The organism is Haloplanus aerogenes (genome assembly GCF_003856835.1).
GTDB lineage: Archaea > Halobacteriota > Halobacteria > Halobacteriales > Haloferacaceae > Haloplanus > Haloplanus aerogenes.
Genome location: NZ_CP034145.1, coordinates 1,390,665 through 1,502,730 on the forward strand (window position 1 = coordinate 1,390,665; position 112,066 = coordinate 1,502,730).

Sequence of the window (112,066 nt, forward strand, 5' to 3'; positions counted from 1 at the left end):
TTCCGCGGGCGGCGTGGGAACAGATGTCATGGTGTCGTCGTGACGGTCGACGAGCCCCGCGACGACTCGGTGTCGACCTTCGTCCACCGGGCTTCGATGTCGGCGTTCCCCCGGACGACGGTGTCTTCACCGACCGCGAACCGCGTCTTTCGGAGTTCGATGGACTCGACGACGCCCTCCATGTCGCCGACGCGGACGGTGTCGCCGGCCTCGAAGTCCGGGTCGCGGAGGAGGTAGACGCCGGCGACGGCGTCGGCGATCATGTCGCTCGTGGCGTAGGAGACGCCGAGAGCGACGAAGCCGGCGGCGGTGCCGAGCGACGCCGCGATGCCGTCCAGTCCGACGACGGAGAGCGTCGAGAGGCCGACGCCGAACCAGAGGAAGACGGCGACGACGGTGGTGAGAAACTGGCGATAGATGGGCGACTCCCCGACCATCGTCCGCGCGAGGGCGCCTCTCAGGGTGGCGAGGACGAGTTTGACGAGGACGGCTGCCAGCAGGAAGAAGACGAGACCGGTGATGATCGTCGGCAGCGCGTCGGTGAGGCGGCCGACGAACTCGACGAGTGCCTGTCCGAGTACGTTCGACTGGAGTAGGGCGCCGCGCATACTGGGGATGGCGGCTGCCCGACACTAAAGGCTACGAGCCTACGCGACGGCGCCGACGGCGCGGTCGACGACTTCGTAGTCGTCGCCTTCGACGCCGATGACGGCCCACTCGTAGTCCGGATCGAGTCCCGCGAGTCGATCACGGAGGTCCCCTGCAACCTCCATCCACGTTACGAAGCAGCGAAGCCGATAGTCTGTCGTCCCGCCGTCGGCGAGAATCTCGGGGGGTGACGACGCGTCGTCGGCGTCGAGCGCGGTCACGTGGACGGTTCGCCACTTACGTTCGGCCCTGAGATCGACCCCGTCGCCGTCGACGGAGTATCCGAGGCGGCGGAAGATCTTTCGCGCCTCTTCGACAGGTGGCATGGTAACAGGGGCCATGTGCTTCCCGTTACGACGGGTTGGATGATAAATGTTACCACGCCAAAGAGTCGGTCGTGAGCCGATAGCAATGCCGAATAGCCGGTTTCCGGGGCCGGGCTGGCGATCAGGCGGTCGGCGAGATGTTCTGGTTCGAGCGGAACAGATTGTCGGGATCCCATTCGCGTTTGAGATCGACCAGTCGGTCGTACCGGTCACCGTAAGCGTCGGGGATACGTTCGTCCTCGTCGTCGTCCATGTAGTTCACGTAGACGCCATCGGCGGCGTACGGTTCCAGTGCCTCGTGGAACATCTTGGCCCACGCGATATGTTCGCCGTCGCGTGCCGGATCGGTCCACTTCGGCGCGACGGTGAAGGCGAACGACCGGTCGCGGTGTGGAAAGGCGGTCGCGTCGGCGTCCGCCTCGGCGATGGCGCCCCCCATCCACTCGAAAAACACCGTGCTGTACGGCGACGGTAGCGGATCGGTGTGGTCCATCACCGTCTCGACGAATCCGTCCGAAATTTCGTCGTAGAAGTTCGATTTCCAGTAGTTACGGTGGCCCTCGCAGTAGAGGTCGTCGGCCTGCTGTTGGTAGACCGTGTACGGGACCGGTTTGGTCAGGTCGGCGATGGGGTCGCCGAACTCGCGGAGCGGCCGGAACGCGTCTTTCCCGTCCGCGACATCGCCGGCGTAGAGTCCCCGAAACGCCAGCAACGTCTCCCCGTGGAACCGTTCCGGAAGCCCGTACTCCGGACTCCCCTGCAGGATCGCCGCGTAACAGCCGACTCCGTTCGGCGCGTTCGACATGAACTCGTCGTAGAACTGCAGGGTCTCGGGGATGGCCTCGTACGGATACAGCAGTCGAACGTTGAGTATCTCCGGCCCGACTTCGTGGAGGTCGAACTCGAACGAGGTGGCGACGCCGAAGTTGCCGCCGCCGCCGCGCATCCCCCAGAAGAGATCCGGATTCTCCTCCGGGCTGGCGTGGACGAGTTCTCCCTCGGCGGTGACGACGTCCATCGAGCGGAGATTGTCGTGTGCGAGGCCGAACTTCCGGGCGAGATAGCCGAGTCCGCCACCGAGAGTGAGTCCGGCGACGCCAGTCGTCGTGACGATGCCGCCCGTCGTCGCGAGGCCGAACGCCTGGGTCTCGTGATCCACGTCGCCCCACGTTGCGCCGGCCCCGACCCGGGCAATTCGTGCCTCTGGATCGACGCGGACGCCGTCCATCGGCGAGAGATCGATCACCAGCCCGTCACAGAGCGCGTTCCCCGCCACGTTGTGTCCGCCACCTTTGACGGCCAGACGGAGATCACGGTCCTGCGCGAAGCTCACGGCGATACACACGTCGGCTGCGCCGGTACAGCGCGCGACGAGCGACGGCTCCTCGTCGATCATCGCGTTCCACACGGTGCGCGCCTCGTCGTACCCCGCGTCTCCTGGTTGGAGCAGTTCGCCGCGCAGACTGTCGTCGAACGATTCGACCGCCGAGTCGTCGGGTCGGCCTGATGAGTTCATGCTGTCTCCCCTAGCGCCCCCGAACGGCGTTACAGCGTGTCCCCCCGACGATTTCGGCGAGGAACGCGACGGTGTTTTTCGTCCCGTCGTGTGTTAAGTGTTGCCACAAAACAAGATATTCCGATCGCACACTCGGGACTTCGACGCACCCTGGCGTCTGCCGCCGGTTACGACGACGGGGTGCCCGACACTGCGGACGGACCACCGGCCGAGGTGTCCGTCTCGCTCACCTCGAACTTCGTCAGCAACGTCTGGAGCCGTTCGGCTCGTTCGCTGAGCGATTCGACGTTGGCGCTGATCTGCGACATGGAGGCTGCCTGCTCTTCCGCCGTCGCGGACGTGTCCTCGGTCTCGGTGGCGGTCGCCCGGCTGATGTCGGCCACCTCCTCCACCATCGACACTGCTTCCTCCGTGCTCGCGGCCTGATCGTCGGCCGTGTTGCTGATCTCCTGGATGCCGCTGTCGGTCTCCTCGGCGTTGTCCGCGACCTGCGTGAACGCGTCGACGACCTCCTGGAACGCCTCCACCCCCTCCTGCATATCCTGCTTGGCGGCCTGGGCTTCGTCGACTGCCGTCTCCGTTTGGGACTGTGTCTCCTCGATGAGGTCCTCGATCTCGTTGGCCGAGCCCTGCGTCTCCTCGGCTAGCTGTTTCACTTCGTTCGCGACGACGGCGAATCCGTTTCCGTTCGTCCCGCCGTCGTCAGTGCCCGCGCGGGCGGCCTCGATGTTGGCGTTCAGCGCGAGCATGTTCGTCTGCTCCGCGATGTCGCTGATGAGTTCGATGATCTCGCCGATCTCTGCCATCCGTTCGTCGAGGACCTCGACGTTCTCGACGGTCGAGTCGATGGCCGACTGCACGTCGCGGGCGTCGTCGATGGCGCCCTTGGCCGTCTCCTCGCCTTCCTCGGCGATTTCGGCCGTCTCGTGCGACCGCTGCGCGACCTCGTCGGCGGACGCGGCCACCTCCTCGACCGTCGCCGAGAGGTTCGTCATCTCGCCGGAGACGGTTTCGAGCATCTCCCGCTGCTCGTTGGCTCCGCTGGCGATCTCCTGGAGCGACTGGCTCACTTCCTCGCTCGCCTGCTCGGCCTCGCCGGCCCCCGCGGTCGCGTCCTCGCTCGCGGCTGCCACGTCCTGCGCGAACGCCTGAATGTCCTGCATTGCCGACTCCGTCTCGTCCATCATCTCGTTGAATGCCTCGGCGATCCGCGCCATCGCCTCGCTCTCGCTCTCGGCGTCCAGTCGCACGGTGAGTTCGCCGTCGGCAGCCCGCGCCATCGCGGCGCTGTACGCGTCGGCCTTGGCTTCGAGGTGTTCGTTCATCTCCTCGACTTTCTTCTGTTTGGCCTCCGCTTCGGCTTTCGCCTCCTCGGCTTCGGCTTTCGCTCGTTCGATCTCCGCTTTCTTCTCCTCGAGGTTGGCGACCTCCTCGGTTTTCGCCTCGGCTTCCCTGAGCTGGCGTTCGGCCTCCTCCCGGGAGCGCTCGGTCGAGTACCAGTGTGCCATCAGCGCCATCGCGAGCGCGAGGACGAAGATGCCGTGGATCAGCCCCCACACCCACGGGTTGTTGATCGCGGCGGTGTGGTTGTAGACGCGTTCGGGGTTGATCATCCCGAAGACGCCGTGGGTCAGGACGACGTAGCCGATGCCGAGGGCGAAGGGCACCCAGTCCTCGTAGACGGCGACGACGGCCATCGCGACGAAGAAGTGGAAGTGCGCCTCGATGAATCCGCCCGAGAAGTGGACGAGGACGACCGAGGTCGACAGGAGGCCGACCGTCGCCAGCGCCGTCCGCACCCGTCGGGGAAGCTGAGGTGCCAGCGACGCGACTGCGAGTCCCGTCACGATGCCGAGTTCCACCAGCACGGTCGTCAGCGGGATCGCCGGAATCGTCGCGCCAGTGACGACCGATTCGGTTCCCTCGTACATCCCGAGGCCGAACAGGAGTGGGACCTGCGCCAGCACGAGGATGAGGATGTTTCGGTGTCGGTTGCGCCACGTCTCCTCGGGAATCGAATGCCCATCGGGGATGTAGTGGATGAACTCCCGGCACGTCTGCCGCCAGCCCCCCTCCCCGTGGAGCGCTGTCGTGGAGTCGCCCGTAATACTCGCCATCTTACCCCCACCTCCACCAGTAAGGAGAAAAGGACTTCCACCCCGCTATCACGCGTGATACTCCTCGAACGCCGTTCAGGCGGGTGTGAGACGGGTTGGCGGCGTCTCACGAACATGATCGTCCCGGTTCCGGGCGTTCCGAGGCCAGAGTCGTCGGGGACTGGCCGCCGGTTCTCGCCGCTGAAAACGATATCCGCGATTACGTGCGGAATGACTCGCCGCAGCCACACTCGGAGACGACGTTCGGGTTCTCGACGTGGAACCCTTCGGCCTGCAGGCCCGATTCGTAATCGAGGACCGACCCACCGATGTAGTCGGCACTCGCGGGGTCGACGAACACGCGCAGGTCGTGGCGTTCGATCACCGTGTCGTCCTCTTCGGGTTCATCGTCGAACCGCATTCCGTACGAGAGGCCGGCACAGCCACCCTGCTGGACGAACAGGCGGAGGCCGCCAACGTCCGAGTCCATCCCCTCCCGGTCCATCAGCGCGAGGGCCTCGGAGGCGGCCTCGGGCGTGACCTCTACCATCCGGTTGCTCGACCCCTCGGCGCTTTCGGTACTCATAGGCGTGGATACACCTCGAAGCCTGTTAACCCTGACGGGGCGATGTAATCACTCGTCGTTACGAATGCGGTATCGGCGCGTCCGCGCGCACGACGCCGACAGCTCGCCGGAGACTGGCACCGAGGCCGTAGCCGACGAGCCCCGCTGTCACGCCGCCGACGACCGCCACGCCGACCGCGAACGCCGTCGCGTCGGGGAGCGAGACGACCCGGGGACCGAAGCCTCTGTCGACGACGGTGCCGTAGCGCGTCATCGCGACGCCGAACAGGGGGCCGGCGACCAGCACGACGGTCGGGAGTAGCCCCGCGTTCGCGGCGGCGCTCGCGGCGGCCAGTCCGACGAGCAGGACGCCTCCGACGAAGACGACTGTCCGAGGGTCGGTCCCGGTCCACGTCTCGACCAGCCAGCGTTCGAGCGGGGGATAGCCCGTCGTCGACGCGATCACGCCGGCCGTCAGGGTGGCCAACAGAGGTGCGAGCGCGACGAGCACGACGGAGACGCTGAGGCGACGGCCGAGCAGTAGCGTCTTCAGTGGCCCGCGCACGAGTCGTGCGGCCGGGCCGCGAACGAGCCGTGCCAGTGGCTCACCGATGACGACCACGACCCACCCGACGGTGGCCACGATCCAACGTCGGGAACGCTGGACGCTGGACGTGAGAAACTGCCGGAGGCGTCGGAACGCTGATCGGAGCCAGCGAAGGGACGATTTCGAACTACGCAGCGCGGCCGGAACGGGGTTGGAGGGACGCATGGGCGGACGCCAGTCCGATTCGCCCCGGTAGGTTGTCAGATTTGCGGTCTACACTACCGACTCACACCCGACGGTGTTACTCGAACCGCCGGCGGACGCTCTCGGCGTGGCCGGTCAGCCCCTCCGCCTCCGCGAGCGTCGTGATCGTCCCCGACAGGTCGTCGAGTGCGTTGCGGTCGAGGCGCTGGACGGTCGTCGACCGGAGGAACGTCTCGACGGAGAGGCCGCCGAAGCGCCGGGCGCCGCCGCCGGTCGGCAGGACGTGGTTCGTTCCGGAGGCGTAGTCGCCGGCGGCGACGGGCGTGTAGGGACCGAGGAAGACGCTCCCGGCGCTGTCGATGCGGTCCAGCAACGCCTCGTCGTCGTCCGCCTGAATCGACAGGTGTTCCGCGGCGTACTCCTCGGCGAACAGAACCGCCTCGGACATCGACCGCGCGAGGAAGACGCCGCTGGCGTCGTTTGCAAGCGCCGCTTCGACCGTCTCCCGTCGGTCACACTCGGGGAGGCGGTCGTCGAGTTCGTCCGCGACGGCCGCGGCGAGGTCCGCATCGGCCGTCACCGCCACGACCGAGGCGTGATCGTCGTGTTCGGCCTGCGCGAGGAGTTCGGCGGCGACGTAGGTCGGATCGGCCGTCCCGTCGGCGAGGACGAGTACCTCGCTCGGGCCGGCGAGGAAGTCGATCTCCACGTCGCCGCGCACCTCGGCCTTGGCGGCCGTGACCCAGCGGTTGCCCGGCCCGACCACTTTCTCCACCGCCGTGACGGTCTCCGTCCCGTAGGCCATGGCCGCGACGGCCTGCGCGCCGCCGACGCTGTAGACGGCGTCGGCGCCCGCCTCGTGGATGGCCGCGAGCGTCGCCGGATTCAGCTCCTCGGCCGGCGGCGTCGCCACGACGACGTGTTCGACGCCCGCCACCTTCGCCGGGATGATGCCCATCAGCGCGCTGGAGGGGTAGGCCGCCGCCCCGCCGGGGACGTAGACGCCGACGCGGGAGAGCGGACGGAACCGGCGGCCGAGTTCGCGGCCGCCGAAGTCGTCGCGCCAGTCCTCGGGCACCTGTCGCTCGTGGAACTCGCGGATGTTGTCGGCGGCGGTCCGAATGGCCGCCAGGAGGTCGTCGTCGACTTCCTCGTGGGCGCGTTCGGCGGCGTCGGTCACGTCCAGATTGCCGACCTCGACGCCGTCGAACTCGCGGGAAAAGTCCCGCACTGCCACGTCGCCCTCGTCGCGGACGCGGTCGACGATGTCGCGTACGTCCTCGCGAACCGCCTCGACGCCCGCGTCGCGCTCGAACAGCGCCTGCCGATCCGCAGGCCCGAGCGCCTCGATGTCGCGTACTTCCATACCGACGCGTAGCGCGGGCGGGCGAAAAGGGGTTCCGATCCGACCGTCGGACCAGCCACGAGCGGCGGTGTCGTACTATTCGGGCCGGTTGTAGCCGTGACCGACGACGAACGCCACGGCGTTCAGACCGATCAGCCCCGCGAAGGCGACGCGGTGGGTCGTGACCGCTCCCGCCGCCAGCAGGGGGAGGTACGTGAAGGGCAACAGCGTCGCCACCCAGAAGGCGACGAAACGGACGGGACGGGCGGCGAGTTCGGCGAGCGTCTGGAGGGCCGGAAGCGATTCGGTCGCGGCGTGCGTGAGGGACGTGGATCGGACGGACATGGTGACTGGCTCCACTCTATCCATGTCCCTGTTCCATCATATAGGGGGCAAATCGTTGGCCTGTCTTCACCTCGTTTCGTTCGGTTAACAGCCCCCCACTCGGATCGTTCAGCTCGTTTTAAAACGATGCGAGAGCGTTCGAAAGAGTTTATAGAGGGACGAGAAGATGCAATCGGCCATTTCGTCACCGCCGATCATCACTCCGCCGTGCGTAACCGGAAACAGTCACATCGGCGGCGAACCGTTAATTGTATCAGTTTCTCGATAATTGTTTACGGGCCGAGTGGGTAGGGCACTTCGATGCGCTTCGCCGGATGGACGGAGTCGCGGTTCGACGTGGCGTGGGGGGAGGTGACGGGCGCGGTGGGTGACACCGTGACCGTCCTGCCAATCGTCGTCGCCGTCGCGGCCCTCACCGACCTCTCGCTCGGCCGACTTCTCCTCGGCTTCGCCGTCTTTCAGGTCGTCTGGGGGCTCTGGTACGGCCACCCCATGTCCGTCGAGCCGATGAAGGCACTCGCGGCGCTGGTCATCGCCGGCGGCCTCTCGACCGGCGAGTACGTCGCCGCCGGGTTGCTCGCGGGCGGTACCCTCCTCGTCGTCGGTCGGGCCGGGATGCTGGGACGGCTCGCGCCCTACGTCGGCGAACCCGTCGTGCGCGGCATCCAGCTCGGCGTCGCCCTGATCCTCCTCCGGACCGGCGTCACGACCGGACTGGAGACGCCGTCGCTCGCCGCCCTCGCCGTCGTCGTCGCCCTCGGCGCTATCGTCACGGGCTACCGCGAAGTGGCGGCGCTCGCCGTCCTCGCGCTCGGCGCCGCCGTCGCGCTCGGCGCCGCCGGGCCGATCACTCCCCGGTTACCGGCGCCGACACTCCTCGATCCGGCCACGCTCTCGTTCTCCCGCGACGCCGCCGGCGCGACGCTCGGCCAACTCGCCATGACCGTCGGCAACGCCGCCGTCGCCACCTCGCTGCTCGTGGAGGAGTACTTCGACGCCGAGGCGTCGCCCGACGACCTCTCGACCAGTATGGGCGCGATGAACCTGCTGGCCGTCCCGCTCGGCGCGATGCCCATGTGCCACGGGAGCGGCGGCGTCGCCGGCAAGTACGCCTTCGGCGCCCGGACCGCCACCTCGAATCTCGTCCTCGGCGGTCTCTATCTCCTCCTCGCCGTCGTCGCCGTCGACGCCGTCGCCGCGTTCCCGATGGCCGTCCTCGGCGTCGTCCTCGTCCTCGTCGCCGTCGAACTCGGCTGCTCCGGCGTCGACACGCCGGACCCCCTGCTCACGGGCGTCGTCGGCATCGTCGCTCTCCTCGTCAACGTCGGCGTCGCCTTCGGCGTCGGCATCGTCGGCTACTACGTCCTCGCGAGGGTACGGGAGGGCGATAGCGAGGCCGAGAACGACTAGAAGCCCGCCGCCGTCCCGTCTTTCCGCGGTTCCGTCGCCCCCGACATGACGTCCCCGTTTAGTCGGGTGATCTGCCCGCCGCCGAACGCCGACGGCGGCTGGATCACCACGTCGTGCCCGCGCCGCGCGAGTTTCGGCAGGACACCGTCGGGGAAGCGGTCTTCGACGGCCAGCGACCCGTCCGCACGGTAGCGCCAGCGCGGCGCGTCCATCGCCGCCTGCAGCGGCATGCCGTAGTCGAGGACGTTGGCGAGCACCTGCAGGTGCCCCTGTGGTTGCATGTACCCACCCATGACGCCGAACGCCGCCCAGTCGTCGTCATCGAGCCGCAGGAGCCCCGGAATCAGCGTGTGGAAGGGGCGCTTCCCCGGTTCGAGGCGGTTGGGGTGGTCCGGATCGAGCGAGAACGAACTCCCACGGTTCTGGAGCGTGATACCCGTCTCTGGGACCACCACGCCGCTCCCGAAGTGACCGAAGATGGAGTTGATGAAGGAGACGACGTTCCCCTCGTCGTCGGCGACGGTCAGGAGGACGGTGTCGCTGTCCTCGGGCGGCGTGCCCGGCCCGCCGATGGAGACGGCGCCAGTCCGTTCGCTCACTGTCGCGGCGCGCTCGGCGGCGTAGGCCTTCGACCCCAGCGCCGGTACGTCCTCGAACTCGGGGTCGGTGATGTAGTGGTGGCCGTCGTGGAAGGCGCGTTTCAGCGACTCGGCGAAGTAGTGGACGCGCTCGGCAGAGTCGTAGTCGTAGCCACCGGCGTCGACTTCCTCCGCGATGTTCAGCGCCTCTAGCGCGATCAACCCCTGGTTGTTCGGCGGGAGTTCGTACACCTCCGCCCCGCGGTAGGTGGTCGAGACGGGGTCGACGTACTCCGGTTCGAAGTCGGCGAGGTCGTCGGTCGCGAGCAAGCCACCCCGGTCCTGCACCGCCTCGGCGATGTGATCCGCCAGCGGCCCCTCGTAGAACGCGCCGGCGCCCTCCGTCGCGATAGTCGAGAGCGTCCCGCCGAGGTCGGGGAGGGTCATCACGTCGCCGGGTTCGGGCACCCGGCCGTCGAGCAGGTACTCCTCGCGGGCGTCCGCGGTCGTGAACAGCGCCTCCGCGACGGTCCACATGTCGGCGATCACTTCGCTGACCGGGAATCCCTCCGTCGCGTACTCGATGGCGGGGTCGAGCGCCGCCGCCAGCGATCGGTTGCCGTAGTCGTCGAGCAGGCGGTCCCAGCCGCGGACGGTGCCGGGCACCGTCACCGCGAGGGGGCCAGCGTCGGGCATCGTCGCCGCCGCGGGGTCGCCGCCAGAGCGCTCCGCCACGCGTTCGCGCATCGTCGACAGCGTCGCGTCGGCGGGCGCGCCGCCACAACTGCGGAACGCGCCCACCTCGCCGTCCGCGGTGCGGTAGAGGGCGAAGGCGTCGCCGCCGATGCCGGTACTCATCGGTTCGACGACGTTCAGGGCGGCCGCCGTCGTCACCGCCGCGTCGAAGGCGTTGCCGCCCTCGCGCAGCGCCGCCACCCCCGCCTGTGCGGCGAGTGGCTGGCTCGTCGCCACCATCCCGTTTCGTGCGTAGGCTGTCGACCGGCGCGAGTCGAACCGGTCGAGGTCCGGATTCGGGTCCATGTCCCACACGACTCGGCAACTACACAAAGTCGTTGGGTATCAGGCCATTCTGACTGTGCGTACAGGAATAAATATCTAAAGTGCTCGTACATACATTCTCAAATTCGAGAAATAACGAAAAATAATTCTTAAATGCGGTGGATGACTGCGGATTTGGCCTTGTTGATCCCCTCAGGTTTATTGAAGACTACTCGGCGACGTGTTCCATCATCTGCAACGAGTAGCGGGTTCTACTGGTGATTACACAGTTTCGAGGCGAAGGCCCACGACTTTAGTCGTGGGATGAAGCCGACAGCCGGCGAAACGTTGATTTCCTCGGCGTTCGTTGGTTGTGGTGCCGAGTCCGGGGTAAGGATACGCACCCTTCGCGGGGGTAGATGAAGCCCGCTATCCCGGTCGGGGGCCGTACTGGCACGGCCCACAACCCCACCGTCGACGAGTGGGGAACCTCCAGCCGTGGACTGCCCGGCCTGTGGTCGGGAACCCCACAGCTTTAGCCGTGGGAGGATGTCAGCCCCCTTGGACTGCTGGATCCAGTTTCGTTCGTCATGACCCGCGGGACGCTCCATGGAATCCGAACGCGAGCTGATCGTCTCGCAAGTCAGTAACCCAGTCAGCGCGTCTGGGTTAGAGTCGTCGATGGAAGTGGCTTCGTCGGTGATGGTCTCGGGGATTCTCGCGGAGACACGGCGCGTATCGGTCGTTCGAAAGCCGTCATTGACCGGAAAGCTCGTCTCTCCCTCGAAGGATACGGGTTCGCAGGTGAGGTAGATAGTGGATCAGATTCGTCGTGGTCAGAATTCCAACGAGGTTGCCGTCATCGACGACGGGGAGCCGTCGAATCGAGTGGTCTTTCATCAGTGTGGCTGCGGTGTAGATGGATTCCGTACTGGGGATAGTGATCACCGGCGTGGTCATGAACGAATTCACCGAGACAACGGTGATATCGGCGTCAGTGGCAACCTGATGCATGATATCCGATTCGGTAACGATTCCGACGAGGTCGCCCGTCTCGGAATCGACGACGAGCGCTGAACCGATGTCGTCCTCTGCAAACAGCCTTGCAACCGTGCTCGCAGTCGTCTCCCGGGTAATAGTTTGGACGGAGTCTGCCATCACGTCTGCGACCGACTGATCAATCATACAACTATTTGGGTACCGAGAGGGTTAACGCCACCGAGGTCGGAGGCACACTCTCTCGTCATCGACGTGAACGGACGTCCTGTGTCCTGACGGGGCCGTCTCACAGAGACGTGGTGAAGAGCGGGCGCCTATTCAGCACCTCCACTGTCGTCTGTGGTGATCGTTGACTGTCTGGCACTCTACCCAACCCTTATTCGGTTTCCTCACCTCCGTTGAACGATGAGTCTATTCGAGGAAGCCGGCAAGAAGTTCGAGGAAGCGAAACGGACGTTCGTAGACGGAAAGGAGGCCGAGTACGTCTGCCGCTCCTGTGAGAAGCCAGTGTCTGAAAACTACGAGTACTGTCCCCACTGCGGGGAAGAGACGGTCGAACCCGTAGCGTGACCTTCTCGTCAGGAACTGCCCGCTGGTTGGATGTCGATCGGTTCGTGCATCCTTTTACCGGCTCTGTGGGCTCGTAATGGTCGGAGTGACCAGCCGAATTTCGCTGACTACATTCTCTGTATGCCGCACGCGACTCCTAGCCACTGTTGCGGGTTTCAACGGAGCCACGGAGTTCGATCAATTGGGACACGTTGTCGGTCGAGACGCGTCTCACCGTCGGAAGCGTGCGAAAATGCGGGCCGATCAGTCGATGTGGCCTTCGCGTCGGAGCTGGTCGGCGTCCTGTCCCGAGTAGCGCCACTCGATGTTCGCCTTCTCGTCCTGCCAGGACCAGGGTTCGACGAGGACCACGTCGCCCTCGTTGATCCAGGTTCGGTACTTCATGCGGCCGGGGATGCGGCCCATTCGCTCCTCGCCGTCCTCGCATCGGACGCGGACGTGGTTCCCGCCGTTGTGCTGTGTTACCACCGCGAACAGTTCGTCGTCGTCGGGCATCCGGAGGTTCCGGCGCCCGGTTTCTTCGCTCATACCCGTACTAGGCGGTCCGCACAGATAAGTAATCGGAGACGCCCGTTAGCGCGTGGCACGGCGGTCGCGTGGTTCTGCCCCACAATCTTTCCTTCTTCGGAGCGAACGGACGGCCGATGCGTGCTGCAGCTTTCACCGACCTGACCGGACCGGACGGCGTGAACCTCGTCGAGCGACCGACACCCGAGCCCGGCCCGGGCGAGGCCCTAATCGACGTCGAGGCGTGCTCTATCAACCACCACGACCTCTGGATTCTGAACGGGGCGTCGGCAATGATCGATCCGACCGACCTGCCCTTCGTCACGGGTCTCGACGTCGCGGGCGTCGTGCGCGACGTTGGCGACGGTGTCACCGGCGTCGCTCCCGGCGACCGTGTCGTCCTCTGCCCGAACGAGACGTGTGGGTCCTGTCGCTTCTGCCGCGAGGGTCCGGAGAACCTCTGTGAATCTTACTCGCTGTACCACGGCGGTCTCGCGGAGCAAGCCTGCGTCGAGGCCGACCGGCTGATCCCCCTGCCCGAGAACGTGGACGCGACGACCGCGGCGGCGCTCCCGACCGCCTATCTGACCGCCTACCACATGCTCCGGCGCGCCGAGGTCGAACCCGGTGACCTCGTCTTCGTCCCCGGCGCGACCGGCGGCGTCGGCGTCGCCACGATTCAGCTCGCCGACCTCCGCGGCGTCCGCACGGTCGGCACCTCGTCCTCGGCGTCGAAACTCGACGCCGTTTCCGACCTCGGGGCCGACCACACCGTCCAGGGGACCGATCCCGACCACCTCCGCGAGGCCGTCTCGGACATCGGGACACCCGACGCCGTCATCAACCACCTCGGCGGTGTCTACACTGGCCTCGGTCTCGACCTGATGCGCCGCGGCGGACGGATGGTGATCTGTGGGCGGACCGCCGGACCGACCTCCGAAATCGACATCGCCGACCTGTTCCGGGGGCACAAGCGCGTCATCGGGAGCACGATGGGGACCCAGACGGATCTGGAGCGACTGGTCGAACTCGTCGCCGCCGGCGACCTCGACCCGCAGATCGACCGCACCTTCCCACTCGACGAGACGAGAGCGGCGTTCGAGGCGATGGTGGACCGCGACGCCATCGGCAAACTCGTCGTGACGATGGACTAGTCGCTCCCGGAGCCCATCATCTCGGTGAACCGGTTCGTCCCCTCGTCGGTGCCGGCGACGATGAGTTCGTCGCCCTCCCGGATGCGGAACTCGGCGCCGAGATCCGTGATGACCTCGCCGTCGCGGTCGACGCCGACGACCGTACAGCCGGTTCGCGCCCGCACGTTCGCTTCCCCGAGCGTCCACCCGACGAGCCCCGGCGCGTGGGTGCGAACTACATCGACCTGCTTGTCCAGCGAGATGACCTCCTCGTCTTCCAGAATCGACGAGGCGAGCATCCGTCCGCTGACCGTCGCGAGCGAGAGGACGTAGTCCGCGCCTGCGCGGTACATCTTCTGGACGTTCTCCGTCTCCTCCGCTCGTGCGATCAGTTCGATGGAGGGGTTCAGATCCCGGATCACGAGGATGGCGAACTCGGTGAGCGTGTCGTCTGGGATGGCGAGGATGGCCGTCCGAGCGTCCTCGATACCCGTCCGCGCGAGCGCGTCGGGGTCGGTCGCGTCACCGACCACGTCGACGCCTGGCTCCTCCACCAGATCCATGACGACGTTCGAGACGCCCGCCGTCGAGAGCGCGTTGGTGACGGTCGTGCCCACCTCGCCGTGGCCGACGACGACGGTGCGTCCGCGGCGAAACCGGCGCACGTCGGACGTGGTCATCTCCTTGAGCCGTTCGAGTTGTGCCTCGTGGCCCGTGACCAGCAGGACGGTTCCGTTGTCCAGCGTCGCGTCCGGTGACGGCGGGCTCTCGAAGTCGCCGCGGAACCACGCGCCGATGATGTTCACGCCGGCGCGTTCGCGGATGCCGCTCTCCGCGATAGTCCGCCCCACGAGGTCGCTCCCCCGCTGGATCGGCAGTTCGGCAACCTCGAAGTCCTCACCGATTTCGATGGCTTCGCCCAACTCCGCCGAGATGCCCGTCGTCACCTTCGAGGCGAGGCCTTCTCCGAGGAGCGACCGCGGCGAGAGCACGTCGTCGGTGCCGGCGAGCCAGTGGTAGCGCTCGCGTTCGGGGTCGTCGACGACGCTCACCGTCCGCACGTCCTCCGCGACTTCCTTCGCGGTGAGGACGATGCTCGTGTTGACGGGGTCGGAGTCGTCGGCGACGAGACACCGCGCTTCGGGGAGCCGGGCCGCTTCCATCCCGTCGACCGATTCGGGATCGGCGTGGATCACGGTGTATCCGTCCTCGTAGAGGTCTTTCGCCCGTTCGCGGTCCGGTTCGAGGATCAGGTGCTCGACGCCCCAGGAGTCGAGTTCCTCGACGAGCGTCTCGCCCCGCGGCGTCAGCGTACAGATGACGACGTGATTCTCCATGTCCTCGCTCGCCGTCGTCGGCACCGTCGTCGAGATGGCCTGTTCGAAAAGCGGGAAGACGAGCACTGGCAGCGCGAGGAAGATGAGGACGACGCCCGTCAGATCCATCACGATGACGAGGACGTTCATCTCGGCGCTCGTCCACGGCGCGTCGGATCCGAAGCCGGTGGTCGTGAACGTCTCGACGACGACCTGGAGCGCGTGGAGGTAACTGATGGCCTCGCCCTCGAAGGCGCTCATCCCGGTGTCGTAGACGGCGGCGTAGCCGAACATCACCCCGGTGAGGACGACGACGTACTGCAGGGTCCGGCGCTGCCAGGTGTCCATAGCCCATAGGGAGTATCCCGCAAGGTCAGCGTTTCGGACGCAGGCTGCCAGCGACAGCCGTCTACTCCGTGCGATCCGTGGCGGAATACCCCGTCCGCTCCGCGGCCGCCGAGCCGTTACTGACGCGCCGCCAGAGGACTAGCACGACAGCTGCCCCCGCGAAGATCAGCCCGCTGGCGAGGCCGAACGCTTGGACGTACCCCGCCGCCGCGAGCCCTCCGCCGACGATGCTCCCGGCCCCGCTCGCAAACGTCGAGAGCGCGCTGTAGACGCCGAGCGCCTCTCCGCGGACGATGGGCGGCGCGAGTTGCGTGACGAGCGTGGCCGCCGAGACGGCGATCACCGCCCACGTCACTCCGATGACGACGAACAGCGGCAGCGTCGTTACGAGGACGCCACCCAGCAGCACGACGGTTGGGAGCGCCACCCCGCGGACGGCGAGACTCCCCGCGTGGACCAGCGTCACCTCGTAGCGCTCGACGAGCGTCCCCGCGGCGCCGAAGAAGACGGCCGCGCCGACGTTGAGTGCGAGATAGAGGCCGAAGACGGCGTCGTCGCCGAAGCCAGCGCTTCCGAGGTATGCAGGCAGGGGGGCGAAGAAGGCGCCGAACCCCGCGAACGCGAGGGTGACGGCGGCGAAATACAGCGCGAGCGTGGGCGTGAACCGGCGAGCGAACCGTCGCGGGTGGAGGCCGCGCGGGTCCATCCGAGCCGGCGTAAAGGGGAAGCCCGCCCCACGGACGCCGAACCGGGCGGCTCCGCGGAGCGCTCGCCGGAGCCGTCGTGGGGCTGGCCCCGTCCCTGCACCCGGATCGGCCGGGAGCGTCCGGACCGCGACGAGGCCGCCGACGCCTGCGCTGGTGGCACAGACCAGACAGACCGCCCGTTGCAGAGCGAGTGCGTCCAGCCCCAGCAGTCGCTCGCCGCCGACGATGACGAGGAAGCCGACCAGTAGCCCGAGCGCCCACCCCACGCCCTGCCACTCGTTGAGGCGAGCGATCCGGTCGCTCCAGTCGGCTTCCGGCGCGCCGACGACGGTGAGGAGGGTGAGGACGGGCGTGGCCGCGGCGAACGCGAACCAGATGGCGGCGTTGGCGGCGATCACGACCGGGATGGCGTCGACCGCCGCGACGACCGCGAGACCCGCGGCGACGACGCCGATGGCGCCGAGGACGTACCCCCGTCGGTGGCCGGTTCGGTCGGCGAGGCGACCGACGACGAGCGCACCCGGCGCGCCTGCGGCGGCCGCGGCCGCCGCGAGGATGCCGAGTGTGATCGGTCCCCCGCCGAGTTCGACGGCGTACAGCGGGACGATCAGCGACGCGCCGCCGAGGCCGATCGACGCGAGTCCCCAGCCGTAGAGCCATCGGTCGGACACGGTCGATCCGTCCCGCGCCCGGTACTTATCCTTTGGCGGCCGTCGGAAGGGACAACCCTTTGCTACCGTGTGCCGATGCACCGGCCGTGCTCGGATACGGCCTCCTCGTCCCGATCGTCCTCGCTCTCGTCTCGACGGCGGTCATCTGGGTCGGAAGCGAGCGACTCGAACGCTCCGCGGCCCGCCTCAGTGGGCACTACGGCCTCCCGGCCGCCGTCCACGGCGCCGTCGTCGTGGCCGTCGGCTCCAGTTTCCCGGAGCTCAGCTCCGTCGTCATCAGCACCCTGGTCCACGGCGAGTTCTCGCTCGGTGTCGGCGCCATCGTCGGCAGCGCCATCTTCAACCTGCTCGTCATCCCCGCCGTCTCGGCGCTCGTCAGCGAGGAACTCGAAGCCACGCGCGACATCGTCCACAAGGACGCCCAGTTCTACATCATCAGCGTCCTCGTCCTCTTTCTGACCTTCGCGCTCGGGGCGACGTACGTCCCCGGCGGCACCAACGAGGCGGCGATCCTCACGCCGACGCTCGCCGTCCTGCCCCTCGTCACCTACGGCGTCTACGTCTTCCTCCAGTATCAGGATACGCGCGACCACACGGCCCGCCGGCCGACGGACGTGAACCCGCGCCGCGAGTGGGTGCTCCTCGCCGTCGCGTTGCTCGTCATCGCCGTCGGTGTCGAGGGCATCGTTAGCGCCGCACTCGACTTCGGCGCCGCCTTCGGAACCCCGCCGTTCCTCTGGGGGCTGACCGTCATCGCGGCGGCGACGAGTCTGCCGGACACGTTCGTCAGCGTCCGTGCCGCCGCGGACGACGAGGACGTGACCAGCCTCACCAACGTCCTCGGGAGCAACACGTTCAACCTCCTCGTCGCCATCCCCATCGGCGTCCTCCTCGCCGGGTCGGCCACCGTGAACTTCCTCGTCGCCATCCCCCTCATGGGCTTTCTCGCCTTCGCCACCATCGTCTTCGTCGTCGTCACGCGGACGCACCTCGAACTCACGAACCCCGAGGCCTACGCCCTCCTCGGCCTGTACGCGTGCTTTCTGGGGTGGATGATCCTCGAAACGGTGGGGATCCTCGACACCGTGCAGGGTATCTGAGGGGGGACCCCGTTCGTGCCGTCCTGTCGCTTTTGCCCTTCCCTACCCACATCACGACCATGACGCCAAGCCTGCGCACGTCCGTCACCGACGCGATTCGAAACGCCATCCCGTTTCTCGTTATCACCGGTCTCTGGATCGTGATCATGCTCGCCGTCTACGGCGTCTTCCTCGTCACGAAACCCGACGGCATCACCTACAGCCCCTGGGTCCACGCGTCCGTCTTCGCCGTGCCCGGCGTCGGCTTTCTGGGGCACGTCCTCCAGCAAGCCCTCGCCGGCGGCCGGGCGTGAGCGTCGGCGTCCGACCCCGTAGCGGCGCCGTCGTAACCCGGTAACACTCACGTCAGCACCTATTCAAGTCCCTCCGGCGCGTACACCCGCTATGACCGATCCGACGCCCACACCGGGCATCCACCACGTCACGTGTATCGCCGGCGACCCCCAGCGGAACATGGATTTCTGGGTCGGGACGCTCGGCCTCCGACTCGTCAAGCGCTCGATCAACCAGGACGATCCCGGTACCTACCACTTCTTCTTCGCGGACGCGGCGGGGACGCCCGGGACGAGCATGACCTTCTTCCCGTGGACCGACCTCCCGCAGGGGAAGGTCGGGAGCGGACAGGTCTCCCGGACCGCCTTCCGCGTCCCCGAGGGGAGTCTGGACTACTGGGAGGGCCGATTCGACGAGTACGGCGTCTCGTACGGCGACCGCGTCGAGCGATTCGGCGAGACGGTCCTCCCTTTCACCGACCCGGACAACCTGCCGGTCGAACTCGTCGAAGTCGAGATCCCGGACGACGATCCCACCGTCCCGTGGACCGAGTTCGTCCCCGCGGAGTACGCCATCCGCGGCTTCCACTCGGTGACGCTCTGGCTCGCGGACCCGGAGCCGACGATGGAACTGCTTCGGACGATGGGACTGGAGGAGACCGGCACCGAGCAGGCACAGGGCGACACGCCCGGCGACGAGCGCACGCGATTCGCCGCTACCGGTCCCGTCGGCCAGTACGTCGACGTGCTCCCGACCATCGAGGGCGGGCGGCAGGGCCACGGGACGGTCCACCACGTCGCCTTCCAGACGCCGACCGACGAGGATCAGTCGTCGATGCGGTCGGCCGTCCGGTCTCGTGGATTGAACCCGACCCAACAGATCGACCGCCACTGGTTCCGCTCGGTCTACTTCCGGGAACACGGCGGCGTCCTCTTCGAACTCGCGACGAACGGGCCGGGCTACGACAGCGACGAACCGCTCGACGACCTCGGCGGTCGACTCGTCCTCCCCGGGCGCTTCGAGGATCGGCGCGAGGAGATCGAGGCCGGACTGCCGGACGTGACGATTCCGCGAGCGGAGACGGCCGAAGTCGACGACTGATCGGACGAAGAGGTCAGCGCGTGGTTCGTCCTCGCGTTCGACTACTACGTCTCCGTCCACGATCCGGACGACACGTCCCACGTCCGTTTCCTCGACCGCCTCGTTCTCCCGAGACGGCTGTTCGCTCGTTCGTGCCGTCGAGACGATTCACCGTCCGTGGGAGCGACCAACAGTTAGATGTCTAACAAGAACGTACGTCCCGACCGTCGAGGCAGATAGGCATGACTGACCGAGAGACTACGATCCGAATCGCCGAACAGATGGACGAATTCTGGAACGAGCGGAATCTCGCCCTCGCCGAGGAGTTCATCGCCGAGGAGTTCGTCGGCCACATGATCGGTGACGACGACTTGCACGGCCGGGACGAGTACACGGCGTGGGCCGAGGGCGTCGCCGCGATGTTTCCCGACTTCGAACTCGAGTTCGAACCGATGTTCGTCGAAGACGAACTACTCTGTGGGCAGTGGACCCTCACCGGGACTCACGAGGGACTGCTCCCCGATTTAGGGATCGAACCGACCGGCAAGGAGGTCGAGTTCTCCGGCCTCTTCATCGACCGGCTAGCGGACGGGCGCGTCGTCGAGATGTGGCACCAGATCGACTATCTCACGCTCATGCAACAACTGGGAGCGATATCCGAGTGAGGCCCGTCCCGCGTGCGGGTCCGTCTGTGGACCCGACGCTCGGTACCGTACGGTTCATCGAACGCGCCGCTGGCGTGTGTAAAATCGAAGTGTCGCCCGGAACACTAACGTCCGGCCTCATCCCTGGCGGCGTGCCGAGTTGGCCGGCTAACCCTCGTGCCGGGCGAGTGGCGTGACGTGCCACCACTCCGTATCACGTGCCCGGGTTCTCCGCGCGGTCATCGCGCCCTGACGGGCGTGCTCGGGCGGGGACTAGAGGCACGCGACCGAGCGTACGGGTCGCGGAGGTTAACGCCTTGCGGAGGGCGACGGCGTGGCGTCAACTCGTCGACCCCTCACCGACCGGGAAAGTTAATTATAGTAGCGAACCTCTCTGTCAGTTGCTACAATTAATGAGTGACGAACGACGCCGTGCGGCAATACTCGGCGGATCCGTCTCCGGCTTGGCCATGGCCGAGGGGTTACGGGAACTCTCGGCGTTCGACGAGATCGTCGTGTTCGAACGGCAGGAGTACAGCGACAAACGCGTCGACTGTGGGGAAGCGATCAACGACTCGACGCTCATCCCCCTCGAAAAGACGCCGGAAAACGGATTCGTCAACGACGTTCGGGGGTTCGACCTCCGCATCTACGAGGGCACTGACCGCCCTCAGTCGGCCGACCCCATCGCAACGTCGAAACTCCGATGCGACCCGGGCTACATCTGTGAACGGGATCGGGTCGAACGCCGGTGGGCCGAACGACTCCGCGAGGTGGGCGTCGAATTTCGGACGGGACGATCCGTCTCCATCGCCGAGTACGAAGACATCGTCGACGCGTACGAGTACGTGTTCGACGCGACCGGGCAGCCGGCGCTGACGCTCAAAGCCCGTGACCGAACGACGGACTACACGGGGGATATGGTGGCGTTGAACGCGACGGTCGACGGCGACTTCGCGGACTACGCCGACTGGCCACGCATCTTCTTCGAGGGGTACGTCGGCTACGCGTGGTCGTTCCCGAAATCGGCCACCCGAGCGAACGTCGGGATCGGATGGGCGGGGGAGCAGCGGCCGGACGACTACCTCGAAGCCCTGGCCGAGGCCGCCGAGCGATGTGGATTCCCCGTGCCCGACCGGAGTCAGGTCAACGTCTACACCATCCCACGAGGACCGAGTCTCTCTCCCGAGAACGTGTATTTCCCCGACGACAACGTGTTCCTGATCGGTGATGCCGCCGGCATCGCCAACCGGTATCAGGGTGAAGGTATCTGTCAGGGGATTCGCTCGGCCTACCTCCTCAGGGACCTCCTCGAGGAGGGTGCCGAAGCGACGTATCCCGAGCGACTCTACGAACTGATGCGCTCGGAGTACCGGCTGGCACATCTCATGCGGGGCGCCTGGGTGGAGCACGAGGACCCGTACCTGCTCGGCGCCGTCGCGGAGGCGCTGGAGGGGTTGACCATCGACGAGATTACGCGGCGTCCGTCCGCCGTCGTCACCCGTCTGGCGCGCCAGCCGTCGACCCTGCTCAAACTGGGACTCAACCCCGGAATACTTCGTCGTGTCTACGACGCCTATCGTGATTCTTGGGAGTACGACGCTCCACGGAACAATGCCTGAGGGCGACGCCGACACGTTCGACTTCGACACGCACTGGATCAGCGCCCACTGCGAGAGCGGCATCTTCGGCATCGACAACCCGGTTCTGACCGGCGTCATCAAGTTCGGCCTCGTCTGGGATCTCACTTCGCTGGCGTACGTCGTCACGCAGTGGCAACACCTCACGCTCCCGTTTCTGTTCGCGTCCGCGCTCGTCCTGTTGTGGGTCAACTTCGCGCCAGCGCTGATCTGGTACTACGACGAGCGAGTGATGCCGCGGTTCTTCGATCAGTTTCGCGACCTCTGTTCGGATCCCGAACAGGTAACCGACGTGGCGGCAGAGGCCAACCGATTTTTCGCCAAACCACGGGTTCTCGTCTCCATCTTCTGGGCTATCGGCATCCTGCTCGTGGCGTGGGCCGGGACGCCCTTGCTGCGTCAGCGCGGGATGGCCGGTGACGGGCAACTCTTCCTCTGGCTCACCTACGGCTACGCGATATATCTCGGCGGGATACTCGCCGGTCCTGGATTCGTCGGCCCGATCACGACGATCCGAACCGTCCGACGGCTCGTCGAACTGGATTTCGATATTCAGCCGCTCCACCCAGACCGGCTCGGGGGTCTGAGCACCGTCGGCTACTACGCGATTCGGACGACGTTGCTCTTCTCGTCGGCGTCGCTGTTCCTCCCACTCGCCTTCCGACTGGCCGCTGGCACCGGTCGTGGTGCGGTGATCCTGTCCGTCGTTCTGGTGTATCTCTTGACGATCGTCGCGAGTTTCGCCTATCCGACGTTCAAAGTCAATCGGAAGGCGGCGTCGTTACGCGACGAGATCCTTGAAAACCTCCAGCAACGGACGTTTGCACTACGTGCCCAGATCGAGGCCGACTCCGACGACGAACTCGCGGATCTCAACCGGCAGATGGAACTCCAGCGCATCCGCTCCACGTACGAGGATTACGACAACGTCCAGTTGTATCCGATGCAGATCGACATCCTCCTCCGACTCGCGGGGTCGGTGCTCTTGCCGCTCGTCTTTCTCTTTCTCGAAATCTGGGTTAGCGATCTCTTCTGACGGGGCGCTACCCTCAGCCGGAGCACCCCGTCTGTCCGAGCAATAATTTTGTACGGGAGTGTCTCAATCATACCCGTAACGTATGTCGGAGCACCTCGTCGGCTGGCGCAGTGTTGAGACGGTCGGCAGAGAGATCACGGGGACTCACGGGAGCACGTTCTGATGTCGGTCGAAGCGGCCTCATCCGAGTACGACTACGGCTCCCACTGGATCAGCGAGCAGCTCAACAGCGGGGTGTTCGGCATCGAGAATCCGATTCTCGTGAGCGTCGTGAAATTCGGGCTCGTGTGGGACCTCTTGGCAGCCGCGTACACCGTCCTGCGGTGGTCCACGATGTCGACACCGTTCCTGATCGCTTCGGCGCTCGGATTACTGTGGGTGAACCTCGGCCCGTTCCTGATCTGGTACTACGACGAGCGTGTCCTGCCGCGGTTTTTTTCGCGCGCTCACGAACTGCTCCCCTCGGAGTCGGAGCGTGACCACCTCGCGAAAAAGTACACGACGTTCTTCAGCGAGCATCGACTCTCGGTGTCGCTGTTCTGGACACTCGCCACGGTGCTCATCGTCTACGCGAGCAGGGACGTCCTGCAAGCGCAGGGGATGGTGGGATCGGCCCGTGTGTTCCTTTGGACGACGTACTTGTATGCCCTCTACATCGGGAGCGTCCTCGGACACGGCTTCATGGGGCCCGTGACGACGATTCTGCTGGTCCGCGAACTCTCCGAGCTCGATCTTACGATCGATCCCTTACACCCGGACAATCTCGGCGGGCTGAGCAACGTCGGTTACTGCGCGATCCGGACGACGCTCCTGTTCTCCACGGGATCGCTGTTTCTTCCACTGCTCTTTCGGTTCGTCTCCCGGGGGGCGTCGTCGGTCGTCATCTTCGGCTTCACCGGCGTGTACATTCTGACGATCCTCGCGTCATTCGTCTATCCGACGGTCAAGGTGAACCGGCGGGCGCAGGAACTCCGCGACCGGAAACTCGAAGAACTCCGTCAGGAGTACGCCGAGGTCCGCGCGGAGATGGGCGACCCCGGGAGCGGCGAGTTGGGGGAACTGAACCGACGGCTGGAGCTCCAGCGCGTCCAGAACGCCTTCGATAAGTTCAACAGCGTCCGCCTCTACCCGATGCAGATCGATATTCTCACTCGGCTCGCTGGCTCTCTCGTTTTGCCTCTTCTCTTTCTCCTGCTCGAATTCTACCTCCCCGAACTGCTGTAACGCTCAGTAGACGTACTCGTCCTCTCGAACGCTCGCGTAGCCCTTCTTCCGGAGCTTCCGCTTCTGCCACCGGTAACTGACGAGGAGTTTGATCGCGTCCCACCCGGCGGCGAACGTCCGCGTGAGCAGTTCGTCCCCCGACTCGTCGGCGAGCATCTTCCGCGCGGTGCGGAAGATCCGATCCCAGTCCGCAGGCTGGTAGTCCCGCGCCATGTCGGCCATCGTCACGTTCCGCAGAATCTCGTCGCCGATGGCCTCCTTCCACGCGTCGTTGTACCCCGAGAGGTCGCCACTGCCGGCGAGGTCACCTGCGATCCGTCCGGTACGGACGGCCACGTGGTCGCCGCCCTCGTGGAACGCCGAGGTGGTGCCCATCGCGCCGCCGACGACGGCAATGTCCGCCCCGACCGGCGAGTCGACGGGACGGGTCGAGGAGATGGGGTAGGTTTCGGTCCCTTTCGACTTGCCCCGGTCCTCGACGAGGGGGAAGTCGCCGGGCACGTCGTACTCGTCGCCGTACTCGTGTTCGAGGAGGCGCCGGAGGTACTCGCTCCCGCTCGGGATCGACTCGTCCTCTGGGCGGAGGAGGGCGTACGCGTCGCGGTCGGCCACGGCGTCGATGTCGAGGCCGATGGGCATCGTCAGGCCGATGCGAGCCACGTCGTCGTCGTTCGGGAAGATCCACGGGTAGGCGGTGTGGCCGGGGATGTACCCCCACCAGAACGTGATCGAGCCCCGGAGTTCTTCCGCCACCGCGGGCGGGAGTCGCCGATGTTCCTGATACGCGATGTGGTTGGCCGTCGTCGTCCCGAGACGGTCGGTGACGGGGAAGGGGAGGAAGCGGTCGAGGACGCGGTTGGTGACGGTGCGCTGTGGGCCGTCTGCGAGAATCAGATAGTCCGCGCCGACGGCGTCGCCGCTGGCGAGGCGGAGTGTGTGACGCGGGTCGCCGTCGAGGTCCGTCTCCACGTCCTTGACGCTCACGCCGACGCGGTAGTCGGCGCCGGCGTTTTCGGCGCGCTCGCGGAGCCAGTCGTCGAAGCGCGCCCGGTGGAAGGTGTAGCCGAAGGTGTCGTACGACGATTCGATGCCGGTACTGCGGAGGACGCAGCGTTCGCTCGGCCCGACGAACGTCGCGCGGTCGAGTTCCGACAACACGATGCCGTCGGGGAATTCGTCGGGGTGGATACCCATGATGTCGACCCAGTAGTCGAGGATGCCGGCCGCGTCGGTCGAGTCGGGGCCGAGGCCCTCGCGGTCCGCCCGGGGGACGCCCTTCTCGAAGACGAGCGCGGACGCACCGGCGTCGGCGGCCGCGTGGGCCGCCGACGCGCCGGCTGGCCCGCCGCCGACGACGGCCACGTCCACGTGTTCCATATCCTATCTCCGAACGGGTGGGGCTATTAATGGCCCGGAACGAGTCGGAGGGTTCGCCGTCCTCGTAGCCTCTTTAACGCAGGCGGCTGCAACCCCACCCATGACCGAGCCGGATATCCTCGTCTTGCGACAGAAAGTCCACGGAATGTCCCCGTCGTCGTACGGGGCGAAACTCCGCGACCGCCTCCCCGATCACGAGGTGGCCGTCGCCACCACCCCCGACGAGGAGCGTGACCTGATCCAGCGCGCCCGCGTCGCGACGGGCATCCACTTCGACACGTCGTGGCTGGACCACGCCGAGAATCTCGACCTGTTCGCCTGCGCCTACGCGGGGACGGGCCATCTCGACATCGACGCCCTCGCGGACGCTGGCGTCGCCGTCACCAACGCCGCCGGCGTCCACGGCCCCAACATCTCCGAGTACGTGATCGGTGCCCTCGTCGCCCACGAGCGCCAGTTCCGGCGGGCGCGGGAACAACAGGAGCGCAACCACTGGCAGGCGTACCCCGTCCGCGAACTCTACGACAGCACCGCCGCCGTCGTCGGCCTCGGTGCCATCGGGGAGGCGCTCGTCGAGCGACTGGACGCCTTCGGCGTCGACACCATCGGCGTCCGGTACACGCCCGAGAAGGGCGGCCCGACCGACGAGGTGGTCGGCTTCGATTCGATCCACAGCGCCCTCGCCCGCGCGGACTACGTGATCCTCGCGTGCCCGCTGACGGACACCACGCGTGGCCTGATCGACGCCGATGCCCTCGCGTCGATGCGCACCGACGCCCTCCTCGTCAACGTCGCCCGCGGCCCCATCGTCGACACCGACGACCTCGTGACCGCGCTTCGCGACGACGACATCCGCGCCGCGACGCTGGACGTGACCGATCCCGAACCCCTCCCCGCGGATCACCCGCTCTGGTCGTTCGAGAACGTCCAGATCACGCCCCACAACGCCGGCAACACGCCGAAATACTACGACCGCCTCGCGGACATCCTCGCGACGAACCTCCGGCGGATCGAGGAGACCGGCGAGACGGCGGGGCTGGAGAATCAGGTGGTGTAACTCGTTACCGATCCGGTGGCGCGACCTCGTTCCGCAACGTCCCGACGCCCTCGTACCAGATTTCCACGGTGTCGCCGGGTTCGATCAGGCCGGGGTTCGCGGGACTGCCGAACGCGATCACGTCGCCGGGGCGGAAGGTGAACCGCTCGGAGAGGAAGGAGACGATGTGGTAGGGGTCGAACAGCATCAGTTCGGTGTTGGCCTCCTGTCGACGCTCGCCGCTCACGTCGGTGTACATGTCGATGCCGTGGGGATCGAGGTCCGTCTCGATCCACGGGCCGAGCGGGCCGGAGCCGTCGAAGGCCTTGCGCGCCGTCCGCCCGGGCTGATCGAGGGCGTCCACGTCGTTCATGATGGTGTAGCCACGGATCACGTCGGGCACCTCGTCTTCCTCCAGGTCGTGACACCGCTCGTCGATCACGGCACAGAGTTCGCCCGCGTACGTCACCTCGTCGGAGAAGGTTGGGTAGGGAATCGGCTCCTCGTGGGCGACGATGGAGGCCGGGGGTTTGATGAAGAAGGCCGGCTGGTCCGGCACGTCGTACTCCATCTGGTCGAGCGTCTCGGCGAAGTTCCGGCCGACACAGTAGAGCGCCGACGGCTCACACGGGGGTGCGAGGTGGCCGTCCTCACCGACGACGAACTGTCCGGCGTCCGTTTCGACGACGCCGTCACGGTACTCGCCGGCGTGAATCTCACCGTCGACCGCGATGCGTGCGCGTTTCATACCCCTCCGTCCCGTCCGACCGACTAACCGCTTGTGGATTCGCCGTCCGTTCGCGAAACGCTCTTGTATGTTGAGTGATAACATATGACGTACCCCTACCCGTGGCCCCCGATCCACGCCTGTTTTTACCCGCCGGCCGGAACTGACGCGTAATGGACTCCGAACTGCGCGAACGTGTCGAGCGAGCGGCGCGGCGACACGCACTCCTCAACGCGGTGAAGTACGACAGCGACGCGGACGTGGGCGCCGTTATGGGCCCGCTGATGGGCGAGAACCCCGACTTTCGCCCCCATGCCGACGAGATTCCCGGCGTCATCGGCGGCATCGTCGCGGAGGTGAACGACCTCTCGGCCGACGAGCGACGGGCACAACTCGAAGAACTCGCGCCCGAGGAACTCGAAGAACTGGAGGCCGAGGACGAGGCGGACGAACACCCCCTTCCCGACCTGCCGAACGTCGACGACGGCGTCGTCATGCGCGCCGCACCGAACCCGAACGGCCCGTGGCACCTCGGCCACGCGCGGATGCCGGCGGTGATCGGGACGTACAAGGAGCGGTACGACGGCCGCTTCATCTGCCGGTTCGACGACACCGATCCCGACACCAAGCGCCCGGACCTCGACGCCTACGACGCCATCCTCAACGCCATCGAGTATCTCGGCTTCGACCCCGACGAGGTGCTTCGGGCGAGCGACCGCCTCGAAACCTACTACGACCACGCCCGCGAGTTGATCGACCGCGGCGGCGCCTACACCTGTTCCTGTCCGCAGGCCGAGTTCTCCGACCTGAAGAACGCGGGCGAACCCTGCCCGCACCGCGACAAGGACGCCGAGACGACCCGGGAGGAGTTCGAGGCCATGATCGACGGCGATTACTCCGCCGGCGAGATGGTGCTCCGCGTCCGCACCGACATCACGCACAAGAACCCCGCGCTGCGGGACTGGGTGGCCTTCCGGATGATCGACCGCCCCCATCCGCGGCCCGAGGCGGCGGACTACCGATGCTGGCCCATGCTCGACTTCCAGTCTGGCGTCGACGACCACCTCACGGGCGTCACTCACATCATCCGCGGCATCGACCTGCAGGACTCCGCGAAGCGTCAGCGCTTCGTCTACGACTACTTCGACTGGGAGTACCCCGAAGTCGTCCACTGGGGTCACGTCCAGGTCGACGAGTACGACGTGAAACTCTCCACGTCGACGATCAAGGAACTGATCGACGACGGCGTTCTCGACGGCTGGGACGACCCGCGGGCACCCACCATCGCCAGCCTGAAGCGCCGGGGTATCCGCGGCGAGGCCATCGTCGACGCCATGATCGAACTTGGCACCTCCACGAGCAACGTCGAACTGTCGATGAGCGCCGTCTACGCCAACAACCGCGATCTGGTCGACGACGGAGCGGACCGGTACTTCTTCGTTCGCGACGGTGTGGAGAAGGACCTCGATGGCGGCCCCGACGCCGGCCACCCGCCGGTCCACCCCGAACACGAGGATCGGGGTCGGCGCGACGTGCCCGCTGGCGGCGCCGTCCTCGTCGAACCCGCGGACGTACCGGACGAGGACGCGCGGGTGTGGCTGAAAGGGTTCGGCTGCGTTCGACACACCGCTGACGGCTCCTTCGAGTACGTCGGCGACGACATCACCGCCGTCCGCGAGGAGGGCGTGCCGGTGATCCACTGGGCGCCCGCAGACGACAACGTTTCCGTCCGCCTGCGGACGATGGACGACGACGTGACGGGCGTCGCGGAGCCCGGATTCGCGGACACGGCCGTCGACGACGTGGTGCAGTTCGAACGGGTCGGGTTCGCGCGGGTCGATGCACACGGCGACGACGAGTCGGTGGCGTACTTCGCACACGAGTAACCGGCCGAACGTTTATTCTCCGTCTCGCTAACGGGTGGATATGGCCGATCCAGCCCACGACCTCGTCTCCGAGTCGATTCCCCACTGGTACGGCGGCGACAGCGACGACGTCCTCTCGCTCGTCGACGGCGACGGCGTCGTCGTCACCGACGACGAGGGTAACGAGTACCTCGACTTCAACGCTCAGCTCTACTGTGTCAACGCCGGCCACGGCGACGAGCGGATCGTCGAGGCCATCCGCGAGCAGGCTTCCCGGATCGCCTACGTCTCCGCCTCGAAGCACAACGACACGCGGACGGAACTCGCCAGCCGTCTCGCCGAGATCACGCCGGGCGAGTTGAACGACGTGTTCTTCTCTGTCTCGGGGAGCGAGGCCAACGAGGCGGCCGTCCAGTTCGCCCGCGAGTACACCGGCGCCCGGAAGGTGCTGACGCGGTATCGCTCCTATCACGGCGCCACCTACGGCGCGGGGTCGTTGACTGGCGATCCCGAGACGCGTAACGCGGTGGAGCGCTACGCCGCCATGACGGGTGCCGCGAAGTTCCTCCCACCGGTCGCCCATCGCTCCCCCTTCGACGCCGACTCCCCCGAGGACCTCGCGAGACAGGCCGCCGATCATCTGGCGTACGTGATCCAGCAGGAGGGACCGGACTCCATCGCGGCCGTCCTGATGGAGCCAGTCGGCGGGACGAGCGGCGCGTATCCGGCGCCAGCGGATTACTGGCAACGGGTGCGCGACATCTGCGACGAGTACGACATCCTCCTGATCGCGGACGAGGTCATCACCGGCTTCGGCCGGTGTGGCGAGTGGTTCGGCATCCAGACCGAGGACGTGGTGCCCGACCTGCTCACGTTCGCGAAGGGGATCACGAGCGCGTACGTCCCGCTCGCGGGCGTGGCCGTCCACCCCGACATCGCCGCCCACCTCCGCGAGTCGGGTATCGACGTTGGCCAGACGTTCGCCGGGCACCCGCTCGCCTGCGCCGCTGGGGTAGCCGCCCTCGACGCCTACGAAGACGGCCTGATCGAGAACGCCCGGGCACGGAGCGACCATCTCGAAGCCCGCCTGCGCGAACTCGAGGCTCACGACGCCGTCGGCGACGTGCGCGGTCGGGGCCTGCTCTGGGCGGTGGAGTTCACCGATCCCGAGACGGGAGAGCCGTTCCTCCACCCGTGGGTCGACGACGGTGACAACCCCGTGCGTGACGTGATCGGCGAGACTCAGGAGCGGGGCGTCCTCGTCGGCGGCGGCCGGCCGAAGACCCAGATCATTCTCTCCCCGCCCCTGCCCGTCACGGACGCGGAGATCGACCGGGCGGTCGACGCCATCGATTCGGCGATTGCGTCGGTGTTCGAGTAACTTCTACCCGTGTGTGACGCGTACCTGCGATGCGTCTTCGCCGACCGGAGTTTCGGCCCGATTAACGCAGAGCGCGACCGGTCGCTCCGTATTACCGCCCCCTCGACGACGAGCAGTTCGACGCCGTCGACACCGCCGACTGACCTCGTCCTCGTCGTGACTCGCGGTGGCGACTCCGCGACGGGGGCCACATCTGCGGCGAACGTTTTTCATGCTAGCCCACGACAGGAACACGGAGTTGTGTGATAATGAGTACCGAACGAGGGGCGCACGCGAAAATAGAGGTGCGATGACCGATGGAGTTCGACGGAACGTTCACCATTGAGGACGTATCGGCCGAGGAGGTCTGGCTCTCCCTCTCCGATCCGCACATGATAAAACGGTCGCTGCCCGGCTGTCAGTTCCTGACCCGAGTCGAAGATCCGGACGAGGTGGACTTCGAGGCGTTGCGCGAGGCGGACACAGACGAAGACCCGCCACTCTTGCCCGACGCGGACCCCGACGTAGTGAAAGCGCGGGGCTTCGAAACGGGCCAGCACTACGCGGCGCTGATGGAGATTAGCGTCGGCTCGGTCAACCCGAGCTTCCGGACGACCGTTACCATCGACGAGTGGGACTTTCCCGCGGGCGGTGCCTCGGGCCAGGGCGAAGCGAGCGGCAGTTCCTTCGAGATGAACTCCCGAATGTCCATTACGGAACACGACGACGGGGTCGACATCGAGTGGGGCGCAGAGGCGGATATCTTCGGTCGAATCGCCAAGATGGGCCAGCGGGTCATCAATCCTGTCGCGAACCGCGTCGTCAACCGCTTTTTCGGCAACATGGAGGAACAGCTCACGGCGGTTGCGGACGAGGACTCCGACGGGCTCCGTGACCGTATTCGAGGGATGTTCTGAACGATCCGATTCCCCGACTGAGCGGTCGCAGGCGGAGATAGCCCGACTCGATAACTTCGTTCGGCGGCGGAGAGTGGTAGTTCGTACCATGAATTTATCCCGACTGCACACCTGCACTCTCCTGTGAGCGAGAACCCCTTCGCCGACACGACGGAGTCGGATCTCTTGGCGGCGTTCGACGCGACGGACTACGTCGCGGGGGACGACATCGTGACCACGGTACTCCTGGCGCTTCGACTCGGCCGACCGCTCCTGATCGAGGGCGAGCCCGGTGCAGGCAAGACCGAACTGGCGAAGGCACTGGCCGAAGGGTTCGACACCGACCTCGTTCGTCTCCAGTGTTACGAAGGGCTGACCGCCGAGAACGCACTCTACGAGTGGAACTACACGAAGCAGTTGCTCGCCGTTCAGGCCGACGAGCACGGTGTTTCGGGCGACGACTCCGTGTTCACCGAGGAGTACCTCCTCGAGCGGCCGCTGGTACGGGCGCTGTCGGACGACCACGACCGACCGCCGGTGTTGCTCATCGACGAAATCGACCGAGCCGACGAGGAGTTCGAGGCGCTCTTGCTCGAGGTGCTGTCGGACTTTCAGGTGTCGATTCCCGAACTCGGAACCGTCAGTACCGATCGACCCCCGGTCGTGGTCATCACGTCCAACCGAACCCGCGGACTGAGTGACGCCCTGAAACGCCGGTGTCTGTACCTGCACGTCGAGCCGCCGTCGTTCGAGAAGGAACGGAACATCGTCGAGCGGAAAGTCCCCGAACTGGATGGGGCTGTCGCCGCGGAACTCTGTGGGGTGACCCAACGGCTCCGCGAGGAACCCTTCAGGAAGCATCCGGGCGTCGCGGAGACGCTCGACTGGGCGCGCGCAGTGGCCGAACTCCGGGCCGTCGACGACGACGACTCGCTGACGCCACGGGAAATAGAACACACTCTCGGCTGCCTGCTCAAGGAAGTCGAGGACATCGAACGGGTCGACGGGACACTGCTCGAAGCCCTCGTCGAATCCGCTCGTTCGGCCCGTATCGAGGCGGGGACGGGGTGAGACGAATGCCCGACGGAGACGGTGGCCGTGTCCCGGACGTCGCTGGCATTCGCGACGACGTGCGCTCGGAGCTGATCACCTTCGTCAGATCGCTTCGACACGCCGGGGTGGACGTACCGGCGAGTGCGGCCATCGTCGCGACTCGGGCACTCGTGGAAGTTGGGTTCGACGACGAGAAGCGTGCACGGGCAGCGCTCAGAGCGGCACTCGTGAGTCGGCCGGAGGATATCGACCGATTCGACCGGGCGTTTGGGGAGTTCTGGGATCGGCTGACTGCGCACCTGTCGCTCGCCGAGACCGGCGGGTCGGAACGCGGAGCGGACGACGGCGACACGCCGGGTGGCCACCTCGCGTCCGTCGGCGACGCAGAACTGCCCGAACTGGACGGCGCCGACCCGGAGCGGGACGACGACACGTTCGACTCGACACACGATCGGACGGGCGGCGTCGGCATCGTTGGCGACGCCGAGGCCGCCGAGAACGAGAAGGAAGCGGTGGTGACGGCGACGTACAGTCCCGCCGGACAGCCGAAACGGGTCTCGGTCACCCTCTCGCCATCCACCGACGACGAGGAGTTGATGCGTGCAGTCGGGCGACTCTCGCGGGCCGTCGCGACCGAACGAGGGCGGCAGTGGCGGCCCACCACGACGGGGGAGCGAGCGGACGTGAGACGCTCGTTGCGAAAGAGCATCTCGACCGGCGGTGCCATCCTCTCCGTGCCCGAACAGCGCCGGGCGCGAACGGCGAGCAGAGTGCTCGTCATCGCGGACGTGAGCCGGTCGGTTCTCGACGTCGTCGACCGCTCCTTCCTCTTGCGGTGGCTCCGGGCCCTCCGGGCTCGGACACGCAACTGTCGGGTGTTCCTCTTCGACACCGACATCAAAGAGGTGACGAGCGCGTTCGATGCCGGGTCGACGCGCGTCGCCGTCGACGCACTCCGGGATGCCGAGACGGCGTGGGGTGGCGGCACTCGAATCGGTCACGCCGTCACGACGGTTCGGGACGAGTACGCCGATGCCGTCGACAGGCGGACGACTGTTCTTATTATGAGCGACGGTCTAGATATGGGGGACGTATCGGAACTCGAATCCGGAATGGCCTGGCTCTCGCGTCGGGCCGCGACGGTGCTGTGGCTGAATCCGCTGGCCGCCGCCCCGGACTACGAACCGGCCGCCGCCGGAATCTCCACTGCGCTGCCGTTCGTCGACGGCCTGTTCGCGTTCACCGGGCCGGACGACATCACGGAGATAGCCCGTCAGCTCACTCGATACGGCCGTGGAGGAGCGATCGGCTACGAACACGATCCCCGACGGGGGAGCCGAATACAATCATGATAACTCACACATCACGGGGACGATACGCATGACTGCAGGCGACTGGAGCGTACCGGAAACGGAAGTACTGGACGCGGTCGGCGACGCCATCGACGACCACCACGCGGTGTTGGCGACGGTCGTCGATGTCGTCGGCAACGCGTACCGGCGCCCGGGGGCGAAGATGGTCGTCGCCGACGAGGGTGACGGCATCGGGTCCATCACCGCCGGCTGCCTCGAAGACGAGGTGCTCGCGATTGCCGAGGATGTCGTCGCGGAGGGACGCCCACACGTCGAACAGTTCGACCTCACCGGCGACGACGACGTGTGGGGACTCGGCGTCGGCTGTAACGGCGTCATCGACATCTTGCTCGAACCGCTCGACGACAGCTACCGTCCCGTCGTCGACGCCTACGAGCGTGGTGAGGACATCATCGTCCTGACGGTGATCGAATCCGGCGCCTCGGACGCTCGGCGCGGCGACCGGGCGTACGCCACGCGGGCGGACGGGTCGCTGTCGTTCGACGCCTCGGGCTGGCCGGACTGGCTGATCGATGCACTCGAAGACCCGGCCACGGAACTGCTCGCGGCCGAAACGTCGGACTCCCTCGAATTCGAGCACGACGGCGAGCGAGTCGAGGTGTTCGTCGACGCCGTGACGGCGCCACCGGAGCTAGTGATCTTCGGCTCCGGTCACGACGTCGCACCCGTCGCGGACCTCGGTTCACGCGTCGACTTCCGCGTGACGGTGGCGAGTTTCCGTGGCGCAGCCGCTACCAGCGACCGCTTTCCGGACGCCGACAGGGTCGTCTCGACCTCACCGGCCACCATCCGGGAGACGCTCGACTTTGACGAGAACACGTATGCGGTCGTGATGACACACAACTTCGTCGACGATCACATCGCTCTCGAGGAGCTACTCGAGACTCCCGTCCCGTACATCGGTCTCCTCGGCCCTCGCGAGCGATTCGAGGAGATCCGCGACGAACTCAGGGATGGGGGGGTGGAACTGAGCGAGGAGGATCTGGACCGCATCTTCACGCCCGCAGGACTCGATCTGGGCGGCGGGACGCCGTTTCACATCGCGCAGTCTGTCGTCGCCGAGGTCACGGCGATCCGATTCGGTCGCGAGCCGACTCATCTCACGGAACGCGAGGGCCACATCCACGAGCGCCCGTCGCTGGAGTGACGGGGTCCTCGACTGCGCGTGGCGCGCCGTCGGCAAAAAATCCGCAGGTCCGACGCTGGATCGATCCCGAGCCTACGGGGCCGTGCCGCTGCGGTCGGTAACTCCGGTGACTGCTTGCTCCGTGTACACTTCGAGGAGCGTCGAGCGGTACTCCGCCGACGCCTGATTGTCGTCCATCAGTTCGAACGCCTCGATTTCGTCGGTCGCGTGAGCCGCCGCTGCCGAGATATCGTCCTCGTCGAGGGTGGTTCCCACGAGTTCCTCCTCGACGACGGGGAGTCTCATGGCGTGGTCGACCGCGCCTGTCGCAGCGACCCGCGCGGAGTCGACGACGCCGTCGTCGAACTCGATGACGACGGCCACGCCGACCATCGCGTAGCCCGAGGACGGGCTGGGCTTTTTGACGTACGTGCCGATGTCGTGTGTCGGCACCTCGACGGCCGTGAGGAGTTCGCCGTCGTCGAGGGCGGTCCCGTACAGGCCGGTGAAAAAGTCGTCCGCGGAGATGGTTCGATGGCCGTCTGGCCCCGCCGCGTGCAGGGTCGCGTCCGCGGCGAGTACCGCCGCCGGCAGGTCGGACGCCGGATCGGCGTGGGCGAGATTGCCCCCCACGGTTCCGCGATTGCGCACCTGCACGTCTCCGATGGCCTCGGCGGCCTGAGTGACGGCCGGCATCGCGTCGTGGAGCGTGTCGTCGCCGGCGACCGTGCTGTAGCTGGTGAGCGCCCCGATTTCGACGACTCCGTCGCCCCGATCCACGCCGTGCAGGTCGTCGATACCCCCGATGTCGATCACGACGTCCGGGCTCGCGAGCCCGGATTTCATCGTCGGGAGGAGACTGTGTCCCCCCGCCAGTATCTCGGTCTGTCCCTCCTGTTCCGCGAGGAGGGTGATCGCCTCTTCGACGCTCTCTGCACGCCTGTATTCGAATTCGGACGGGAACATCAGTCCGCACCTCCGGGCTCCGCCGTCGCGTTCTGGATCGCCTGCCACACCGTCTCGTCGGTCAACGGCATGTCGATGTGGTCGATGCCGAACGGTTGGAGTGCGTCGGTGACCGCGTTCACGACGGCCGGCGGGGCCGCAATCGTCCCCGCCTCACCGATCCCCTTCGCCCCGAGGGGGTTGTGCGGACTCGGCGTCACCGTGTGATCGGTCTCGTACTCCGGCACCTGCAACGCCTTGGGGAGCGTGTAGTCCTGCATGGACCCGGTGAGGAGCGTGCCGTTCTCGTCGTACTCGACGCCCTCGAAGAGCCCCTGTCCGAGGCCCTGTGCGATGGCGCCGTGTACCTGCCCCTCGACGATCTTCGGGTTGATCTGGTTGCCACAGTCGTCGACTGCGATATATCGCTCGAGGTCGATCTCGCCGGTGTCCGGATCGACTTCGACGACGACGATGTGGGTGCCGAAGGGGAACACTAGGTTCTCGGGGTCGTAGAAGTTCGTGGCCTCCAGCCCGGGCGACGTACCGTCGGGGAGGTCGTGTGCCAGATACGCCTCGCGGGCGACCTCCTTGATGGTCATAGATCGCTCCGGTGCACCGGCGACCTGGAATTCGCCGTCCTCGAACTCCAGGTCTTCCTCGCTCACCTCCAGGTGATGTGCCGCAATCGTCCCCGCCTTCTCGACGACCTCTCGGGACGCCTCGACGATTGCACTGCCGCCGACGGAGACGCTCCGAGAGCCGTAGGTGCCCATCCCCATGGGCACTTCATCGGTGTCGCCTTCGATCACCTCGATGTCGTCGTAGTCGACGCCGAGTTCGTCGGCGACGATCTGGGCGTACGTCGTCTCGTGGCCCTGACCGTGGCCGGACGTGCCACAGTAGACCGTCACCGCTCCCGACGGGTGGAATCTGACGACGCCGTTCTCGTAGAGCCCCAGCTGGCCACCGATCTGACCGATGATCTCCGAGGGACCGTAGCCACAGGATTCGTTGTAACACGAGATCCCGATCCCGAGATATCGCCCCTCTTCGCGGAGATCGGCCTGCTTCTCGCGCAGCGCCTCGAGGTCGGCCATCTCGAGGGCCCGATCCAGCGTCTTGTCGTAATCGCCGGAGTCGTAGACGAGTCCCGTCGCCGTCTCGTGCGGGAAGTCGTCACGGGGGACGAAGTTCTTGCGACGGAACTCCGTCGGTTCCATGTCCAGTTCCCTGGCGGCGAGCGTTGCCAGCCGTTCGATGACGTACGACGCTTCGGGTCGGCCGGCGCCACGGTACGGCTCGGTCGGCGTCGCGTTCGTGAACACCTCCTTCACCTCGCAGTAGACGTTCTCGACGTCGTACTGGCCGGGGAGCATCAGCGCGTATCCGTGGGCTGGCATCAGCGGTCCCCACGTGGAGAGATACCCTCCGAGGTCACCGTACGTCTCGACCCGGAGCGCCTGGATCGAGCCGTCCTCGTCGACCGCTATCTCGGCAGTGGTCTCTTGCCCACGCCCGTGGCCGGTCGACACGTACGCTTCGGTTCGCGTCGCCTGCCACTTCACGGGGCGCTCCAACTGTAGCGAACACCAGGCGGTGAGCGTCTCGTCCGGGTGTGCCGAGTCCTTGCTCCCGAAGCCACCCCCGACCTCCGGCGCGATGACGCGCATCTTCTGCTCCGGGAAGTCGAGCATGTCGGCCATGAACCGACGGTGGAGGTGGGGGCACTGCGTCCCCATGTGAACCACGAGTTCGTCGGCGCTGGGGCGGTAGTTCGCCAGGGTGACCCGAGGCTCCATCGCCGTCGGGAGGAGGCGCTGGTTGACCAGATCCACCGACACCGTCCGGTCGGCGTCCTCGAACGCCGCGTCGGTCGCCTCCTCGTCACCAACGTCCCACTCGGCGGCGACGTTGTCCGGCGCCTCTTCGTGAATCGTCGGCGCGTCCTCGTCGGTCGCCTCCCGCGCCTTGGTCACCGCCTCCAGGCGGTCGTACGTTACGTCGATAGCGTCGACGGCGTCGCTCGCACGGTAGCGGTCTTCAGCGACGGCGACGGCGACCGGTTGGCCCTGATACCGGACCTTGTCTTGGGCCAGCATCGGATAGGGCGGGCGCTTCAGGTCGGGCAACAGCCAGATCGGTTCGATCCGTCCCGGCGCATCGCTCGCCTCGACGTCGTCGGCGGTGTAGACGGCGAGCACCCCATCGAGTTCCTCCGCTGCGCTCGTGTCGATGGATTCGATCCGTGCGTGGCCGTACTGGCTCCGGAGCACCGCCATGTGGACGGTTCCGCGTGGCTCCATATCGTCGGTGAACGTCGCTTCACCCGTGAGCAGTTCCGGGTCCTCCCGGCGCTCGACCGGCGATCCCTTGAGTTTCTCGGCCTGCCTCGCTTCGATCGAGTCGGGCATCTCAGTCCGCCTCCGACGTGCCGCCCATGTTGTCGGCAGCCGATTTGACGGCGTTGAGGATGTTTTGATAGCCCGTACACCGACAGATGTTCCCTTCGAGGGCCTCCCGAATCTCCGCGTCGTCCGGATCGGGGTTGTCCTCGAGGAAGTCGAGGGCGGTCATCATCATGCCCGGCGTGCAGTAGCCACACTGTAAGCCGTGCTCCTTCTGGAAGCTCTCTTGGAGGGGGTGGAACTCGCCGTCGTCCGACAGCCCCTCGACCGTCTCGACCTCCGTCCCATCCGCCTGCACCGCCAACACCGTACAGGACTTGACGGCGTCGCCGTCGAGGAGCACCGTGCAGGCCCCGCACATCGTCGTCTCGCACCCGACGTTCGTCCCCGTATAGCCCAATTCGTCCCGGAGGGCGTGTGCGAGGAGGGTTCGTGGTTCGACGCTCAGTTCGTGCTCGGTTCCATTAACGGTCAGTCCGATGTCGTGATGTGTCATAGTACGTGTAGCGTGCCCGTGCTGGAACAGTACACCTCTAGAACTCTCGGACGATGTGTGTTATCGCTCCCCATACCGTCTACATGGCGGCTAGCTGATTACTTATAGCTTTGCGTGGCGAGCGAACGGGTCACGCCGAATTGTACCGCAGGACAGCAATCTACTCTCCGTGACATATCAATTCTGTACCATACATTTATAATGGCCAATGATGAACGTTTCGGCTGGTGTAGACCGTGAAACACACTCGCAACGCCGAGACGCCGCGGCTTCGGGGGACAGACCACGCTCGATATCTACCGGGGAGGGGAACGCATGGTTAACGCCACGGCGTTCGGGATGTCCGGTCTCGTCCTCCCGCTGTTCGTCTGGTTCGTCGCCATTTACCAGGATTACGAGCTAAACGAGGCGGAACTCAAGGGGATCGCAGCCGTCGAATTCACCGGCTTTCTGACGCTGTTCGTCATGGGGCTCTGGCATACGATCGATAACACCTTCGGTGGCGCCGTCAGCCTCCTCTTCACGGCGATTCCGCTCCTGTACGGCCTGCTCTGGCTGATCGCCGCGATCATTCACTGGTACGGTGCGGACATGAAGCCACTCGGCATCGTCGCTCTCGTCCAGATTCCGGTGCAACTCCTCCTAATTGTGGGGCTTTTCGCCGTCGGTGCCCCCATCTCGTGGGGTGTCGTCATCGATCTGCTCATCTACGCGCCGTTCACCCTCGGTGGGTTCTACCTCTTCACTCACGGGTACATGATGCCCGCCGCGAAGCGATACACCGGCTGGATCTCGCTGCTCGCAACCATCGCGACCATCCACGTGATGTTCGTCGGTTCGGGCATCATCGGGCCGATCCTCCCCGGGATTTAATCTCTCGGGGGGTCTCTCTCCGAGTATCGGCCGCCATGGCTCACCACATCGACATCAACTGCGACATGGGGGAGAGCTTCGGCAAGTACACCAAAGGGCGGGACGCCGAGGTGATGCCCTACGTCACGACGGCGAACATCGCCGGCGGATATCACGCAGGTGACCCACACGTCATGCGGCGAACGGTCGCCCTCGCCGACGACCACGACGTCGATGTCGGCGTCCATCCGGGCCTCCCCGACAAACTCGGCTTCGGCCGTCGAACGATGGACGCCTCGCCCGAGGAAGTGCGAGACTACGTTGTCTACCAACTCGGCGCACTGCGAGCGTTCGCCGACCAGCTCGGCGTCCCGTTCCAGCACGTCAAACCCCACGGCGCGATGTACACGATGCTCTCCGAGAGCGAGGAGCACGCCCGGGCGGTGATCGAGGGCATCCTGGAGGTCGACGAGGATCTGATCTACCTCGCGACGGACATGAACATCTACGAGGTCGCCCAGGAGTACCCCATTCGAACCGCGTTCGAGGGCTACGTCGACCTCGATTACCGGTCGGATCGGAGCGTCGTGATCCCGAAAGAGAAGACGGCTCGTGATCCGGAACTCGTCGCCGACCGATTCATCAGCATCGCGACCGAGGGCGTCGTGGAGACGCCGTCCGGCGAGCAGCTCGACATCCCCGCCGAGAGCATCTGCGTCCACGGGGACACCCCGAACGTCGTCGAGATTCTGGAGGCAATCCACGACCGCCTCGACGACACCGACATCGAACTGACGAGCGTTGCCGACATCGTCTGATACGGATCGTCGTCCGCCAGTTCTGGCGGTCGCTGCCCCCGCGGTCGACGACCGTCGGTAAACGATCACGACGATCCGGACGAGCGAACGCCCGTCCGGGTCGACCGCACGCCGTCGCCGAGTGCCTCCGCCCTTTATGACCGAACGGCGTCTAACACCCGTGTATGACACGCGAGATGGTGTGGCGGGCGGCGACGACCGATCGCCTCCTCGAGTTGCGGGAGGCGGTTCTGGCCGAGCAGCCGACCGAAACGATAGCACTCGCCGACGTAGCGGGACGGACCCTCGCCACTGATCTCGTCGCCGAGCGGAATCTACCGTCGGTGTCCCGGTCGACGATGGACGGCTACGCGTTCGACGCCACCGACGACTATCCACTGACGCTCCGTGACGAGGAAGTCTTCCCCGAGGACGAACCACCCGCGCTCGCGTCGGGTGAGGCGATCCGCATCTTCACCGGCGCACCGCTCCCGCCGGAGGCCAACGCCGTCCTCAAACAGGAGCAGGCGGTCGTCGAAGACGGATATCTTCGTGGCGATCCCATCACGCCCGGCACCTACATCTACGAGCGCGGGAGCAACGTCAGCGCAGGCGAGCGACTCTTTGAGATGGGTGAACGTCTCACACCGAAGGACACGCTCCTGCTCGGTGATCTCGGCTACGACGCGGTCGAGGTGCACGAGCGGTTCGACGCCGCCCTCTTGGCGACCGGCACCGAGATCCACGAGGGGCGCCAGAGGGACCTCGACTCGCCGATGCTGGCGAGTCTCCTCCAGTCGTGGGGGCACGAGCCAACCCACGAAGGAACCGTCCCCGACGAGTACCATCGCGTTCGTGACCGCATCGCCGACCTGGCTGACGACTACGACGTGGTCGTCACCACCGGCGGGACTAGCGTCGGCGACAAGGATCACGTCGTGCGGGCGCTCGAGGAACTCGGCGAGGTGCTCTTCCATCGCGTCCGGATCCGTCCGGGTAAGCCCCTCGCTGTCGCTCGTCTGCCCGACTACGGTGCCGTCGCCGTCGCCATCCCCGGTAAACCGGTCGGCGCACACGCCGTCACGACGCTGGTCGCCCGGGCCTTTTTCACCGGCGAGACGGCGCTCCCGACGGTGTCCGCCACCTTGACGACCGACGTGGGAATCGGCGTCTCGGGCTTCGAGTACGTCGTTCCCGTCCTGTTGGACGGAGACGAGGCGACGCCGCTCGGACACGCCGAGTCGCCACTGTCGGTCTACGACGAGACGTTCGATCCGAGCGTCCTGTCGTCGAGTACCCGCGCCTCGCGGGCCGACGGCTTCTTCGTCACCGAGAACGACCGAACCTCGGGCGACAGCGTCGCCGTCGTCCCCTACGCAGTGGTCGAATGACGCCAGACCTTCCAGTCGTCGACCCGCCCGACTCCGTCGCCGATCCGGTTCGCGAGAAACGGGTGGCTGGCGTCCTGCTCGCGGCAGGGACGAGTTCGCGGTTCGGCGAGCGAAACAAACTGCTGGCGACGCTGAACGGCGAGCCACTGGTTCGCCACGCCGCCCGCACTCTCGCCGACGCGGCCGTCGATCCATTGGTGGCTGTGGTCGGTGCGGACGGCGACCGGGTCGCGGCCGCACTCGATGGCCTGGGCTTCTCGGTGGTCGAAAACCCGAACCACGCCGAGGGGCAGGCCACGAGCGTCCGGGCGGGGGTGCGCGCCGTGCGGGACGCGAGCGACGTGGCCGGTGCGGTGTTCGCACTCGGGGATATGCCCCTCGTCGCATCCACGAGCGTCGACGCCCTCGTGGCCGCCTATCGGGCGAACGAGGCGACGGCCCTGGCGGCCGCCTACGACGGCGAGCGTGGGAATCCGGTGCTGTTCGACTCTCGATATTTCGACGCGCTGGCCGATGTCGACGGCGACGCTGGGGGCCGGGATATCCTGCTCTCGGGCGGCGATTCGGTGCTGGTCGAGACGGGGGACCCGGGTGTCAGACGGGACGTCGACACGCGGACGGACCTCGACAGGATTCGGGAACGAGGAACCCGCTTTTGAGTGGTTCCTACCGGGTGATACGGATCGTTGTACCCTGGTACCGGCTGTCGCCGTCCCCGTGACTTGCAGAGCCGTTCGGGCGTGGAGAATCGTTCCCCAGATCCGATCGCGAAGCGGTGCGCCGAGGACGAGGCCGAAGCGGACTCCGAGACGTCGACCCGGTCGCCGGCTGATTCGGGGCAGGCGTTTAATAGCGCAGCCGACCGAAACCCAACCATGCTCACGCTGGAGGGACCACTTCTCACGGTCGATGTGGAATCGCGACACGTCCAGACCGAAGCCATCGACGACGTTCTCGACTCGTTCATCGGCGGCCGGGGTGTCGCCACCCGTCTCGCGCACGAACGGATCCCGTTCGACGCCGATCCGTTCGGCCCGGAGAACCGCCTCTACTTCACGACGGGGCCGATGCAGGCCTCATCGATGAGTTTCACCGGGCGAACGTCGGCGACGGCCGTCTCGCCGCTGACTGACGGGCTTCTCTCCGCCAACGCCGGCGGCTTCGTCTCCCGGAACCTGCTCGGCACCGGTAACGCCGCGGTCGAACTCGTCGGCCGGAGCGACGAACCGCTGATGCTCCACGTCCGCGAGGACGGCGTCACCTTCGAGGAGGTGCCCGACCTCGTCGGCGCGGAGGTGCCCGAAGTCACCGACTACGTCGAGACCGAACACGACCTCGCGGCGGAACACGTCGTCTGTATCGGCCCGGCGGGCGAGAATCGGGTGCGCTTCGCCTGCATCATGACCAGCGAGACGCGAGCGTTCGGGCGCGGCGGCCTCGGCGCGGTCATGGGGTCGAAGAACGTGAAGGCGATCACGTTCGACGGCGACGCGATTCCCGACGTGGAGATCGACGCCGAGGCGGCCGAGATCCACCGCGAGGCGGCGACCAGCGACCACATCATGAAACGGCAGGGGACCGCGAGCGTCACGGATCTCGCCAACGAAATCGGCTCCTTCCCCACCCGCTACTTCGAGGACGTCCGCTACGAGAAGTTCGAGCAGATCAACGGCGACCGGGTGGAGGAGAAGAAATTCAAGAAAGGAACCTGTTCGCAGTGTGCGTTCGCCTGCAAACTGCCGACGAAAGACGAGGCGTCGGGCGTCGAGACGGAGGGTCCGGAGTTCGAGACGATCATGGCCTTCGGCGGCAACTGCGAGGTGGACGACATCGTCTCCATCATGCAGTCGAACCAGCTCTGTGATCGGCTGGGAATGGACACCATCTCCTGTGGCAACGCGGTGGCGGCCTACCTCAAGGCGAACGACGCCTTCGGCGACTCCGAGTTGATCCACGAGACGGTCGAGGACATCGCGTACCGCGAGGGCGACGGCGATCTGTTGGCGGAGGGCATCCACCGCTTCCACGACGACCTCGGCGTCGGCGACTGGACGGTCAAGGGCATGACCTTCTCCGCTCACGACGGTCGCACGCTCAACGGACAGGGCCTCGGCTTCGCCACCGCCAACCGCGGTGCCGATCACATGTACGCGACCTTCTACGCCTACGAGTACCCCCTCGTCGACGCGTCGGAGGCGTTCGAACCGGCGGGGCTCTCGCCAGCCAAGGCGGAGAAACTGGTCGAACTGGAGAACAAGCGAGCGGTGGAGGACTGTGGCGTCATCTGTCGGTTCTCCCGCGGCATGATGACCGAGGAGCGCTTCGAGAAACTGTTCGACGCCGACTTCGACGATCTGCTCGACGTTGGCGGGCGCGTCGTTGAACTCGAACGCCACTTCAACAACCAGCGCGGCTTCGACCGGTCGGACGACGACCTGCCCTACGAGTTGCCGGACTTCGACACGGCGCTCGACACCTACTACGAGACGCGGGGATGGACCGACGAGGGCGTCGTCCCCGACAGCACCGTCGAACCTGCGAGCGCGGACTGAGAGCCGGTGCGCCGTCGAGGCTCAGAACTCGGCGAGGCGTATCCACTCGACGGCGGTCAGTACGAACCAGCCCATCCAGATGACGAAGGCAATCAACGCCGCACCGTAGTACGCCCCCTCGGAGCCGACGAGGGCCGCGATTCCGAACACCAGGACGACGCCAGCGAGGGCGAGGACGTGGCGACGCCAGTCGCTGAGCGCTTCCTTCAGCGCGGCTCTCGCGGGACGAGTCGCCATGACAGGTCATCGGTCGCGCGGAAACTTTACACCTACCCGTCGTTCTCTCGTCTCGACGAGCACCGCTGATCGCCCGACTACATGCGACGGGTGCGAAGACGTACGGACGATACTTTATCCGTCTCGGTCGCGGAGCGACGATATGGCCATCGATCCGAACTTCGAACGAACGCGCGAGAAGGTCGACGAGGAGGACGGCGTCGCCGTCTGGGGACCGGTCGATCCGCCGGTGCAACTCGGCATCCACGGCACCCACGTCGCCGTCGACTTCGACATCTGTCTGGCCGACGGCGCCTGCCTCGAAGACTGCCCCGTCGACGTGTTCAAGTGGGTGGACACGCCCGGTCACCCCGAGAGCGAAATCAAGGCACATCCCACCCACGAGGATCAGTGTATCGACTGCATGCTCTGTGTCGACGTCTGCCCGGTCGACGCCATCGACGTGGATCCGAGCCGCGAGAATCGGGTCTGACTGGGATACTTCAGGTCACTCCCGTTCATTCACGAATAATTAAGTATGTTACCGTGGTACAAGGTCGCATGGAGCTGACCGAGCAACTGAACTTCGATCACGAGGATCGCAGGGACATCTACGAGTACGTCGAGTCTCAGGGGACGGTCCGGGCCGATCAGGCCCGGCGCGCGCTGAACCTCGGCCCCGAAGCGTTCGGTCACCACCTCACGATCCTGCGCCGCGACGGCTACATTCGACGGGACGGGAACCACCTCAGCGTCGCGTATCAGGACGAGGACGTGGAGGAACACGATACGGACGACCTCGTGTACACGATCCGAGCGGCCGAACAGCGCGACCTCTCCGGTCTGGTCGGCGTCATCCGACAGGTCGCTCGGGAGGGGACGTACATCGAGGCGGAGACGGTGGCGGATCTGCTGGACCACGAGGAGGTGATCCTCCGGCACACCGAGACCCGATCCCGAATGGTGTTCGTCGCCTGCGTCGACGACGAGGTGGTCGGGTGGGTCCATCTCGACCTGCCGGAGATGGAGAAACTCGAACACACGGCGGTGCTGACGGTCGGCCTCCTCCCCGAGTACCGGGGCCACGGCATCGGGACCGCGTTGCTCGACCGCGGCTTCCGCTGGGCCTGTGAACACGGCTTCGAGAAACTCTACAACAGCGTCCCCGCGACCAACGAGGACGCCATCTCCTTCCTCGAAGCACACGGCTGGGAGACCGAGGCGGTGCGCGAGGACCACTACAAGATCGAGGGCGAGTACGTCGACGAGGTGATGCTGGCGACGTTCCTCGACTGTGACGCTCGGCTCTAACGGTCACCCGTCCCGCTCCTCGTACCGCCGCCGCTCTTCTCGCGCCGCCTCGGGTCCGTACCGGTCGACCAGCGGCCGGTACGCCTCGCCCAGTGCCCGCATGCACTGTCGCGTCGAGACGTAGTCGAGATCCGCCGCGACCCGTTCCCACGAGTGGGCCTGAAGCGGTTTGCGGACGAGGAGGCGTTCGGCCCGGGCCGACAGGTCGGCGACGGGATCGGTCAGGTGTGCCATCGCCAGATTGCGGAAGGCGCCCGGTGCGGCGTCGTAGAGTCCCGGGCCGTAGGCCGCGGCGGTGACGACGCGCCACTCGTGGTCGGTGAGGTCGGGGGCGAGCGAGTGGTCGGTCGCTCGTAGCATCGCCCGTGCCACGTCCGGATCGAGGTCGTCGAGGGCGTCCGAGAGGCCGTCGCGCATCCGCGCGCAGAACCGACGGGCGTGGCGGTCGTGCAGGTCGTGACCCGCGGGGCTCGTCGGCCGGAGCATGATCGCGGAGTACTCGCCGCTCGTGGCGTTGCGCGTCGTCGAGCAGTGGACCGTCCGGTAGCCGTTCCGTTCCCAGAAGCGGACGAGCCGCGGGGTCGCGCCGTAGCCGACGCCGAACCAGTCCACGTCGGCGTCGAACTCGTCGTGACACGCGGCGAGGAGCCGGGAGCCGAAGCCCGTCGACCGGATGGCGTGGTGCGTGGCGATGCGGAGAACGCGGTAGCCGACGGGTGTCCCGCCGTCGATGTCGCGCAACTGGCTCGTCAGCACGTCGGGGAGCATGTTTCCACGCACGCGCGCCCCTTCGTACATATCGACCCGGAGCGACTCGGGGAGGCCGCCCTCGCGGGCCAGGAGGGCGACGGCGGCGACGTGGCCGTCGATACAGAGCGCCCGACAGTCCAGGTTCGGGGCGTCGAGCAGGCGCGCGAGGTCGTCCGGCTCCGTCCGGTAATGTGCGAGGACGAGGAGGCCGAACGCCTCGCGGAGCAGGTGTTCGTCCGCGAGGAGGGCGGCGGCGTCGAGCGCGCGGTACGTCGCGTCCGCGGGCGTCGCGTCCGCGACGAGCTGGTCGGCGGCGGGGCGAGCGTCGAGCAGGAGGGCGCGGAAGGCCCAGATTTCGACGGGGTCGCCCGCGGCGTAGCGGATGGGTTCGTCGAGGCGAACGTCGATCACCGCGTGATCGCTCTCGGCCAGCCGGTCACGGAAGCGCACGTCGAAGCCGCGGCCGGTCCCCTCGTAGCCGTGGACGGTGGTGACGAACGCGACGGCAGGGGCGTCGAGGTAGGCGGCGAGTCGGCGGACGGGCAGGGCGGCGGCCTCGTCGACGATCAGGGCGTCGGGGTCGCCCGGCAGGTCGACCGCCGCGGCGGGGTCGGTGAACCGGACGCGGCCGCCACCGGTCGCCGTGAGGTCGTGGGTCTCGTCGTCGGCGTTCTCCAGTCGCCCGAGCGTCGAGAGCAGGGCTTCGGCCCGCTCGAACACCTCCGCCGCGTTGCGGTAGGCGGGAGCGGTGACGAGTACGTCCCGTCCCTCGGCAGCGAGGCTACCGGCGGCGAGACCGGCCGCGGCGGATTTCCCCCGGCCACGGTCGGCCTCGACGACGACGGCCGCCCCGTCGCGGAGGCCTTCGAGCGCGTGCAGGGCGTCGGCCTGATCGCTCGTGAGGCAGGCGTCGTACGCCGCGGCGGAGGCGGTCGCATCGTCCGGCGTCGACGGCGACGTTCGGGGACGCGCCGGCGGCGGATCGGTAAGACCGTCGCGTTCGACGATGCCGGCGTCCACGTCGACGACGGCGACGCCGGGGTGGGCACGCAGGGTGTCGACCAGTCGCCGGCGGAAGTGACCGGTCACGTCGGCGGTGGTGTAGGGCGGGACGGCGAGGCGTTCGTCGGCGTAGTCGTCCCCCGGCCACTCGTCGAGCGGCGGCGTCACGAGGACGAGGAGGCCGCCGCCGTCGACGGCGCCGACGACGCGCCCGAGGACGTTCGCGGAGAACCCGGCGTGACAGTCGAGGACGACCGCATCGCGCGTGGTCCCGAGGAGGCGGTCGGCGCGGTCGGGGTGGCAGTGGTCGGCGCCGGCGATGCCGCCGCCGCCGGTAGTGACGACCGTCGCTGCCGGATCCCCCATCGCGTCGAGTACGTCGCGGGCGGCGTCGAGTCCGCGGCCACGGTCGCCGGCGAGGGTCAGCAGTCGTCGTTCGTTCGCCCGCTCGGCTTCGGCCCGGAGGGCGGCGACGCGGTCGGCGAGATCCATGCCCGCCGCTACCCCGGCGGCGACCAAGGGCCTTTTCCCGTGTGCCGGGCTCACACGCTGTGACGGCTTTGAAAGCGCTTTTATGGGGGCCCCAGCTATTGAAGCGTACAGCCTGTCCGGGGTTGATGATGCGCCTCGCCATCAGGGATTCTGCCTGGTGAGGTGCGCGAGCCCACGGGCGGGGGGTACAAATCATGTCAGTTTACGTCAATTTCGATGTTCCGGCGGATCTCGCCGAGAGCGCCATCGAGGCGCTCGAAGTAGCGCGAGACACAGGCAGCGTAAAGAAAGGCACCAACGAGACGACGAAGGCAGTCGAGCGTGGGAACGCGGATCTGGTCGTCATCGCGGAGGACGTCCAGCCGGAGGAGATCGTGATGCATCTCCCCGAACTCGCGGACGAGAAGGGGATTCCGTACGTGTTCGTCGAGACGCAGGACGACGTGGGCCACGCGGCCGGCCTCGAAGTCGGCAGTGCCGCCGCCGCCATCGTTGACGCGGGCGACGCCGAAGAACAGGTCGAAGACATCGCCACGAAGGTCGAGGACCTCCGGTAAGCGACCATGAGCGCCGAAGAGAGTGCCAGCGACTCGATGCCGGCGGAAGTCATCGAGATCGTGGGCAAGACCGGGATGCACGGCGAGGCCATGCAGGTCAAATGTCGCATCCAGGAGGGATCGAACCAGGGGCGAATCATCACGCGCAACGTGCTGGGTCCCGTCCGCGAGGGCGACATCCTGCAACTGCGCGAGACACAGCGCGACGCCGACTCCATCGGAGGACAGTAATGGTCGACACACGCACCTGCGACTACTCGGGCGAGGAGATCGAACCGGGTACCGGAACGATGTACGTCAAGACCGACGGCACCATCCTGCACTTCAAGGACTCGAAGGCCGAGAAGAACTACTTCCTCGGCCGCGAGGCGCGCGATCTCGAGTGGACCCAGGAAGGCCAGGCCGCCGGCGGTCAGGGTGAGGAATGAGCGACGCCGAGCGCACCTTCGTGATGGTCAAGCCCGACGGCGTCCAGCGGGGCCTGATCGGCGAGATCATCTCGCGGTTCGAGGACCGCGGCCTCAAACTCGTCGGCGCGAAGTTCATGCAGATTTCCGACGAACTCGCCCACGAACACTACGGCGAACACGAGGGCAAGCCCTTCTTCGAGGGCCTCGTCGACTTCATCACCTCCGGGCCCGTCATGGCGATGGTCTGGGAGGGGCAGGACGCCACCCGGCAGGTCCGCACCATGATGGGCGAGACCGACCCCGCCGAGTCCGATCCGGGCACCATCCGCGGTGACTTCGGTCTCGACCTCGGCCGCAACGTCATCCACGGCTCCGACCACGAGGACGAGGGCGCGAACGAGCGCGAGATCGACCTCTTCTTCGACGAGGACGAACTGCAGGACTACGAGCGGATCGACGAGACCTGGCTGTACGAGTAGCTACGTCTCGCCGAGATACCCGGTAACGAGTCTTTCTTCCGCTCGGCGCAGCCGGTACGAGAGCGTCGACCGCGGCACGTCCATAATCTCTGCTAGCTCGTCGAGCGTGATTTCGCGCGGCGTTCGGTAGTAGCCGTGGTCGAGCGCGGCCCGCATCGCCCGTCGTTGATCCGGCGGGAGCGAGACCGAACCCAGCGAGTCGTGTCCCCACCCCTCGGCTTCGCCGAGGTGACCCATACGAAACGAGAGCCCCGAGCGCAGATTCGCGCTCAGGGCGTCGTAGAGCAGGCCCACCTTCTCGTCCGACTGCATGCAGATGCGCCAGCCGTGTCGTTCCTCCCGTCGAATGGTGCAAAAGAGCGATCCAGCCGGGAGATACCGGGCCGAGAGCGTCTGGATGGTGTCGCCGTTCTCGATTCCTTCGAGGTGGGTGTAGATCACGCGCTCGTTGTCCGACCGGTCCAGTACGTCGTGGGTCCGTGTGGCCCGACAGTCCGTCTCGGTCACCGACGCGGTCCGAACCGTCTCGTCGAGGAGCAGTCGTTCGACCGCATCGAGCGCCGCTGTCGGGCCGGTTAGCCGCTCGACGCGCCAGAAGCTGTCCCCGCTCACGCAGCCGTGTAACGCTTCGGCGACGAGCGTCGGGTACTCGATGAACACGTCCATCACCTGATCGGCTCCCTTCTCGTACACGATGTCGAACGTGAACTCGCGCATCAGATTTCCTCCGGATCGCCGTGGGGCACCGCCAACACACCCCGGAGTACGCCGGCCAGCGCATAATACTTCCCTAAGGTAGACCGGCCAACACGTGTTGTCGCTCGACAACTCAATCATTATTTATGTGTGTCCTGTGTATGATAGTGTCTGCCATGAGTACTGACGAACCAAGCCAGTCGACGGAAGAGCACGGACACGAACACCACGAAGTAGAGGGACCGGGCTACCCGACGCCCGGGGCGATGCGGACCGAGTCGGAACGCGAGAAGACGGCGTTCGTCATCGCGCTCCGCGTCGGGATGGACGTCGACGGCTCCGACTTTATCGGCGTCGTCGACCTCGACCCCGAATCGGACACGTACAGCGAACTGGTCGATACCGTCGAGATGCCGAACAAGGGCGACGAACTCCACCACTTCGGCTGGAACACCTGTTCGTCGTCGTGTCACACCGAGGGCCTGGTGCGGGATCACCTCATCGTCCCCGGTCAGCGGTCCTCGCGGATCCACATCCTCGACGCCGAGGATCCGCGGAACATGGAGATCGAGAAGGTCATCGAGCCCGAGGAAGTGTTCGAATACGACCTGTCGGCACCGCACACGGTTCACTGCGTGCCCGGCGGAAAGATCGTCATCAGTATGCTCGGGGACGCCGACGGCGGACTGCCGGGCGGCTTCCTCCAGCTCGACCAGGAGGACTTCTCCATCGATGGTCACTGGGAGGTCGACCGCGGCGAGATGGAGATGAACTACGACTACTGGTACCAGCCCCGTCACAACGTGCTGATCTCGTCGGAGTGGGCGGCCCCGGAGACCTACTACCCCGGATTCGACCTCGACGACGTGGAAGAAGGCAAGTACGGCGACAGCATCCACATCTGGGACTGGGATGCCAAAGAACATCGGCAGACCCTGGAGTTCGGCGAGGACGGGCTCATCCCGCTCGAAGTGCGGATGTCGCACAACCCCGAGGAGACCCAGGGGTTCGTCGGCGCCGCACTCTCCTCGAACATCATCCACTTCTACGAGGAAAGCGATGGTCACTGGGATTGGGACGTGGTCATCGATGTCGAGGACCGCGAACACCCCGACTGGGACATGCCCGTCCCCGGTCTGGTTACCGACATCGTCCTCTCGCTGGACGACCAGTACCTGTTCTTCTCGAACTGGCTGCACGGCGACATGCGGATGTACGACGTGAGCGACTTCGGCAACCCCCGGCTGGTCGACCGGATCTGGGCCGGCGGCAACTTCGCCGACCGGCAGGAGATTCAGGGCACCGAAATCCGTGGCGCGCCCCAGATGCTCCAGCTCTCCCGTGACGGCAAGCGCGTCTACTGGACCACGTCCCTGTTCTCCTCGTGGGACAACCAGTTCTACCCCGAAATCGGCGAACAGGGCTCGCTGATGATGAAGGCGGACGTCTACCCCGACGAGGGACGGATGGAACTCGACGAGGACTTCCTCGTCGACTTCGGCGACGCGCCGGGCGGCCCGGCTCGCGCCCACGAGATCCGCTGGCCCGGCGGCGACTGCACCAGCGACGTCTGGCAGTAGATGCATCGGGTCACCCTCGAGTGGCGCGACGGCGGCGAGGCGACCATCGAGGTCGCCGACGGCGAGACGGTCATCGACGCCACCGAACGGGAGAACCTCGGCGTCCCGTACGGCTGCCTGTACGGCGCCTGTGGCACCTGTACCGGCCGCCTGTTGGAGGGTGACCTCGTCCATGTCGACCGTCCCAACGGGCTGAAGCCCCGCCACCGGCAGGACGGGTACGTCCTGCTCTGTGTGGCCGAGCCACGCTCCGACTGCCGAATCGAGGTCGGCGCGCAGGTGCAGGCTGACCTCGTCCCAAATCCGTGGAAATGACCACCTCGTTCCGGCGCGGGCTCGCCGTCTTGGCGGGCCTCGCGTCACTGTCGACGCCCGCGGCCGCCCACGGCGTGAGCGCCGCCGCGACCGGCCTCGGCTTCCCGCTGGTGGTAGTGAGCGTCGTCGTCGTCAGCCTCCTCGGTGGCGGCCTCGTGTTCGTGGTGTACGAGCGTGTCCGCCGGCCCTCGGCACCGCTCCACCGGGCCGTGGTCCCCCTCCTCGTCTTCGCGCTCGGCGGCGCCGCGCTCACCCTCGCGCTCACGCGCTCGGCGACGACGGCCGTCGCGGGGACGCTCGTCGGCGCGAGCATCGTCTTTCTCGCCCGCGACGCAGCGGTAACCGATTGCGGCGTCTGTGCCGACGCCGCGCTGGGCGCCGTGACGCTCCACCGAGGGCTGGAGGGCGTCGTCCTCGCCACCGTCTACGCCGCCGACGCCGCCCTCGGCGTCCTCGGGGCGCTCGTCGTCGCCGTCCACGCCGCCGCCGAGACGGCCGCCGTCGGCTCGCTGTACGCCCCTGCCGGGCGTCGGTACGCTCTCGGTGCCGTCTGTCTCGTGCAGGCCGGCTTCGTCGTCGGCGTCGCCGCTGGATGGGGCGTCGTCGACGCCGTGCCCACCGGTGTCGAGGCCGGGATTCTCGCACTCGTCGGAGGTGTCCTCCTCGCCGTCGGCGGGCGTGAGGCGCACCGGCGGCATCTGGTGACGGCGTAGACTCACACCGGCTCGCCGTCTTCCCACAGCAGTTCGAAGAGTTGTGAGAGCGTCGCGTAGAGGTGGGGGCTCGTCGTCGAGATGCCGACGTAGCCGTCGTCGTTCGGTGCCTTGAACGCCAGGAGGACGTTCGTGCCGTCGTAGGTGTAGAGCCGACCACGGATGTCCTGAACGAACCGCATTTCCATCATCTCGGTCGTCCGGTCGCGCACCGCCGCGTCTATCTCGCGGTCGTCGGAGATCAGCGCCCGAATCTCGACGCCTGCCGCGGCCTTGGCCGCGAGGAGTTCGGCGTGGTGGTTGGCGATGCGCTCGAAACTCTCCGGCGTCGTGATCATCAGTATCTCCTCGCTCGCGTCCTCCGCGAGCCGTTCGAGCTTTTCGAGGATGTGGTGGCGGTTCGGATACGACCAACTGATGTCTACCTCGTCCGTCGCCGTGCCGTAGTCGGCGTCGTCGACGGCGTTCAGGAAGTGTTCGCCCAGGCCCTGAATCTCGTCGAGTTTCCGGACGTGTTCGCGTCGCTTGAACTCCCGAAACTGGGAGACGGCCCGGTTCGCTTCGACCGGCCCGAACTTCTTCGGTCGCCCTTCCTGGACGACGACGAACCCCTTCGTCTTCAGCGAGTCGAGGACGCCGTAGACGCGCGACTGCGGCACCCCCGCCCGATTCGCGACTTCCTTCGCCGTCGACGTCCCACCCTGTAACAGGCCGACGTACGTCGACGCCTCGTACTCCGAGAGCCCCATCTCCTGTAGGTACATCTCAGACTGACTATGCATGTGTCTCCCTGAACCTCATACTACTTGCAATTTGTCCTGATAATCCGTCTTGAGGCAAACGATTGTATTCATTTTTCACCGTTTACCACTCGGGAGTGGTGAATTAGGTATAATGCAACACACCGTCGTCTATTCTACGTGATTCAGACGATGATCGACCAACGATATGCGATAAAGAACGACGAACGATTAGTGATGGAGGCAATCGATGGGGTGATCACCGAATGGCAGTAGACCTCGACGAGACGGCGGTGACCCACCCGCTCGACCCCCTCGCGACCGAGGAGATTTCGGCCGCCGTCGACGTCCTTGAAGCCGAGTGGGACGTGGCCGACGACGCGGTGTATCACAACGTCGTCCTCGACGAACCGGAGAAGGAGTTCGTCAAGGCGTACGAGGACGGCGATCACTTCGACCGCGAGGCGTTCATCGTCGTCCGACAGGACGGCGAGACGTACGAAGCGACAGTGTCGATCACGGGTGAGGAACTCCTCGGTGTCGAACACATCGAGGGCGTTCAGCCCGCGATCACGCCGCCGGAGGTCGAACAGGCCGAACAGGCCGTCATCAACGATCCCGAGTGGCAGGAGGCGGCCGCCAAGCGCGGCGTCGAGAACTTCGATCTGGCGATCGTCGATCCGTGGCCCGCGAGCGGGTTCGAACCCGACTCCCACGACGACCGGCGACTCGTCCGCGGCCTCTCGTGGATTCGGACCGAGGAGGAGGACAACGGTTACGCCCGCCCCATCGAGGGTCTGTTCGCCTTCGTCGACCTCGACGAGATGGAGGTCGTGAAAATCGAGGACAACGGCGTCGTCGACGAGGACAGTCCTCTGCCGCCGGAGGACGCCGACTTCCGGGCCGACCGGGTCGACACCCGCGACGACTTCAAACACCTCGACGTGGTGCAACCCGAGGGCCCGAGTTTCGAGGTCGACGGCCAGACCGTCGAGTGGCTGGACTGGGAGTTCCAGGTCGGCTGGACGCCCCGCGAGGGTCTCGTCTTCCACGACGTGACCTTCGATGACGACGGCGAGCAACGGAAGGTGCTCCACCGCGCGTCCGCTTCGGAGATGGCCGTCCCCTACGGCGACAGCGACCCCAACCACTCCTGGAAGGACGCCTTCGACATCGGTGAGTTCCACGTCGGCCGGATGGCGAACGTGCTGACCGAGGGCTGTGACTGCCTCGGCGAGATGCACTACTTCGACGTGGTGATGAACGACACCAACGGCGATCCGAAGACGATGCCCAACGCCATCTGTATGCACGAGGAGGACGACGGCGTCCTCTGGAAACACACGGAGTGGCGAAAGGGCCACACCGAAGTCCGTCGCCGTCGTCGTCTCGTCGTTTCCTTCATCGCGACCGTCTACAACTACGACTACGGCTTCTACTGGTACTTCTACCCCGACGGCTCCATCGAGGGCGAAGTCCGCCTGACGGGCATCGACTCCAACGGTGCGGTGCCGGCGGATTCGGACTCCACCGACAGCAACGAGGAGTACGAAGTCGTCGCCCCGCAGGTCAAGACGCCCATCCACCAGCATCACTTCAACTTCCGGCTGGACTTCGACATCGACGACACGCCGAACCGGGTGAAGGAGGTCCACAACGAACCCATCGGCAGCGAGCGCAAGAACGGGTTCAAGGCCGCGGAGACGCTGCTGGAGACCGAACAGGAGGCCCGCGACGACATCGACCCGCTGAAGGGGAAACACTGGCGCGTCGAGAGTACGGAGACGACGAACTCCTACGGACGGCCGTGTGGCTTCAAACTCGAACCCCACTCGAACGTGAAGTCGCCGGCCAAGCCCACGTCGAGCGTGAAGCGCCGCGCCGGCTTCATCCACAACAACTTCTGGGTGACGCCGTACGACGAGGACGAACAGTTCGCGGCGGGCGACTACCCCAACCAGAACGACGAGACGACGGGACTGGCGGAGTGGACCGAACAGGACCGCGACATCGTCGGCGAGGACGTGGTGCTGTGGTACACGCTCGGCGTCAACCACGTCACTCGTGCGGAGGACTGGCCGGTCCTACCCGTCGAAATCGCGAGCTTCCACCTCAAGCCCGAGGGCTTCCTCGACAGCAACCCCTCGATCTCGCTCCCGCCGGAGCCGTGCCACACCGAACACGACCTGACCTCGGTAGGTGACGACTGATGACGGGGTTCCTGCAGATCGATCCGTCCGTCGTCGCCGAGGGGGTCAACCTCCTCTGGGTCATGGTCGCCACCTTCCTCGTGTTCTTCATGCACGCGGGCTTCGGCATGCTCGAATCCGGGCAGGTCCGCTCGAAGAACGTCGCGAACCAGTTGACGAAGAACGTCCTGACGTGGGGCGTCGGCGTCCTCGCGTACTTCATTGTCGGCGTCGGCGTCTCGGCTATCGTCGCGGGAATCACCTCGGGTAGCGGCGTCAGCCTCGCGAGTGCCTACGCCTACTACTCCGGCGGATCGACGGCGTGGGCGAGCATCCTCTTCGGCGCCGCGTTCTCGATGGTCGCCGCGTCCATCGTCTCCGGTGCCGTCGCCGAACGCGCCCAACTGCGTGGCTACCTCGTGTTCACGGTGCTCGTCGGGGCACTCATCTACCCCGTCGCCACCGGCCTGACGTGGGGTGGCGGCTTCCTCTCGGTCCTCGGCTTCCAGGACTTCGCCGGTGCCGCCGTCGTCCACATGACCGGCGGTGTCTGCGGGCTGGTCGCGGCGTACATCGTCGGCCCGCGTGTCGGCCGGTTCGACGCCGACGGCTCCCCGAACGTCATCCCCGGCCACTCCCTGCCCTACGCCATCCTCGGGACGCTGATCCTCGCGTTCGGCTGGTACGGCTTCAACGTCGGCACCGCCGTCAACGTCTTCCAGGTCACCGACGCTGGCGAACTCGCACTCGCCGACTACGCCTACGCGGGTCGTGTCGCGATCAACACGGCCCTCGTCATGGGCACCGGCAGCATCGGTGCTGCCGCGGTGAGCGTCGTCCGTAGCGGCAAGGTCGACAGCCTCATGACCGCAAACGGCCTGCTGGCCGGTCTCGTCAGCGTCTGTTCCATCGCGGCGGTGGCGAGTTGGCCCGCGACGCTCGTCGTCGGGTTCATCGCCGGCGTGCAGGTCGTCCTCGTCTTCGATCTGCTGGAGAAGTTCGGCATCGACGACGTGTGTGCGGTCTTCCCGGTTCACGGCTCCGCGGGTCTCCTCAGCGCCCTCGCCTACCCCTTCGTCAACACGACCGCCGCCTTCTCGGTCTCCCAGTTGGTGACCCAGATCGTCGGCGTCGTCGTGCTGGCAGTGTGGGCCGGCGTGATCACCTTCCTCATCTACGGGCTCCTGAAAGCTCTCGGCTGGGCCCGGGTGAGCGAGGCACACGAACGCGAGGGGCTCGACTCCTCGGAACACGGCATCGTCACCTACCCCGAATTCGGCGACAACACCGTCGGCAGCGCGGGGCGGCCGGGCGGTACGACCGCCGCCGACGGCACGGGGGTGTCCGACGATGACTGAGATCGAGATGGTGATCGCCTACATCCGCCCGGACACGCTCGGCGCGGTGAAACAGGCCGTCGCCGAAGCCGGTGCTCCCTCGATCACCGTCTCGAACGTCTCCGGCCGCGGCTCCCAGCCCGCGAAGAAGGGCCAGTGGCGCGGCGAGGAGTACACCGTCGACCTCCACCAGAAGACGAAAGTCGAGTGCGTCGTCGCCGACGTGGACGGTTCGGACGTGGCCGACGCCATCCGCGACGCCGCCCACACGGGTGAACCCGGCGACGGCAAGATATTCATCATGCCCGTCGACGACGCGATTCAGGTTCGCACGGGCAAGGAGGGCCCCGACGCGGTCTGATCTGATTCCCACTCCCCGCCACACACCATCGTCAGCCCTCCCTTCCATGTTCCACCACGTACTCCACTGCCGTCCGACCACTGCCAGCCGACGGCTCCGCCGGGCCGTCACCGCCGCCGTCGGCACGGCCCTCCTCGCCGCCCCCGTGGCCGCCCACGGTGCGGCCGAGCGCGCCGTCGGCGTCACCTTCCCCGCCGTCGTCGTCGGCTCCGTCGTCGCCAGTCTCCTCGGCGGCGGTCTCATCCTCGCGGCGCTTGACCGCCTGCCCCGCTGGCGGCGAGCCGTCCCGTTCCTCGTCCTCGCGCTCGGCAGCCTCTCGCTCGTCCTCGCCGTGGCCGACCGGCCATCCGGCGCGCTCTTCGGTGGCGTCGTCGGCGCGGGGGCCGTCGCCCTCGTCCGTACTCGCTCTGTCACTGACTGTGGTGCCTGCGCGGACGCCGCGCTCGGTGCGGTGACCTTCCACCGCGGCTTCGAAGGCGTCGTCCTCGCCACCGTCTACGCTGCCGACGCCGCACTCGGCCTCCTCGGTGCGGCCGTCCTCGCCCTCCACGCCGCGGCCGAGACGGCCGCCGTCGGGTCGCTGTACGCCGCAACCCGTCGCCACGCCGTCGCCGCCGTCTGCCTCCTGCAGGTCGGCTTCGTCGTCGGTGTCGCCGTCGGCTGGGGTGCCGTCGACGCCGTGTCGCCGACCGCCGAAGCCGGACTCCTGGCGTTCGTCGGGAGCGTCCTCCTCGCCGTCGGTGCTCGCGAGGGATACCACCGCTACGCCGACCGACAGTCGACTCTCGCGGCGTAAGTCGACGGGTGAGCAACAGGGCTATACGCTCGACACCCTCACACGCCGTCAGATGCTGTTTCCCACGCATCTCGTCGCGGCGTACGTCCTCGGGAGATGGTGGACCTCTCGATCCCCCTGCTCGTCGCCGGCGCGGCCCTCCCCGACCTCGTGGACAAGCCGGCGGCGATGGTCGGGATTGTCGACCTCTACCAGTCGGCCGGGCACTCGCTTCTCCTGCTCGTCGTGGGCTTCGCCGTCGTCTTCCTCCGCCGCGAGTGGACGCCGCTCTGGCTCGGCTGGGCGTCACATCTCCTCCTCGACGCCGCTCACATGCTTCTCAACGGCCGAGCGGACGATATTCTATTTCTGGCGTGGCCGGCAATCGAACACACGCCCGCGGTCGATCTCCCGCCCATCGCCTTCTTCCAGCACTACCTCGGGACGCCGTCGTTTTACGCCGAGTTCGTCGTCTGGGGATTACTGGGATACGTACTGATAGCCGACGGCGAATGAGAGCAACCCGACGCCGAGCGAGAACGTGTCACTCACTATTAATTTAAGGCCTCGGCGGACGTTACTCGGAGCGATGGCACTCAGTGCCCGTAACCGGCTCAGTGGAACCGTACAGAGCGTCGAAACCGACGGCCTGATGGCCGAAGTCGAGATCGAACTCGACGCCGATCAGGTCGTCACCGCCGTCATCACGTCGGGATCGGTCGACCGCCTCGGTGTCGAGGAAGGGAAAGAGCTCAGCGCCGTCATCAAGGCGACCGAAGTGATGGTCGAGAACTAATCCGCGCTAACTTCCGGCCCGAGATCGATCTCGCCGGCGTCGAGTTCGGCCTCGATCTCCCGGGTCGCCGTCACCATATTCTCGATTTTCTGGCGCGCCACGTCACGCGGCAGGAGTTTCACGCCGCAGTCGGGGCTGACCGTCAGGCGCTCCGGGGGAACGACCTTGAAGCCCTCTTTGATGTTCTCCTTGATCTCCTCGACGCTCTCCACGTCCGTCGTGTGCACGTCGACGACGCCGAGGGCGAGGTCGGTCGTGAACTCGGGGTCGGTGAACACGTCGATCTGCTCGTAGTCGCCGTTACAGAGTTCCACGTCGAACTCGTCGATGGGGTACTCCAGCAGTTCGGGGTAGATGCGGGAGTAGTCGCCGTAACAGACGTGGAGGCCGATGCGCACTTCGTCGGGGATGTCCGCGACGATGCGGTCCAGACACTCGCCGACGATGGCGTAGTCGTCCGGTGTCGTCGCCAGCGCGGGTTCGTCGATCTGGATGTAGCGTGCGCCCGCCTCCACGAGCGCTTCGATCTCCTCGTTGACGAGATCCGCGAGCGCGTAGGAGAGTTCGGCGTCGTCCTCGTAGGCCTCGTTGAACGACCACGAGGCGAGGGTGTAGGGACCGGTGATCGGCATCTTCACCGGCTTGCTCGCGGCGGCGTGGGTGAACTCGAACTCGTCGACCAGCCACGACTCGTCGTACTCGACGTCGTCGACGACGGAGGGCTTGTCGAAGTAGTTGTGCCCCCACACCTTCACGGGCCCGTTGAACTCGTAGCCCTCGATGCGGTCGGCGAAGAACTCGACCATCTCGTTGCGGCGCATCTCGCCGTCCGAGACGGTGTCCAGCCCCGTCCGCTCATGTTCGTCGATGATGACGCGACAGGCGTCGTCGTGGGCCTCGTGGAGGTGGTCCTCCGTGAACTTCGAATCGGGGTCGTCCGCGAGGTCGGACACCCGGTTGAGCCACTTGGGCTTCGGGTAGGAGCCGACGATGGAGGTCAGCAGGAAGTGCTCGTTCGGGTGGTCGTCGGGGCGGAACTGCTCGCGGTTGTTCTCGCTCATGCGTCCACCTCCGCGAGCGCGGCGGCGTCACCGAGCGCCGCGAGTTTGTCCTCGAACTTGTTCACCGGCAGGTAGAACAGTTCGGTGTTGGAGGTGACGTAGGCTCGCTCGAAGTCGGTGTGGGTGTTGTCGTCGACCCACTCGACGCGGTCGCGGATCGTCTCCGGCGACTCGACGAGCGTGTTCTGGCCGTCGACGAGGCCCATCGAAATCTGCGATTTCGTGCCGTACTCGTTGATGTTGTAGAGCGAGGCGTCGGCGTCGGTGACGAAGTCGAAGCCGATGGCGTCCACGTCGGCGTCCATCAGGTGCGCGTACGTCTTCTCCGGCACTGCGCCCCAGTAGGTGTGGACGACCACGTCGGCGTCGGTGGCGTCGGCCACCGCGTCGATGGCGGCGCTCGCGCGTTCGTTCGTGTCCTCGTCCGGCGCGTTCTCGACCAGCGAGGGTTCGAGCAGGAACAGCGTCTCGTGGCTCGGGAACGCGTCGACCTCGCCAGCGAGGAACTCGGCGATAGCGTCGAGGAAGTCCGCCTCGTCGCCGTAGTACTCGTCGGTCGCGAGGTCGGCGAGCGAGTACGGGCCCGGCAGAACGGCCTGCAGGTCGTCGGCGTCGACGGCATCCAGTTCGGCGGCCACGTCGCCCGAGGGCGTGAGTTCGCCCCGTACCTGCGGGTCGCGGTAGAAGTTGTTGTTGTCGTAGTAGCGAACGATCCCGCCCGTCTCGACGTTCTCGTGAACCGTCAGCGGGTGGGCGAGCATGTCGTCCCAGCGAAGCTGTCCCTCGACGACGCGGTCGAGGCCGGCGTCGACCTGCGCGTCGACGACCTCGCTTCGCGCGCGATCGTAGGCGTCGACGATCTCCGGCCCCTCGTCGCCGCTGACGAGATCGCCCTTCTGATGGCCTTTCAGCTCCGATAGTTCGTCTTTCGCCCAGTCGGGAAGCGGATACAGTCCCGGTGTGGTGGCGACCAGTTCGGTCATCGAATTTGGCTTGGTGATGCCGTCGCTTAATATTTGCTAAACCAAAATATGTCCTACAGTTATTATTCGAGTCGAAGGATCGACAGCACCTCGAAGGGGTACGACTCCTGCCGGACCGTCGAGACGGCGAAACCGTTCGCCTCCGCGCGGTCGACGACCGTCTCGAACCCGGTGAGACTGCTCACGAGGAGGAGGACGACGCCGTCCGGCCGGAGCACCCGCCCCACCGTATCGAGGAAGGGATCGATCACCTCGCGGCCGGACTCGCCGCCGGAGAGCGCCCGCTCCATCGAATCGTCCCACTCGTTGTCCGGATCGGTGGGGAGGTAGGGCGGGTTGAAGGCGACGGTGTCGAACGCCTCGTCACGGAAGGGTTCCACGAGGTCGGCGCGGACGACCGGCACCCCCCGGTCCCGTGCCTGCCGGCAGGCCGCGAGGTTGTAGTCGCTGGCGACGACCTCGGCGTCCGTCTCCGTCGCAATCCGCTCGGCCACCCAGCCCGATCCCGTGCCCACTTCGAGCGTTCGGCCACGGGCGTGTTCGACCGCCGCCTCTGCGAGGAGACGGGAGTCCTCCGCGGGCTGGTACACCTCACGCTCCAGTCCACGGCGCTCCGCGAGATCGTCGCGGGTAGTCGTGTCCCCGGACTCGCCGGCGCTCGTGTCGTCGTCACTCATCCCCGTCCCCGCCTCCGTCGGGCGTCGGCGCTGCCCGGTCAGCGCTCTCGGCGATGGCGAAGCCACCTTCCTCGGTCCGGCCCATGAGTTCGCGCTGCGGGAACGGGATCTTGATCCCTTCCTCCTCGAAGGCGTCGGTGACCGCCTCGATGACGGCCGTTCGCGCCCGCCACATCCGCCGGGAGCTCGGGTTATCGATCCACACCCGCACCCCGAGGACGATGGCGGAGTCACCGAAGCGTTTGCCGACCACCTGCGGCGTCGGCACCTGCAACACCTCGTCGAGACCGCGCACCGTCTCTCGGGCGATTTCGGCCGCGCGCTCGGGGTCGTGATCGTAGTCGACGCCGACCTCCACCTCGATGCGGAGGCGGCCCTTGCGCGTCCGGTTGGTGATCGGCTGGCCGCTCACCTCGTCGTTCGGGAGCATCACGTACTCCCCGTCGAACGTCTGGATGCGCGTCGTGACGATGGTAATCTCCGTGACGATCCCCTCGCGGTCACCGATCTCGACCCAGTCACCGATCTCGAACGGCCGAGAGAACATGAGGACAAAGCCCGCGAGAGCGGCGCCCAGCGTCTGTCTGGCCGCCATCCCAACCACGATGCCGAGAAAGCCCGCCCCGACGATGAGGCTCCCGAGGTTCTGGGTGAATAGCCCTACCACCACCAGCACGGCGAGCGTGTAGAGGGAGACCTGTGTGAGTCGGTAGATGATTTCGCGCTGGTGTTCGCTGATGGTGGAGCGTTGACCGGTGAACTCGCCGATTACGCGGCCCACGAAGCCCGTCAGCGCGTACGTCGTTGCGAGGATGACCACCGAGAGCAACACGCGCCCGGCGATGTCCTCCAGCCCGAGACTCCGGTAGGAGCGCTGGAGCGGCCCGATCAGATCCCACAGGAGGACGACCGCGATGATGCCGCCTCCGGTCGCCAGCGTGACGAGCGCCGACACCGTGACGTTCGGGAGCGACTGCTTCGTCGACTCTCGACCCCGTCGCCACCGGCGGGCGCCGAACCGCACGGCGAGGACGGCCGCGACGACGAGTAGCGTCGCGACCGTTCGCCCGACCGTCGATCCGTCCGCGATCGCCAGCAGATTAGCCATCCGTCCCACCCCGCTCGACGGCGAGGCGGGCGAGGGCGGCGAAGTCGTCCGGTGCCAGATCGCCCGCGCGCTTCGAGACGAGTTCCTCGTCGGCCGCCGCGACGACCGCGTCCGGATCGTCCAGTCCCGAGATGTGGGCCGTGTTGCGGATGGCGTTCCGTATCGTCTTCCGACGCTGGGTGAACACTGCCTTCACGAACCGCAGGAAGAAGTCCTCGTCGTCTACCTCGTAGTCGGGGGCCCGGGGCGTCGTTCGCACCACCGCGCTGTCGACGGCCGGTGGCGGCGAGAACGCCTCCGGCGGCACCGGTTCGACTACCTCCACTGCGGCGTAGTGCTGGGCGCTCACCGACAGCCGCCCGTACTCGCTCGTCCCTGGTTCGGCGGCCATACGCTCCGCGAACTCCCGCTGGAACATGAGGACGGTCGGGATGCCGAGCGGGAGCAGACGGAACGTGATCTCGCTGGAGACGCCGTAGGGCAGGTTCGAAACGCTCGCGGTGGCGTCGGCCGGCAGATCGATTTCGAGAGCGTCGCCCTGGCGCACGGTCAGGTGGCCCGCCGCCCGCTCGTCCGCGAACTCCTGTCGAAGGAACGCCACGAGATCCGGATCGCGCTCGATCACGGTCACCTGATCACTCGTCGCCAGCAGGCGGTCGGTGAGCGCACCGGTGCCACCGCCGATTTCGAGGACGTGACTCCGGTCGGCGTCGGCCGGCAGATACGTCGGCAACCGATCGAGCACCCGCTCGTCGACGAGGAAGTGCTGATCCCGGTCGGGGTTTCCACGTACACCTGCCCGCTGGAGCAACCGATCCGGATCGCGCGACGCTGTCATCGTCACCGATAACGCGCGAACCGGGGTAAATTTCCCGTTTCCCGGATGTCGTCGCCATCACCAAAGAATCATACCGACGCGTGGACCACGTGACGCCACGTCGTGATCGGTCCCGCATCCGTCGTCGTCGCGTTGCTCCAGTTCGGCATCCTCGCGACGCTCGTCGAAGCCGGTCGCCAGCGGAACGTCGCCGCGGCGGTCAACGCCCTCGTCGCTCTCGCCGTCACGCTCCTCCCGTGGGCGCTCGAACGAGCCGCGGTCTTCGTCGCCGGCCCGGCGCTCCCCCTGTGGCTCGGTGTCGCCGGCCTCCTGCACGCCATCGGGATGCTCGGCCCGTACGATTCCGTCTGGTGGTGGGATCACGTCACCCACTTCGTCTCCGCGGCGCTCGTCGCCGCGCTGTTTCACGCCGTCGTCGTCGTCGGCTACGCCGGCGCGGCGCCGTTCGGCGCCGTCCCCGCCGCGACCGTCCTCTTAACGTTCGCCGCGGGCATCCTGTGGGAACTCGGTGAACTTATCGCGCGGGAACTCGGCGAGCAGTTCGACATCGAACCCGTTCTCGTCCACTACGGGTGGATCGACACCCTGCTGGATCTGGGGTTCGACCTCGTCGGGGCCGTTCTCGTGGTTCTTTTCGACCTGCGCGTGTTCGTCCCGCTCGCCGAACGAGTCGCGGGGCCGAATCGACGGCTCGTCCTCTGGGGCGTCGTCGCCGTCGTCGTCGGGTCGGTGTTGCTGGTGCTACTGATTACGGCGCTGCGTATCGAGCGGTGACTTCTACTCCACGAACGTCCGGTACTTGAGGTCCTCGTCGCGGAGTTCTTCCAGAATTCGGTCGACGAGGACGCCCTTGGGATCGTGGAGGCCCGCGATCCGCTCCTCCAGTTCCTCGAAGCTCTCGAACGGCGCCCGCTTGCGCTCGTCGAGCACGTCGTTGCGGAGTTTCTTCCCGATTCCGGGGAGGAGGTTGAGCTGGTGGAGGCGGAGGGTGATCGGCTGGGCGTCGTTGTAGAAGTCGACGAACCGCCGTTCGTGGCGGTCGACGATCTCCTCGACCACGTACTCCAGTTCGGAGTGGGCGGCGTTCGAGAGATCGTCGTATCCAACCTCGCGGATGCGGCTAACCGACTTCCGTTCGTCCTCGGGCACGAGGACGATCCGATCGCCGATGCTCACGTCCGCGTCGTCGGTGAGCGTGAGTTCGAGCAGCCGAAACTCCGACTCCCCGAGGGCGTACGCCAGCGGCGACTTCTTGTACTGCGGTCGGTCGTCTTCCGGCCGGCCGTGTGGCAAGTGGTCGAGTACCACCGCGTACGACCGCTCCGTCTCCTCCGCGGCGTCGACGCCCTGGTCGTCGCTGGCCTCTCCGCTCTCGGAGGTCGTCATACCAGACGTGTACGGTGACGGACTATTTAAACCGTCGGCCGTTCCCAGATTCGGAGGACAGCGCCGCGGCGTAACCGCCACGCTGTCAGCCGAAGTCCTCTCCGAAGTCGACCGCCCGGAGTTCGCCGGCAATCTGTGTCCGGAAGCGGTGTTCGACGCGCTGCCACGACGGCGACTCGCGCCCTTCCGCGTAGTGTAACACACCGATCGGATAGCGATAGGGCGCGTAGTCGAGAGCGATGCCTGCGGCGTAGTCGCCGGGCACCGATCGCTGGACGACGAGGTAGTTCCCTTCTTCCTCGCTCGCCCGCGACACTGCCGCCCGGTCGACGGCGTCGAGATGGTCGACCAGCGGGTCCGTCTCCACGGCCGCCGTGAGCGATTCGGCGATCGTGGTGTCGTCGCTGCTCACGACGATCCAGAGTCGGTCCCCGACCGCCGCCGTGTAGCCACCGTAGCCGAGGAACGTGTATCGCTCGGTGTCGCCACCCAGCCGCCGCCAGCCGTCGCCGACCATCCCCTCGACGGTCGTCGACGCGTCGAAATCGCCGCGGCCGAGCGTCACGTTCGAGAGCGATCCCGGCTGGACGTGGACGAGTTCGAACGCGTCCGACTCGGTGTACGCCGGTGGTCCCGACCCCAGCCACCCGTCGCGGAGGCGCTGGCCGATGTTCTGGTCGTCGACGCTTCCGAGGAGGCCGGCGGCGTCGACGTACCGCGCCCAGACGTAGGATGCGTCGGGCATCTCGGGGTGGGTTGGCGTCCGCGCGAGCATCGCCGCGAACCCGATGGACTCGTCGAGCGGCGCGCGGGGGGTGGCGGTGGCGGTTGGCGTGGCCGTCGGCGTCGCCGTCGCGGTGTCGGTCGCCGTGCCCGTCCGCGTGGGAACCGGCGTGGGGTCGTCGTCCGCGTCGGTGGAACAGCCCGCAAGCGAGAGTGCGCTGGCACTCCCCACCGCCTCGAGGAAGCGTCGCCGGGTGACGCGTGGCATACGAGTCGGTTGGGCTACGGCGATTTATACTTGCCCCAGCAGGCGGCCGTTCCGGGACGTTTATCCGCCCGTCCGACGCCCTTTCGGGCATGAAAGCGACCGCGACGGCCCACCCGATTCAGGGGCTGGTGAAGTACCACGGGATGCGCGACCCCGAACTCCGCCTCCCGTACCACGACAGCATCAGCGTCTGCACGGCGCCGAGTCGCACGACCACGACCGTCGAGTTCGGCGCGACCGACGAGGACGTGTACGTCGTCGACGGCGACCGCGTCAAGGGGCGCGGTGCCGAGCGTATCGACGCCGTCGTCGACCACGTCCGCGACCTCGCGGATCTCGACGACCCCGTCCGGCTGGAGAGCGAGAACTCCTTCCAGTCGAACGTCGGGTTCGGCTCCTCGTCGTCGGGATTCGCCGCCGCCGCGATGGCGCTCGCGGAGGCGGCGGGCCTCGATCTCACCCGGCCCGAAATCTCGACCATCGCCCGTCGCGGCTCCTCGTCCGCCGCCCGCGCCGTCACCGGCGCCTTCTCTCATCTCTACGCCGGCCTCAACGACCACGACTGCCGCTCCGAGCGCATCGAGACGAATCTGGAGGACGACCTGCGGATCGTCGCTGCGCTCGTCCCCTCGTACAAGGAGACCGAACAGGCCCACGAGGAGGCGGCGGACAGCCACATGTTCCAGGCGCGGATGGCCCACGTCCACGGCCAGCTCGCGGAGATGCGGGACGCCCTGCGCAACGCCGAGTTCGACCGTGCGTTCGAACTCGCGGAACACGACTCGCTCTCGCTCGCGGCGACGACGATGACGGGGCCCGCGGGCTGGGTGTACTGGCAACCCCGCACCATCGCCGTCTTCAACACCGTCCGCGCGCTCCGGAAGGAGGACGTGCCGGTCTACTTCTCCACCGACACCGGCGCGAGCGTCTACGTCAACACGACCGCCGAGTACGTCGACCGCGTCGAATCCGCCGTCGCGGACTGTGGCGTCGAGACCGACGTGTGGGAGGTCGGTGGTCCCGCCGAGGTGCGTCCGGAGCGCGACGCGCTCTTTTGAGCGGCGTCTCGTAGCTGTTGCTCGCTGCTCGCCACCCCTGTGTGGTGAGCAGCGTTCACGACCTACGAGAACGCTGCTCTTCTTCCCACTCCGCCCGGTGTTCGTACGCCGTCTCCCCGTCGATCCGGAGCCACAGGATCGCACTCGACAGGTTGGCGCGTCGCTCGCCGGGATGGCTCGGGTCGCGCGACCGGTAGTTGAGTTCCACCGTCGTGTCCGGTGGATACTCCCTCGCGACGTTGACGGTGTGGTAGCTCCGGTCGTAGCGGTCCACGGTCGGCGTCACCGTCTCGAATCCGTCGGGGACGGCGTCGGCGCCGAACCGCCCGCCTCGGTCCTCGGCCGCCCCCAGCGCGTCGATAATCGCGCTGAAGTCCGCGATGGCGTCCATCGGCCCCGCCATCGGCAGGTCGCTCCGCTCGGCGAACGCGTGGGCCGCGGCGAGGCCCGGCGGGCGTAGTTCCGTCCCCTCCAGCAGCCCGGCGTACTGCGCGTCCGCGACGGCGCGGCTTCCGCGCTCCGGTAACTGGGCGTCGAGGACGCGTCGCAACTCCGCCGGATCGTCGACCGCGTGTGCCGTCCAGCAGACGAACCCCTCGATGTCCATTCGTTCGAGGGTGACGGCGCCGGCACGTATAAATATCGGCTCCACCGTCGTCGTCTTCTTAACCGTGCGGTCCAACCTCCGGTATGCGCGTCGTCGTTCTCGGTGCCGGGTACGCCGGTCTCACGCTCGCCCGTCGCCTCGAATCCAGACTCCCCGAGTCGGTCGACCTCGTCGTCGTCGACGAGTCCGACCGACATCTCGTCCAGCACGAACTCCACCGCGTGATCCGCCGGCCGGCGGTGGAAGACGCCATCACCGTCCCCCTCCGGGACGTACTCGACTGGGCGACCGTTCGGACCGCTCGCGTCGAGGATATCGACCGGGAGGCCCGTCGCATCCACCTCACGGACGACGCCCTCGACTACGACTACGCGGCCGTCTGCCTCGGCGCCGAGACGGCGTTTTACGACCTGCCCGGCGTCCACGAACACGGCCTGCCGCTGAAGCGACTCGACCACGCCCACCGCATCCGCGAGGCGTTCCTCGACGCCTGCGAGGCGGACGGCCGTGCCGTCGTCGGCGGGGCCGGCCTCTCGGGCGTGCAGGTGGCCGGCGAACTTGCGGCGGTGGCCGCCGAACGCGACGCCGACGTGGACGTGACCGTCCTCGAACGCCTGGACTCGGTCGCGCCTGCCTTCCCCGAGGCGTTCCAGTCGGCCGTCCGCGACGCCCTCGATGCGGCCGGCGTGACGGTGCGGACGAACGCTCGCGTCACCGGCGCGACGGCCGAGGCGGTCGAACTCGACGGTCGGACGATACCGTACGACACGTTCGTGTGGACCGGCGGCATTCGCGGTCCCGACGCGATGGGGAGCGACCGGCCGGTCGTTCGGGGTGACCTCCGACTCGATGACCACACGTTCGCCGTCGGTGACGTGGCACGGGTCGTCGATGCCGACGGCGAGGCCGTCCCCGCGAGCGCGGCGGCTGCCATCCGCGAAGCCCGGACCGTCGCGACGAACCTCGACCGCCTCGTCCGGTGGGAACTGGACGGGCGGGGAACCGACGAGTTCCCGCCCAAACTCGACCCGTTCCGGTTCGACGCGCCGGGCTGGATCGCGTCGATCGGTGACGACGCCGTGGCGACGGTCGGCCCGAAGGTGTTCACCGGCGGCCCCGCGCGGGCGATGAAGGCGACGGTCGGCGCCGGTCACCTCTCCTCCGTCGGCGCGATCAGTCGCGCGGCCGACCTCGTCACCGAAGAACTCGGATGAGCTGGCGGTGGGTCACGCGGCGTGTGGCACGGGTGCGTGACAGGTGGGTTTAATGGGCGTCGACCCGGGACTAGAGATAGGATGACCGCGAGCGAGGGGGGGACCGTACTCATCGTCGACGACGACCGTGAGGTCGTTCGTACGTACCGACGGTATCTCGAAGACACGTACACGATTCGCGAGGCGTACGACGGCGAGGACGCCCTCGAAACGCTCGACGGCGACGTGGACGTGGTGTTGCTCGACCGGCTGATGCCCGGCGTGTCCGGCGGCGAGGTTCTCGACCGGATTCGCGAGCGAGAATACGACGTCCGGGTCGCCATGGTGACCGCCGTCGATCCCGACTTCGACATCGTCGATATGGGGTTCGACGACTACATCACCAAGCCCACGACCCGTTCGGAGCTTCGAGAGACGATCGAGGAGTTGCTCACGCTCGACCAACACGCCACCGACGTCCGGGAGTATCACTCCCTGCTCGTGAAGGCCGCCGCGTTGCACGAAGGGAAGTCGACGTACGAACTGGACGAGAATCCCGCGTACGCCGAACTCAAATCCCGGATCTCGGATCTCGAAGCGACGCTCGAATCCGAGGCCGAGCGTCTGACCGACGACTCGCGGTTCGTCGCGACGCTCCGCGCAATCGACACCTCGATAACACGGGAGGAGACCGATGGCTGAAGGCGACGCCAGAGCCAACCGCTACGCGCTCGCGGACACCTTGCCTCTCGACATCGACAGTCTCGATCAGGGGATGAACGTCCTGGTGTCCGGTCCGCCGATGTCGGGCAAGCGCCGGCTCGTGTTCGACCTCCTCGCCCCCGAGACCGTCCCGGCAGACCCAATCGTCGTGATGACGACCGACGATCCGGACTCGCGTATCCGGACGCAGTTCGAGGATCGGGACGTTCGATTCGACCCGTCGACCTTCCGCGTCGTCGACGCGACCGGCGCACCGGGAGACTCCGAGCCCTCGATCCATCGCGTCTCCTCGCCAGCCGACCTCACCGGCATGGGCGTCGCGTTCACGCAGGCCGTCGATCAGATGGGAACGCCCGACCGTCTCCGGCTGGGCTTCGTCTCTATCTCGACACTCCTCCAGTACGTCGACGCCGAACGCGCGTTCTCGTTCCTGCACGTTCTCTCCCGGCGGACGAGCGCCGCAGGCTATCTCGGCGTCTACAGTATCGACCCGACGACCCACGAAGACCGGTTCGTGAACGTCGTCACCTCAATTTTCGACGCCGCAATCGAGATTCGTGAGGAAGATGGCGGCCGCGAACTCCGGGTTCGCGGCCTCTCCGACGTGGCCCCCGAGTGGACGGCGTTCCCCTACTAGTCGTCCAGCTCGGTCGGATCGAGTCCGTACACCTGCCGGACGGTCGCTGTCGACACCTTGCCGAGTCGCAGATCACGCGCCACAGCCTCGGGTTCGCGGTCGGCCGGGTCACCGAAGCCGCCGCCGCCCGGCGTCCGGATACTCACCATGTCGCCGGCGTCGAGGTCGTGCGTGGATTTGCCCGGAATCGTTCGGGGGTCGTCGTCGGCCCGCGTCAGGTAGTCCTCGCCCACCGCGCCAGCGACGCCGCCTGCGAGACCGTACGGCGGATATCGCCGTCGGTCGGCGAGGAGGCTGAAGGCGATGCCATCGGTCAGCACTTCGATGTCGCGGCGGAGGCCGAGGCCGCCACGGAACTCGCCGGCGCCGCCGGTGTCGGGCCGGAACGCGTATCGCTGGACTCGAACGGGATAGACCGTCTCCAGCACCTCCGCCGGCGTGTTGAGCGTGTTGCTCATGTGGGCGTGGACCCCGTCCATCCCGTCGGCGCCCGTTCGGCCTCCGTAGCCGCCGCCGATAGTCTCGTAGAAGGCGAACGGCTCTCCCTCCCGGTTCGTCCCGCCGAAGGTGACGCTGTTCATCGTCCCTTGCGCGGCGGCGACGGAGCGCTCCGGCGACTCCTCGCCGAACGCCCCGAGGAGGGCGTCGGTCGCACGCTGGGAGATTTCGAGGTTGCCGCCGACCACCGCGGCGGGCGGTTGGGCGTTGACGACCGTCCCTTCCGGCGCCCGAATCTCGATGGGGCGGTACGTCCCCGCGTTCGGCGGCACGTCCGGGTCGGTCACACAGCGCACGGCGTAGTACGTCGCGGACGCCGTCACCGCGAGGGGGGCGTTGATCGCGCCCGGCACCTGCTCGCTCGTCCCTTCGAAGTCGACGACGAGTTCGTCACCGTCGACGGTCACCGCGACGGCGATGCGGATGTCCTCGGTTCCCTGCCCGTCGTCGTCGAGGCGGTCCTCGAACTCGACGGTGCCGTCCGGTAACTCGTCGATTTCGGCGCGCATCCGGCGTTCGGCGTAGGCTTTGATCTCCGTCGTCGCCGCCTGCAGGGTGCCGAGGCCGTGCCGGTCGGCCAGATCCCGCACCCGTTCGACCGCCGTCCGGTTGGCCGCTCGCTGGGCGCGGAAGTCGCCTCGCCGCTCGTCCGGCGTCCGCACGTTCGTCAGCAGGAGATCGAACACGTCCTCGACGGGGCCGCCGCCGTCGTACAGTTTCACCGGCGGGACGCGAATCCCTTCCTGGAAAATCTCCGTGGAGTCGGCGGCGACGCTACCCGCGCGACCGCCACCCACGTCCGCGTGGTGGGCGCGGTTGGCCGCGATGGCGACCAACTCCCCGTCGACGAAAATCGGCGTCACGAGCGTCATGTCCGGCAGGTGGGCGCCGCCGTGGAAGGGGTCGTTCAGAAGGATGGCGTCGCCGTCCTGCAGTTCGGAGGGCGGGTAGGCTTCGATAGCCGCCGCCACCGAGTACGGCATCGCGCCGAGGTGGACCGGAATGTTCTCGGCCTGACTGATCATCTCGGCCGCGGCCGTCCCGTCCTCGTCCACCACGTCGAACAGCGCACACGAGCAGTCGCGGCGGTCCTTGATATTGGGCGAGTAACTCGTGCGCACGAGCGTCGCGTTCATCTCCTCCGCGACGGCGACGCAGGCGTTGCGCAGGACTTCCAGCGTGACGGGGTCGATCTCGCTCATGGCTCGATCACCACGTTCCCCAAGTCGTCGACGTGTGCGTCCGCCTCCGGCGGGACGACGGCCGTGCTCTCGACGCCTTCGATCACTGCGGGGCCGTCCAGTTCGGCACCCGGGCCGAGCGCCGACCGGTCGTAGATCGGTGTCTCGCCCGTCTCACCCCCGAACGTCGCCGGGCGGGTCGTCCGTGGGGTCGGGTCCGTCGTGCCGCCCTCCGCCATCGACAGCGCGGGCGGGTCGACGACGCCCCGGGAACGCAGGCGGACCGTCACGAGTTCGACCGGTTCGTCCGGCGAGGCGTGGCCGTACCGGCGCTCGTGGCGCTGGTGGAACCGATCGGCGACGGTATCGAGGGTGTCCGCGTCGAGTCGCCCTTCGGGTACCGGCACCCGGAGGTCGAACGACTGCCCCCGATATCGCAGGTCGACGGCGCGTTCGAATCGCCGTCTGTCGGCGGGGTAACCCTCCGTCTCCAGTCGTTCGCGGCCCTCGGCTTCCATCCCCTCGAATCGCTCGGTCAGGTCGGCGGGGTCGACCTCGGTCCACGGTCGCACCGCGGAGACGCCCTCCTCGTACACCGCGTCGCTGATGAGGAGGCCGAGCGCGGAGAGGACGCCGGCAGACCGCGGGACCACTACCCGCGGCACGTCGAGTTCGGCGGCGAGTTCGGCCGCGTGGAGCGGTCCCGCGCCGCCGTAGGCGACGAGCGAGAAGTCCCGGGGGTCGTGGCCGCGTTCGACGGAGACCACCCGAAGGGCCCGTTCCATGTTCGCGTTGGCAACGTCCAGAATCCCCTGAGCCGCTTCCTCGACACTCAGGCCGAGCGGGTCGGCCACCGACTCCCGCACCGCCTCGCGGACCGTCGACTCGTCGGCGCTCCCCTCGAAGAAGGAGGCGGGGTCGATGCGACCGAGGAGGAGGTGAGCGTCGGTGACGGTCGGATCGGTGCCGCCGCGGCCGTAACAGATGGGGCCGGGGTCGGCGCCCGCGGACCGCGGGCCGACCCGGAGGCTCCCGCCTTCGTCGACCCACGCGATGGATCCGCCGCCCGCGCCGATGGTGTGGACGTCGACCATGGGGACGTTCACGGGGTAGTCCCCGACCTGTCCCTCCGTCGTGACGACGGGGTCGCCGTCGCGGACGAGCGACACGTCACACGAGGTGCCGCCCATGTCCATGGTGAGGACGTCGTCGAAGCCGGTTTCGCCGGCAACGTGGGCGGCGCCGCGGACGCCCGCCGCCGGTCCGGACAGCAGGGTGTTCACCGGGCGCTCGCGGGTGACCTGTGCCGACGCCACGCCGCCGTTCGACTGCATCACTTTCAGCGCGGCGGGGACGCCCGCCTCGGCGACGCCCTCCTCCAGACGGCCGAGATAGCGGTTCATCACGGGTTTGAGGGCGGCGTTGATCGTCGTCGCCAGCGTGCGCTCGTACTCCCTGATCTCGGGGAGCACCTCGCTCGACAGCGAGATTTCGCCGTCGACGCCCTCCTTGTGCAGGAGGTCGCGTACCCGGCGCTCGTGGGCGTCGTTTTCGAAGGCAAAGAGGAACGCGACGGCGACGCTCTCCACGTCCGCGTCGGCGACGGTCCGGGCGATGGACCGGGCCTCTTCCTCGTCCAACGGTTCGACCACCTCACCCCGCCGGTCGAGGCGTTCGACCACCTCGTAACGACGGTCCCGGTCGACGATGGGCGAGGGTTTCTCCGCCCGAAGATCGTAGAGGCTGGGGCGCGTCTGGCGACCGATTTCGACGGCGTCGCGAAAGCCCTCGGTCGTCACGAGCGCCGTCTCGGCCCACTCGCGTTCCAGCAGGGCGTTGGTCGCGACGGTGGTTCCGTGACCGAAGAAGGCGACGGCTTCGGGATCTACGTCCCCCTGTTCGCTCGCGGCGTCGAGGCCGTCGAGGACGCCCCGATCCGGAGAATCTGGCGTCGAAGGTACCTTCAGCATCGTCAGGCCGGATTCGTCGGCGACCACCACGTCGGTGAACGTGCCGCCGACGTCGACCCCAACTCGTGCGTCGGTTTCCATACCGGAGTCACGGCGCTGGGGCTGATAAATCCCGGTTGCCCAGAGACGGCAACTTGAAGCGGCCGGCGCGGTAAGGGGACGTATGAGCACGACGGTCTCACAGCTGGAGGAACTCGGACGGGAACTCGGCGAGGAAATCGCCGAGACGCCGGCGTACGAACGGTTCGAGGCGGCGAAGCAGGCGGTTCAGGACGACGACGAGGCCCAGGAGATGATCGCGAAGGTCGAACGCCTCCGCGACGAGTTCGTCGCCGCCCGCGAGACGGGCGAAGCGACACAGGAACACGTCGCGAAACTCCAGCAGGCCCAGAACGAACTCCACTCGATGGACGTGATGGAGGAGTATCTGAACGCGCAGGAGGCACTCCAGAGCCAGCTCGAAGCGATCAACCGGGCGATTTCGGAACCGCTGGCCGTCGACTTCGGCGGCGAAGCGGGCGGCTGCTGTCACGACTGAGCGACCCGCCGTCTGTCGACGCGAAAAAAGAACTCACGACCCCGGCGTGTCATTCGGCACAACAGAGGGCGCACCAGTACTGCCCGTCCAGTACCTCGTCGGGACTCGTCTCCGGCGGGCACGTCCCGAGTGGATCGTACACGAACACGCACTGGTCGTTCGGGTGGTTCAGGAACCCCGGGAAGAACTCGAACAGATCGGCGAGCGTTTCGCAGTCGAAATCCACGTCGAAAAACGACAGTAGGTCGAGAAGCGCTGCGACCTGATTCATGCCGCCGCTGATCGTCGCCATCTCTCCCGAGACGACCGGCTCTTCGCTCTCGAAATCCGCCCATATCGCCCCCGTGATGACGGCGTCGTCGTCCGGTGCCGGCGGGAACGTCTGCCCCTCGTCGAGGCGCGTGAACTGCGTCGGGAATATCGGCACCGTCACGTCCGTGTGCGTTCCCGGTTCGAGAAGCTTGTACCCGATGAGCGACTCCAGACTCTCCGGACCCGGTTCGAGACCGACCGCCGGATCGGACGCGTGAATCCCCACGACGAACGCGGGCTCGGCCGGATCGCCCTCGCGTGCGAACTCGGGATGCACCGCCGGGTCGATGTCGACCGGGTCGGTGTCTTCTTCGAACGTTACTTCGGCGACGGTTATGGTCGAATACACTGGTATCGACATGCTACGGTGGACTCCCCGCGGGTTGGTCGTTGATCGTGATGCTCGGTTCCGCGTCGTCGACCGGTTCGTCGTTCATCCCGCCCCCATCGTTGTGGCGACACTGTTCGGTGTAGAAGCCGAGGTCGAAGGCTACGGAGTCGGACTGCACCTCGTTGCCGTGGTCCACCGGGAGTTCCCACTCGAAGCCGACGTGGTGTCGATCGGGTGCCGGAGTGTAACACTCGCGGGTCGGTGCCGTGCCGTCGGTTGGACGCCCGTCCGCGATTTCGGTGAAATCGGTGACCGGCCGACCGTCCAGTGGGATGCCGACACCCTGCGAGAACAGGTCCATAGTCTCGCGGAGCGTGCCGGAGAAGAACACTTCTTCCGGCTGCCGGTTCCAGTCGTCGACGATCTCCCAGACGTGAACGGTTTCGAGCCGACACACTGGGTCGACGATGTCGATTTCCACCAGGCAGAATCCCCCTTCTTCTTGGGGATTCCGTAACCAGACCCCGCCGCCCGGGACCGTCGGACACTCCATGTCGACACACTCTCCCGGGTCGGCCACCGGTCCTTCGGGAGCATCGACACAGAGGATCCATATCGGATCGCCCACGTCGATCCAGTCCCAGGCGTCGATCTGTGACGGCGAATCGACGCCCGGAATGTCGGCGATCACTCCTTCGCACACACACCGCTCTTGGGGCCCGTCGGTCCGCGTCGCACAGGGCAGATCCGTCCAGTCGGGCTTCCACTCCCACACGTCGACCGGCTGATCCGGTCGGCTACAGAATCGCTCGAGCGGGGTGATTTCGATCCGACAGATCGCACTCCCGCTCGGGTGAACCACGTAGACGTGTCCCTTGTCGATGGGACAAATGTTCGATCCCTCACACCACACGTAGATTTCGTCTCGTGCGAACCAGCCACACCCGGGCGGGATGTGGTCGACGCTCGCCTTGCAGACCAGCAGGTCCTGTCGGTGACCGATCCGCTCCACGCAGGGTGTCGGCCGCCACGGTCTGTTGTTACCGTTCTTGTCGTACCACACCGTCGTCTGAATGGTATCGGCCAGTTCTCCACGGCCCGGGAGCTGCTCGTCCGGATCGTCGGCTTCGGGTTCCGTTACACCGTTCTCGGCATTTGACAGTAACTCGCCGTTCATCCAGACGTACCCCGGATTGTCACAGAGCGCGAAGTCGAACGTCACCTCGCCGAAGTCGCCCGGCTTCACGTCTTCCAGTTCGATCACCGGTTTCTCGAGGTCGTCGGGCACGTCCGCCAGCACCTCACAGGGATCGGCCGTCCCCTCGTTGAGGCGCTTTCGAGCCTGCTTGTCCGGAAACTGCTCCTGCAGCGTCGCGTCCATGAACCCCTGCAGGTCGTCGACGACCAACTCGCCGTCCTCCATGTGGGCGTGTTCCGCCTCGTCCTCGCTCCAGTCGCTGTAGTGTTCTTCCCAGCTCACCTTCATATCGAGCGTCCCAGCCGTCAACTGATTGTTCTCGAACGTCTCTTGGTCGCTGAAGAAGGCACTCGTCCCCAGTCCCGCGCCCGCCGACGCCGCACCCACGGTCCCCAGCGCCGCGAGCGCCTTCCGCCGCGACAGTTCGAACTCGTCTGGCATGCGTTCACTCCCCCCGTGGGGAACGTCCCCCGGCGGAGTCGAACCGCCGACTGGTGCCTTCCGAGACGGCCAGAAGTAGTATCTGAAACTCATTAGCTAATTGGGGATTACTCCGCTGCCGCATTCTTAACAATAAAACGTTATCAATAGATGGCAGAACGACGGCCGATCCGAGGGTTCAAATCCGAGTGAGCGGCCACCCCGCCCCATGCTCGCTATCGCCGGCGGCAAGGGCGGCGTGGGAAAGACGACGACGGCGCTCGGGCTGTCCGCGGCGCTCGACGCGCCGGTCGTCGCGGCCGACGCCGACCCGGACATGCCCGACCTGCACGCGCTCGCGGGCGTGGACCGCGAACCGACGCTCGCCGCACTCGACGGCCACGACATCGAGACCGTCGTCCAGCCCCACCCCGACGAGTCGGACGTGACGTTGCTCCCCGCGCCGCCTATCGATACCGATGCCGACGCAGTCGCCCGCTCGCTCACCCGACTGGCTGCCAGCGACCGACGTGCGGTCGTCGACTGTCCTGCCGGGGCCGGTCCGGACGCCGCGGCGCCGCTCCGAACCGCCGACGCGACGCTGCTGGTCACCACGCTCTGTGCGCCGGCCCTCCGCGATGCGGCGAAGACGGCGGCGATGGCCCGCACCCTCGACGCGCCGCCCTGTGGCGTCGTGTTGACGCGCACCCGGTCGGCGCCGGACGCCGTCGTCGAGTTACTCGGCTGCCCGGTGGTGGCCTCGGTACCGACTGCCGACGCCCCGATCCTCGACGACGACGGCGTTCGCGCCGCCTATCGACGGCTCGCCGCCGATCTGGGAGAAGACATATTATGACGCCCCACATACGCGTTGGGTATGGCTGACCGTCTCCCGACGGGTATCTCCGTCCTCGACAGGCAGCTCGACGGCGGGATTCCGCCGGGGAGCATCCTGTTGCTGACCGCCGATCCGGCCAGCCAGTCCGAATCCTTGCTGTACGAGATCGCGGCCGCTCGGGGGACGCTGTACGTGACGACCGTCCGGTCGGAACAGGCGGTGCGCGACGCCGTCGACCGGTACCAGGGGCGCGTCGACCGGCTGACGATCCGTGACGCGGGTGATTACCCACCCATCGACAACGCCACCCGCCTCGTGAAGGATCTCCCCGAGAGTTCGAACCTCCTCGTCGACGTCGTCGATCCGCTGGAGGAGGCGGACCCGGCCCGCTATCGGGCGTTCCTCAACGAACTCCAGACGCACATGGTCAACACGGGGTCGATCGCAGTGTTGCACGCCATGCATGGTCACGGCGATCCGCCGGTCAACCGGACGCTCTCCGAGCACATGGCGGACGTGGTGTTCGACCTCCAGACCGACACGGACGGCTCACAGATCGTCAACCGCCTCGCCGTGCCGAAGTTCCGCGGCGGCGGTGCGCTCGAAGAGACGATCAAGCTCAAACTCACCGACGGCGTCACCATCGACACCAGCCGCGACATCGCCTGATACTCCGTCTCACACGACGGCGTACGCCGCCGTTCCGACCGTCACGGCGACCGTCAGCAGCATCCAGAGTCGCGGGTTCTCGAACGCGCTCCCGGTCGATCCCTTGCCCAGAAACAGGTAGCCGAAGTAGACGGCGACGGGGGAGAGTCGGAGGAGCGGGCTGACCGCCACGCCGAGTCCGTACCGCAAGGCGAGCGTCAGCGCGACGGTACAGCCGGCCGCGACGGCAGCGACCCGGAGGTCGGCCGCGACGGCGTCGGGGATATCCATGATCGGTGGTGAACGGAGCGATACGAGAAGCCGTCGATGTCGGCTACTCTTCGATATCCTCTTCGAGTTCGTCGACGATCTCGTCGGCGTCCACGTCGACGTCTTCGAGGGCTTCCTCGACGTCACCGGCACCGGCGCCGCCCATGCCGCCCATCATACCGCCCATACCGCCCATCATACTGCCCGTGCCGTCGATGGTCTCCTGGACGATGACACGGTCGAGGTCGAGGCGGTCCATGATCTGCTGGGCGATCTGCTGCTTCTGGAAGAGCCACTGCTGGTTCATCGTCATCTGCGGCGTGGCCTCGATGTACAGCGTCTCCTTCTCGACCGTCTGGGTCTCGGTCTCGTACTCGGGCTCTTCGTCCTCGTCCTCGGACTCGACCTCGACCTGCACTTCCTCTTCGACCTCGTCGGTCTGGATCCACACCTCGGGGGCGTGGTCGAGGTACATGCCAAGGAGGCCCTGCGCCCGTTCCTCGGGGTCGTCGACGACGTCGACGACCTCGTACTCGTATTCGAGGTCCTCGCCGGCGAGGGGGTGGTTGAAGTCGACGCGGGCGCGGCCGCCGATGATCGTCTCGACGTGACCCTGCTGTCCGTCGACGTTGACGTGGGCGCCGGGGTAGCGGTCGTCCTCGTCGATCTTCTCGGCGCTGACGGTGCGCACGTCGTCGGGGTCGAACTCGCCGAAGGCGTCGACGGCGTCGATGTGGACGGTGTTCTCGGCACCGACTTCCTTGCCGATCAGGTCCTCGTTGACCGCCTCGAAGACGTGGCCGGCACCGACGACGATGATTCGGGGCTCGAACTCGTGGCCCTCCTCGTCGATTTCGGCCTCCTCGGCGACCTCCTGATAGGTCGTGTCGACGACCGTCCCGTCGTCCGCGGTGCGGACGGTGTAGTTGATGCGGACGAAGTCGTCGTCCTGCAGGCCGGATGCCTCCTCGGTCTCGGTCTCGGTCTCTGTCTCCGCCTCGGGGTCATCGGCCGCGTCGGCGTCTACCGGCTCGTCGGCCGATTCGGCCTGTTCGTCACTCATACAGTCCACAACTCCCGTGCGACCCTTAAGAATCACGTTTCCTGTCTCGCCGTGTCGCGAGGCTTTTCCCACCCGCCCGCGACGCCCCGTGTATGTACGAAGTCGAGTTGAAGGTCCGAGCGGATCACGACGCCGTTCGGGACCGACTCTCGGCGCTCGACGCCGACCACGTCGGCGCCGTCACACAGGTCGACACCTACTACGACGCTCCGCACCGCGACTTCGCGGAGACGGACGAGGCGCTCCGCATCCGACGTGAGAAGAGCAACGACGAGACGACGACCCGCGTCACCTACAAGGGCCCCCTCGTCGAGCGCGAGTCGAAGACCCGCCGCGAGGTCGAGACGGGCGTCGAGGACGGTGACCACCTCGACGACATCCTCGGTTCGCTCGGCTTCACCCCCGCCGCCGTGGTCGAGAAAGAGCGGGATCGCTACACGCTCGACGGCTACACGGTCACGCTGGATACGGTCTCGGAGGTGGGCGAGTTCGTCGAAATCGAGCGCGAGACCCCCGAATCGGAGCTGGAGACGGTTCGCGAGAGAGCCATCGAGCGCCTGCGTGATCTCGGCCTCGACCCCGACGCGCAGATCCGCACGTCGTATCTCGGTCTCCTGCTGGATTCCTCAGAGTAATACTTCGGTCGCGAAAGGTTTCCGCAAGTTATAGCACCCGGCAGTGTGAACCTCCGCCGATGAGCGACCGGAACATCCGTATCGAGTCCGTCGACCGGCGCGCGGTCGAGGACCAGGAGGTGGAGATCGTCGAGCGGAAAGGGATCGGACATCCCGACTCCCTCTGTGACGGGATCGCGGAGAGCGTCTCCCGCGCCCTCTCGAATCTCTATCTCGATCGCGTCGGGGAAGTGCTGCACTACAACACGGACGAGACGCAGTTGGCTGCCGGCAACGCCTCCCCCGCCTTTGGCGGCGGCGAGGTGGTCGAGCCGATCCACGTGTTGATCGTCGGGCGCGCCACCCGACAGTACGAGGCCGACGACGGTACCTCGTACACCCTCCCCGTCGACTCGGTGGCGCTCTCGGCCGCCCGCGACTACCTCGCCGAGACCGTCCCCGAACTCGACTTCGGGACGGACGTGGTGGTCGACGTGCGCCTCGGCGAAGGGAGCGGCGACCTCCAGACCGTCTTCGGCGAGGACGGCGCCGCCGTCCCCATGGCCAACGACACGAGTTTCGGCGTCGGCCACGCGCCCCTGACCGAGACGGAACGGATCGTCCTCGAAGCCGAGGAGTACCTCAACGGCCCGTACGCCGACGACCACCCCGAACTCGGTCCCGACGTGAAGATCATGGGCAAACGTGAGGGCGATCGGATCGACCTCACGGTGGCCGCGGCGATGATCGACAGCTACCTCGCCGACATGGCGGCGTACCGCGACGCCGTGGCGAACGTTCGCGAAGCCGTCACCGACCTCGCGGAGTCCTACACCGACCGCGCCGTCTCCGTCGAGGTCAACACCGCCGACGACTACGACGAGGGCTCCATCTACCTCACCACTACCGGCACCAGCGCCGAACAGGGCGACGACGGCTCCGTCGGCCGCGGCAACCGCTCCAACGGCCTCATCACGCCAAACCGACCGATGAGCATGGAGGCCACGAGCGGGAAGAACCCCGTCAACCACATCGGGAAGATCTACAACCTCCTCAGCACGCGCATCGCGGAGACGGTCGTCGACGAGGTGGACGGCATCCGCGACCTCCGGGTGCGCCTCCTCAGCCAGATCGGCCGTCCCATCGACCAGCCACACGTCGCGGACGCCTTCGTCGTCACCGACGACGGCGTCGACCTCACCGACATCGAAAGCGACATCCAGACCATCGTCGACCGCGAACTCGCCGCGGTGACCGACGTGACCCGTGACGTGATCGAGGGCGACCTGCGGACGTTCTGACGCCGGTCGTAATCGACGACCGGATCGAACCACGGTCGTTTCACTCCCTGATTCGAGCCGCCCTCCGGAACGGATCGAACCACGGTCGTTTCACTCCCTGATTCGAGCCGCCCTCCGGAACGGATCGAACCACGGTCGTTTCACTCCCTGATTCGAGCCGCCCTCCGGAACGGATCGAACCACGGTCGTTTCACTCCCTGATTCGAGCCGCCCTCCGGAACGGATCGAACCACGGTCGTTTCACTCCCTGATTCGAGCCGCCCTCCGGAACGGATCGAACCACGGTCGTTTCACTCCCTGATTCGAGCCGCCCTCCGGAACGGATCGAACCACGGTCGTTTCACTCCCTGATTCGAGCCGCCCTCCGGAACGGATCGAACCACGGTCGTTTCACTCCCTGATTCGAGCCGCCCTCCGGAACGGATCGAACCACGGTCGTTTCACTCCCTGATTCGAGCCGCCCTCCGGAACGGATCGAACCACGGTCGTTTCACTCCCTGATTCGAGCCGCCCTCCGGAACGGATCGAACCACGGTCGTTTCACTCCCTGATTCGAGCCGCCCTCCGGAACGGATCGAACCACCCTAGTACTCCGACGGCGTAGCTACCCCGTGACCGTGGACGACGCCGATCCGACACCCGACACCGTCCTCGTGAGCTTCGGCGAACTCGGAACAAAGAGCCGCGAGGTCCGTGGGAAGATGACGCGTCGCCTCCGCGACAACGTGGCCGCCCTCCTCGACGACCGCGGCATCGACGCCACCGTGGATCGCGAGTGGGCGCGGATCGTTATCCACGCCGACGACCCCGACCGTGCCGCCCGCGTCGCCGCCGACGCCATGGGCGTCGTCTGGGCGCGCCCCGCCGTCCGCTGTGCCGCCAATCTCGACGCCATCGAGGAGACGCTCGCCGCCCTCGCCAGCGACGCCGACCCGGTCGACACTTACGCCGTCCGCGCGCGCCGCGCCGGTGACGCCGACGACCACCCATTCACCAGCCGCGACATCGAACGCGAGGGCGGTCGCGCCGTCGGCGTCGCCACGGACGCCACGGTCGATCTCGACGACCCCGACCGCACGTACCACGTCGAAGTGCGCGGCGCGCGGGCGCACGTGACCGCGACCACCTACGAAGGGCCGGGTGGCCTCCCCCTCGGGACACAGGAACCGCTCGTCGCCCTCGTGAGCGGCGGCCACGACTCCCCCGTCGCGGCCCACGAGGTGATGCGCCGCGGGGCACCGGTGATTCCGGTCTACGTCGACCTCGGCGTCTACGGCGGCCCGGACCACGTGGCGCGTGCGGTGGCGACCGTCGGCCGACTCGACCGCTACGCCCCCAACTTCGACTGTCGGCTCCGGGTCGTCCCCGGCGGCGACCTCGCCGAGACGCTGATCGAGGACGTCGAAGACACCCGGATGCTCTCGTGGCGGCGCGCGCTCCTCCGTATCGCCGAAACCGTCGCCGAACACGAGGACGCGGCGGGCATCGTCACCGGCGAGGCGTTGGGTCAGAAGTCGAGCCAGACTGCCGCCAACCTCACTGCCACCGACGCGGCGATCGACCTGCCCGTGCATCGCCCGCTCCTCACGTGGGACAAACCCGACATCCTCGACCGGGCACGCGCCATCGGCACCTACGAGGACTCGTCGATCCCCGTCGGCTGTGAGCGACTCGATCCGCCCTTCCCCGAAACCGGTGCGACCCGCGAGGCCGTCGAGGCGGCCGAACCCGCCGACTTCCTTGACCGGGCCGCGGCCGCCGTCGATGATCTGCGGATCGTGACTGTCGACACCGCCGACGCCGACGCTCGGTAGCCCGCCGGCGCAACCGCTTTAGGGGAGCCTTCCGATTCACCGGCCGTGACGCAGGTGTGTCTGGTCGGCGCGGACGACGTCGATCTGCGATACGAACTCCTCTCGCGCGAGACGGCGCGGGCGGCGCTCGCGACCTACGACCTCCACGAACCCTTCGCAAACACGGTCGCCGTCGACACCGTCAGCCTCGGCGCCGCCGTCTCCCTCCTGAACGACCTGAACTGGTATCTCGTCCGTTTCGCCGACCGTGCGCTGGTCCGGGAGCCGAGCATCTCGACGAGCGAGTGGCTCTCTCGCGATCTGGCCGAACGCGTCCGCGATGGCGACGTGCCGCCCGAGGAGACCGATATCTACCTGCAGGTGTACGGCCTCGACGGCGACGACCTCGTCGAACCGATGTACGCCACCCGCGTCGACGGCCGGATTCCGGAGTACGACCTGCGGGACGTGGACGACACGCTCGTCGTTCGGGTCACGGAAGACGAATTTCGGTAGATCAGCCGCGAGTGACCGCGTATTCGCGTCAGTCCGGCGCGACCGGCCGTCAATCGCGACTGTAGTCGAACAGCCCTGTCGACATGTAGCGCTCGCCGCTGTCCCAGAACACCGTCACGACCAGCGGATCGTCCGTTTCCAGCCGCTCGGCAACCCGTTTCGCACCGATGCTCGACGCGCCGCTCGACTGTCCGACCAGAATCCCCTCCTCGCGTGCGAGGCGGCGACACTCCGCTTCCGCGGCGTCGAGGGTGACGTTCTCCACGCCGTCGAGCAAGTCGGTGTCGACGTTCTCGGCGACGAATCCGGGACCCATCCCCTGAAAGTCGTCCGCGCCGGGGTTGCCCGTGAGGAACTGGTTGTCTTCGGGCTGGACGCCCACGACTTCCATGTCGGGGAACGTCTCTTTCAACCGCCGACCCGTCCCCGAGATGGTGCCGCCGGTGCCGACGCCACAGACCAGCGCGTCGACCGTCCGGTCACCTACCTGTTCGATGATCTCCGGCCCGGTCGTCTCGTAGTGGGACTGCGGGTTCGCGGGGTTCTCGAACTGGTACATCTGCACCATCCCCTCGGCCTCCAGTTCGTCCGCCCGCGCCCGCGCTTCCTCCATCTCGCCGTCGACGAGTTCCAGGTCGGCGCCGTACGCTTTCATGATCTGGCGGCGCTCCGGCGACTTCGAGGACGGCATCACGAGCGTCACGTCGTAGCCCTTCGCGGCGCCGACGACGGCGAGGCCGATGCCCGTGTTCCCGCTCGTGGGTTCGACGATGGCGTCGCCGGGTTCGAGTTCGCCCGCCTCCTCCGCGGCCTCGACCATCGCCTTCGCCGGGCGATCCTTCGCGGAGCCACCGGGATTTTTCGACTCGATTTTCGCCGCGACCGTCGTCCCCGGTGGGGACTCGATCTGTACCAGCGGCGAGCCGATGGCGTCGAGAATACTGTCGTGCATGGGCGCCCGATTCGCGGCCGGCGCGTAAATCGGTGATGGAACGGGCGGCTACACCCGCGACAGAATCCGCTCCTCGAACGCCGTCGGATCGAGCGTCTTCACCCCTTCTGCCTCCGCTTGCTCTCGCTTCCGCGTCCCCGGATTCTCACCGACCACGAGGTAGTCCGTTTCGCCGCTGACCGAGGAGGTGACGTTCGCGCCGTGGGTCTCCAGCAACTCCGTCAGCTCCGACCGGGTGTAGCCCGGCACGCTCCCGGTGAACACCACCGTCAGCCCGTCCAGTTCGTCGCCGCGCTCCTGCCGTTCGGGTTCGACACCCGCGTCGAGGAGGCGCTCCACCATCTCGACGTTCGCCTCGGAGTCGAAGTAGTCGACGACGGCCTCCGCTACCTCCGGCCCCACGTCGTCGACGGCGCGGAGGTCCTCGACGGTCGCGTCCAGCAACTCGTCGAGCGAGAACGCGGCGGCGAGCGCTCGCGCCCGTTCCGTCCCGACGTGCCGGATGCCGAGCGCGTAGATAAACGTGCCCAGAGCCACGTGCTTGCTCGCCTCCAGTTCGGCGAGCAGGTTGTCGGCCGATCTCTCGCCCCACCCGTCCAGCGCCACGAGGCTGTCACGATCGAGGTCGTAGAGGTCGGCGAGCGACTCGATCAGCCCCGCCTCGACTAGCTGGTCGGCCGCCTCCGCACCCAGACCCTCGATGTCCATCGCGTCGCGCGAGCAGAAATGCTGGAGGGAGCGGCGCAGTTGGGCGGGACACGACGCGTTCGTGCAGTAGTGGTGTTCGCCCTCTTGGGCGACGTTGCCGTCACAGACGGGGCAGGCGTCCGGCATCTCGAAGTAGCCGTTGCCACCCTCCGTCACCTCGACCACCTCGGGGATCACGTCGCCCGCGCGTTCGAGGCGGACGCTCGCACCCTCCCGTACCCCCAGCCTCTCGATCTGCGAGGCGTTGTGGAGGGTGGCACGACTGATCGTCACGCCCTGTACGTCCACGGGGTCGAGGAGGGCGACCGGCGTCAGCTTCCCCGTCCGTCCAACCTGTACGATGATGCGCTCGACGGTCGTCTCGCCGGTCCGCGCAGGGAACTTGTAGGCGAAGGCCCAGCGAGGGTGGCGCGCGGTCGACCCCAGTTCCTCGCGAGCGTCGAAGTCGACCACCTTGGCGACGATGCCGTCGATTTCGTACTCCAGGTCGTCGCGCTCGTCCATGAGCCGGTTGCGGTAGTCGATCACGGCGTCCACGTCGTCGACGACGGTCGTCTCGTCGTTGACGCGGAAGCCGAGGTCGCGGAGCAGGTCGAACGCTTCCGTCTGGGCGTCGAGGTCGGCCGAGGTGTCGATCACGTCGTAGAAGAACACGTCGAGCGGGCGATCCGCGACCGTCTCGGGGTCGAGGAGGCGGACCGTCCCCGCCGCGGCGTTGCGCGGGTTGGCGAAGGGGTCGTCGCCGCGTTCGATCCGGCGCTCGTTCAGTTCCTGAAAGCCCGAACGGGGCATGTACACCTCGCCGCGGACGGCGAGGAAGTCGGGAGCGTCGTCGGGGAGGTGGAGGGGGACGCTGCGGATGGTGCGGACGTTCGCAGATACGTCCTCGCCCCGTTGGCCGTCGCCACGGGTGACGGCGCGGTCGAAGGCGCCGTCCTCGTACACCACCTCGACGGAGAAGCCGTCGAACTTCGGCTCCGCGGAGTAGTTCACCTCGCCCACGCGGTCACAGATCCGCCGGTCGAACTCGCGGATTTCGTCCACCTCGCCCGACGACTGCAGGCTCAGGAGGGGCACGACGTGTTCGACCGTCTCCAACTCGTCCAGCGGTTCGCCGCCGACACGCTGGGTCGGCGAGTTTTCGTCGTGTAAGTCGAACGCGTCCTCTAACGCCTGCAGGCGCTCGAACAGTTCGTCGTAGGCACGGTCGGCGATCACGGGGTCGTTCTCGACGTAGTAGCGGTAGTCGTGGTACTCGATGGCTGCGCGCAGGTCGGCAACCTGCTCGCGGGCCTCGTCCTCGTTCAGTTCGTCGACCGGCGCGAACGACGTGTCCGGGTCGCGCACGTACGGGTTGTCCGCTGGTTCCTCGACCATCTCGCTGTCGGGTGAGGGGTCGCCGGGTAGGAATAGGTAGCGACTCGACTGCCGGAGCGCGAGGGTTAAATCCGCGGGCGTGGTACGACGCTCCATGTCTCTGGAAACCATGGAACCGGCTGGCGAGTGGAGCGGTGACGAGCAGGTACGCGAACGCCTGGGGCGGGAGGACCTGACCTACCTCGTCTGGGGTGCGGACTGGTGTGGCGACTGTCAGGGGCAGTTGCCAGCCTTCGCCGCCGCCCTCGACGCCGCGGGCGTCCCCGCCGACCGGATCGAACAGTTCCCCGTCGACGACGACAAGCAGGGCGAGGGCGTCGACGAGTACGGTATCGAGTACATCCCGACCGTCGTCGTGGAACGTCAGGGGGAGGAGATTGCCCGATTCGTCGAAGAAGAACCCGTTTCTATCGCCGAGTATCTCGCGGAGCAGATTGCGGCGGCGGACGAGGCGCCGGCGAACGCCGACGACTAGTTCAACCAGTCTAGCGCCGCCTTGAGGTCAGTCTGCGGCGGCGAACAGGTGAAGTCCCGACAGGCGTACGCCGTGGGCTCCCCGTCCTGCGCCTCCCGGTTCGCCCAGATGGGGGGCACCTCGTCGATACCGAGCGAATCGAGCCACGGATCGAGGTCGTCGTCGCTCGCCGGGCGTGGCGCGACGACGCCCGTCAGCAGGGGCGTCTCGGCCAGCGTCTCCCGCCACGACGCGGGCACCTCGTCGGCCGCGAGCGTCAGTTCCACCGGGCCGCGAGCGTGGGCGTCCGCCGCGAGGACGAGCGACGCGTGTTCGAGCGGACTGCTCCGAATCCGGTCGGCGTGGGTCGCGAGCAGTCGTTCGGTTATCTCGCCGAAGTCCTCGTCGGGGACGAACAGGTCGAGTTCGTCGAACAGGCCGGCCGCGACGCCGAGACTCGACGGCGTCGACTGGTCGTTCAACTCCTGTGGCCGGGTCACTAGCCCCTCGCCGTGTTCGGGCGTGTAGTAGAGGGTGCCCGCCTCGTCGTCCCAGAACTCCGACCGGATGGTGCGCGCGAGGTCGACCGCGAACGCGAGGTGGTCCACCTCTCCGGTCACCTGATAGCAGTCGAAGGCGCCCGTCGCGAGGAAGGCGTAGTCGTCGAGGTAGCCCTCGACCTGCACGTCGCCGCCCTTGAACCGTCGCTTCAGCCGTCTCTCGTCCGCGTCCCAGAGGTGGTCGCGCACGAAGTCGAGGGCGTCGGTGGCCGTCGCAACGAGCGCCGGATCGAGGGTTCGCGCCCCGGTCGCGATGCCCGAGATGGCGAGGCCGTTCCACCCCGCGAGCACTTTCTCGTCGCGGGCGGGCCGCGGGCGCTCGGCGCGGGCGTCGAAGGCGCGGGTCCGGGCCGCCATGAGGACGCGCTCGACCGTCTCCTCGGAGAGGTCGTACGTCTCGGCTAGGTCCTCGTACCCCGCCGAGACGGTGAGGACGGTCGTCCCGCCCTCGAAGTTACCGCCGGACTCGACGCCGTAGCGGTCACAGAACAGGTCGGCGGCCGTCTCGGCGTCGACCGTCGCGTCCGCAGCCTCGATCGGGTCGTCGCCCATCGCCGCGCGCACCTCGTCGGGCGTCCAGACGTAGAAGGCGCCCTCCTCGTCCTCGGGCTCCTCGCCCTCGTCGAGCCGGGCGTCTGGCGTCCGGCTCTGGGCGTCGAGCGTGCTGTAGAACCCTCCCTCTGGGTGCTGGAGTTCGCGTTCGAGGAAGGCGACCGTCTCGCTTGCGACGCGGGCGTACCGTTCCGCGCCCGTCGCCTGCGCGGCCTCGAAGTACAGCCGCGGCAACTCCGCGTTGTCGTACAGCATCTTCTCGAAGTGCGGGACGGTCCACTCGCGGTCGGTGGCGTAGCGGTGGAAGCCGCCGCCGACGTGGTCGTAGAGGCCGCCGGCGGCCATGGCGTCGAGCGTCTCCGTCACCACGTCGCCGGCCGCCTCGTCGCCGTCGAGCGTCGCGGCGCGGAGCAACAGGTCGAGGCGGCGGGGTTGGGGGAACTTCGGCCCGCCGGCGCCGAACCCGCCGTGCGTGCGGTCGGCGCTCCGGATGGCTGCCGCCGTCGCCGACTCCAGCACGTCCGATTCGGGTGGCTCGCCCGGTTGCTCCGGCGTCGATTCGAGTTCGTCGGTGATCGCCGCCGTCCACTGCTCCGCGCGGTTCTCGATCTCGCCGCGATCCTCCTGCCACGACCGGGACACGTCCTGCAGGAGCTGGAGAAATCCGGGGCGGCCGCGCTTGGGGTCTCGGGGGAAGTACGTGCCGACGTAGAACGGTTCGCCTTCCGGGGTGAGAAAGACGGAGAGCGGCCACCCGCCGCCACCGGAGACGAGTTGACAGATGGTCTGGTAGACGCTGTCCACGTCCGGGCGCTCCTCGCGGTCGACCTTGATCGGGACGAACCGCTCGTTGAGGACCGTCGCCACCTCGTCGTCCTGGAAGCTCTCCGCCTCCATCACGTGACACCAGTGACAGGCGGCGTAGCCGACCGAGAGGAAGATGGGCACGTCGTGTTCGCGCGCCGTGCGTAACGCTTCCTCGTCCCACGGCTGCCAGTTGACCGGATTGTCCGCGTGTTGTTCGAGATAGGGGCTGGCCTCCTCGTCGAGACGATTCCGATCCGTCGGCGTCGTGGGCATGGTCGTAGTTCGGCGCCCAGACAGGTAAAGGCCAAGAACACCACTGCGGTCGCGTCAGTCACCTGTCGAACGACTAGGCCAATCGTTTTATATATGCTTGCCAATCCTCGCATATGGACGTACCGGCGTGGGAACGGCGACTCGCCGGCCATGCCCCCTCGCTGCTCGCCATTCTGGGCGGCGTCGTCGCCGTCGTCTCGCTCGCGAACTTCTTTCGTGACGTCGAGACGCTCGGCCTCGGTGTCTTCCCCACCGTCTCGCTCGGCCTCTGTCTCCTGCTGTCGGTCGGTCTCCTCGGACTGAGCCACTGGCTCGCCGGGAGCGACCTCCCGCTCGCCGACGCGTGGACCGTGGTCCGGTGGTCGCTCGGTGGCATGATCGGATTCGGGACGCTGGCAGCACTGACGGTCGGCATCCGACTCGCAGAGGGACGGACCGTCGACGGGGCGGCGCTCGGCATCATCGTGATGGGATCGGGCGGCGGTATCGGCGGCGGCGTCGCTGGCATCTACTACGCCCGTGCGAATCGCGCGGCTCGCGACGCCGATCATCGCCGTGACGCACTCGTCTTCCTGAACAGTCACCTCCGTCACAACGTGTTGAACGCGGCGCAGGTCATCCAGGGGTACGCCACGCTCCTCGACGAGCGCGTCGACGACGTGACGTATCTCGCCCCCATCGAACGACGGAGCGCCGCCATCGCGTCGCTCATCGACGACATGCGAGAACTGGCGGATCTCTTCTCCGGCGAACGCACGCCGGCGCCCATGGATATCTCGACGGGTATCCTCCGGGAAGTCGAGGCTGCCCGATCGGCCCACGAGGCGGCGACGTTCGAGGTGGACGTACCGCCGGAACTGTACGTGATGGCGACCGGGGCCGTCTCGGCCGTCTTCGCCAACCTCATTCGCAACGCCATCGAGCACAACGATCGGGCGGAGCCGACGGTGTTCGTCTCGGCCGAGCGCACCCCCCGGACGGTGGCGGTCCGCATCGCCGACGACGGGCCCGGAATCCGGGACGACGTGAAGACACACCTGTTCGATTCGGCCATCGAATCCGGCGAGGGACGTGGCATCGCCCTCGTGAAGACGCTGATGAACCACTACGGCGGCGACGTGTCCGTCCGCGACAACGACCCCCGCGGGACCGAAGTCGTCGTCGAGTTCCGGCGACCGCCGCCGGAGTGAGACGGACCGTCGTCACTGACTGACACCGGCCCGGACGACGGCGGGGCTATAACCCACCAGCCGACCAAGGTGTCCTATGCATTCACTCGACGACACCTGTGACACCTTCGACATCGGCGGCGACCTGCCCGTCAACCGCCTCGGCTTCGGGGCGATGCGAATCACCGGGCCGGATATCCTCGGCGACCCCGCCGACGTGGCCGAGGCCCATCGCGTCCTCGAGCGCGCCCCCGAACTCGGCGTCGACTTCGTCGACACCGCGGACGCGTACGGCCCGGGAACCAGCGAACGTCTCCTCTCGGCGGCGAGCGTCCCCGACGACGCCGTCGTCGCCACGAAGGGTGGCCTCCTGCGCTCGCCCGACGGCGACTGGCTCCGCCACGGCGACCCCGACTACTTGCGTAACGCTGCGCTCTGCAGTCTCGACCGCCTCGGCGTCGACACGATCGACCTGTACCAGTACCACGCGCCCGATCCCGACGTACCCATCGAGGACGCGATGGCGGCGCTCGCGGACCTCAAGGATCGGGGCCTCGTCCGGCACGTCGGCGTGAGCAACGTCTCGGTCGATCAGCTCGAACGCGCCCGCGACGTGGTCGAGATTGCGACGGTCCAGAACGAGTACAACGTCGCCGAGCGCACCCACGACGACGTGCTCGCCGTCTGCGAGGAGGACGGTATCGGCTTCATTCCGTACTTCCCCATCGGCGGCGGTGCCCTCGGCGAGAAAGCGGCGGTGCTAGAAGACGTGGCGACGGCCCACGACGCCACGCCGCGACAGGTGGCGCTCGCGTGGCTCCTCCACCGGTCGCCCGTGATCCTCCCCATCCCGGGCACGTCCAGCGTCGACCACCTCGAATCGAACGTCGCCGCCGCCGCCCTCACGCTCACCGACGACGAGATGACCCGGCTGTCAGCCTAGTCGGAACGTGTGCTCACGGCTCGCGTCACAGCTCGGGCAGACGTGCCGGTAGACGACGCGCCGGCCGTCCGTCCGACTCGTCCAGTTGGCGCCGTGGTCGACGTAGCCACACGCCGGACACTTCTTCTGGGTGGTTTCGTAGCGCCGTCGGAGCCGGTCGAGCGCCGTACTCCCTGCTATGCCATTCGTTGCCATCCCACACACCTTTCGGCTCCAGAAATATAAACTATCGCCTCGTCAGGGTCCGAGATAGCCCCACGCCAGCAACCGGTCGCCGTCGCCGTCGATCCAGCGCTCCCCGATGTCGTCGCGGTAGTAGCAGTTCGGCACGACGATGTCGTCGATACGGTCGTACGCCTGCTCACGGGCCGCCTGCATCGTCTCACCCATCCCCGTCACGACGAGTGGCATTCCACTCTCGCCGGCCGCCCGCCACTGGCCGTCGACGCGTTTCGCGTCCTCGATGTGGACGCCCGCCGGCGGTTCGCCCGACGGCGTATCGAACACCACCGCCGCGTTTCGGGAGTTCTCGTCGTACGTCTTCGGATCGTCGAAGGGGAAGGGCGGCAAGACCAGTCGGACGGCGATGGCGTAGCCGTCGTACACCTGCAGATTCGGGTCCTCGCCGCGCGCGAGACGGTAGAAGAACTCGCCGGTCGGGGACTCGAACGTTTCCTGCTGGAGCGTGATCGTCGGGTAGCCGAAGCGGGGCGTGAACTCCAGCGGATAGACTCCGTCGCCGTCGACGATGCAGTTGAGGTCGATACTGCCGACGTAGCCCTCCGATGCGAGCCACGATTCGAGGGGTTCGAGCGTCGCCGCGAACAGCCGGTTACGCCCCGCCCAGAACGTCGAGGTCCCCATCTCTCCCGTTGAGGGGCCGATGTTGCCCGGGAAGAGTTTCTTGTGCTCGAAGTTGAAGTTGATCGGGTCGACGAACCGCTCGCCGTCGAAGAAGCCACAGATCGCCACTTCGACGCCGTCGACCTTCCGCTGGAGCTGGAAGCCCTTCATTCGGTGGCCCCACGCCTTCTCGTAGGCCTGCAACACGTCGATCACGTCGCTTCCGTCGTCCTCCCGGCCGACGTACAGCAGGCGTTTGACGTTCTGTACCTCCCCCAGCGGTTTGATGACGTACGGCGCTGAGTTGTCGCGGACGTGATCGATCGCCGCGTCGAACGACGTGAACTCGCGGTGATCGAGCGTGTTCACGCCGTGCTCTTCGAGCACCGACATCGCGTAGCCACGGTCCGCTTCGAGACGGTCGGTGTTCGGGGTCCCGCCGACGACGGCGTGGCCTTCGGCCCGCAACTCCTCGGCGAGTTCACCGGTCTTCGCCTCGTCGCCGACCCAGATGTCGTCGAAAACGATCACGTCGGCCCAGTCGACTTCGGCGCGCCAGTCGTCGGTCTTGGAGACGAAGCCGTCGGCAATCTCCCGGTCCGACGACGCCTCGATGTAGTATTTTACCTCGTGGCCCTCGCAGTGGACCTGCCACGCGAGGTCACCGATCAGCGCCACGTCCGCCGAGACGAAGAGGAATCGTCGGGAGTCCATGCTCTCTCGACACGCGGTGTACGCAAAACGTCACCGCCGAATCGAGGCGACGATCGAACGTCACTCTCGGGCGTCAGCGCCACCGTAGGACGCCCACGTCACGTTCGGAGACACGTGAGTTCGGGCTGATAGTCGTCGACGAGCGTCTCGACGAGCGCGTCGACGGTGGCCGAGTCGAACGTCCAGAACCCGGTGTATCGGTTTGTCTCGGTTTCGTGTGCGAGGAGGGCGCCGTCGTCGTACTTTTCCGGCCCGCTGTAGATGACGAACCAGTACTCGCCGACCAGACTGCCGGATTCGTCGCCGTAGGCCGTGACCGCACCCCAGTCCTCGGGTTCCCAGTCCGTCTGGCCGTACACCGTCGTCTCGACGGATGCCTCGGCGATCTTGCGATAGCGCGTCCACGTCGCTGGCGCGCTCTCGAAGGTACTCAGGCGCTGAACGCCGGCGTGAAGGGATCCAGCCCCGCGGCGCCAGGCACGCGATTCGAGCAACTGGGAGACACAGACCAGCGGGAGCCGTCGCTCGCCGGTCAGCGAGTAGACGTTCTGGTCGAGTCGAGCGAGAAACCCCTCGACGATGGGTCGCTGTCGAACGTCTTCGGTGAGGTCCGCGAGCGAGGCGTCGCGAAGCGCGTCGAACAGGTAGTCGTGGAGTTCCTTGATCCCGACCGCCCCGAGACACGCGTCGCCGTCGGTGAGGACGAGAAACGCGTCCGGCAGTTCCGCCGCCGTCACGTGGCCCGTCTCTAGATCGAAGCGCTCGAAGTAGTCGACGATAGCGTCGACCTTGGCGTCGACTTCGGTTCCGTTCACGACGAGGAGCCGTCTGCGCCGCGACTCCAAGTCGTCGATGAACTGTTGGAGGGGTCGTGACACGGCTACCGTTCCGCCTGCCTGTTGGACGCCGACGCACTAATAACTGCGCCGTCGCGGCCGAGGGGCATGCGCTCGCGTCGTCACCCGAGGAACGTGGCGACGAACAGGAGCGCGAAGCCGAGGGAGAGGCAGAGCCCGCCGATTCGGCCGATCCAAGTGTGTTCTCGAACGTCCGCTCGGTTGGTTTCTATCCGGTAATCCTGAAACTCCGGGTTGTACTCGACGTAGTTGGGCATCTGGAAGAACTCGACGAACACCAGCGCGCCGCCGAGGGCGCCGAGTGCCGAGCCGAGCAACCGGAGTGCGTTCGCCACCGCGACCATGCTCGTTCCGTCGGTGGCGGGGGGTAATAGGGGTTATCGTCCCGGGCGAGCGCCGACCTCCCGGACGTTTATGTCGGATGCCGCGGCCAGCCCCCCCGTGTCCCGACGCCTGCGTCTCGTCGTCGTCGTCCTCGTCGTCGCCGCCGTGGTTCCGACGACGACACCCGTTGTCGACGCGACCACCGCTAACGCGACCACCGCCGACGCCGACATCGTCGCCACCCTCCCTAACCCAACCGCCGACGGCGACACGGGCGAGTTCGTCGTCCTTCGGGTACCCACCACCGAAGCCAACTGGACGCTCGACGACGGCGAACGCGTCGTCGCTCTGCCCGCCGACCGGCCGGCGGCCCGCGTGGCCGTCGGCGCCGATCCGAACGCGACGCGACGGCTCGCGGACGCCCCCGTCGTCGCCGTTTCCCACCTTTCGCTGTCGAACAGTGGCGAACGCCTCCGCCTCCGGCGAGACGGCGTCGTCGTCGCCACCCTCGCCTACCGCGACGCGCCCGAGGGTGAACGCCTCGTCCGAACCGACGACGGCACGCGGTGGCGCCCCGTCGGCTACCGCCCACGCGACGTGCATCGCTACGGTCCTGCGACTGTCACCGGATTCGTCCTCCCCGACACGCCGTCGGTGCCGGTCGAGACGCTCCGTGGTGCCCGCGACCGCATCTTCCTCGCCGGCTACACGTTCACCAGCGACCGGGTCGCGGCGGCGTTGATCGCCGCGGAGCGTCGCGGCGTCGACGTGCGCGTCCTCGTCGACGCCGATCCGGTCGGCGGGCGGACGGCGCGCGGGGCCGACACGCTCGACCGCCTCGCGGCCGCGGGCGTCGACGTGGCGGTCCTCGGCGGTCCGCGCGCTCGCTTCGACTACCATCACCCGAAGTACGCCGTCGTCGACGACCGGGCGCTCGTCACGACGGAGAACTGGAAGCCCGCGGGCGTGGGTGGACAGAGTAGCCGGGGCTGGGGTGTCGTCGTCGAATCGGCGCCCGTCGCGGCCGACCTCGCCGGCCTCTTCCGCGCCGACGCCGGGTGGCGGGACGCGCTCCCGTGGGGGCGGTTCCGACGCGGGAAGACGTTCGAGGCCGGGATGCCGGCGGAGGGCTCCTACCCGTCGCGGTTCGACCCGACCACCGCGACTGCCGCCGGGGTGCGCGTCCTCACGGCGCCCGGCAACGCCGAGTCGGCGCTCGTTGGCGTGATCGACGGCGCGGGCGACCGGGTCGACGTGATCCAACCCACCATCGGCCGTCGCGACGGGCCGCTCCTCCGCGCGACGATTCGGGCGGCCGAGCGCGGCGTCACAGTCCGGATCCTGCTCTCGGGGGCGTGGTACGTCGCCGAGGAGAACGCGGCGCTCGTCGAGTGGCTGAACGGGGTCGCCGACCGACGTGACCTCCCGCTGACTGCGCGCGTCGCCGAGCCGAGCGGGCGATACGAGAAGATTCACGCGAAAGGCGTCGTCGTCGACGACACCGTGGTCGTCGGGAGCCTCAACTGGAACGCAAACGCCGTCTCGGAGAACCGCGAGGTGGCGCTCGCCGTCCGGAGCGAATCGCTCGCGAGCTACTTCCGGGAGACGTTCGCGGCGGACTGGCGAGGTGGACGCGGCGGTGGGCGGACGACGTGGGTGATCGTGGCCGGTGCGCTCGCGGCGCTGGTGCTCGCCCTCGTCGTCGCGCGGAAAACGATCAGGTTCGGCCGGTGATCAGTCGTCCCCGTGATCGAGCGCCGCCGCGCTCGACAGTTCTTCGTCGAGTTCCGCGTCGGCCATCTTCTCGACGAGGCTCTCGATGACCTCGCTGCGCATGCCTTTCACGAACTTGATCGAGCCGACGACGAGGTGACCGCCGCCGGAGACGCCGCCGCCGACGACTTCTTCGTCGAGTTCCGCCACCATCTCGGGGATGTCGAGGCGGACGCCGTCGGATCGGAGGACGGCGAAGTCCGGACCGTAGCCGATGGTGATGACTGGGTCGCCCGTCTCCTCGACTTTGCGGTCGTGGAGGTTGCCGGTCGTCTTCCCGGGCGCGGGGTAGGTGAAGCGGTGCGCGAAGTCGTCGAGGTCGACGCGGTAGAGGTGGGCGTCGTTCGACAGCCGTTCGTGTTCGACGTGGGGGTCGAGCGCGGCGAGTTGGCGGTCGATGTCGCGCTCGGCGCGATCCGCAAGGAAGTCGACGAGTTCCTCGTGGCGGCGCTCGTCGTCACAGTCCACGTTGAGCACGTCGCTCACGAGCGTCTTGCCCTCGCTGTAGCGGAGCCAGTGGGCGGCGTAGTCGAGCGCCTCGCCGATCCGGACGAGGTCATCGCGGCCGTAGCCCTCCTCGTCCGCGAGGTCGACGAAGTCGGCCATCGTCTCGGCCTTCGAGCGGTCGGCCAGCCCCGCGACGGCGGGGACGTGCCGGAGTTCGTCGGTCATCTCGGGGTCGATCATCCGCGCGAGTTCGACACACATCATCCCCGTCGTGATGCGGTAATCCTCGTCGACGAGGTAGGGGTTGACGTGGGCGTCCAGCAGGTCGTTCACCGCGTCGGGGTCGGGGTGGTGGTGGTCGACGACGACGATGGGCACGTCGTAGTGGGCGAGATTCTCGTAGGCAGGCACGTCCTCCTCGGTGCTCCCGTTGTCGAGCATGAGCAGGAGGGGGAGTTTCTGCCCGTGGCGCTCCCGGCCTTCGAGCGCGAAGTTGAGGTCACGGGTCACGTCCTCCATCTCGTAGTACGGCGCCTTGCTCGGGAGGCGCTTGATGAGGTGACGCGGCGCGTCGTCGTCGTCGTGAACGGTTCGGATGAAGCGTTCGAGCGCCACCTGCACGGGCAGGGAGGCACACATCCCGTCGCCGTCGGCGTGGTGACGAACCCGGATCGGACGGCCTTCGAGGACGGTCCGGCGGAGTTGCTGGGCGACGTCGCGGAGGTCGGGTCGGAGTTTCTCGAACGCCTCCCACTCGACGAGCGGATCGACGTCGTGCGGTTCGGCGCGGTCGGTCAGGCCGGCGTCGACCTCGGCACGCACGCGTTCGGCGTCCTCGTCGGTCAGGCGCGTGAGCGATTCGACTTCGATCTGGGGGCTCCCCTCGTGTTCCTCGACGGTGCCGGCGATCCGGACGGCGTCGCCGAGTTCGACCTCCGGGTAGGCTCGCACGCCGGCGTCTTCGAAGGCGGTGCAGGCGACGATCCCGGTGGCGTCACAGCACCGGAAGACGGTCGGGCCGGCGGTCTGCTTGATCTGGCTGACCGTCGCTTCGATGGTCACCGTCTCGCCGATGTCGAGGGCTTCGATGGGCGTCACGGTCGGGTGGTGATCGACCGCGACCGTCCGGTAGTCGTCGAGGTCGGCCTCCGCGAAGGCGACGTCACCGTTCTCACGGATCTCGTCGAGTCGGACGAGTAGGCGGTCGCTCACGTCGTAGTCGCCGGTCAGGTTCGACTCGTGAACGAGGCCGGAGACGTCGTCCGAGATGTCGACGAAGACGCCGTAGGCGACGACGCCGTTGACGACGGCGTGGTAGTAGTTGCCGACCTCGATATCGTCGGCGGTGCAATCGGGTGCGAGATCGTAGACGATGGGACGGGAGTCGTCGTCCGTGTCAGTGCCGGAATCCCCGGCAGTCCCTGCGGTCATACAACTGTGTGGTGGGTGCCCGAAGTTAAGCCTTGCAGAATCCGGCGCCCCCGCTACGCACATCCGGAACCCTTAGAAGGCGACACCACCGACTCGGAGATATGCGGCTCTTCCGGTCCGAACACTCCGTCGACCAGCCGAGACGGGAGGCCGGCCCATGACGACGGTCGTCGCACAGGGCACGTTCGACATCCTCCACCCCGGCCACGTTCACTACCTCTCCGACGCCGCGGCGATGGGTGACCGCCTCCACGTCATCGTCGCTCGCAGCCAGAACGTCACCCACAAGCCCGAACCGATCCTCCCCGGGCGCCAACGGCGCGCGATGGTCGACGCCCTCGCCGTCGTCGACGAGGCCCACCTCGGCCACCCCGACGACATCTTCGTCCCCATCGAACGCATCGACCCCGACATCATCGTCCTCGGCTACGACCAGCATCACGACGAGGACGGCCTCCGGCGGGCGCTCCGCTCGCGGGGCATCGACTGCGAGATCAGACGTGCCTCGGCGCGCGAACCGGAGGACGACGAACTCTGCTCGACGGGCCGGATCGTGGATCGCATCGTCGAGCGTCGCTGCTGATCGGGCGGCGACGATTCTCAGTGACGAACTGACGACAAAGAGCGGCCGCTATCGAGCGTCGGATAGAAACAAGACGGTCGTGTGGTTCAGGCTCGGATCGGCGCCTGCGACAGCGTCTCGTCGTGGGCGCGGATCACGTCGTCGTCGGGTTCTTCGAGGTCACCGGACGAGCCGCTCTGTTGCTCTTCGAGGTACTGCTGGTACTCCTCCTGCGAGACGACTTGAATCTCGAAGTACATCTGGGAGTGCGCGACACCACAGAACTCGGCACAGTAGCCCTGGTAGGTTCCCTCCTCGGTGGCGACGGTCTTGATGACGTTCGACTGGCCGGGCATGGCGTCCTGCTTCAGGCCCAGCTTGGGCACGTGGAACGCGTGTAACACGTCACTCGATGTGACGTTGAAGTAGACGTCCTGTCCGGCTGGTATCACCACCGTCGGCGACGTGCTCGCGATCTGGACGTCTTCCTGCGGATAGCTCGCTTGCCAGCCCCACTGGAACGCGTCCATGTGGACGACTACGTCGTCGTCTTCGGGGGCGATCTGCTGTTCGTCCTGCTCGAAGGTGACGTTCTCGTTGGCTAACACGCCGTAGGAGGCGATGCCGACGAACAGGAGGATGATGGCCGTCGCGACCGTCCACGTGATCTCGAGTCGGCGGTTCTCCTTGGTCGGCTTGGCTTCGTCGGCGTCCTTGAACCGATAGACGGTGTAGATCAGAATACCCTCGACGAGGAGGGTAATCGGGACGGCGACGAGCAGCAGTTTCTCGTTCAGACCATAAATCAGCTCTGCGGACTCTGATGGCTGGGCAACCACGGGGTCGGCGGCGAGGGAGAGAACCACCGCCGAGAGCAGCGACGCCAGCACGAGGCGCGACCGTTTCATACTCTATGGGCCGTTAGAATCTCCCCCCTAAATAGCTACTGATAGGGACGGCAAGGAACCACACGGTGTGGCGGGGGCGGTCCGCTGGGCGCGTGTCGTCGCCACGTGAGAAAAAGCGCGGTACATAAATAGGCGGATTTCCAAACGCCGATCAGTGATCGATTCGTGCGAGACGTAACCGACCGCTTCCCGGGCCTCCTCGCGGCGAGCGCGATGGGCGTCTATCTGCTCTTGCTCGTCGGGACGACCATCGCCGTGACCGACGCGGTCGAGACGTGCGCGGCGTGGCCGGCCTGTGGCGACGGGTTGACGCTGCCGAGCACCGCCGCCGGTGCGCTCGTCATCGGGCACCGGATCGCGGCCGTCGTCGTCGGTCTCCTCGTCCTCGCGGCCGGCGTCGCCGCGTGGCAGTCCGACACCCGCCGTCGCGTCCGCGTCGCCCTCGGCGTCTCAGCCGTCTGTTATCCCGCCCAGGCTGCCCTCGGTGCGTTCGTCGCTACGACCGGCGCGGCCGGCCTCCTGCCCGCCGCCCACCTGCTCGTGGGCATGGTCATCTTCGGCGGCCTCGTCGCGGCGCTCGCGTGGACACTGGAGGAGAAGACTGGCGATCCGTCGGACGGTCCAGTCACGGACCCCGACGCACTCGAACCACCCGAAGCGCCCAACGAACCAGCGGAGCGCCCCTCGCTCCCCGACGACCCGATCGCCCGGTTCCGCGTCGTCGCCGGCGCGTACGCGCGACTCACGAAACCGCGGCTGATGTGGTTGCTCTGTCTCGTCGCCTCCGCGGGCATGGGACTGGCCGCGGGGTCCGCGCTCGATGCCCGGACGGTCGTCCTCACCTTGCTCGGCGGCGTCCTCTCCATCGGCGCCAGCGGCACCTTCAACCACGTCCTCGAGCGCGACGTGGATCGCCGGATGAACCGCACCAGCGACCGTCCGCTCGCGACGGACGTGGTGTCAGTGCGTAACGCCCTCGCGTTCGGCGGCCTGCTGACGCTGGCGTCGCTCGCGGCCTTCGCCGCCGTCAACTGGCTGGTCGCCGTCCTCGGTCTCGTTGCCATCGTCTTCTACAGCGTGATCTACACGCTCGTGTTGAAGCCGAACACGGTCCAGAACACGGTGATCGGCGGCGCGGCGGGCGCGCTCCCGGCGCTGATCGGCTGGGCGGCCGTGACCGGGGAAGTCGGCCTCGGAGGTCTCGTCCTCGCGGCCGTCATCTTCCTCTGGACGCCCGCGCACTTCTACAATCTCGCGCTCGCGTACAAGGACGACTACGCTCGTGGCGGCTTCCCGATGATGCCCGTCGTGCGCGGCGAGACGGAGACCCGCAAGCATATCCTCTGGTGGCTCGGCGCGACGTTCGTCGGTGCGGGCGTGCTGGCGACGTGGAGCGACCTCGGCTGGCTCTACGTCGGGGCGACCGTCGTCCTCGGCGCGGCGTTCCTGTGGGCGGTCGTCCGTCTCCACGTGGACAAGACCGAAGCCGCTGCCTTCCGCGCCTTCCACGCCTCGAACGCCTACCTCGGGGCACTCCTCCTCGCGGTGGTCGTCGACACGTTGGCGATCTGATGATCCAAGGGTAAACGGTAAGCCAGTGGCTTACGGGCAACGTGTATGGAGAACGTAGCGATCATCGGCGCGTCGATGACCCAGTTCGGACAGCGGGACGGATGGGTGCTTGACCTCCTCTCGGAAGCCGGGACGGCGTGTCTGGACGACGCCGGCGTCCCGCCGGACGCGGTCGACCACCTCTACGTCTCGAACATGGCGAGTGGGGAGTTCGAGGGGCAGACGGGGATCATGAACGCCCTCGCACACGACCTCGCGGCGATGCCGGCGTACACCGCCCGCATCGACCAGACGAGTTCGAGCGGTGGCGCGGGCGTCAAACACGCGTGGCAGTCGGTCGCCAGCGGCGCCAGCGACATGACGCTTCTCGTGGGTGCGGAGAAGATGACCCACCGAACGACGGCGGAGGCGACGGACGTCATCGCCTCCATCACCCATCCCGTCGAGTACAAACACGGCGTGACGCTCCCGAGTTTCGCGGGGCTGACCGCACGCCTGTATCTGGACACCTACGACGCCCCCCGCGAGAGTCTGGGCAAGGTGGCAGTGAAGAACCACCGCCACGGCGTCGACAACCCGCACGCGCAGTTCCAGAAGGAGGTTGACCTCGACACCGTGCTGAACTCGCCCATCGTGGCCGACCCGCTCCGCCTCTACGACTTCTGTCCGATCACGGACGGGAGTGCGGCACTCATGTTCTGCCCCGAGTCCGTCGCGAAAGAGTACACCGACGACTACGTCCTCGTGCCGGGCGTCGGCGGCGCGACGGACACCCACGTCGTCCACGAGCGTGCGGATCCGACGACGATGCGCGGCGTCGTCGAGTCGAGTCGCATCGCCTACGACATGGCCGACATGGGGCCGGAGGACATCGACGTGGCCGAACTCCACGACATGTTTACCATTCTGGAGTTCCTCCAGAGCGAGGATCTGGGCTTCTTCGAGAAAGGCGAGGGCTGGAAGGCAGTCGAGGAGGGTCGCACGGAACGCGGCGGCGACCTGCCGATCAACCCCTCCGGCGGCCTGAAGTCGAAGGGCCACCCGCTGGGTGCCAGCGGCGTCGCACAGGTGTACGAAATCTACGAACAGCTGATGGGTGACGCCGGCAAGCGACAGGTCGACGCCGACACCGGCCTGGCCTGTAACGTCGGCGGCTTCGGCAACTGCGTCATCACCACTCTCATGGAGGCAAACTGATGATGGAAGCATACCGCTACCCCGACGGGAGTATCACGTACCCCGGCCACCCTATCGGTCCGGGCGGCGAGGAACCGGTCGACACGGTCGACCTCAGCGAGTACACCGCCGAGGTGATCACGTGGACGACGAGTACGGCGGCGCCGCCGGGCGTCCGCGAACCCAACACGCTGGCCATCGTCGAGTTCGACGTGGACGGCGAACCCGTCCGCGCCATCGGCGGCGTCGTGACCGGTGCAGAGGTCGACATCGGCGACGAGGTGCGGCCGGTGTACGTCGAGGAGCTCCGGGAACCCGGGGCGGGCATCCGCGAACCCGAGAGTCAGGAGTGGGACGGCTACCGCTTCGAACCGGTCTGACGTTTTTGATCGTCGGGGATGTGGTCCCGACGATGCTCTCCACGTTTCGCACCAAACGCGGTCGCTGTCATCTCGATGGCGACCGACTCCGTCTGGAGTCGAGTCTGCGCAGACAGTGGCGCCGCTACCGCGAGGGTGAGCGACTTCCCGCGTTGTTGATGGCTGGGACCGTCTTCGGCGTCGTCGTCATCGTCGTCGAGGCGCTGGTGACCGGCGGCGTTCGACGGCTTCTGTTGATGGCTGGCGTCGTCGTCGCCCTCGTTGCGGTCGGCCGCCTGAGCAACTACGTGCGCGGGTTCACGGCGACCGAGGAGATTCCGCTCGACGCGATCAGTCACGTGACGGCGAAGCAGGGGACGGAAGGGCTCACCCGCCCGCGGTTCGTCGTCACGTACGAGGCGGGCGGAGAGACGAAACGTCGGTACGTGATGATGCCGTCGCTGTGGCTCTCGTACGGGGAGGCGGAGTTCCGGCGCGCGAAAGCGGCGTTTCGGGACGCTGGGATCGCGGTCGAGTGATCTAGTCGTCGAGCGCGTCTTCCGGCACCTCGTCGATGAGGACGATGGCTTCGCCGTCGATGACGGTCTCGCCGTCCTCGTCCTCGACGACGGTCGTCAGGCGGTAGCGGCCGTCGCCGAGGTCCTCGACGACCTCGCAGATGGCGGTGACTTTCTCGCCGATGTCGACGGGGCCGAGGAACTGGAGGTCCTGCGAGAGGTAGATGGTCAGCCCGGGGAGGCGGGCGAGGGCGGCGCTGATGACGCCGGAGACGAGCGTGCCGTGGACGATCTGCCGGCCGAACCGGGTCTCCTCGGCGAAGTCGGCGTCGAGGTGGAGGCGGTTGGTGTCACCGCTGGCATCCGCGAAGACCTGAATCTCCTCCTCGGTGAGTCGCTTCGAGAAGCGGATGCGGTCGCCGACGCTGACCACGCCGTCGCCCTCGTCCGTATGTTCGAACGTCCACTCCGCCTTGGAGTAGGTGAGTTCCGGTGCTACTGCCGGCTGTCGGTCGTCCGCGTCGGCGTCCGCGTCGTCACTGTCGGAAAGCGCCGGGAACATCGCCCGGTTGGCCGCCATCACACTGTTGTAGAAGTGCCCGACGCTGTTCGAGAAGTGTTTCTGCGACTGGAGCCACGTGTCCGCGACCCCGCTCATCGGCGTGGTAGTTCGGTCCTGCATTGTTGGTTAGGGTTCCTTGGGGCTGGTTGGTTAAAGACTGGTCGCTTTCGCCGCCGGGCACAACCCAGCGCAACCACTGAATGTCTTTGAGTGGTATAGGATGGTAACAAAAGTAAAGCTTATGCCTCTGGCCGCCCTTCGTAGGAACAAGGATGACGCAAGACGAGGACGATGGATCGCCGATGTGGCCGCCGATGCCCTTCGCCCAGCAGTTTCAGAACGCGAGCGAAGACGCCGTCGAACAGCAGATGAAGCTGTTCAAACAGTTTATGTCGGGAGGCGCCGGGAGCGGATTCGACGGGTTCTCGCAACTCGGCGCGATGAGCATGGGCACGGCGATGTTCAAGACCCGCGTGCAGAGCGGGGGCCGCATCAGTATTCCCGATGCCGAGCGCGAGACGCTCGGCATCGAGGACGGCGACATCGTCCAGACAATCGTCATCCCCGTCAAACGAAATTCGGAGTAAACCAATGAGTGTTTCCAACCCCTTCAGTTCAGCGTTCGAGATGCAGCGTACGATGATCGACCAGAGCCGCCGCGCCGCGGAGACCAGTATCGACGCCCAGCGTGCCGCCGTCGAGACGTGGTTCGGTTCCTTCGAGTCGGCCAAGACCGTCCAGAAGAGCGGCGTCACGCTCTCGAAAACGGCAATCGAGGCCTACCTCGACGGCCTCAAGTCCGTCTTCCCCGAGGAAGCCGTCGCGGAACTCGAAGCCGCAGTCGACGAGCAGTTCGAGGCCGTCGACGAGATTCACGAGGACGCGTGGCAGTCCTTCCTCGAGGGTCTCGACGAGGCCGAAGCGACCTACGACGAGCTGACCGAGATGCAGCTCGAACTGCTGGCCGAGAGCTTCGACGCGCTCGAAGAGCTCCAGTCCGACGCCGCCGAGACGACCGAAGAGGCCGTCGCCTCCGCCGAGGAACTGGCGGAGTCGGCCTAACCGGAGCGTTTTCACCCCCAACCCCCCTATTTGTATACGATGACCAACGACGCCAGCGGTACGTTCGACGGACAGATGGACGCGTTCCTGGAACGCATGACAGAGACGTATATGAACGCCCTCGACCGGAACCTCGACGCGCAGTCGGCGTTCCTCGAATCCTGGATGGACTCGATGGAGGACAACCTCTCCGAGGAGCGCATTCAGGAGGGATACGAGGGATCGATGCGCGCCTACGAGGCGTGGATGGACGCCGCCGAGACCTCCTTCGAGCGCATGGGAAGCGCGTTCCAGGGCGAGGACGTCGAGCCCGAGGAGTTCCGCGACATCTGGCTCTCCTCGGCCAACGAGGCGTTCAAGGAGATGATGACCACCACCGCGTTCGCGGCCGCGACGGGCCAGACCGTCGAGGATGCGATGGACATGCGACAGAACATCGACGAGGCGTCCGAAGAGACCCTCCACGCGCTCAACTTCGCCACCGTCGGCGACGTGCGCGAGGTTGGTGAACGGCTCGTCGAACTCGAACGCCGCCAGCACTCCATCGAGCAGAAGCTCGACCGGATCATCGAAGAGCTATGAACCCCTTCACCTTCCCGCTGGACGCCCAGCGCAACCTCTGGGAGCGTGCGGCCGACGACGCGGCCTCCGTCGGTGCCATCCCCGACGGGCTAGAGACGATGTCCGAGGTGGAGGTCGGCCAGACGCCGAGTGAGGTGGTCTACGAGGAGAACAAACTCGAACTCCACCACTACGAGCCGCTGGTGCCGGAAGAGGAGCGCCACGACGTGCCCATTCTGTTCGTCTACGCGCTCATCAACCGGCCGTACATCCTCGACCTCCAGTCGGATCGGAGCGTCATCCGCCGGATGCTCGAAGCCGGCTTCGACGTGTACATGATCGACTGGGGCGAACCGTCCGACCTCGACACCGCCCTGTCGCTCCACGACTACGTCAACCGCTACATCGACAACTGCGTCGACGTGGTCCGGGAGCGCTCCGGCCAGGACTCGATCAACATCATGGGCTACTGCATGGGTGGGACGATGAGCGTCATGTACGCCGCGCTCCACCCCGAGAAGGTCCGTAACCTCGGGCTGATGGCCGCCGGTCTCTGTTTCGACGGCACCGGCGGCATCCTCGAGATGTGGGGCGACGAGGAGTTCTTCAGCCCCGGTGCCATCACCGAGACGTTCGGCAACGTCCCCGCCGAGTTCCTCGACGTGGGCTTCGCGCTGATGGATCCCGTCCACAACTACGTCACGAAGTACGGCAACCTCTACGACAACATCGACGACGAGGACTTCGTGGAGAACTTCGCGCGGATGGAGCGGTGGCTCAACGACCCCATCGACGTCGCCGGCACCGCCTATCGGCAGTTCCTGGAGGACGTCTACCAGGAGAACAAGCTCTACCGGGGCGAACTCGAACTGAACGGTGAACGGGTCGACCTCGACAACATCACGATGCCGGTGATTCAGGTGATCGGCGAGTACGACCACCTCATTCCGCCGGAGGCGAGCAAGCCGTTCAACGAGGTCGTCGCCAGCGACGACACCGAGATCATGGAGTACTCGACGGGCCACATCGGCCTCTCGGTGTCGCGCTCGACCCACGAGAACCTTTGGCCTGCGGTGGCCGAGTGGTTCGCCGAACGGTCGAACAGTGAGGCCGTCGAGGTGCCTGTCGAGGACCCCGAGGACGAGAGCGAGGACGGCCCGGACGCCGCCGTCGTCGAGGATGTCGAGACGACCGAGGCGGATGTGGCGGGCACCGACCTGCAGGAACTCGACGGCATCGGCCCCGCGTACGCGTCGCGACTCGAAGCCGCCGGCATCCTCTCCGTCGAGGACCTCGCCGAGGCCGAACCGGCTGTCGTCGCGGCCGAGACGGATATCGACGAGAGTCGCATCCGCCGCTGGGCCCGCGCAGCGAACGCGTAACTGCCGCGAGCACTTTTTCGGATCTCTTCGACAGTCGTGCCACCAACCCGCACATTTACAATTGTGAAATGTATATTGGTATATTATTTCATACTAGGGGTTTTCAGAATATGGGTAATATATTGGGAGAGTTTATTACTTAGCAAGTAGACATTCTGATTGAACCATGAACGCGACACAGATGATCAACAGCGCCACGGACCGATTCGACCTGCCCGACGACCTAACCGCCGCCGACTCGAAGCTCGTTTACTTGTTCGTCGCCGTTTCGGACGGCGCGACGGTCGACGACCTGCAGGCGTCGCTGGATATCAAGAAAATCTCGCTGTTCCCCGTCCTCGATACGCTGTCCAAGCGGGGCCTGATCGAGCGCGTCGACGACGAGTACGTCGCCGCGGCGGCGTCGTAAGCCCGGCGCACTCGGTAATCTCCCCTCCCTCTATCTGCAGCCTACTCTGCCGACTCGTCTTCCTCTTCCATCGACTCCTTGAGTGATGTCAGTTCCGCGTCCACGTCGACGGCATCTTCCTCCTCGACCTCGATCGCGACACCACTCGTGTCCGTCCGCTCGGCTCGCCCCCGATCGGCCGACGCCTCGTCGAGACGGTCGTCGATTTCGTCGGTCAACTCGCGCGCGTCGGACAGAATCGAGCCGGCAGCCGAGTCCTTGGGGAGGTCTGCGCCGGTCAACGCATCGCGCAGATCCGTCAGCGCGTCGCGGAGGGCCGCCGTCTCGGGGGCGCTCCGTGAGGTCAGCCGCTCCCGGAGGCGGTCCTCCGTCGGTCGCGGCCCGGCGAGGCGGAGCACCGCCCGGAGCAGTTCCAGCGACTGTACCGTCGCTTCGAGGAGCGCGATGACCGTCGGGAGGGTGTACTCTTCGGTAAATCGGAGGATCTCGCCGGGCGTGGGCGGGCGGCGCCGCGGCCGGACGTCGTCCTCGATAGCCGACTGTAGCTCCGTCAGCGTCTCCTCCAGGTCGGCCAGTAGGACCGCCAGTTCCTCGTCGTCTCGACTCGACATGGCCGACAGTTGGGGCCGGACCCGGATATATCGTTGCCGTCAGTCGCGCCATCGAGCGACGGCCGTGAGGGCCAGCAACGCGAGCAGCGCGACGAGCGGTCCGAAGCCGGCGCCGCCGCCCTCAGTGGGCGTCGGCGTCGCGGTCGGTTCGGGCGTGTCGGGCGGGTGGGGCGTCGGCGACTCCGTTGGGGTCGCCGTCGGTGTCGGCGTGGGTGTCGCCGTCGGTGTCGGCGTGGGTGTCGCCGTCGGCGTGGGTCTCGCAGTCGGCGTTGACGTGGCTGTCGGCGTGGGCGTCGGTTCTGGCGTCGGTGTCGCCGTCGGTTCCGCCGCCCCGCCGGCCACGGTCACCGTCGTCGTCGCTCGGCCGTCCTCGATGTCGCTCCCCTCGACGACGATTCGGTAGGTGCCGGGGTCCGCACCGCTCGTGTCGACGGTGACGCTCCCGCCGCTCTCGGTGATCCGGCTATTGCCGGCGAGGTCGACGCCGTCCGGGTTCTCGAGGGTCACGTCGAGGCGGTCGGCCTCGGCGAAGTTGTACTCCGCCGTGATCGTCACCTCCTCGAAGTCGTTCCCTTCGACGGTGTCGCCCGCGATGTCGACGCCGCGTTCGTTGCGGACCTCGAAGTCGGTGATCCGTGGCTGGACGACGACCAGTTCCGCCTCGTCGTCGTCGTCGCTGTCGGCATCGTACGAACCGGGTGCCACGCCGTCGAAGTCGGCGTTCTCGGGGTCGACGGTGAACACCTCGTCGCCGGCGACCGAGACGAACGTCGTCTGCTCGGTGCCGATGGTCCCGCCGCCGGTGAGTCCGACGTTCGAGATGTCGAGCGATTCGCTGGCGTAGACGCGGACCGGCGGGCTGGTGTTCGAGGGAGCATCGCGGGGTTCGTCGACGGCGACGCTCGCGCCCGTCGCGGCGGCGACGACGGCGAGGGCGACAGCGAGGACCACGAGTAGTCGGTGGAGGGTGGCGGTCATCGCACGGTCGTACGCTTCCCCGATAATTGATGTTGTCGGGGACGGCTCGTAATGGAAACGCTCTTTTGACAGTCACACCGAGTGTGCGCGTATGACCGACGGGGACGACGAGACCGACCTACCGGCCGAGACCCTCGGCACCCGCCTCGACGACGCGGCCGAGGCGCTCGACGCCGCCGAGACCGAAGACGACCTCGACGCGGTCGAGGAGCAACTCGACGGGATTGCCGAGGATCTCGAAGCCGCCGACCTCCCGGCCCCCGACGAAGACGACGAGGACGCGGAGGATCCCGCCGCGGAACTCGAGGACCGCCTCGACTCTCTCCGCGAGGATCTGGAAGCCGCCCGCGGCCCCTACGCCTCGGACGTGATCGACGACATCGAGGACGCGAAAGCGACGCTCACCGACACCCGGTGGACCGAAGACGGTGAGGACGAGGCCGCCGCCGCCGTCGAATCCTTCGTCGCGGACGTGAACGAGACGCTCGATACCGATCTGTCGGGCGACGACGCCGACGCCCTCGACGCCGCCGCGGAGGCCGTCGCGGACGCGAACCTCGACGCCGACGCCGACGCCGAAACCATCGCCGCTCTGCTGGAGGCGACCGACGACCTCGAAAGCGGTCTGGCGGACGCCGAGGAGTGGGACGACCTCGAAACTCACGAACAACTCCGCGCACAGGGCTACTACGACGTGCTCGGCCACTACAAGGACTACCCGCCCGAGTGGGCCGCGCTCAAGGAGTGGGAACAGCGCGGCAACGTCGAGATGGTGTTGCTCGCGCTCGATAGCTTCCAGTCCGACTTCATGGAGCGCCACTGCCTCGAAGCCCTCACCCGGATGAACGACGAGGGGGCGTTCGACGCCATGCACCAGCGCGCGGGCAAGCGCGACAAGCCCGGCATCAAGGCGCTGGGGAAGATGGCCGCCGAGGACGCGGTCGAGACGCTGATCGAGTACGTCGACGCCGACTCCGACCCCGGGCTCCAGAAGGTGACGTTCAAGGCACTCGGCGAAATAGGGAGCGAGGAGGCCACCGGACCGCTCGCGAACAAACTCGTCGCCGAGAACGAGCAGATCCGCCCGTATGCCGCTCGCGCCCTCGGCCTCATCGGTGACACGCGAGCCATCGAGCCCCTCGCCGACACGCTGGCCGACGACGATCACGACGAGACGCGCGCCGCGGCCGCGTGGGCGCTCCGACAGATCGGCACCGAGCGCGCGCTCGAAGCGGCCGCCGACTTCGTCGACGACCGCGCTTATCTCGTCCAGCACGAGGCCGAGCAGGCGTCCGAGTCGCTGTCGGTCGAGCAGCCGGCGTAACTCGACCCCAACGTTCTCCCCAGTCACTCCCGTTCTCCGTGTATGTCCAGCGATTCGACCGAACAGAACGCCCTCGGCACCGACCTCGAACCGTGTAGCACCGACCCCGAGACCGGTTACCTTCGGGACGGCTGCTGTCGCCACCTCGAATCCGACCGCGGCCGTCACGAGGTCTGTGCCGTGATGACCGAGGAGTTCCTCGAATTCTCGAAGGCACGGGGAAACGACCTGATCACGCCCCGTCCCCAGCTAAACTTCCCCGGTCTCGATCCCGGCGACCGGTGGTGTGTCTGTCTCGGTCGGTGGGTGGAGGCTGAGGAGGAAGGTGCCGCCCCGCCCGTCGTCCTCGAAGCGACGAGCGAGGCGGTACTGGAGGCGATTCCCTTCTCGACACTTTTAGATCACGAATACGAAGAGGGGTGACGGCCTACCGGTGGATGCAGTCCACCAAGTGAGTCTCGTCGCCCTCGAAGGGTTCGAGTCCCATGTCCGCCGTCTCACACTCCGCCGTCGCGTCCGGACATCGCGGTGCGAACGGACAGCCCGTCTCGTCGACGTCTATCGGGTCGGGCATGCTCCCTTCGAGCACCATGCGGTCCCGGTCGACGGACGGGTCGGGAATCGGATTCGCCGACAGTAACGCCTGCGTGTAGGGATGCTGTGGGTTCTCGAAGATGTCGTCTACGTCGCCGTATTCGACGATGCGTCCGAGATACATCACCCCGATGGTGTCGCTGATCTTGCGGGCGATGCCGAGGTTATGGGTGACGTAGATGAGACCGAGACCGAACTCCTCCTGCAGGTCCATCAGGCGGTTCAGAATCTGCGCCTGTACGGAGACGTCGAGTCCGGACACCGGTTCGTCGGCCACGAGGAGCGACGGCTCGACGGCCAACGCCCGCGCGATGGCGATGCGCTGTTTCTGCCCGCCGCTGAAGGCCGACGGCTCCTGATACTTATCGCCGGGCGAGATACCGACACGGTCGAGCAGTTCGTCGACGCGTGCGTCCACCTCGCTGTCGGGGACGATGTCGTGGAACCGAATCGCCTCCGCGATAGCCTCACCGACGGACATCTTGGGGTTGAGCGTGTCCTGCTGGTCTTGGTAGATAAGCTGTGCCTCGCTACGGAGCTCCCGCTTCGAGTACATCTCGATTTCTTGGCCCTTGAACCGGACCTTCCCCGCAGTGGGATGCTGGTGTCGGAGAGCCGAGAGGACCGCGGTACTCTTGCCACACCCCGACTCGCCGACGAGGGTGAACGCTTCCCCCTCGTCGACGCTGAAGTCGATGCCATCGACGGCTTTCAGTTTCCGCGTCTCGCCGAGCAGCCCGCTCAGGAAGCCGGAATCGACGGTAAAGTGCTTCTCCAGCCCGTCAACGTCCAGCAGGGTCATCGGTCGCCCTCCCGGTCGGTCGGCTGACCGCCGTCAGTCTGCGAATCGGCGAGGGGTGCGCTCGGTTCGGGCGCGCTTGGCGATGCCGAGCGGGTCGGATTCCCCTCGTGGAGGAAGCATTTCGACACCCATCCGTCTTCGTCGCCCACCTCGTAGTACGGCGGCCGCTCGTTTCGGCAGACCTCCATAGCGTCCGGACACCGCTCCTGAAAGACGCAACCGCTCGGCAGGTTCTGCAGGTCCGGCGGCGACCCCTCGATGGTGTCGAACCGGGGTGCGGTGTCCAGATGGCTGGGGACGGTGCGAAGCAACGCCTCCGTGTACGGATGTTTCGGGTCGGCGAAGACGGATTCGACGGTGCCGTACTCGACGATGTTGCCCGCGTACATGACGCCCATGGTGTCGCAGGTTTCGGCCACGACACCCATGTCGTGTGTCACCCACAGCATCGACAGGCCGAGGTCGGACTGCAGTTCCGTCAGCAGGTCGATGATCTGGGCTTGGATGGTCACGTCGAGCGCCGACGTGGGTTCGTCCGCGAGGACGAGTTCGGGTTCGCAGGCCAGCGCCATCGCGATGCAGACGCGCTGAGCCATCCCGCCGCTGAACTCGTGGGGGTACGACTCCGCGCGTTCCTCGGGCGACGGGATTCCGAGACGACCCAGCAGGTCGTACACCCGTTCCCAGCGCTCGTCGCTGTCGAGATCGGTGTGTGCTTGCAACACGTCGGTAATCTGGTCGCCGACGGTGTAGGCCGGATTCAGGTGCGCGGTCGGCTCCTGAAAGATGAAGCTGATGTCGTTTCCGCGTAGTTCGCGGAGTTCGGCGTCCGACATCGTCGTCAGGTCACGGCCGCGGTACTCGATGCTGCCAGCAACGATTTCGCCGGGGTCCTCGACGAGTCCCATCACCGAGCGCAGGAGCGTCGATTTGCCGGATCCCGACTCGC

113 protein-coding genes and 1 pseudogene (1 of these 114 running past the window's edge) are annotated in these 112,066 nt (G+C 66.8%); 64 read left to right on the forward strand and 50 right to left on the reverse strand.

The features are described from left to right. Nucleotides 1-26: 26 nt before the first annotated feature. The 8 genes from DU502_RS07085 to DU502_RS07120 form a co-directional block, all read right to left on the reverse strand. The gene (locus tag DU502_RS07085) at nt 27-608 is read right to left on the reverse strand and encodes a mechanosensitive ion channel domain-containing protein (RefSeq protein ID WP_121920688.1); all 582 of its coding nucleotides are present in this window, start codon (nt 606-608) and stop codon (nt 27-29) included. Nucleotides 609-647: 39 nt separating this feature from the next. After that, a complete protein-coding gene (locus DU502_RS07090; RefSeq protein ID WP_121920687.1) occupies nt 648-989 on the reverse strand; it encodes a DUF7116 family protein in 342 nt (113 codons plus the stop codon). 106 nt (nt 990-1,095) lie between these two features. Continuing rightward, nucleotides 1,096-2,490 carry an FAD-binding oxidoreductase gene (locus DU502_RS07095; protein WP_121920686.1) on the reverse strand — a complete coding sequence of 465 codons (1,395 nt, stop codon included), beginning with the start codon at nt 2,488-2,490 and terminating at the stop codon, nt 1,096-1,098. A gap of 167 nt (nt 2,491-2,657) precedes the next feature. Beyond that, nucleotides 2,658-4,607, reverse strand: coding sequence for a methyl-accepting chemotaxis protein (locus DU502_RS07100; protein WP_121920685.1), 1,950 nt, complete (start codon nt 4,605-4,607; stop codon nt 2,658-2,660). 199 nt (nt 4,608-4,806) lie between these two features. Next, complete coding sequence (locus DU502_RS07105) at nt 4,807-5,172, reverse strand: HesB/IscA family protein (RefSeq protein ID WP_121920684.1); 366 nt, start codon at nt 5,170-5,172, stop codon at nt 4,807-4,809. 58 nt (nt 5,173-5,230) lie between these two features. Beyond that, nucleotides 5,231-5,794, reverse strand: coding sequence for a hypothetical protein (locus tag DU502_RS07110; RefSeq protein WP_121920683.1), 564 nt, complete (start codon nt 5,792-5,794; stop codon nt 5,231-5,233). A 205-nt stretch (nt 5,795-5,999) separates the two neighbouring features. Beyond that, nucleotides 6,000-7,268: a histidinol dehydrogenase gene (gene hisD / locus DU502_RS07115; protein ID WP_121920682.1), complete on the reverse strand. Its 1,269-nt coding sequence runs from the start codon at nt 7,266-7,268 to the stop codon at nt 6,000-6,002. A 75-nt stretch (nt 7,269-7,343) separates the two neighbouring features. Beyond that, nucleotides 7,344-7,616 carry a hypothetical protein gene (locus DU502_RS07120; protein ID WP_133412386.1) on the reverse strand — a complete coding sequence of 91 codons (273 nt, stop codon included), beginning with the start codon at nt 7,614-7,616 and terminating at the stop codon, nt 7,344-7,346. 276 nt (nt 7,617-7,892) lie between these two features. Here DU502_RS07120 and DU502_RS07125 point away from each other — a divergent pair, with 276 nt between their 5' ends. Then, nucleotides 7,893-9,002 carry a putative sulfate/molybdate transporter gene (locus DU502_RS07125; RefSeq protein WP_121920680.1) on the forward strand — a complete coding sequence of 370 codons (1,110 nt, stop codon included), beginning with the start codon at nt 7,893-7,895 and terminating at the stop codon, nt 9,000-9,002. On the opposite strand, the gene ggt is transcribed toward DU502_RS07125, so the two are convergent. Next, nucleotides 8,999-10,621: a gamma-glutamyltransferase gene (ggt, locus tag DU502_RS07130; protein WP_121920679.1), complete on the reverse strand. Its 1,623-nt coding sequence runs from the start codon at nt 10,619-10,621 to the stop codon at nt 8,999-9,001. The two genes, DU502_RS07125 and ggt, sit on opposite strands and share 4 nt — an antisense overlap. Nucleotides 10,622-11,335: 714 nt before the next feature. Continuing rightward, nucleotides 11,336-11,737 carry a CBS domain-containing protein gene (locus tag DU502_RS07135; RefSeq protein WP_121921008.1) on the reverse strand — a complete coding sequence of 134 codons (402 nt, stop codon included), beginning with the start codon at nt 11,735-11,737 and terminating at the stop codon, nt 11,336-11,338. 246 nt (nt 11,738-11,983) lie between these two features. On the opposite strand from DU502_RS07135, the gene DU502_RS07140 reads away from it, so the two are divergent. Beyond that, nucleotides 11,984-12,148 (forward strand): zinc ribbon domain-containing protein, encoded by a 165-nt coding sequence (locus DU502_RS07140; RefSeq protein WP_121920678.1) that lies wholly within the window; start codon nt 11,984-11,986, stop codon nt 12,146-12,148. 243 nt (nt 12,149-12,391) lie between these two features. Here the strand turns inward: DU502_RS07140 and eif1A are convergent, their stop codons facing one another. Next, nucleotides 12,392-12,676 carry a translation initiation factor eIF-1A gene (gene eif1A, locus DU502_RS07145; RefSeq protein ID WP_049936888.1) on the reverse strand — a complete coding sequence of 95 codons (285 nt, stop codon included), beginning with the start codon at nt 12,674-12,676 and terminating at the stop codon, nt 12,392-12,394. A 116-nt stretch (nt 12,677-12,792) separates the two neighbouring features. On the opposite strand from eif1A, the gene DU502_RS07150 reads away from it, so the two are divergent. Next, nucleotides 12,793-13,809, forward strand: a complete 1,017-nt coding sequence (locus DU502_RS07150) for an alcohol dehydrogenase catalytic domain-containing protein (protein WP_121920677.1) — start codon at nt 12,793-12,795, stop codon at nt 13,807-13,809. Here DU502_RS07150 and DU502_RS07155 read toward each other — a convergent pair. After that, complete coding sequence (locus DU502_RS07155; RefSeq protein ID WP_121920676.1) at nt 13,806-15,452, reverse strand: potassium channel family protein; 1,647 nt, start codon at nt 15,450-15,452, stop codon at nt 13,806-13,808. The genes DU502_RS07150 and DU502_RS07155 overlap by 4 nt on opposite strands. 61 nt (nt 15,453-15,513) lie before the next feature. Continuing rightward, nucleotides 15,514-16,830, reverse strand: coding sequence for an MFS transporter (locus DU502_RS07160; RefSeq protein ID WP_121920675.1), 1,317 nt, complete (start codon nt 16,828-16,830; stop codon nt 15,514-15,516). Nucleotides 16,831-16,916: 86 nt separating this feature from the next. On the opposite strand from DU502_RS07160, the gene DU502_RS07165 reads away from it, so the two are divergent. The 7 genes from DU502_RS07165 (at nt 16,917) to DU502_RS07195 (ending at nt 23,827) form a co-directional block, all read left to right on the forward strand. Next, nucleotides 16,917-17,930: a sodium:calcium antiporter gene (locus tag DU502_RS07165; protein WP_121920674.1), complete on the forward strand. Its 1,014-nt coding sequence runs from the start codon at nt 16,917-16,919 to the stop codon at nt 17,928-17,930. Between the two features lie 59 nt (nt 17,931-17,989). Then, on the forward strand, nt 17,990-18,223 hold the full coding sequence (locus tag DU502_RS07170; protein WP_121920673.1) for a hypothetical protein: 234 nt from the start codon (nt 17,990-17,992) through the stop codon (nt 18,221-18,223). A 91-nt stretch (nt 18,224-18,314) separates the two neighbouring features. Further along, nucleotides 18,315-19,304: a ring-cleaving dioxygenase gene (locus tag DU502_RS07175; RefSeq protein WP_121920672.1), complete on the forward strand. Its 990-nt coding sequence runs from the start codon at nt 18,315-18,317 to the stop codon at nt 19,302-19,304. Nucleotides 19,305-19,525: 221 nt separating this feature from the next. After that, nucleotides 19,526-19,948: an ester cyclase gene (locus tag DU502_RS07180; protein WP_121920671.1), complete on the forward strand. Its 423-nt coding sequence runs from the start codon at nt 19,526-19,528 to the stop codon at nt 19,946-19,948. 392 nt (nt 19,949-20,340) lie between these two features. Further along, the gene (locus tag DU502_RS07185) at nt 20,341-21,549 is read left to right on the forward strand and encodes an NAD(P)/FAD-dependent oxidoreductase (protein WP_121920670.1); all 1,209 of its coding nucleotides are present in this window, start codon (nt 20,341-20,343) and stop codon (nt 21,547-21,549) included. Continuing rightward, entirely contained in the window at nt 21,542-22,603 is a 1,062-nt protein-coding gene (locus tag DU502_RS07190; protein ID WP_121920669.1) for a hypothetical protein, read from the forward strand. The genes DU502_RS07185 and DU502_RS07190 overlap by 8 nt, the downstream gene beginning before the upstream one ends. 162 nt (nt 22,604-22,765) lie before the next feature. Beyond that, complete coding sequence (locus tag DU502_RS07195) at nt 22,766-23,827, forward strand: hypothetical protein (protein WP_121920668.1); 1,062 nt, start codon at nt 22,766-22,768, stop codon at nt 23,825-23,827. Between the two features lie 3 nt (nt 23,828-23,830). Here DU502_RS07195 and DU502_RS07200 read toward each other — a convergent pair whose 3' ends face one another. After that, a complete protein-coding gene (locus tag DU502_RS07200; RefSeq protein ID WP_121920667.1) occupies nt 23,831-25,204 on the reverse strand; it encodes an NAD(P)/FAD-dependent oxidoreductase in 1,374 nt (457 codons plus the stop codon). A 100-nt stretch (nt 25,205-25,304) separates the two neighbouring features. On the opposite strand from DU502_RS07200, the gene DU502_RS07205 reads away from it, so the two are divergent. Beyond that, nucleotides 25,305-26,261, forward strand: a complete 957-nt coding sequence (locus tag DU502_RS07205) for a D-2-hydroxyacid dehydrogenase (protein WP_121920666.1) — start codon at nt 25,305-25,307, stop codon at nt 26,259-26,261. A gap of 4 nt (nt 26,262-26,265) precedes the next feature. Here DU502_RS07205 and DU502_RS07210 read toward each other — a convergent pair whose 3' ends face one another. Then, nucleotides 26,266-26,988 carry a fumarylacetoacetate hydrolase family protein gene (locus DU502_RS07210; protein ID WP_121920665.1) on the reverse strand — a complete coding sequence of 241 codons (723 nt, stop codon included), beginning with the start codon at nt 26,986-26,988 and terminating at the stop codon, nt 26,266-26,268. Nucleotides 26,989-27,140: 152 nt separating this feature from the next. Between DU502_RS07210 and DU502_RS07215 the strand changes: the two genes are divergently transcribed. The 6 genes from DU502_RS07215 to DU502_RS07245 all read left to right on the forward strand — a co-directional run bounded on the left by DU502_RS07215 (nt 27,141) and on the right by DU502_RS07245 (nt 34,661). After that, nucleotides 27,141-28,853 (forward strand): glutamate--tRNA ligase, encoded by a 1,713-nt coding sequence (locus tag DU502_RS07215; protein ID WP_121920664.1) that lies wholly within the window; start codon nt 27,141-27,143, stop codon nt 28,851-28,853. A 40-nt stretch (nt 28,854-28,893) separates the two neighbouring features. Then, entirely contained in the window at nt 28,894-30,213 is a 1,320-nt protein-coding gene (locus tag DU502_RS07220) for an aminotransferase family protein (RefSeq protein ID WP_121920663.1), read from the forward strand. A 296-nt stretch (nt 30,214-30,509) separates the two neighbouring features. After that, nucleotides 30,510-31,109, forward strand: coding sequence for an SRPBCC domain-containing protein (locus DU502_RS07230; RefSeq protein WP_121920661.1), 600 nt, complete (start codon nt 30,510-30,512; stop codon nt 31,107-31,109). A gap of 123 nt (nt 31,110-31,232) precedes the next feature. Beyond that, entirely contained in the window at nt 31,233-32,159 is a 927-nt protein-coding gene (locus DU502_RS07235; protein WP_121920660.1) for an AAA family ATPase, read from the forward strand. Nucleotides 32,160-32,164: 5 nt separating this feature from the next. Beyond that, nucleotides 32,165-33,493, forward strand: coding sequence for a VWA domain-containing protein (locus DU502_RS07240; RefSeq protein WP_121920659.1), 1,329 nt, complete (start codon nt 32,165-32,167; stop codon nt 33,491-33,493). A 28-nt stretch (nt 33,494-33,521) separates the two neighbouring features. Beyond that, on the forward strand, nt 33,522-34,661 hold the full coding sequence (locus DU502_RS07245) for an XdhC family protein (RefSeq protein ID WP_121920658.1): 1,140 nt from the start codon (nt 33,522-33,524) through the stop codon (nt 34,659-34,661). Nucleotides 34,662-34,733: 72 nt separating this feature from the next. Here DU502_RS07245 and DU502_RS07250 read toward each other — a convergent pair whose 3' ends face one another. The 3 genes from DU502_RS07250 to DU502_RS07260 are packed head-to-tail and all read right to left on the reverse strand — an operon-like array spanning nt 34,734 to nt 38,489. Then, nucleotides 34,734-35,606, reverse strand: coding sequence for an FAD binding domain-containing protein (locus tag DU502_RS07250; RefSeq protein ID WP_121920657.1), 873 nt, complete (start codon nt 35,604-35,606; stop codon nt 34,734-34,736). After that, on the reverse strand, nt 35,606-37,999 hold the full coding sequence (locus tag DU502_RS07255; protein ID WP_121920656.1) for a xanthine dehydrogenase family protein molybdopterin-binding subunit: 2,394 nt from the start codon (nt 37,997-37,999) through the stop codon (nt 35,606-35,608). Before DU502_RS07255 ends, DU502_RS07250 begins: the two co-directional genes overlap by 1 nt. Before the next feature lies 1 nt (nt 38,000). After that, entirely contained in the window at nt 38,001-38,489 is a 489-nt protein-coding gene (locus DU502_RS07260) for a (2Fe-2S)-binding protein (RefSeq protein WP_121920655.1), read from the reverse strand. Between the two features lie 315 nt (nt 38,490-38,804). On the opposite strand from DU502_RS07260, the gene DU502_RS07265 reads away from it, so the two are divergent. The 5 genes from DU502_RS07265 to DU502_RS07285 all read left to right on the forward strand — a co-directional run bounded on the left by DU502_RS07265 (nt 38,805) and on the right by DU502_RS07285 (nt 44,081). Next, the gene (locus DU502_RS07265; RefSeq protein ID WP_121920654.1) at nt 38,805-39,362 is read left to right on the forward strand and encodes a hypothetical protein; all 558 of its coding nucleotides are present in this window, start codon (nt 38,805-38,807) and stop codon (nt 39,360-39,362) included. A gap of 35 nt (nt 39,363-39,397) precedes the next feature. Then, nucleotides 39,398-40,159: a LamB/YcsF family protein gene (locus DU502_RS07270; RefSeq protein ID WP_121920653.1), complete on the forward strand. Its 762-nt coding sequence runs from the start codon at nt 39,398-39,400 to the stop codon at nt 40,157-40,159. A gap of 164 nt (nt 40,160-40,323) precedes the next feature. Then, a complete protein-coding gene (locus tag DU502_RS07275) occupies nt 40,324-41,529 on the forward strand; it encodes a molybdopterin molybdotransferase MoeA (protein WP_121920652.1) in 1,206 nt (401 codons plus the stop codon). Next, nucleotides 41,526-42,188 (forward strand): nucleotidyltransferase family protein, encoded by a 663-nt coding sequence (locus tag DU502_RS07280; protein WP_121920651.1) that lies wholly within the window; start codon nt 41,526-41,528, stop codon nt 42,186-42,188. Before DU502_RS07275 ends, DU502_RS07280 begins: the two co-directional genes overlap by 4 nt. Nucleotides 42,189-42,404: 216 nt before the next feature. After that, entirely contained in the window at nt 42,405-44,081 is a 1,677-nt protein-coding gene (locus tag DU502_RS07285) for an aldehyde ferredoxin oxidoreductase family protein (RefSeq protein WP_121920650.1), read from the forward strand. A 21-nt stretch (nt 44,082-44,102) separates the two neighbouring features. Here the strand turns inward: DU502_RS07285 and DU502_RS07290 are convergent, their stop codons facing one another. Next, nucleotides 44,103-44,318, reverse strand: coding sequence for a hypothetical protein (locus DU502_RS07290; protein ID WP_121920649.1), 216 nt, complete (start codon nt 44,316-44,318; stop codon nt 44,103-44,105). 142 nt (nt 44,319-44,460) lie between these two features. Here DU502_RS07290 and DU502_RS07295 point away from each other — a divergent pair, with 142 nt between their 5' ends. Both DU502_RS07295 and DU502_RS07300 read left to right on the forward strand, forming a co-directional pair. Continuing rightward, on the forward strand, nt 44,461-44,790 hold the full coding sequence (locus tag DU502_RS07295) for a 4Fe-4S dicluster domain-containing protein (protein ID WP_121920648.1): 330 nt from the start codon (nt 44,461-44,463) through the stop codon (nt 44,788-44,790). Nucleotides 44,791-44,858: 68 nt separating this feature from the next. After that, nucleotides 44,859-45,608, forward strand: coding sequence for a GNAT family N-acetyltransferase (locus DU502_RS07300; RefSeq protein WP_121920647.1), 750 nt, complete (start codon nt 44,859-44,861; stop codon nt 45,606-45,608). 3 nt (nt 45,609-45,611) lie between these two features. Here DU502_RS07300 and tmcA read toward each other — a convergent pair whose 3' ends face one another. Then, nucleotides 45,612-47,852 (reverse strand): tRNA(Met) cytidine acetyltransferase TmcA, encoded by a 2,241-nt coding sequence (tmcA, locus tag DU502_RS07305; RefSeq protein ID WP_121920646.1) that lies wholly within the window; start codon nt 47,850-47,852, stop codon nt 45,612-45,614. A gap of 194 nt (nt 47,853-48,046) precedes the next feature. Between tmcA and rpl7ae the strand changes: the two genes are divergently transcribed. Genes rpl7ae through ndk form a run of 4 tightly spaced genes read left to right on the forward strand, consistent with a single transcriptional unit; the run spans nt 48,047 to nt 49,298 of the window. Further along, the gene (rpl7ae, locus tag DU502_RS07310; protein ID WP_049936844.1) at nt 48,047-48,409 is read left to right on the forward strand and encodes a 50S ribosomal protein L7Ae; all 363 of its coding nucleotides are present in this window, start codon (nt 48,047-48,049) and stop codon (nt 48,407-48,409) included. A gap of 6 nt (nt 48,410-48,415) precedes the next feature. Beyond that, nucleotides 48,416-48,640: a 30S ribosomal protein S28e gene (locus DU502_RS07315; RefSeq protein WP_121920645.1), complete on the forward strand. Its 225-nt coding sequence runs from the start codon at nt 48,416-48,418 to the stop codon at nt 48,638-48,640. Continuing rightward, the gene (locus DU502_RS07320; RefSeq protein ID WP_121920644.1) at nt 48,640-48,837 is read left to right on the forward strand and encodes a 50S ribosomal protein L24e; all 198 of its coding nucleotides are present in this window, start codon (nt 48,640-48,642) and stop codon (nt 48,835-48,837) included. The genes DU502_RS07315 and DU502_RS07320 overlap by 1 nt, the downstream gene beginning before the upstream one ends. Next, nucleotides 48,834-49,298, forward strand: coding sequence for a nucleoside-diphosphate kinase (ndk, locus tag DU502_RS07325; protein WP_121920643.1), 465 nt, complete (start codon nt 48,834-48,836; stop codon nt 49,296-49,298). Before DU502_RS07320 ends, ndk begins: the two co-directional genes overlap by 4 nt. Here the strand turns inward: ndk and DU502_RS07330 are convergent, their stop codons facing one another. Next, nucleotides 49,299-50,015 carry a helix-turn-helix domain-containing protein gene (locus DU502_RS07330; RefSeq protein ID WP_121920642.1) on the reverse strand — a complete coding sequence of 239 codons (717 nt, stop codon included), beginning with the start codon at nt 50,013-50,015 and terminating at the stop codon, nt 49,299-49,301. Between the two features lie 155 nt (nt 50,016-50,170). Here DU502_RS07330 and DU502_RS07335 point away from each other — a divergent pair, with 155 nt between their 5' ends. From DU502_RS07335 to DU502_RS07345, 3 genes are read left to right on the forward strand one after another with little or no spacing between them, the layout of a single operon-like run. Next, a complete protein-coding gene (locus DU502_RS07335; protein WP_121920641.1) occupies nt 50,171-51,574 on the forward strand; it encodes a selenium-binding protein SBP56-related protein in 1,404 nt (467 codons plus the stop codon). Further along, nucleotides 51,575-51,889: a 2Fe-2S iron-sulfur cluster-binding protein gene (locus tag DU502_RS07340; protein WP_121920640.1), complete on the forward strand. Its 315-nt coding sequence runs from the start codon at nt 51,575-51,577 to the stop codon at nt 51,887-51,889. It abuts the gene before it with no gap. Beyond that, nucleotides 51,886-52,602: a hypothetical protein gene (locus DU502_RS07345; protein ID WP_121920639.1), complete on the forward strand. Its 717-nt coding sequence runs from the start codon at nt 51,886-51,888 to the stop codon at nt 52,600-52,602. The genes DU502_RS07340 and DU502_RS07345 overlap by 4 nt, the downstream gene beginning before the upstream one ends. 2 nt (nt 52,603-52,604) lie before the next feature. Here the strand turns inward: DU502_RS07345 and DU502_RS07350 are convergent, their stop codons facing one another. Further along, the gene (locus DU502_RS07350) at nt 52,605-53,366 is read right to left on the reverse strand and encodes a TrmB family transcriptional regulator (RefSeq protein WP_166033650.1); all 762 of its coding nucleotides are present in this window, start codon (nt 53,364-53,366) and stop codon (nt 52,605-52,607) included. Between the two features lie 242 nt (nt 53,367-53,608). Between DU502_RS07350 and DU502_RS07355 the strand changes: the two genes are divergently transcribed. From DU502_RS07355 to DU502_RS07375, 5 genes and pseudogenes are all read left to right on the forward strand, one after another. Then, nucleotides 53,609-55,552 (forward strand): primary-amine oxidase, encoded by a 1,944-nt coding sequence (locus DU502_RS07355; RefSeq protein ID WP_121920637.1) that lies wholly within the window; start codon nt 53,609-53,611, stop codon nt 55,550-55,552. Continuing rightward, nucleotides 55,552-57,229, forward strand: a pseudogene (locus tag DU502_RS07360) (ammonium transporter). The gene DU502_RS07355 and the pseudogene DU502_RS07360 overlap by 1 nt, the downstream one beginning before the upstream one ends. Nucleotides 57,230-57,275: 46 nt before the next feature. Further along, nucleotides 57,276-58,025, forward strand: coding sequence for a hypothetical protein (locus DU502_RS07365; RefSeq protein ID WP_121920636.1), 750 nt, complete (start codon nt 57,276-57,278; stop codon nt 58,023-58,025). A gap of 96 nt (nt 58,026-58,121) precedes the next feature. Continuing rightward, nucleotides 58,122-58,520: a metal-dependent hydrolase gene (locus DU502_RS07370; protein WP_121920635.1), complete on the forward strand. Its 399-nt coding sequence runs from the start codon at nt 58,122-58,124 to the stop codon at nt 58,518-58,520. Nucleotides 58,521-58,593: 73 nt separating this feature from the next. Then, entirely contained in the window at nt 58,594-58,800 is a 207-nt protein-coding gene (locus DU502_RS07375) for a TOBE domain-containing protein (protein ID WP_121920634.1), read from the forward strand. On the opposite strand, the gene DU502_RS07380 is transcribed toward DU502_RS07375, so the two are convergent. From DU502_RS07380 to DU502_RS07400, 5 genes are all read right to left on the reverse strand, one after another. Next, on the reverse strand, nt 58,797-59,861 hold the full coding sequence (locus DU502_RS07380; protein WP_121920633.1) for a methionine synthase: 1,065 nt from the start codon (nt 59,859-59,861) through the stop codon (nt 58,797-58,799). The two genes, DU502_RS07375 and DU502_RS07380, sit on opposite strands and share 4 nt — an antisense overlap. Further along, nucleotides 59,858-60,844 (reverse strand): 5-methyltetrahydropteroyltriglutamate--homocysteine methyltransferase, encoded by a 987-nt coding sequence (locus DU502_RS07385; protein ID WP_121920632.1) that lies wholly within the window; start codon nt 60,842-60,844, stop codon nt 59,858-59,860. Before DU502_RS07385 ends, DU502_RS07380 begins: the two co-directional genes overlap by 4 nt. Nucleotides 60,845-60,906: 62 nt before the next feature. Then, nucleotides 60,907-61,521, reverse strand: coding sequence for a HemK2/MTQ2 family protein methyltransferase (locus DU502_RS07390; RefSeq protein ID WP_121920631.1), 615 nt, complete (start codon nt 61,519-61,521; stop codon nt 60,907-60,909). Further along, nucleotides 61,514-62,629: a mechanosensitive ion channel family protein gene (locus DU502_RS07395; RefSeq protein WP_121920630.1), complete on the reverse strand. Its 1,116-nt coding sequence runs from the start codon at nt 62,627-62,629 to the stop codon at nt 61,514-61,516. Before DU502_RS07395 ends, DU502_RS07390 begins: the two co-directional genes overlap by 8 nt. Continuing rightward, on the reverse strand, nt 62,622-63,467 hold the full coding sequence (locus tag DU502_RS07400; protein WP_121920629.1) for a 16S ribosomal RNA methyltransferase A: 846 nt from the start codon (nt 63,465-63,467) through the stop codon (nt 62,622-62,624). The genes DU502_RS07395 and DU502_RS07400 overlap by 8 nt, the downstream gene beginning before the upstream one ends. A 102-nt stretch (nt 63,468-63,569) precedes the next feature. Between DU502_RS07400 and DU502_RS07405 the strand changes: the two genes are divergently transcribed. Beyond that, nucleotides 63,570-64,241, forward strand: coding sequence for a hypothetical protein (locus DU502_RS07405; RefSeq protein WP_121920628.1), 672 nt, complete (start codon nt 63,570-63,572; stop codon nt 64,239-64,241). Between the two features lie 3 nt (nt 64,242-64,244). Here the strand turns inward: DU502_RS07405 and DU502_RS07410 are convergent, their stop codons facing one another. Together DU502_RS07410 and DU502_RS07415 are read right to left on the reverse strand one after the other, a co-directional pair. Beyond that, nucleotides 64,245-64,853: a DUF655 domain-containing protein gene (locus DU502_RS07410; protein WP_121920627.1), complete on the reverse strand. Its 609-nt coding sequence runs from the start codon at nt 64,851-64,853 to the stop codon at nt 64,245-64,247. 85 nt (nt 64,854-64,938) lie between these two features. Continuing rightward, nucleotides 64,939-65,844: a hypothetical protein gene (locus tag DU502_RS07415; RefSeq protein ID WP_121920626.1), complete on the reverse strand. Its 906-nt coding sequence runs from the start codon at nt 65,842-65,844 to the stop codon at nt 64,939-64,941. 89 nt (nt 65,845-65,933) lie between these two features. On the opposite strand from DU502_RS07415, the gene mvaD reads away from it, so the two are divergent. Next, nucleotides 65,934-66,902 carry a phosphomevalonate decarboxylase MvaD gene (mvaD, locus tag DU502_RS07420; RefSeq protein WP_121920625.1) on the forward strand — a complete coding sequence of 323 codons (969 nt, stop codon included), beginning with the start codon at nt 65,934-65,936 and terminating at the stop codon, nt 66,900-66,902. A gap of 55 nt (nt 66,903-66,957) precedes the next feature. Here mvaD and DU502_RS07425 read toward each other — a convergent pair whose 3' ends face one another. Continuing rightward, complete coding sequence (locus DU502_RS07425; RefSeq protein WP_121920624.1) at nt 66,958-67,509, reverse strand: hypothetical protein; 552 nt, start codon at nt 67,507-67,509, stop codon at nt 66,958-66,960. A gap of 83 nt (nt 67,510-67,592) precedes the next feature. On the opposite strand from DU502_RS07425, the gene DU502_RS07430 reads away from it, so the two are divergent. The 3 genes from DU502_RS07430 (at nt 67,593) to DU502_RS07440 (ending at nt 70,062) form a co-directional block, all read left to right on the forward strand. Beyond that, complete coding sequence (locus DU502_RS07430) at nt 67,593-68,723, forward strand: NAD(P)/FAD-dependent oxidoreductase (RefSeq protein ID WP_121920623.1); 1,131 nt, start codon at nt 67,593-67,595, stop codon at nt 68,721-68,723. 81 nt (nt 68,724-68,804) lie between these two features. After that, entirely contained in the window at nt 68,805-69,404 is a 600-nt protein-coding gene (locus DU502_RS07435) for a response regulator (protein ID WP_121920622.1), read from the forward strand. After that, nucleotides 69,397-70,062 carry an RAD55 family ATPase gene (locus tag DU502_RS07440; RefSeq protein WP_121920621.1) on the forward strand — a complete coding sequence of 222 codons (666 nt, stop codon included), beginning with the start codon at nt 69,397-69,399 and terminating at the stop codon, nt 70,060-70,062. The genes DU502_RS07435 and DU502_RS07440 overlap by 8 nt, the downstream gene beginning before the upstream one ends. Here DU502_RS07440 and DU502_RS07445 read toward each other — a convergent pair. Both DU502_RS07445 and DU502_RS07450 read right to left on the reverse strand, forming a co-directional pair. Beyond that, entirely contained in the window at nt 70,059-71,762 is a 1,704-nt protein-coding gene (locus DU502_RS07445) for a hydantoinase B/oxoprolinase family protein (RefSeq protein WP_121920620.1), read from the reverse strand. The genes DU502_RS07440 and DU502_RS07445 overlap by 4 nt on opposite strands. Then, nucleotides 71,759-73,792 (reverse strand): hydantoinase/oxoprolinase family protein, encoded by a 2,034-nt coding sequence (locus tag DU502_RS07450; RefSeq protein WP_121920619.1) that lies wholly within the window; start codon nt 73,790-73,792, stop codon nt 71,759-71,761. The genes DU502_RS07445 and DU502_RS07450 overlap by 4 nt, the downstream gene beginning before the upstream one ends. An 82-nt stretch (nt 73,793-73,874) precedes the next feature. Between DU502_RS07450 and DU502_RS07455 the strand changes: the two genes are divergently transcribed. After that, complete coding sequence (locus DU502_RS07455) at nt 73,875-74,249, forward strand: YlbF family regulator (RefSeq protein WP_121920618.1); 375 nt, start codon at nt 73,875-73,877, stop codon at nt 74,247-74,249. 49 nt (nt 74,250-74,298) lie between these two features. Here DU502_RS07455 and DU502_RS07460 read toward each other — a convergent pair whose 3' ends face one another. Together DU502_RS07460 and DU502_RS07465 are read right to left on the reverse strand one after the other, a co-directional pair. Beyond that, on the reverse strand, nt 74,299-74,922 hold the full coding sequence (locus DU502_RS07460) for a hypothetical protein (protein ID WP_124897042.1): 624 nt from the start codon (nt 74,920-74,922) through the stop codon (nt 74,299-74,301). A gap of 1 nt (nt 74,923) precedes the next feature. Next, a complete protein-coding gene (locus tag DU502_RS07465; protein WP_158601168.1) occupies nt 74,924-76,531 on the reverse strand; it encodes a SipW-dependent-type signal peptide-containing protein in 1,608 nt (535 codons plus the stop codon). Nucleotides 76,532-76,739: 208 nt separating this feature from the next. Between DU502_RS07465 and DU502_RS07470 the strand changes: the two genes are divergently transcribed. Then, nucleotides 76,740-77,366 carry a MinD/ParA family ATP-binding protein gene (locus tag DU502_RS07470; protein ID WP_121920615.1) on the forward strand — a complete coding sequence of 209 codons (627 nt, stop codon included), beginning with the start codon at nt 76,740-76,742 and terminating at the stop codon, nt 77,364-77,366. A gap of 21 nt (nt 77,367-77,387) precedes the next feature. Continuing rightward, nucleotides 77,388-78,017, forward strand: coding sequence for an RAD55 family ATPase (locus tag DU502_RS07475; RefSeq protein WP_121920614.1), 630 nt, complete (start codon nt 77,388-77,390; stop codon nt 78,015-78,017). A gap of 9 nt (nt 78,018-78,026) precedes the next feature. Here the strand turns inward: DU502_RS07475 and DU502_RS07480 are convergent, their stop codons facing one another. Both DU502_RS07480 and DU502_RS07485 read right to left on the reverse strand, forming a co-directional pair. Then, a complete protein-coding gene (locus DU502_RS07480) occupies nt 78,027-78,287 on the reverse strand; it encodes a hypothetical protein (protein WP_121920613.1) in 261 nt (86 codons plus the stop codon). 43 nt (nt 78,288-78,330) lie between these two features. Next, nucleotides 78,331-79,329: an FKBP-type peptidyl-prolyl cis-trans isomerase gene (locus DU502_RS07485; protein ID WP_121920612.1), complete on the reverse strand. Its 999-nt coding sequence runs from the start codon at nt 79,327-79,329 to the stop codon at nt 78,331-78,333. 92 nt (nt 79,330-79,421) lie between these two features. On the opposite strand from DU502_RS07485, the gene cyaB reads away from it, so the two are divergent. From cyaB to DU502_RS07505, 4 genes are all read left to right on the forward strand, one after another. Beyond that, nucleotides 79,422-79,964, forward strand: coding sequence for a class IV adenylate cyclase (cyaB, locus tag DU502_RS07490; RefSeq protein WP_121920611.1), 543 nt, complete (start codon nt 79,422-79,424; stop codon nt 79,962-79,964). A gap of 59 nt (nt 79,965-80,023) precedes the next feature. Next, a complete protein-coding gene (locus tag DU502_RS07495) occupies nt 80,024-81,244 on the forward strand; it encodes a methionine adenosyltransferase (RefSeq protein ID WP_121920610.1) in 1,221 nt (406 codons plus the stop codon). A 617-nt stretch (nt 81,245-81,861) separates the two neighbouring features. Next, nucleotides 81,862-83,058, forward strand: coding sequence for a tRNA sulfurtransferase (locus DU502_RS07500; RefSeq protein ID WP_394338917.1), 1,197 nt, complete (start codon nt 81,862-81,864; stop codon nt 83,056-83,058). Nucleotides 83,059-83,103: 45 nt separating this feature from the next. Then, nucleotides 83,104-83,553 carry a DUF5804 family protein gene (locus DU502_RS07505; protein ID WP_121918775.1) on the forward strand — a complete coding sequence of 150 codons (450 nt, stop codon included), beginning with the start codon at nt 83,104-83,106 and terminating at the stop codon, nt 83,551-83,553. A 49-nt stretch (nt 83,554-83,602) separates the two neighbouring features. On the opposite strand, the gene DU502_RS07510 is transcribed toward DU502_RS07505, so the two are convergent. After that, on the reverse strand, nt 83,603-84,505 hold the full coding sequence (locus tag DU502_RS07510; protein ID WP_121918776.1) for a PLP-dependent cysteine synthase family protein: 903 nt from the start codon (nt 84,503-84,505) through the stop codon (nt 83,603-83,605). Nucleotides 84,506-84,553: 48 nt separating this feature from the next. Beyond that, nucleotides 84,554-86,590, reverse strand: a complete 2,037-nt coding sequence (ligA, locus tag DU502_RS07515; RefSeq protein ID WP_121918777.1) for an NAD-dependent DNA ligase LigA — start codon at nt 86,588-86,590, stop codon at nt 84,554-84,556. Nucleotides 86,591-86,684: 94 nt separating this feature from the next. On the opposite strand from ligA, the gene DU502_RS07520 reads away from it, so the two are divergent. After that, nucleotides 86,685-87,065 carry a thioredoxin family protein gene (locus DU502_RS07520; protein WP_121918778.1) on the forward strand — a complete coding sequence of 127 codons (381 nt, stop codon included), beginning with the start codon at nt 86,685-86,687 and terminating at the stop codon, nt 87,063-87,065. On the opposite strand, the gene DU502_RS07525 is transcribed toward DU502_RS07520, so the two are convergent. Next, nucleotides 87,062-89,236, reverse strand: coding sequence for a thioredoxin domain-containing protein (locus tag DU502_RS07525; protein ID WP_121918779.1), 2,175 nt, complete (start codon nt 89,234-89,236; stop codon nt 87,062-87,064). The two genes, DU502_RS07520 and DU502_RS07525, sit on opposite strands and share 4 nt — an antisense overlap. 113 nt (nt 89,237-89,349) lie before the next feature. Here DU502_RS07525 and DU502_RS07530 point away from each other — a divergent pair, with 113 nt between their 5' ends. Next, a complete protein-coding gene (locus DU502_RS07530) occupies nt 89,350-90,426 on the forward strand; it encodes an ATP-binding protein (protein ID WP_121918780.1) in 1,077 nt (358 codons plus the stop codon). A 76-nt stretch (nt 90,427-90,502) separates the two neighbouring features. Continuing rightward, nucleotides 90,503-91,348, forward strand: coding sequence for an aldo/keto reductase (locus DU502_RS07535; RefSeq protein WP_121918781.1), 846 nt, complete (start codon nt 90,503-90,505; stop codon nt 91,346-91,348). Here DU502_RS07535 and DU502_RS07540 read toward each other — a convergent pair. From DU502_RS07540 to DU502_RS07555, 4 genes are all read right to left on the reverse strand, one after another. After that, nucleotides 91,340-91,543, reverse strand: a complete 204-nt coding sequence (locus tag DU502_RS07540; protein ID WP_121918782.1) for an HVO_0649 family zinc finger protein — start codon at nt 91,541-91,543, stop codon at nt 91,340-91,342. The two genes, DU502_RS07535 and DU502_RS07540, sit on opposite strands and share 9 nt — an antisense overlap. 42 nt (nt 91,544-91,585) lie before the next feature. After that, nucleotides 91,586-92,905 (reverse strand): phosphoribosylamine--glycine ligase, encoded by a 1,320-nt coding sequence (locus DU502_RS07545; RefSeq protein WP_121918783.1) that lies wholly within the window; start codon nt 92,903-92,905, stop codon nt 91,586-91,588. Nucleotides 92,906-93,003: 98 nt separating this feature from the next. Continuing rightward, the gene (locus tag DU502_RS07550; RefSeq protein ID WP_121918784.1) at nt 93,004-93,783 is read right to left on the reverse strand and encodes a hypothetical protein; all 780 of its coding nucleotides are present in this window, start codon (nt 93,781-93,783) and stop codon (nt 93,004-93,006) included. Between the two features lie 80 nt (nt 93,784-93,863). Next, entirely contained in the window at nt 93,864-94,106 is a 243-nt protein-coding gene (locus DU502_RS07555; protein ID WP_121918785.1) for a hypothetical protein, read from the reverse strand. 97 nt (nt 94,107-94,203) lie between these two features. Between DU502_RS07555 and DU502_RS07560 the strand changes: the two genes are divergently transcribed. After that, complete coding sequence (locus tag DU502_RS07560) at nt 94,204-95,820, forward strand: phospholipase D-like domain-containing protein (RefSeq protein ID WP_121918786.1); 1,617 nt, start codon at nt 94,204-94,206, stop codon at nt 95,818-95,820. Here the strand turns inward: DU502_RS07560 and DU502_RS07565 are convergent, their stop codons facing one another. Continuing rightward, on the reverse strand, nt 95,821-97,737 hold the full coding sequence (locus tag DU502_RS07565) for a DHH family phosphoesterase (protein ID WP_121918787.1): 1,917 nt from the start codon (nt 97,735-97,737) through the stop codon (nt 95,821-95,823). It abuts the gene before it with no gap. A gap of 157 nt (nt 97,738-97,894) precedes the next feature. Between DU502_RS07565 and DU502_RS07570 the strand changes: the two genes are divergently transcribed. Further along, on the forward strand, nt 97,895-98,320 hold the full coding sequence (locus DU502_RS07570) for an adenylyltransferase/cytidyltransferase family protein (protein WP_121918788.1): 426 nt from the start codon (nt 97,895-97,897) through the stop codon (nt 98,318-98,320). Nucleotides 98,321-98,406: 86 nt separating this feature from the next. Here DU502_RS07570 and coxB read toward each other — a convergent pair whose 3' ends face one another. Beyond that, a complete protein-coding gene (gene coxB, locus DU502_RS07575) occupies nt 98,407-99,207 on the reverse strand; it encodes a cytochrome c oxidase subunit II (protein WP_121918789.1) in 801 nt (266 codons plus the stop codon). A 213-nt stretch (nt 99,208-99,420) separates the two neighbouring features. Here coxB and DU502_RS07580 point away from each other — a divergent pair, with 213 nt between their 5' ends. Genes DU502_RS07580 through DU502_RS07595 form a run of 4 tightly spaced genes read left to right on the forward strand, consistent with a single transcriptional unit; the run spans nt 99,421 to nt 102,853 of the window. Further along, nucleotides 99,421-100,779 carry a heme o synthase gene (locus tag DU502_RS07580; protein WP_121919451.1) on the forward strand — a complete coding sequence of 453 codons (1,359 nt, stop codon included), beginning with the start codon at nt 99,421-99,423 and terminating at the stop codon, nt 100,777-100,779. A gap of 45 nt (nt 100,780-100,824) precedes the next feature. Continuing rightward, complete coding sequence (locus DU502_RS07585; RefSeq protein ID WP_121918790.1) at nt 100,825-101,976, forward strand: thiolase family protein; 1,152 nt, start codon at nt 100,825-100,827, stop codon at nt 101,974-101,976. Nucleotides 101,977-101,978: 2 nt separating this feature from the next. Further along, on the forward strand, nt 101,979-102,335 hold the full coding sequence (locus DU502_RS07590) for an OB-fold domain-containing protein (RefSeq protein WP_199722660.1): 357 nt from the start codon (nt 101,979-101,981) through the stop codon (nt 102,333-102,335). A 32-nt stretch (nt 102,336-102,367) separates the two neighbouring features. Further along, nucleotides 102,368-102,853, forward strand: coding sequence for a hypothetical protein (locus tag DU502_RS07595; RefSeq protein ID WP_121918792.1), 486 nt, complete (start codon nt 102,368-102,370; stop codon nt 102,851-102,853). Nucleotide 102,854: 1 nt separating this feature from the next. On the opposite strand, the gene DU502_RS07600 is transcribed toward DU502_RS07595, so the two are convergent. Beyond that, entirely contained in the window at nt 102,855-103,514 is a 660-nt protein-coding gene (locus tag DU502_RS07600; protein WP_199722637.1) for a MaoC family dehydratase, read from the reverse strand. Nucleotides 103,515-103,666: 152 nt separating this feature from the next. On the opposite strand from DU502_RS07600, the gene DU502_RS07605 reads away from it, so the two are divergent. From DU502_RS07605 to DU502_RS07625, 5 genes are all read left to right on the forward strand, one after another. Beyond that, a complete protein-coding gene (locus tag DU502_RS07605) occupies nt 103,667-103,981 on the forward strand; it encodes an AbrB/MazE/SpoVT family DNA-binding domain-containing protein (RefSeq protein ID WP_121918793.1) in 315 nt (104 codons plus the stop codon). A 4-nt stretch (nt 103,982-103,985) separates the two neighbouring features. Next, nucleotides 103,986-104,456 carry a hypothetical protein gene (locus DU502_RS07610; RefSeq protein ID WP_133412381.1) on the forward strand — a complete coding sequence of 157 codons (471 nt, stop codon included), beginning with the start codon at nt 103,986-103,988 and terminating at the stop codon, nt 104,454-104,456. A 39-nt stretch (nt 104,457-104,495) separates the two neighbouring features. Further along, complete coding sequence (locus tag DU502_RS07615; protein ID WP_121918795.1) at nt 104,496-105,038, forward strand: poly(R)-hydroxyalkanoic acid synthase subunit PhaE; 543 nt, start codon at nt 104,496-104,498, stop codon at nt 105,036-105,038. Further along, complete coding sequence (phaC, locus tag DU502_RS07620) at nt 105,035-106,399, forward strand: class III poly(R)-hydroxyalkanoic acid synthase subunit PhaC (RefSeq protein WP_121918796.1); 1,365 nt, start codon at nt 105,035-105,037, stop codon at nt 106,397-106,399. The genes DU502_RS07615 and phaC overlap by 4 nt, the downstream gene beginning before the upstream one ends. Before the next feature lie 166 nt (nt 106,400-106,565). Further along, nucleotides 106,566-106,808 carry a helix-turn-helix domain-containing protein gene (locus tag DU502_RS07625; RefSeq protein WP_199722638.1) on the forward strand — a complete coding sequence of 81 codons (243 nt, stop codon included), beginning with the start codon at nt 106,566-106,568 and terminating at the stop codon, nt 106,806-106,808. Nucleotides 106,809-106,849: 41 nt separating this feature from the next. Here the strand turns inward: DU502_RS07625 and DU502_RS07630 are convergent, their stop codons facing one another. After that, nucleotides 106,850-107,419 carry a DUF7547 family protein gene (locus DU502_RS07630; RefSeq protein WP_121918797.1) on the reverse strand — a complete coding sequence of 190 codons (570 nt, stop codon included), beginning with the start codon at nt 107,417-107,419 and terminating at the stop codon, nt 106,850-106,852. Nucleotides 107,420-107,458: 39 nt separating this feature from the next. Beyond that, a complete protein-coding gene (locus DU502_RS07635; protein ID WP_199722639.1) occupies nt 107,459-108,397 on the reverse strand; it encodes a PGF-CTERM sorting domain-containing protein in 939 nt (312 codons plus the stop codon). 91 nt (nt 108,398-108,488) lie between these two features. Between DU502_RS07635 and DU502_RS07640 the strand changes: the two genes are divergently transcribed. Then, on the forward strand, nt 108,489-109,721 hold the full coding sequence (locus tag DU502_RS07640) for a HEAT repeat domain-containing protein (RefSeq protein ID WP_121918798.1): 1,233 nt from the start codon (nt 108,489-108,491) through the stop codon (nt 109,719-109,721). A gap of 42 nt (nt 109,722-109,763) precedes the next feature. Next, on the forward strand, nt 109,764-110,144 hold the full coding sequence (locus tag DU502_RS07645) for a DUF2237 family protein (protein WP_121918799.1): 381 nt from the start codon (nt 109,764-109,766) through the stop codon (nt 110,142-110,144). Between the two features lie 4 nt (nt 110,145-110,148). On the opposite strand, the gene DU502_RS07650 is transcribed toward DU502_RS07645, so the two are convergent. Both DU502_RS07650 and DU502_RS07655 read right to left on the reverse strand, forming a co-directional pair. Continuing rightward, nucleotides 110,149-111,117 (reverse strand): oligopeptide/dipeptide ABC transporter ATP-binding protein, encoded by a 969-nt coding sequence (locus DU502_RS07650; protein ID WP_121918800.1) that lies wholly within the window; start codon nt 111,115-111,117, stop codon nt 110,149-110,151. Next, a protein-coding gene (locus DU502_RS07655; protein WP_121918801.1) for an ABC transporter ATP-binding protein crosses the window boundary here: on the reverse strand, nt 111,114-112,066 show its 3' portion. 124 nt of this gene lie beyond the right edge of the window; the window shows 953 of its 1,077 coding nt (coding positions 125-1,077); its start codon lies off the right edge, out of view; its stop codon occupies nt 111,114-111,116. Before DU502_RS07655 ends, DU502_RS07650 begins: the two co-directional genes overlap by 4 nt.

Coding starts and splice junctions, on each gene's coding strand:
- DU502_RS07285 (WP_121920650.1), top strand. CDS start 42,405: ATGCTCACGCTGGAGGGACCACTTCTCACGGTCGATGTGGAATCGCGA.
- DU502_RS07425 (WP_121920624.1), bottom strand. CDS start 67,509: ATGGACATCGAGGGGTTCGTCTGCTGGACGGCACACGCGGTCGACGAT.
- DU502_RS07540 (WP_121918782.1), bottom strand. CDS start 91,543: ATGGCAACGAATGGCATAGCAGGGAGTACGGCGCTCGACCGGCTCCGA.
- DU502_RS07495 (WP_121920610.1), top strand. CDS start 80,024: ATGAGCGACCGGAACATCCGTATCGAGTCCGTCGACCGGCGCGCGGTC.
- DU502_RS07595 (WP_121918792.1), top strand. CDS start 102,368: ATGCTCTCCACGTTTCGCACCAAACGCGGTCGCTGTCATCTCGATGGC.
- DU502_RS07555 (WP_121918785.1), bottom strand. CDS start 94,106: ATGGTCGCGGTGGCGAACGCACTCCGGTTGCTCGGCTCGGCACTCGGC.
- DU502_RS07330 (WP_121920642.1), bottom strand. CDS start 50,015: ATGCGCGAGTTCACGTTCGACATCGTGTACGAGAAGGGAGCCGATCAG.
- DU502_RS07565 (WP_121918787.1), bottom strand. CDS start 97,737: ATGACCGCAGGGACTGCCGGGGATTCCGGCACTGACACGGACGACGAC.
- DU502_RS07635 (WP_199722639.1), bottom strand. CDS start 108,397: ATGACCGCCACCCTCCACCGACTACTCGTGGTCCTCGCTGTCGCCCTC.
- DU502_RS07335 (WP_121920641.1), top strand. CDS start 50,171: ATGAGTACTGACGAACCAAGCCAGTCGACGGAAGAGCACGGACACGAA.
- DU502_RS07150 (WP_121920677.1), top strand. CDS start 12,793: ATGCGTGCTGCAGCTTTCACCGACCTGACCGGACCGGACGGCGTGAAC.
- ndk (WP_121920643.1), top strand. CDS start 48,834: ATGAGCGACGCCGAGCGCACCTTCGTGATGGTCAAGCCCGACGGCGTC.
- DU502_RS07585 (WP_121918790.1), top strand. CDS start 100,825: ATGGAGAACGTAGCGATCATCGGCGCGTCGATGACCCAGTTCGGACAG.
- phaC (WP_121918796.1), top strand. CDS start 105,035: ATGAACCCCTTCACCTTCCCGCTGGACGCCCAGCGCAACCTCTGGGAG.
- DU502_RS07355 (WP_121920637.1), top strand. CDS start 53,609: ATGGCAGTAGACCTCGACGAGACGGCGGTGACCCACCCGCTCGACCCC.
- DU502_RS07280 (WP_121920651.1), top strand. CDS start 41,526: ATGACGCCAGACCTTCCAGTCGTCGACCCGCCCGACTCCGTCGCCGAT.
- DU502_RS07445 (WP_121920620.1), bottom strand. CDS start 71,762: ATGAGCGAGATCGACCCCGTCACGCTGGAAGTCCTGCGCAACGCCTGC.
- DU502_RS07590 (WP_199722660.1), top strand. CDS start 101,979: ATGGAAGCATACCGCTACCCCGACGGGAGTATCACGTACCCCGGCCAC.
- DU502_RS07245 (WP_121920658.1), top strand. CDS start 33,522: ATGACTGCAGGCGACTGGAGCGTACCGGAAACGGAAGTACTGGACGCG.
- DU502_RS07380 (WP_121920633.1), bottom strand. CDS start 59,861: ATGAGCGAGAACAACCGCGAGCAGTTCCGCCCCGACGACCACCCGAAC.
- DU502_RS07465 (WP_158601168.1), bottom strand. CDS start 76,531: ATGCCAGACGAGTTCGAACTGTCGCGGCGGAAGGCGCTCGCGGCGCTG.
- DU502_RS07300 (WP_121920647.1), top strand. CDS start 44,859: ATGGAGCTGACCGAGCAACTGAACTTCGATCACGAGGATCGCAGGGAC.
- coxB (WP_121918789.1), bottom strand. CDS start 99,207: ATGAAACGGTCGCGCCTCGTGCTGGCGTCGCTGCTCTCGGCGGTGGTT.
- DU502_RS07125 (WP_121920680.1), top strand. CDS start 7,893: ATGCGCTTCGCCGGATGGACGGAGTCGCGGTTCGACGTGGCGTGGGGG.
- DU502_RS07570 (WP_121918788.1), top strand. CDS start 97,895: ATGACGACGGTCGTCGCACAGGGCACGTTCGACATCCTCCACCCCGGC.
- DU502_RS07385 (WP_121920632.1), bottom strand. CDS start 60,844: ATGACCGAACTGGTCGCCACCACACCGGGACTGTATCCGCTTCCCGAC.
- DU502_RS07315 (WP_121920645.1), top strand. CDS start 48,416: ATGAGCGCCGAAGAGAGTGCCAGCGACTCGATGCCGGCGGAAGTCATC.
- DU502_RS07630 (WP_121918797.1), bottom strand. CDS start 107,419: ATGTCGAGTCGAGACGACGAGGAACTGGCGGTCCTACTGGCCGACCTG.
- hisD (WP_121920682.1), bottom strand. CDS start 7,268: ATGGAAGTACGCGACATCGAGGCGCTCGGGCCTGCGGATCGGCAGGCG.
- DU502_RS07240 (WP_121920659.1), top strand. CDS start 32,165: ATGCCCGACGGAGACGGTGGCCGTGTCCCGGACGTCGCTGGCATTCGC.
- DU502_RS07205 (WP_121920666.1), top strand. CDS start 25,305: ATGACCGAGCCGGATATCCTCGTCTTGCGACAGAAAGTCCACGGAATG.
- DU502_RS07415 (WP_121920626.1), bottom strand. CDS start 65,844: ATGCCACGCGTCACCCGGCGACGCTTCCTCGAGGCGGTGGGGAGTGCC.
- DU502_RS07095 (WP_121920686.1), bottom strand. CDS start 2,490: ATGAACTCATCAGGCCGACCCGACGACTCGGCGGTCGAATCGTTCGAC.
- tmcA (WP_121920646.1), bottom strand. CDS start 47,852: ATGGATCTCGCCGACCGCGTCGCCGCCCTCCGGGCCGAAGCCGAGCGG.
- DU502_RS07345 (WP_121920639.1), top strand. CDS start 51,886: ATGACCACCTCGTTCCGGCGCGGGCTCGCCGTCTTGGCGGGCCTCGCG.
- DU502_RS07610 (WP_133412381.1), top strand. CDS start 103,986: ATGAGTGTTTCCAACCCCTTCAGTTCAGCGTTCGAGATGCAGCGTACG.
- DU502_RS07580 (WP_121919451.1), top strand. CDS start 99,421: ATGGGCGTCTATCTGCTCTTGCTCGTCGGGACGACCATCGCCGTGACC.
- DU502_RS07185 (WP_121920670.1), top strand. CDS start 20,341: ATGAGTGACGAACGACGCCGTGCGGCAATACTCGGCGGATCCGTCTCC.
- DU502_RS07510 (WP_121918776.1), bottom strand. CDS start 84,505: ATGCACGACAGTATTCTCGACGCCATCGGCTCGCCGCTGGTACAGATC.
- DU502_RS07545 (WP_121918783.1), bottom strand. CDS start 92,905: ATGGACTCCCGACGATTCCTCTTCGTCTCGGCGGACGTGGCGCTGATC.
- DU502_RS07530 (WP_121918780.1), top strand. CDS start 89,350: ATGGACGTACCGGCGTGGGAACGGCGACTCGCCGGCCATGCCCCCTCG.
- DU502_RS07175 (WP_121920672.1), top strand. CDS start 18,315: ATGACCGATCCGACGCCCACACCGGGCATCCACCACGTCACGTGTATC.
- DU502_RS07615 (WP_121918795.1), top strand. CDS start 104,496: ATGACCAACGACGCCAGCGGTACGTTCGACGGACAGATGGACGCGTTC.
- DU502_RS07370 (WP_121920635.1), top strand. CDS start 58,122: ATGGTGGACCTCTCGATCCCCCTGCTCGTCGCCGGCGCGGCCCTCCCC.
- DU502_RS07525 (WP_121918779.1), bottom strand. CDS start 89,236: ATGCCCACGACGCCGACGGATCGGAATCGTCTCGACGAGGAGGCCAGC.
- DU502_RS07320 (WP_121920644.1), top strand. CDS start 48,640: ATGGTCGACACACGCACCTGCGACTACTCGGGCGAGGAGATCGAACCG.
- mvaD (WP_121920625.1), top strand. CDS start 65,934: ATGAAAGCGACCGCGACGGCCCACCCGATTCAGGGGCTGGTGAAGTAC.
- DU502_RS07450 (WP_121920619.1), bottom strand. CDS start 73,792: ATGGAAACCGACGCACGAGTTGGGGTCGACGTCGGCGGCACGTTCACC.
- DU502_RS07200 (WP_121920667.1), bottom strand. CDS start 25,204: ATGGAACACGTGGACGTGGCCGTCGTCGGCGGCGGGCCAGCCGGCGCG.
- DU502_RS07455 (WP_121920618.1), top strand. CDS start 73,875: ATGAGCACGACGGTCTCACAGCTGGAGGAACTCGGACGGGAACTCGGC.
- DU502_RS07120 (WP_133412386.1), bottom strand. CDS start 7,616: ATGGATAGAGTGGAGCCAGTCACCATGTCCGTCCGATCCACGTCCCTC.
- DU502_RS07395 (WP_121920630.1), bottom strand. CDS start 62,629: ATGGCTAATCTGCTGGCGATCGCGGACGGATCGACGGTCGGGCGAACG.
- DU502_RS07340 (WP_121920640.1), top strand. CDS start 51,575: ATGCATCGGGTCACCCTCGAGTGGCGCGACGGCGGCGAGGCGACCATC.
- DU502_RS07100 (WP_121920685.1), bottom strand. CDS start 4,607: ATGGCGAGTATTACGGGCGACTCCACGACAGCGCTCCACGGGGAGGGG.
- DU502_RS07350 (WP_166033650.1), bottom strand. CDS start 53,366: ATGTACCTACAGGAGATGGGGCTCTCGGAGTACGAGGCGTCGACGTAC.
- DU502_RS07480 (WP_121920613.1), bottom strand. CDS start 78,287: ATGGATATCCCCGACGCCGTCGCGGCCGACCTCCGGGTCGCTGCCGTC.
- DU502_RS07390 (WP_121920631.1), bottom strand. CDS start 61,521: ATGAGTGACGACGACACGAGCGCCGGCGAGTCCGGGGACACGACTACC.
- DU502_RS07475 (WP_121920614.1), top strand. CDS start 77,388: ATGGCTGACCGTCTCCCGACGGGTATCTCCGTCCTCGACAGGCAGCTC.
- DU502_RS07215 (WP_121920664.1), top strand. CDS start 27,141: ATGGACTCCGAACTGCGCGAACGTGTCGAGCGAGCGGCGCGGCGACAC.
- DU502_RS07210 (WP_121920665.1), bottom strand. CDS start 26,988: ATGAAACGCGCACGCATCGCGGTCGACGGTGAGATTCACGCCGGCGAG.
- DU502_RS07255 (WP_121920656.1), bottom strand. CDS start 37,999: ATGCCCGACTCGATCGAAGCGAGGCAGGCCGAGAAACTCAAGGGATCG.
- DU502_RS07290 (WP_121920649.1), bottom strand. CDS start 44,318: ATGGCGACTCGTCCCGCGAGAGCCGCGCTGAAGGAAGCGCTCAGCGAC.
- DU502_RS07195 (WP_121920668.1), top strand. CDS start 22,766: ATGTCGGTCGAAGCGGCCTCATCCGAGTACGACTACGGCTCCCACTGG.
- DU502_RS07270 (WP_121920653.1), top strand. CDS start 39,398: ATGGCTCACCACATCGACATCAACTGCGACATGGGGGAGAGCTTCGGC.
- DU502_RS07220 (WP_121920663.1), top strand. CDS start 28,894: ATGGCCGATCCAGCCCACGACCTCGTCTCCGAGTCGATTCCCCACTGG.
- DU502_RS07155 (WP_121920676.1), bottom strand. CDS start 15,452: ATGGACACCTGGCAGCGCCGGACCCTGCAGTACGTCGTCGTCCTCACC.
- DU502_RS07105 (WP_121920684.1), bottom strand. CDS start 5,172: ATGAGTACCGAAAGCGCCGAGGGGTCGAGCAACCGGATGGTAGAGGTC.
- DU502_RS07190 (WP_121920669.1), top strand. CDS start 21,542: ATGCCTGAGGGCGACGCCGACACGTTCGACTTCGACACGCACTGGATC.
- DU502_RS07605 (WP_121918793.1), top strand. CDS start 103,667: ATGACGCAAGACGAGGACGATGGATCGCCGATGTGGCCGCCGATGCCC.
- rpl7ae (WP_049936844.1), top strand. CDS start 48,047: ATGTCAGTTTACGTCAATTTCGATGTTCCGGCGGATCTCGCCGAGAGC.
- DU502_RS07275 (WP_121920652.1), top strand. CDS start 40,324: ATGACACGCGAGATGGTGTGGCGGGCGGCGACGACCGATCGCCTCCTC.
- DU502_RS07295 (WP_121920648.1), top strand. CDS start 44,461: ATGGCCATCGATCCGAACTTCGAACGAACGCGCGAGAAGGTCGACGAG.
- ligA (WP_121918777.1), bottom strand. CDS start 86,590: ATGGTCGAGGAACCAGCGGACAACCCGTACGTGCGCGACCCGGACACG.
- DU502_RS07085 (WP_121920688.1), bottom strand. CDS start 608: ATGCGCGGCGCCCTACTCCAGTCGAACGTACTCGGACAGGCACTCGTC.
- DU502_RS07375 (WP_121920634.1), top strand. CDS start 58,594: ATGGCACTCAGTGCCCGTAACCGGCTCAGTGGAACCGTACAGAGCGTC.
- DU502_RS07260 (WP_121920655.1), bottom strand. CDS start 38,489: ATGACACATCACGACATCGGACTGACCGTTAATGGAACCGAGCACGAA.
- DU502_RS07640 (WP_121918798.1), top strand. CDS start 108,489: ATGACCGACGGGGACGACGAGACCGACCTACCGGCCGAGACCCTCGGC.
- DU502_RS07400 (WP_121920629.1), bottom strand. CDS start 63,467: ATGACAGCGTCGCGCGATCCGGATCGGTTGCTCCAGCGGGCAGGTGTA.
- DU502_RS07625 (WP_199722638.1), top strand. CDS start 106,566: ATGAACGCGACACAGATGATCAACAGCGCCACGGACCGATTCGACCTG.
- DU502_RS07470 (WP_121920615.1), top strand. CDS start 76,740: ATGCTCGCTATCGCCGGCGGCAAGGGCGGCGTGGGAAAGACGACGACG.
- DU502_RS07460 (WP_124897042.1), bottom strand. CDS start 74,922: ATGTCGATACCAGTGTATTCGACCATAACCGTCGCCGAAGTAACGTTC.
- DU502_RS07430 (WP_121920623.1), top strand. CDS start 67,593: ATGCGCGTCGTCGTTCTCGGTGCCGGGTACGCCGGTCTCACGCTCGCC.
- DU502_RS07410 (WP_121920627.1), bottom strand. CDS start 64,853: ATGACGACCTCCGAGAGCGGAGAGGCCAGCGACGACCAGGGCGTCGAC.
- DU502_RS07230 (WP_121920661.1), top strand. CDS start 30,510: ATGGAGTTCGACGGAACGTTCACCATTGAGGACGTATCGGCCGAGGAG.
- DU502_RS07440 (WP_121920621.1), top strand. CDS start 69,397: ATGGCTGAAGGCGACGCCAGAGCCAACCGCTACGCGCTCGCGGACACC.
- DU502_RS07520 (WP_121918778.1), top strand. CDS start 86,685: ATGTCTCTGGAAACCATGGAACCGGCTGGCGAGTGGAGCGGTGACGAG.
- DU502_RS07650 (WP_121918800.1), bottom strand. CDS start 111,117: ATGACCCTGCTGGACGTTGACGGGCTGGAGAAGCACTTTACCGTCGAT.
- DU502_RS07485 (WP_121920612.1), bottom strand. CDS start 79,329: ATGAGTGACGAACAGGCCGAATCGGCCGACGAGCCGGTAGACGCCGAC.
- DU502_RS07180 (WP_121920671.1), top strand. CDS start 19,526: ATGACTGACCGAGAGACTACGATCCGAATCGCCGAACAGATGGACGAA.
- DU502_RS07090 (WP_121920687.1), bottom strand. CDS start 989: ATGGCCCCTGTTACCATGCCACCTGTCGAAGAGGCGCGAAAGATCTTC.
- DU502_RS07435 (WP_121920622.1), top strand. CDS start 68,805: ATGACCGCGAGCGAGGGGGGGACCGTACTCATCGTCGACGACGACCGT.
- DU502_RS07250 (WP_121920657.1), bottom strand. CDS start 35,606: ATGTTCCCGTCCGAATTCGAATACAGGCGTGCAGAGAGCGTCGAAGAG.
- DU502_RS07600 (WP_199722637.1), bottom strand. CDS start 103,514: ATGCAGGACCGAACTACCACGCCGATGAGCGGGGTCGCGGACACGTGG.
- DU502_RS07140 (WP_121920678.1), top strand. CDS start 11,984: ATGAGTCTATTCGAGGAAGCCGGCAAGAAGTTCGAGGAAGCGAAACGG.
- DU502_RS07265 (WP_121920654.1), top strand. CDS start 38,805: ATGGTTAACGCCACGGCGTTCGGGATGTCCGGTCTCGTCCTCCCGCTG.
- DU502_RS07535 (WP_121918781.1), top strand. CDS start 90,503: ATGCATTCACTCGACGACACCTGTGACACCTTCGACATCGGCGGCGAC.
- DU502_RS07170 (WP_121920673.1), top strand. CDS start 17,990: ATGACGCCAAGCCTGCGCACGTCCGTCACCGACGCGATTCGAAACGCC.
- DU502_RS07135 (WP_121921008.1), bottom strand. CDS start 11,737: ATGGCAGACTCCGTCCAAACTATTACCCGGGAGACGACTGCGAGCACG.
- DU502_RS07645 (WP_121918799.1), top strand. CDS start 109,764: ATGTCCAGCGATTCGACCGAACAGAACGCCCTCGGCACCGACCTCGAA.
- eif1A (WP_049936888.1), bottom strand. CDS start 12,676: ATGAGCGAAGAAACCGGGCGCCGGAACCTCCGGATGCCCGACGACGAC.
- ggt (WP_121920679.1), bottom strand. CDS start 10,621: ATGGACCCGAATCCGGACCTCGACCGGTTCGACTCGCGCCGGTCGACA.
- cyaB (WP_121920611.1), top strand. CDS start 79,422: ATGTACGAAGTCGAGTTGAAGGTCCGAGCGGATCACGACGCCGTTCGG.
- DU502_RS07365 (WP_121920636.1), top strand. CDS start 57,276: ATGTTCCACCACGTACTCCACTGCCGTCCGACCACTGCCAGCCGACGG.